Origin of the sequence: Streptomyces sp. NPDC021225 (assembly GCF_044332865.1) — a bacterium.
Classification (GTDB): domain Bacteria; phylum Actinomycetota; class Actinomycetes; order Streptomycetales; family Streptomycetaceae; genus Streptomyces.
In genome coordinates, this window is sequence record NZ_JBIRPV010000005.1 from 399844 (window position 1) to 512495 (window position 112652).

General features: G+C 72.6%; 102 protein-coding genes and 2 pseudogenes (1 of these 104 running past the window's edge). 70 read left to right on the top strand and 34 right to left on the bottom strand.

From position 1 onward, the window contains the following. The 11 genes from ACH4S9_RS23920 to ACH4S9_RS23970 form a co-directional block, all read left to right on the top strand. Nucleotides 1–587: the 3' portion of an SCO3242 family prenyltransferase gene (locus ACH4S9_RS23920; protein WP_358844148.1), read on the top strand. It extends 292 nt beyond the left edge of the window; the window shows 587 of its 879 coding nt (coding positions 293–879); its start codon lies off the left edge, out of view; it ends in the stop codon at nucleotides 585–587. Then, complete coding sequence (locus ACH4S9_RS23925; RefSeq protein WP_398373788.1) at nucleotides 584–1648, top strand: sugar phosphate isomerase/epimerase family protein; 1065 nt, start codon at nucleotides 584–586, stop codon at nucleotides 1646–1648. Before ACH4S9_RS23920 ends, ACH4S9_RS23925 begins: the two co-directional genes overlap by 4 nt. Beyond that, the gene (locus ACH4S9_RS23930; protein WP_311723528.1) at nucleotides 1645–2307 is read left to right on the top strand and encodes an EboA domain-containing protein; all 663 of its coding nucleotides are present in this window, start codon (nucleotides 1645–1647) and stop codon (nucleotides 2305–2307) included. The genes ACH4S9_RS23925 and ACH4S9_RS23930 overlap by 4 nt, the downstream gene beginning before the upstream one ends. After that, nucleotides 2307–3155 carry a TatD family hydrolase gene (locus tag ACH4S9_RS23935; RefSeq protein ID WP_358844151.1) on the top strand — a complete coding sequence of 283 codons (849 nt, stop codon included), beginning with the start codon at nucleotides 2307–2309 and terminating at the stop codon, nucleotides 3153–3155. The genes ACH4S9_RS23930 and ACH4S9_RS23935 overlap by 1 nt, the downstream gene beginning before the upstream one ends. Before the next feature lie 3 nt (nucleotides 3156–3158). Further along, nucleotides 3159–4328, top strand: coding sequence for a metabolite traffic protein EboE (eboE, locus tag ACH4S9_RS23940; RefSeq protein WP_398373789.1), 1170 nt, complete (start codon nucleotides 3159–3161; stop codon nucleotides 4326–4328). Further along, nucleotides 4325–5764 carry an alkaline phosphatase family protein gene (locus ACH4S9_RS23945; protein WP_311723525.1) on the top strand — a complete coding sequence of 480 codons (1440 nt, stop codon included), beginning with the start codon at nucleotides 4325–4327 and terminating at the stop codon, nucleotides 5762–5764. Before eboE ends, ACH4S9_RS23945 begins: the two co-directional genes overlap by 4 nt. After that, entirely contained in the window at nucleotides 5761–6900 is a 1140-nt protein-coding gene (locus ACH4S9_RS23950) for a sugar phosphate isomerase/epimerase family protein (RefSeq protein ID WP_311723524.1), read from the top strand. Before ACH4S9_RS23945 ends, ACH4S9_RS23950 begins: the two co-directional genes overlap by 4 nt. 313 nt (nucleotides 6901–7213) lie before the next feature. Then, the gene (gene rsgA, locus ACH4S9_RS23955; protein ID WP_398373790.1) at nucleotides 7214–8326 is read left to right on the top strand and encodes a ribosome small subunit-dependent GTPase A; all 1113 of its coding nucleotides are present in this window, start codon (nucleotides 7214–7216) and stop codon (nucleotides 8324–8326) included. 109 nt (nucleotides 8327–8435) lie between these two features. Next, nucleotides 8436–9902 (top strand): dihydrolipoyl dehydrogenase family protein, encoded by a 1467-nt coding sequence (locus ACH4S9_RS23960; protein WP_398373791.1) that lies wholly within the window; start codon nucleotides 8436–8438, stop codon nucleotides 9900–9902. Nucleotides 9903–10629: 727 nt separating this feature from the next. Continuing rightward, nucleotides 10630–11973: a protein phosphatase 2C domain-containing protein gene (locus tag ACH4S9_RS23965; protein WP_398373792.1), complete on the top strand. Its 1344-nt coding sequence runs from the start codon at nucleotides 10630–10632 to the stop codon at nucleotides 11971–11973. 88 nt (nucleotides 11974–12061) lie between these two features. Continuing rightward, nucleotides 12062–13804 (top strand): pyruvate dehydrogenase, encoded by a 1743-nt coding sequence (locus tag ACH4S9_RS23970; RefSeq protein ID WP_398374008.1) that lies wholly within the window; start codon nucleotides 12062–12064, stop codon nucleotides 13802–13804. Nucleotides 13805–13867: 63 nt separating this feature from the next. Here ACH4S9_RS23970 and ACH4S9_RS23975 read toward each other — a convergent pair whose 3' ends face one another. Continuing rightward, the gene (locus ACH4S9_RS23975; protein ID WP_398373793.1) at nucleotides 13868–17023 is read right to left on the bottom strand and encodes an alpha-mannosidase; all 3156 of its coding nucleotides are present in this window, start codon (nucleotides 17021–17023) and stop codon (nucleotides 13868–13870) included. Between the two features lie 148 nt (nucleotides 17024–17171). Between ACH4S9_RS23975 and ACH4S9_RS23980 the strand changes: the two genes are divergently transcribed. Continuing rightward, nucleotides 17172–17654: an ATP-binding protein gene (locus tag ACH4S9_RS23980; RefSeq protein WP_311723506.1), complete on the top strand. Its 483-nt coding sequence runs from the start codon at nucleotides 17172–17174 to the stop codon at nucleotides 17652–17654. A gap of 225 nt (nucleotides 17655–17879) precedes the next feature. On the opposite strand, the gene ACH4S9_RS23985 is transcribed toward ACH4S9_RS23980, so the two are convergent. After that, nucleotides 17880–18974 carry a DUF2637 domain-containing protein gene (locus tag ACH4S9_RS23985; protein WP_311723505.1) on the bottom strand — a complete coding sequence of 365 codons (1095 nt, stop codon included), beginning with the start codon at nucleotides 18972–18974 and terminating at the stop codon, nucleotides 17880–17882. A 355-nt stretch (nucleotides 18975–19329) separates the two neighbouring features. On the opposite strand from ACH4S9_RS23985, the gene ACH4S9_RS23990 reads away from it, so the two are divergent. Beyond that, nucleotides 19330–20043 carry a GntR family transcriptional regulator gene (locus tag ACH4S9_RS23990; RefSeq protein WP_385341254.1) on the top strand — a complete coding sequence of 238 codons (714 nt, stop codon included), beginning with the start codon at nucleotides 19330–19332 and terminating at the stop codon, nucleotides 20041–20043. A gap of 151 nt (nucleotides 20044–20194) precedes the next feature. Here ACH4S9_RS23990 and ACH4S9_RS23995 read toward each other — a convergent pair whose 3' ends face one another. Both ACH4S9_RS23995 and ACH4S9_RS24000 read right to left on the bottom strand, forming a co-directional pair. Beyond that, nucleotides 20195–20992, bottom strand: a complete 798-nt coding sequence (locus tag ACH4S9_RS23995) for a hypothetical protein (RefSeq protein ID WP_311723858.1) — start codon at nucleotides 20990–20992, stop codon at nucleotides 20195–20197. 172 nt (nucleotides 20993–21164) lie between these two features. Further along, nucleotides 21165–22901, bottom strand: coding sequence for a PucR family transcriptional regulator (locus tag ACH4S9_RS24000; protein WP_398373794.1), 1737 nt, complete (start codon nucleotides 22899–22901; stop codon nucleotides 21165–21167). A gap of 236 nt (nucleotides 22902–23137) precedes the next feature. Here ACH4S9_RS24000 and ACH4S9_RS24005 point away from each other — a divergent pair, with 236 nt between their 5' ends. The 5 genes from ACH4S9_RS24005 to ACH4S9_RS24025 all read left to right on the top strand — a co-directional run bounded on the left by ACH4S9_RS24005 (nucleotide 23138) and on the right by ACH4S9_RS24025 (nucleotide 29960). Next, on the top strand, nucleotides 23138–24061 hold the full coding sequence (locus tag ACH4S9_RS24005; RefSeq protein ID WP_311723503.1) for a xanthine dehydrogenase family protein subunit M: 924 nt from the start codon (nucleotides 23138–23140) through the stop codon (nucleotides 24059–24061). Next, the gene (locus tag ACH4S9_RS24010) at nucleotides 24052–24585 is read left to right on the top strand and encodes a (2Fe-2S)-binding protein (protein ID WP_385341250.1); all 534 of its coding nucleotides are present in this window, start codon (nucleotides 24052–24054) and stop codon (nucleotides 24583–24585) included. The genes ACH4S9_RS24005 and ACH4S9_RS24010 overlap by 10 nt, the downstream gene beginning before the upstream one ends. Before the next feature lie 2 nt (nucleotides 24586–24587). Then, nucleotides 24588–26957 (top strand): xanthine dehydrogenase subunit D, encoded by a 2370-nt coding sequence (gene pucD / locus ACH4S9_RS24015; RefSeq protein WP_398374009.1) that lies wholly within the window; start codon nucleotides 24588–24590, stop codon nucleotides 26955–26957. A 12-nt stretch (nucleotides 26958–26969) separates the two neighbouring features. After that, nucleotides 26970–28139, top strand: a complete 1170-nt coding sequence (locus ACH4S9_RS24020) for an XdhC family protein (RefSeq protein ID WP_398373795.1) — start codon at nucleotides 26970–26972, stop codon at nucleotides 28137–28139. A gap of 123 nt (nucleotides 28140–28262) precedes the next feature. Continuing rightward, complete coding sequence (locus tag ACH4S9_RS24025) at nucleotides 28263–29960, top strand: glycoside hydrolase family 6 protein (RefSeq protein WP_398373796.1); 1698 nt, start codon at nucleotides 28263–28265, stop codon at nucleotides 29958–29960. Between the two features lie 412 nt (nucleotides 29961–30372). Here the strand turns inward: ACH4S9_RS24025 and ACH4S9_RS24030 are convergent, their stop codons facing one another. Further along, complete coding sequence (locus ACH4S9_RS24030; protein WP_398373797.1) at nucleotides 30373–31254, bottom strand: helix-turn-helix transcriptional regulator; 882 nt, start codon at nucleotides 31252–31254, stop codon at nucleotides 30373–30375. Between the two features lie 223 nt (nucleotides 31255–31477). Between ACH4S9_RS24030 and ACH4S9_RS24035 the strand changes: the two genes are divergently transcribed. Together ACH4S9_RS24035 and ACH4S9_RS24040 are read left to right on the top strand one after the other, a co-directional pair. Continuing rightward, nucleotides 31478–32458, top strand: coding sequence for an aldo/keto reductase (locus ACH4S9_RS24035; RefSeq protein WP_398373798.1), 981 nt, complete (start codon nucleotides 31478–31480; stop codon nucleotides 32456–32458). A 48-nt stretch (nucleotides 32459–32506) separates the two neighbouring features. Continuing rightward, nucleotides 32507–32767: pseudogene (locus ACH4S9_RS24040) on the top strand (response regulator transcription factor); the annotation flags it as partial. A gap of 34 nt (nucleotides 32768–32801) precedes the next feature. On the opposite strand, the gene ACH4S9_RS24045 reads toward ACH4S9_RS24040, so the two are convergent. Both ACH4S9_RS24045 and ACH4S9_RS24050 read right to left on the bottom strand, forming a co-directional pair. After that, nucleotides 32802–33188, bottom strand: a complete 387-nt coding sequence (locus tag ACH4S9_RS24045) for a tautomerase family protein (protein ID WP_311723498.1) — start codon at nucleotides 33186–33188, stop codon at nucleotides 32802–32804. Nucleotides 33189–33300: 112 nt separating this feature from the next. Then, nucleotides 33301–33726, bottom strand: coding sequence for a hypothetical protein (locus ACH4S9_RS24050; RefSeq protein ID WP_398374027.1), 426 nt, complete (start codon nucleotides 33724–33726; stop codon nucleotides 33301–33303). On the opposite strand from ACH4S9_RS24050, the pseudogene ACH4S9_RS24055 reads away from it, so the two are divergent. The 4 genes and pseudogenes from ACH4S9_RS24055 to ACH4S9_RS24070 all read left to right on the top strand — a co-directional run. Further along, nucleotides 33691–33771: pseudogene (locus tag ACH4S9_RS24055) on the top strand (hypothetical protein); the annotation flags it as partial. The gene ACH4S9_RS24050 and the pseudogene ACH4S9_RS24055 overlap by 36 nt on opposite strands. 10 nt (nucleotides 33772–33781) lie before the next feature. Continuing rightward, nucleotides 33782–33961 (top strand): Scr1 family TA system antitoxin-like transcriptional regulator, encoded by a 180-nt coding sequence (locus ACH4S9_RS24060; protein ID WP_311723496.1) that lies wholly within the window; start codon nucleotides 33782–33784, stop codon nucleotides 33959–33961. Next, complete coding sequence (locus ACH4S9_RS24065) at nucleotides 33954–34163, top strand: DUF397 domain-containing protein (protein ID WP_398373799.1); 210 nt, start codon at nucleotides 33954–33956, stop codon at nucleotides 34161–34163. The genes ACH4S9_RS24060 and ACH4S9_RS24065 overlap by 8 nt, the downstream gene beginning before the upstream one ends. 142 nt (nucleotides 34164–34305) lie before the next feature. Continuing rightward, a complete protein-coding gene (locus tag ACH4S9_RS24070; RefSeq protein ID WP_398373800.1) occupies nucleotides 34306–34503 on the top strand; it encodes a hypothetical protein in 198 nt (65 codons plus the stop codon). Nucleotides 34504–34509: 6 nt separating this feature from the next. Here ACH4S9_RS24070 and ACH4S9_RS24075 read toward each other — a convergent pair whose 3' ends face one another. Then, nucleotides 34510–35397, bottom strand: a complete 888-nt coding sequence (locus ACH4S9_RS24075) for a phosphatidylinositol-specific phospholipase C domain-containing protein (RefSeq protein WP_398373801.1) — start codon at nucleotides 35395–35397, stop codon at nucleotides 34510–34512. Between the two features lie 170 nt (nucleotides 35398–35567). On the opposite strand from ACH4S9_RS24075, the gene ACH4S9_RS24080 reads away from it, so the two are divergent. Next, nucleotides 35568–36671: a winged helix DNA-binding domain-containing protein gene (locus ACH4S9_RS24080; protein ID WP_385341233.1), complete on the top strand. Its 1104-nt coding sequence runs from the start codon at nucleotides 35568–35570 to the stop codon at nucleotides 36669–36671. Nucleotides 36672–36804: 133 nt separating this feature from the next. Here the strand turns inward: ACH4S9_RS24080 and ACH4S9_RS24085 are convergent, their stop codons facing one another. Together ACH4S9_RS24085 and ACH4S9_RS24090 are read right to left on the bottom strand one after the other, a co-directional pair. Continuing rightward, on the bottom strand, nucleotides 36805–37719 hold the full coding sequence (locus ACH4S9_RS24085) for an SGNH/GDSL hydrolase family protein (protein WP_385341231.1): 915 nt from the start codon (nucleotides 37717–37719) through the stop codon (nucleotides 36805–36807). Nucleotides 37720–37848: 129 nt separating this feature from the next. Further along, entirely contained in the window at nucleotides 37849–38526 is a 678-nt protein-coding gene (locus tag ACH4S9_RS24090; protein ID WP_311723488.1) for an SDR family NAD(P)-dependent oxidoreductase, read from the bottom strand. Nucleotides 38527–38678: 152 nt separating this feature from the next. Here ACH4S9_RS24090 and ACH4S9_RS24095 point away from each other — a divergent pair, with 152 nt between their 5' ends. Next, nucleotides 38679–39377 carry a TetR/AcrR family transcriptional regulator gene (locus ACH4S9_RS24095; protein ID WP_398373802.1) on the top strand — a complete coding sequence of 233 codons (699 nt, stop codon included), beginning with the start codon at nucleotides 38679–38681 and terminating at the stop codon, nucleotides 39375–39377. Nucleotides 39378–39449: 72 nt separating this feature from the next. Here the strand turns inward: ACH4S9_RS24095 and ACH4S9_RS24100 are convergent, their stop codons facing one another. Both ACH4S9_RS24100 and ACH4S9_RS24105 read right to left on the bottom strand, forming a co-directional pair. Continuing rightward, complete coding sequence (locus ACH4S9_RS24100; RefSeq protein WP_398373803.1) at nucleotides 39450–40649, bottom strand: magnesium and cobalt transport protein CorA; 1200 nt, start codon at nucleotides 40647–40649, stop codon at nucleotides 39450–39452. A 104-nt stretch (nucleotides 40650–40753) separates the two neighbouring features. Beyond that, nucleotides 40754–41599, bottom strand: a complete 846-nt coding sequence (locus tag ACH4S9_RS24105) for a LuxR C-terminal-related transcriptional regulator (RefSeq protein WP_311723485.1) — start codon at nucleotides 41597–41599, stop codon at nucleotides 40754–40756. A gap of 100 nt (nucleotides 41600–41699) precedes the next feature. Between ACH4S9_RS24105 and ACH4S9_RS24110 the strand changes: the two genes are divergently transcribed. The 3 genes from ACH4S9_RS24110 to ACH4S9_RS24120 all read left to right on the top strand — a co-directional run bounded on the left by ACH4S9_RS24110 (nucleotide 41700) and on the right by ACH4S9_RS24120 (nucleotide 47276). Further along, complete coding sequence (locus ACH4S9_RS24110; RefSeq protein ID WP_398373804.1) at nucleotides 41700–43397, top strand: AMP-binding protein; 1698 nt, start codon at nucleotides 41700–41702, stop codon at nucleotides 43395–43397. 37 nt (nucleotides 43398–43434) lie between these two features. After that, nucleotides 43435–45198, top strand: a complete 1764-nt coding sequence (locus ACH4S9_RS24115; RefSeq protein WP_398373805.1) for an AMP-binding protein — start codon at nucleotides 43435–43437, stop codon at nucleotides 45196–45198. Between the two features lie 170 nt (nucleotides 45199–45368). Then, entirely contained in the window at nucleotides 45369–47276 is a 1908-nt protein-coding gene (locus ACH4S9_RS24120; RefSeq protein WP_398373806.1) for a hypothetical protein, read from the top strand. Here the strand turns inward: ACH4S9_RS24120 and ACH4S9_RS24125 are convergent. Both ACH4S9_RS24125 and ACH4S9_RS24130 read right to left on the bottom strand, forming a co-directional pair. Then, nucleotides 47271–48221: an alpha/beta fold hydrolase gene (locus ACH4S9_RS24125; protein ID WP_398373807.1), complete on the bottom strand. Its 951-nt coding sequence runs from the start codon at nucleotides 48219–48221 to the stop codon at nucleotides 47271–47273. The genes ACH4S9_RS24120 and ACH4S9_RS24125 overlap by 6 nt on opposite strands. A 162-nt stretch (nucleotides 48222–48383) precedes the next feature. Continuing rightward, nucleotides 48384–49124 (bottom strand): hypothetical protein, encoded by a 741-nt coding sequence (locus tag ACH4S9_RS24130; RefSeq protein WP_311723479.1) that lies wholly within the window; start codon nucleotides 49122–49124, stop codon nucleotides 48384–48386. 221 nt (nucleotides 49125–49345) lie between these two features. On the opposite strand from ACH4S9_RS24130, the gene ACH4S9_RS24135 reads away from it, so the two are divergent. Continuing rightward, on the top strand, nucleotides 49346–49618 hold the full coding sequence (locus tag ACH4S9_RS24135) for a hypothetical protein (RefSeq protein WP_361188496.1): 273 nt from the start codon (nucleotides 49346–49348) through the stop codon (nucleotides 49616–49618). Then, nucleotides 49615–50049, top strand: a complete 435-nt coding sequence (locus ACH4S9_RS24140) for a helix-turn-helix domain-containing protein (RefSeq protein ID WP_311723477.1) — start codon at nucleotides 49615–49617, stop codon at nucleotides 50047–50049. Before ACH4S9_RS24135 ends, ACH4S9_RS24140 begins: the two co-directional genes overlap by 4 nt. Here ACH4S9_RS24140 and ACH4S9_RS24145 read toward each other — a convergent pair. From ACH4S9_RS24145 to ACH4S9_RS24155, 3 genes are all read right to left on the bottom strand, one after another. Then, nucleotides 50037–52451 (bottom strand): SpoIIE family protein phosphatase, encoded by a 2415-nt coding sequence (locus tag ACH4S9_RS24145; protein WP_385341216.1) that lies wholly within the window; start codon nucleotides 52449–52451, stop codon nucleotides 50037–50039. The two genes, ACH4S9_RS24140 and ACH4S9_RS24145, sit on opposite strands and share 13 nt — an antisense overlap. A gap of 70 nt (nucleotides 52452–52521) precedes the next feature. Further along, on the bottom strand, nucleotides 52522–56181 hold the full coding sequence (locus ACH4S9_RS24150; RefSeq protein ID WP_398374010.1) for a HAMP domain-containing protein: 3660 nt from the start codon (nucleotides 56179–56181) through the stop codon (nucleotides 52522–52524). Nucleotides 56182–56410: 229 nt separating this feature from the next. After that, a complete protein-coding gene (locus ACH4S9_RS24155) occupies nucleotides 56411–57208 on the bottom strand; it encodes an SDR family oxidoreductase (protein WP_398373808.1) in 798 nt (265 codons plus the stop codon). A gap of 126 nt (nucleotides 57209–57334) precedes the next feature. On the opposite strand from ACH4S9_RS24155, the gene uraD reads away from it, so the two are divergent. Genes uraD through ACH4S9_RS24175 form a run of 4 tightly spaced genes read left to right on the top strand, consistent with a single transcriptional unit; the run spans nucleotide 57335 to nucleotide 60525 of the window. Further along, nucleotides 57335–57856 (top strand): 2-oxo-4-hydroxy-4-carboxy-5-ureidoimidazoline decarboxylase, encoded by a 522-nt coding sequence (gene uraD / locus ACH4S9_RS24160; RefSeq protein WP_358844180.1) that lies wholly within the window; start codon nucleotides 57335–57337, stop codon nucleotides 57854–57856. Next, nucleotides 57856–58215 carry a hydroxyisourate hydrolase gene (gene uraH, locus ACH4S9_RS24165; protein ID WP_398373809.1) on the top strand — a complete coding sequence of 120 codons (360 nt, stop codon included), beginning with the start codon at nucleotides 57856–57858 and terminating at the stop codon, nucleotides 58213–58215. The genes uraD and uraH overlap by 1 nt, the downstream gene beginning before the upstream one ends. Before the next feature lie 5 nt (nucleotides 58216–58220). After that, nucleotides 58221–59102, top strand: a complete 882-nt coding sequence (gene pucL / locus ACH4S9_RS24170) for a factor-independent urate hydroxylase (RefSeq protein ID WP_385341210.1) — start codon at nucleotides 58221–58223, stop codon at nucleotides 59100–59102. Between the two features lie 13 nt (nucleotides 59103–59115). Next, nucleotides 59116–60525, top strand: coding sequence for an 8-oxoguanine deaminase (locus ACH4S9_RS24175; RefSeq protein ID WP_385341208.1), 1410 nt, complete (start codon nucleotides 59116–59118; stop codon nucleotides 60523–60525). An 86-nt stretch (nucleotides 60526–60611) separates the two neighbouring features. On the opposite strand, the gene ACH4S9_RS24180 is transcribed toward ACH4S9_RS24175, so the two are convergent. After that, nucleotides 60612–61805: an Ig-like domain-containing protein gene (locus ACH4S9_RS24180; protein WP_398373810.1), complete on the bottom strand. Its 1194-nt coding sequence runs from the start codon at nucleotides 61803–61805 to the stop codon at nucleotides 60612–60614. A gap of 205 nt (nucleotides 61806–62010) precedes the next feature. On the opposite strand from ACH4S9_RS24180, the gene ACH4S9_RS24185 reads away from it, so the two are divergent. The 6 genes from ACH4S9_RS24185 to ACH4S9_RS24210 all read left to right on the top strand — a co-directional run bounded on the left by ACH4S9_RS24185 (nucleotide 62011) and on the right by ACH4S9_RS24210 (nucleotide 69079). Continuing rightward, a complete protein-coding gene (locus tag ACH4S9_RS24185; RefSeq protein ID WP_398373811.1) occupies nucleotides 62011–63144 on the top strand; it encodes a hypothetical protein in 1134 nt (377 codons plus the stop codon). A gap of 228 nt (nucleotides 63145–63372) precedes the next feature. Then, nucleotides 63373–64557 carry a lipid II:glycine glycyltransferase FemX gene (locus tag ACH4S9_RS24190; RefSeq protein WP_398373812.1) on the top strand — a complete coding sequence of 395 codons (1185 nt, stop codon included), beginning with the start codon at nucleotides 63373–63375 and terminating at the stop codon, nucleotides 64555–64557. Between the two features lie 164 nt (nucleotides 64558–64721). Continuing rightward, nucleotides 64722–66338, top strand: coding sequence for a murein biosynthesis integral membrane protein MurJ (murJ, locus tag ACH4S9_RS24195; RefSeq protein WP_398374011.1), 1617 nt, complete (start codon nucleotides 64722–64724; stop codon nucleotides 66336–66338). A gap of 74 nt (nucleotides 66339–66412) precedes the next feature. Then, a complete protein-coding gene (locus tag ACH4S9_RS24200) occupies nucleotides 66413–67093 on the top strand; it encodes a response regulator transcription factor (RefSeq protein ID WP_311723466.1) in 681 nt (226 codons plus the stop codon). 7 nt (nucleotides 67094–67100) lie between these two features. Continuing rightward, nucleotides 67101–68570, top strand: a complete 1470-nt coding sequence (locus tag ACH4S9_RS24205; protein WP_398373813.1) for an ATP-binding protein — start codon at nucleotides 67101–67103, stop codon at nucleotides 68568–68570. Continuing rightward, nucleotides 68567–69079, top strand: a complete 513-nt coding sequence (locus ACH4S9_RS24210; RefSeq protein WP_311723464.1) for a hypothetical protein — start codon at nucleotides 68567–68569, stop codon at nucleotides 69077–69079. Before ACH4S9_RS24205 ends, ACH4S9_RS24210 begins: the two co-directional genes overlap by 4 nt. Before the next feature lie 78 nt (nucleotides 69080–69157). Here ACH4S9_RS24210 and aceB read toward each other — a convergent pair whose 3' ends face one another. Together aceB and ACH4S9_RS24220 are read right to left on the bottom strand one after the other, a co-directional pair. After that, nucleotides 69158–70774, bottom strand: a complete 1617-nt coding sequence (gene aceB / locus ACH4S9_RS24215; RefSeq protein ID WP_398373814.1) for a malate synthase A — start codon at nucleotides 70772–70774, stop codon at nucleotides 69158–69160. A gap of 104 nt (nucleotides 70775–70878) precedes the next feature. Next, the gene (locus ACH4S9_RS24220; RefSeq protein ID WP_311723462.1) at nucleotides 70879–71487 is read right to left on the bottom strand and encodes a nucleotidyltransferase family protein; all 609 of its coding nucleotides are present in this window, start codon (nucleotides 71485–71487) and stop codon (nucleotides 70879–70881) included. 197 nt (nucleotides 71488–71684) lie between these two features. Between ACH4S9_RS24220 and ACH4S9_RS24225 the strand changes: the two genes are divergently transcribed. Continuing rightward, the gene (locus ACH4S9_RS24225; protein ID WP_311723461.1) at nucleotides 71685–72077 is read left to right on the top strand and encodes a DUF5955 family protein; all 393 of its coding nucleotides are present in this window, start codon (nucleotides 71685–71687) and stop codon (nucleotides 72075–72077) included. 43 nt (nucleotides 72078–72120) lie between these two features. Here the strand turns inward: ACH4S9_RS24225 and ACH4S9_RS24230 are convergent, their stop codons facing one another. Beyond that, a complete protein-coding gene (locus ACH4S9_RS24230) occupies nucleotides 72121–72906 on the bottom strand; it encodes an IclR family transcriptional regulator (RefSeq protein WP_311723460.1) in 786 nt (261 codons plus the stop codon). Nucleotides 72907–73158: 252 nt separating this feature from the next. Between ACH4S9_RS24230 and allB the strand changes: the two genes are divergently transcribed. Both allB and alc read left to right on the top strand, forming a co-directional pair. Further along, complete coding sequence (allB, locus tag ACH4S9_RS24235) at nucleotides 73159–74523, top strand: allantoinase AllB (RefSeq protein WP_398373815.1); 1365 nt, start codon at nucleotides 73159–73161, stop codon at nucleotides 74521–74523. Next, nucleotides 74520–75680: an allantoicase gene (gene alc / locus ACH4S9_RS24240; protein ID WP_398373816.1), complete on the top strand. Its 1161-nt coding sequence runs from the start codon at nucleotides 74520–74522 to the stop codon at nucleotides 75678–75680. The genes allB and alc overlap by 4 nt, the downstream gene beginning before the upstream one ends. 67 nt (nucleotides 75681–75747) lie before the next feature. On the opposite strand, the gene ACH4S9_RS24245 is transcribed toward alc, so the two are convergent. Continuing rightward, the gene (locus tag ACH4S9_RS24245; RefSeq protein ID WP_398373817.1) at nucleotides 75748–76773 is read right to left on the bottom strand and encodes an NACHT domain-containing protein; all 1026 of its coding nucleotides are present in this window, start codon (nucleotides 76771–76773) and stop codon (nucleotides 75748–75750) included. Nucleotides 76774–76918: 145 nt separating this feature from the next. Here ACH4S9_RS24245 and ACH4S9_RS24250 point away from each other — a divergent pair, with 145 nt between their 5' ends. Together ACH4S9_RS24250 and ACH4S9_RS24255 are read left to right on the top strand one after the other, a co-directional pair. Further along, the gene (locus tag ACH4S9_RS24250) at nucleotides 76919–78100 is read left to right on the top strand and encodes an NAD(P)/FAD-dependent oxidoreductase (protein WP_398373818.1); all 1182 of its coding nucleotides are present in this window, start codon (nucleotides 76919–76921) and stop codon (nucleotides 78098–78100) included. Next, nucleotides 78097–79017, top strand: a complete 921-nt coding sequence (locus ACH4S9_RS24255; RefSeq protein WP_398373819.1) for an RNA polymerase sigma-70 factor — start codon at nucleotides 78097–78099, stop codon at nucleotides 79015–79017. Before ACH4S9_RS24250 ends, ACH4S9_RS24255 begins: the two co-directional genes overlap by 4 nt. 17 nt (nucleotides 79018–79034) lie before the next feature. Here the strand turns inward: ACH4S9_RS24255 and ACH4S9_RS24260 are convergent, their stop codons facing one another. The 6 genes from ACH4S9_RS24260 to ACH4S9_RS24285 all read right to left on the bottom strand — a co-directional run bounded on the left by ACH4S9_RS24260 (nucleotide 79035) and on the right by ACH4S9_RS24285 (nucleotide 82562). Then, the gene (locus tag ACH4S9_RS24260; RefSeq protein WP_361188527.1) at nucleotides 79035–79892 is read right to left on the bottom strand and encodes a hypothetical protein; all 858 of its coding nucleotides are present in this window, start codon (nucleotides 79890–79892) and stop codon (nucleotides 79035–79037) included. Nucleotides 79893–79924: 32 nt separating this feature from the next. Then, the gene (locus ACH4S9_RS24265) at nucleotides 79925–80080 is read right to left on the bottom strand and encodes a hypothetical protein (protein WP_361188530.1); all 156 of its coding nucleotides are present in this window, start codon (nucleotides 80078–80080) and stop codon (nucleotides 79925–79927) included. Nucleotides 80081–80268: 188 nt separating this feature from the next. Next, nucleotides 80269–80766 (bottom strand): hypothetical protein, encoded by a 498-nt coding sequence (locus ACH4S9_RS24270; protein ID WP_398373820.1) that lies wholly within the window; start codon nucleotides 80764–80766, stop codon nucleotides 80269–80271. Beyond that, nucleotides 80753–81301 (bottom strand): RNA polymerase sigma factor, encoded by a 549-nt coding sequence (locus ACH4S9_RS24275; protein ID WP_398373821.1) that lies wholly within the window; start codon nucleotides 81299–81301, stop codon nucleotides 80753–80755. The genes ACH4S9_RS24270 and ACH4S9_RS24275 overlap by 14 nt, the downstream gene beginning before the upstream one ends. Then, complete coding sequence (locus tag ACH4S9_RS24280) at nucleotides 81298–81528, bottom strand: hypothetical protein (RefSeq protein ID WP_311723451.1); 231 nt, start codon at nucleotides 81526–81528, stop codon at nucleotides 81298–81300. The genes ACH4S9_RS24275 and ACH4S9_RS24280 overlap by 4 nt, the downstream gene beginning before the upstream one ends. A 164-nt stretch (nucleotides 81529–81692) precedes the next feature. Next, nucleotides 81693–82562 carry a maleylpyruvate isomerase family mycothiol-dependent enzyme gene (locus tag ACH4S9_RS24285; RefSeq protein WP_398373822.1) on the bottom strand — a complete coding sequence of 290 codons (870 nt, stop codon included), beginning with the start codon at nucleotides 82560–82562 and terminating at the stop codon, nucleotides 81693–81695. Between the two features lie 152 nt (nucleotides 82563–82714). Between ACH4S9_RS24285 and ACH4S9_RS24290 the strand changes: the two genes are divergently transcribed. Beyond that, nucleotides 82715–83545 carry an AIM24 family protein gene (locus ACH4S9_RS24290; protein WP_385341177.1) on the top strand — a complete coding sequence of 277 codons (831 nt, stop codon included), beginning with the start codon at nucleotides 82715–82717 and terminating at the stop codon, nucleotides 83543–83545. Between the two features lie 51 nt (nucleotides 83546–83596). Here ACH4S9_RS24290 and ACH4S9_RS24295 read toward each other — a convergent pair whose 3' ends face one another. Together ACH4S9_RS24295 and ACH4S9_RS24300 are read right to left on the bottom strand one after the other, a co-directional pair. Further along, nucleotides 83597–83800 (bottom strand): DUF6126 family protein, encoded by a 204-nt coding sequence (locus ACH4S9_RS24295; protein ID WP_311723448.1) that lies wholly within the window; start codon nucleotides 83798–83800, stop codon nucleotides 83597–83599. Next, nucleotides 83797–84438 carry an XRE family transcriptional regulator gene (locus ACH4S9_RS24300; RefSeq protein ID WP_311723447.1) on the bottom strand — a complete coding sequence of 214 codons (642 nt, stop codon included), beginning with the start codon at nucleotides 84436–84438 and terminating at the stop codon, nucleotides 83797–83799. The genes ACH4S9_RS24295 and ACH4S9_RS24300 overlap by 4 nt, the downstream gene beginning before the upstream one ends. Before the next feature lie 180 nt (nucleotides 84439–84618). On the opposite strand from ACH4S9_RS24300, the gene ACH4S9_RS24305 reads away from it, so the two are divergent. Continuing rightward, on the top strand, nucleotides 84619–85047 hold the full coding sequence (locus tag ACH4S9_RS24305) for a ribonuclease (protein WP_311723446.1): 429 nt from the start codon (nucleotides 84619–84621) through the stop codon (nucleotides 85045–85047). Here the strand turns inward: ACH4S9_RS24305 and ACH4S9_RS24310 are convergent. Further along, the gene (locus tag ACH4S9_RS24310; protein ID WP_361188544.1) at nucleotides 85035–85172 is read right to left on the bottom strand and encodes a hypothetical protein; all 138 of its coding nucleotides are present in this window, start codon (nucleotides 85170–85172) and stop codon (nucleotides 85035–85037) included. The genes ACH4S9_RS24305 and ACH4S9_RS24310 overlap by 13 nt on opposite strands. 92 nt (nucleotides 85173–85264) lie before the next feature. On the opposite strand from ACH4S9_RS24310, the gene ACH4S9_RS24315 reads away from it, so the two are divergent. The 3 genes from ACH4S9_RS24315 (at nucleotide 85265) to ACH4S9_RS24325 (ending at nucleotide 88102) form a co-directional block, all read left to right on the top strand. Then, a complete protein-coding gene (locus ACH4S9_RS24315; protein ID WP_311723445.1) occupies nucleotides 85265–86230 on the top strand; it encodes a sugar kinase in 966 nt (321 codons plus the stop codon). A gap of 208 nt (nucleotides 86231–86438) precedes the next feature. Further along, complete coding sequence (locus ACH4S9_RS24320) at nucleotides 86439–87077, top strand: bifunctional 4-hydroxy-2-oxoglutarate aldolase/2-dehydro-3-deoxy-phosphogluconate aldolase (RefSeq protein ID WP_311723444.1); 639 nt, start codon at nucleotides 86439–86441, stop codon at nucleotides 87075–87077. Between the two features lie 170 nt (nucleotides 87078–87247). After that, nucleotides 87248–88102, top strand: a complete 855-nt coding sequence (locus tag ACH4S9_RS24325) for a transporter substrate-binding domain-containing protein (RefSeq protein WP_398373823.1) — start codon at nucleotides 87248–87250, stop codon at nucleotides 88100–88102. A 25-nt stretch (nucleotides 88103–88127) separates the two neighbouring features. Here the strand turns inward: ACH4S9_RS24325 and ACH4S9_RS24330 are convergent, their stop codons facing one another. Next, on the bottom strand, nucleotides 88128–90083 hold the full coding sequence (locus ACH4S9_RS24330; protein WP_398373824.1) for a cellulase family glycosylhydrolase: 1956 nt from the start codon (nucleotides 90081–90083) through the stop codon (nucleotides 88128–88130). Nucleotides 90084–90470: 387 nt separating this feature from the next. Here ACH4S9_RS24330 and ACH4S9_RS24335 point away from each other — a divergent pair, with 387 nt between their 5' ends. The 14 genes from ACH4S9_RS24335 (at nucleotide 90471) to ACH4S9_RS24400 (ending at nucleotide 105142) form a co-directional block, all read left to right on the top strand. Further along, the gene (locus ACH4S9_RS24335; RefSeq protein WP_398373825.1) at nucleotides 90471–92156 is read left to right on the top strand and encodes an ABC transporter substrate-binding protein; all 1686 of its coding nucleotides are present in this window, start codon (nucleotides 90471–90473) and stop codon (nucleotides 92154–92156) included. 12 nt (nucleotides 92157–92168) lie between these two features. Further along, a complete protein-coding gene (locus ACH4S9_RS24340) occupies nucleotides 92169–93152 on the top strand; it encodes an ABC transporter permease (protein ID WP_311723440.1) in 984 nt (327 codons plus the stop codon). Further along, the gene (locus tag ACH4S9_RS24345) at nucleotides 93149–94063 is read left to right on the top strand and encodes an ABC transporter permease (protein WP_311723439.1); all 915 of its coding nucleotides are present in this window, start codon (nucleotides 93149–93151) and stop codon (nucleotides 94061–94063) included. The genes ACH4S9_RS24340 and ACH4S9_RS24345 overlap by 4 nt, the downstream gene beginning before the upstream one ends. Continuing rightward, on the top strand, nucleotides 94060–95109 hold the full coding sequence (locus ACH4S9_RS24350; RefSeq protein ID WP_398373826.1) for an ABC transporter ATP-binding protein: 1050 nt from the start codon (nucleotides 94060–94062) through the stop codon (nucleotides 95107–95109). Before ACH4S9_RS24345 ends, ACH4S9_RS24350 begins: the two co-directional genes overlap by 4 nt. Continuing rightward, the gene (locus ACH4S9_RS24355) at nucleotides 95106–96134 is read left to right on the top strand and encodes an ABC transporter ATP-binding protein (protein ID WP_398373828.1); all 1029 of its coding nucleotides are present in this window, start codon (nucleotides 95106–95108) and stop codon (nucleotides 96132–96134) included. Before ACH4S9_RS24350 ends, ACH4S9_RS24355 begins: the two co-directional genes overlap by 4 nt. A gap of 126 nt (nucleotides 96135–96260) precedes the next feature. Further along, entirely contained in the window at nucleotides 96261–96980 is a 720-nt protein-coding gene (locus tag ACH4S9_RS24360; protein ID WP_311723855.1) for a GntR family transcriptional regulator, read from the top strand. A 139-nt stretch (nucleotides 96981–97119) separates the two neighbouring features. Beyond that, nucleotides 97120–98136, top strand: a complete 1017-nt coding sequence (locus ACH4S9_RS24365; protein WP_398373829.1) for a sugar ABC transporter substrate-binding protein — start codon at nucleotides 97120–97122, stop codon at nucleotides 98134–98136. After that, entirely contained in the window at nucleotides 98133–99185 is a 1053-nt protein-coding gene (locus tag ACH4S9_RS24370; RefSeq protein ID WP_311723434.1) for an ABC transporter permease, read from the top strand. Before ACH4S9_RS24365 ends, ACH4S9_RS24370 begins: the two co-directional genes overlap by 4 nt. After that, a complete protein-coding gene (locus ACH4S9_RS24375) occupies nucleotides 99182–100030 on the top strand; it encodes an ATP-binding cassette domain-containing protein (RefSeq protein ID WP_361188557.1) in 849 nt (282 codons plus the stop codon). Before ACH4S9_RS24370 ends, ACH4S9_RS24375 begins: the two co-directional genes overlap by 4 nt. A 303-nt stretch (nucleotides 100031–100333) precedes the next feature. Beyond that, nucleotides 100334–101485 (top strand): ROK family glucokinase, encoded by a 1152-nt coding sequence (locus ACH4S9_RS24380; protein ID WP_385341158.1) that lies wholly within the window; start codon nucleotides 100334–100336, stop codon nucleotides 101483–101485. Further along, the gene (locus ACH4S9_RS24385) at nucleotides 101482–102177 is read left to right on the top strand and encodes a hypothetical protein (RefSeq protein ID WP_398373830.1); all 696 of its coding nucleotides are present in this window, start codon (nucleotides 101482–101484) and stop codon (nucleotides 102175–102177) included. The genes ACH4S9_RS24380 and ACH4S9_RS24385 overlap by 4 nt, the downstream gene beginning before the upstream one ends. Nucleotides 102178–102284: 107 nt before the next feature. Further along, nucleotides 102285–103580, top strand: a complete 1296-nt coding sequence (gene pcaC, locus ACH4S9_RS24390) for a 4-carboxymuconolactone decarboxylase (protein ID WP_311723430.1) — start codon at nucleotides 102285–102287, stop codon at nucleotides 103578–103580. Between the two features lie 58 nt (nucleotides 103581–103638). Then, entirely contained in the window at nucleotides 103639–104283 is a 645-nt protein-coding gene (locus ACH4S9_RS24395; RefSeq protein ID WP_398373831.1) for an MBL fold metallo-hydrolase, read from the top strand. 79 nt (nucleotides 104284–104362) lie between these two features. Next, nucleotides 104363–105142 carry an exodeoxyribonuclease III gene (locus ACH4S9_RS24400; protein ID WP_311723427.1) on the top strand — a complete coding sequence of 260 codons (780 nt, stop codon included), beginning with the start codon at nucleotides 104363–104365 and terminating at the stop codon, nucleotides 105140–105142. 22 nt (nucleotides 105143–105164) lie between these two features. Here the strand turns inward: ACH4S9_RS24400 and ACH4S9_RS24405 are convergent, their stop codons facing one another. Beyond that, nucleotides 105165–106979, bottom strand: coding sequence for an SGNH/GDSL hydrolase family protein (locus ACH4S9_RS24405; protein WP_398373832.1), 1815 nt, complete (start codon nucleotides 106977–106979; stop codon nucleotides 105165–105167). Nucleotides 106980–107132: 153 nt separating this feature from the next. Between ACH4S9_RS24405 and ACH4S9_RS24410 the strand changes: the two genes are divergently transcribed. From ACH4S9_RS24410 to ACH4S9_RS24430, 5 genes are all read left to right on the top strand, one after another. Beyond that, on the top strand, nucleotides 107133–107573 hold the full coding sequence (locus ACH4S9_RS24410; RefSeq protein ID WP_311723425.1) for a DUF6278 family protein: 441 nt from the start codon (nucleotides 107133–107135) through the stop codon (nucleotides 107571–107573). Between the two features lie 167 nt (nucleotides 107574–107740). Further along, nucleotides 107741–108487 (top strand): amino acid ABC transporter ATP-binding protein, encoded by a 747-nt coding sequence (locus ACH4S9_RS24415; protein ID WP_311723424.1) that lies wholly within the window; start codon nucleotides 107741–107743, stop codon nucleotides 108485–108487. A gap of 14 nt (nucleotides 108488–108501) precedes the next feature. After that, nucleotides 108502–109419 carry a glutamate ABC transporter substrate-binding protein gene (locus ACH4S9_RS24420; RefSeq protein WP_398373833.1) on the top strand — a complete coding sequence of 306 codons (918 nt, stop codon included), beginning with the start codon at nucleotides 108502–108504 and terminating at the stop codon, nucleotides 109417–109419. Nucleotides 109420–109465: 46 nt separating this feature from the next. Next, entirely contained in the window at nucleotides 109466–110110 is a 645-nt protein-coding gene (locus ACH4S9_RS24425) for an amino acid ABC transporter permease (protein WP_352128838.1), read from the top strand. After that, nucleotides 110107–110970 carry an amino acid ABC transporter permease gene (locus ACH4S9_RS24430; RefSeq protein ID WP_311723421.1) on the top strand — a complete coding sequence of 288 codons (864 nt, stop codon included), beginning with the start codon at nucleotides 110107–110109 and terminating at the stop codon, nucleotides 110968–110970. The genes ACH4S9_RS24425 and ACH4S9_RS24430 overlap by 4 nt, the downstream gene beginning before the upstream one ends. Nucleotides 110971–111004: 34 nt before the next feature. On the opposite strand, the gene ACH4S9_RS24435 is transcribed toward ACH4S9_RS24430, so the two are convergent. Further along, entirely contained in the window at nucleotides 111005–112609 is a 1605-nt protein-coding gene (locus tag ACH4S9_RS24435) for an alpha/beta fold hydrolase (RefSeq protein WP_398373834.1), read from the bottom strand. Nucleotides 112610–112652 lie beyond the last annotated feature (43 nt).

Sequence of the window (112652 nt, forward strand, 5' to 3'; positions counted from 1 at the left end):
CCGCCCGCGCGGGACGGCCTGCGCTGGCGGTCGCGGTGCCCCTGGCGGCCACCGTCTGGTCGTACGACCTGGTCCTGAAGCGCACGCCCGCCGGGCCCGGCGCCATGGCCGTCGCCCGCGGCCTTGACCTGCTCCTCGGCGCCGCGGCCACCGGTGGCCGGGTCCGCCCGGCCCTGCCCTCGGCGGCCCTGCTCTCCACCCACACCCTCGCCGTCACCGCCGTCTCCCGCCAGGAGACCCGCGACGGCACCCCGCTCGCCCCGCTCGCCGCCCTGGCCGCCACGGCCACCCTGACCCGGCTGCTGCCGGGCGACCCGGGACGCGACCGGCCGTCGCCCTTCCGCCGGCACTTCCTGCCCACCGCGCTCGCCCTCAACTACGCCTCCGCCACGGCCCGCCCCTACCTGCACGCCGCCCTGAACCCCTCACCGCCGCTCACCCAGCGCGCCGTGGGCGCCGGAATCCGCGCCACCATCCCGCTCCAGGCGGCCCTCGCCGCCCGCGCCGGGGCCGGGGCCACCGCGCTGGGCACGGCCGCCCTCGCCGCGCTGGCGCGGCGCTTCTCGAAGCGGGTGAGCGTCACATGACCTCCCAGGGGACGGCCCTCCGGTTCGGCTACGGCACCAACGGCCTCGCCGACCTACGCCTCGACGACGCCCTCGCCCTCCTCGCCGACCTCGGCTACGACGGCGTCGGCCTGACCCTCGACCACATGCACCTCGACCCGCTGGCCCCCGACCTCGCCGCCCGCACGGGGCGGGTCGCCCGGCGCCTGGCCGCCCTCGGGCTCGACGTCACCGTGGAGACCGGCGCCCGCTACGTCCTGGACCCCCGCCGCAAGCACGGCCCCTCGCTCCTCGACCCGGATCCGGAGGCCCGCGCCCGCCGCGTGGACCTCCTGCTGCGCGCGGTCCGGGTGGCCGCCGACCTCGGCGCGCACGCCGTGCACTGCTTCAGCGGAATCGTTCCGCCCGGCGACGACACGGCCACGGCCTGGGAGCGGCTCGCCGCCGCCCTCACCCCGGTCCTGGAGGCCGCCGACACCGCCGGGATCCCGCTCGCCGTCGAGCCCGAACCCGGCCACCTCCTCGCCACCCTCGCCGACTTCCACCACCTCCGCGGCCTCCTCGGCGACCCGCCCGCGCTGGGCCTCACCCTGGACCTCGGCCACTGCCAGTGCCTGGAACCCCTGCCGCCCGCCGACTGCGTGCGCGCCGCCGCGCCCTGGCTGCGGCACGTCCAGATCGAGGACATGCGGCGCGGCGTCCACGACCACCTCCCGTTCGGGGAGGGCGAGATGGACTTCCCGCCCCTCCTCGCGGCGCTCGCCGCCACCGGCTACCAGGGCCTGACCGTCGTCGAGCTGCCCCGCCACTCCCACGCCGGCCCCCACTACGCCGAGACCTCCCTGCCGTTCCTGCGCCGCGCTGCCGCTGCCGCGGCGGCGACCGCCCCGGCCGCCTCGGGCGCCGGTGCCCCGGTCACGGCCGCGCCGACCGCCGCCGCCCAGGCCGCCGCCAACCCGGCCGTAGCAGCCCCGGCCGTCGCAGCCCCGGCCGTCGCAGCCCTGGTCACTGCCGCTCCGGGCGCCGCCAACCCGGTCCCCGCCGTCCCCGACACCACCGTGCGGGAAGGGAGCACCCCATGACCCACTCGCCCGCCACGGGAACCGGCCCGGACCCCACCCCCGACGCCCTCCGCGACCACCTCGACAGCCACCTCCACCCGGCCGCCCGCGCCTGGCTCCGGCAGGCCCTGGACGAGGCCGCCGCCCACCCCGGCGGGCCCAGGCCCGCGTGGGAGCTGCGCGTGGCCGAGGCCGGGCGCCGCTGCGGCAGCCGGCACGCCGACGCCGCCCGCGTCCTCATCCTGCACGCGGCCCAGGCCGACCCCGCCACCCTCGCCCGCCTCTACCACCAGGGCACGGCCGCCGAACGCCGCGCCGTGCTGAGCGCTCTGCCGCACCTCGTGCCAGGACCCGACGCGGTGCCGCTGGTCGAGGACGCCCTGCGCACCAACGACACCCGCCTCCTCGCCGCCGCCCTCGGCCCGTACGCGGCCCGCCACCTGGACCCCCACAGCTGGCGGCACGCCGTACTGAAGTGCCTGTTCACCGGTGTCCCCGTGGACGCGGTGGCAGGGCTCGCGGAGCGCGGACGCGGCGACGCCGAACTCGCCCGCATGCTCGCCGACTACGCGGCCGAACGCACCGCCGCCGACCGGCCCGTCCCCGCCGACCTGTACCGCGTCCTGGCCCTGGCCGCCGAAGAGCCCGAGGCGGACCACCCCCACGGCAAGGAGTCCTGATGCGCCTGTTCGACCCCCACATCCATATGACCTCCCGCACCACCGACGACTACGAGGCCATGAGCGCCGCCGGGATCCGCGCCGTCGTCGAGCCGTCGTTCTGGCTCGGGCAGCCGCGCACCTCGCCCGCCTCCTTCCTGGACTACTTCGACTCCCTGCTCGGCTGGGAGCCCTTCCGCGCCGCCCAGTACGGCATCGCCCACCACTGCACCCTCGCCCTCAACCCCAAAGAGGCGAACGACCCGCGCTGTGTCCCCGTCCTCGACGAGCTGCCCCGCTACCTCGTCAAGGACCAGGTCGTGGCCGTGGGCGAGATCGGCTACGACTCGATGACCCCCGCCGAGGACACCGCCCTCGCCGCGCAGCTCCAGCTCGCCGCCGACCACGGCCTGCCCGCGCTCGTGCACACCCCGCACCGCGACAAGCTCGCCGGCCTGCGCCGCACCCTCGACGCCGTCCGCGAGTCCGCGCTGCCCGTGGACCGGGTGCTGGTGGACCACCTCAACGAGACGACGGTCAAGGAGGCCAAGGACAGCGGCTGCTGGCTGGGGTTCTCCGTCTACCCCGACACCAAGATGGACGAGCGCCGGATGGTGGCGATCCTGCGCGCGTACGGGCCGGAAAAGGTCCTGGTGAACTCCGCCGCCGACTGGGGCAGAAGCGATCCGCTGAAGACCCGGCGGGTGGCCGATCTGATGCTGGCCGAGGGGTTCACCGAGGACGACGTGGACCGGGTGCTGTGGCGCAACCCCGTCGCCTTCTACGGGCTCAGCGGCCGCCTGGAACTCGAGGTCGCCCCGCCGGAGGCCACCCACGAGGGCAACTCCGTGCTGCGCGGAGGGGAGTGAGCGATGCGCTTCCGCCACCCCGACGGCACCACCGTCCACCTCGCCTACTGCACCAACGTGCACCCCGCCGAGACCCTCGACGGCGTGATGGCCCAGCTCCGCGACCACTGCGCGCCCGTCCGCCGCCGCCTCGGCCGCGACCGGCTCGGCATCGGCCTGTGGCTCGCCCGCGACGCCGCCCGCACCCTCGACACCGACCCGGCCGCGCTGCGCGCCCTGCGCCGCGAACTCGACCGGAGCGGCCTGGAGGTCGTCACCCTCAACGGCTTCCCGTACGAGGGGTTCGGCGCCGCCGAGGTCAAGTACCGCGTCTACAAGCCGGACTGGGCCGACCCCGAGCGCCTGGAGTACACCACCGCACTGGCCCGGATCCTCACCGGCCTGCTGCCCGACGACGTCACCGAGGGCAGCATCTCCACCCTGCCGCTCGGCTGGCGCACCACCTGGAGCGCCGACCACGCCCGCGCCGGACAGCGGGCGCTCATGACCCTCGCGGAGCGCCTGGACGCCCTGGCGGAACTGACCGGCCGGAGCATCCGGGTGGGCCTGGAGCCGGAGCCCGGCTGCACCGTGGAGACCACCGGCGACGCCATCGCCCCGCTCACCGCCGTCGGCCACCCCCGCATCGGCGTGTGCGTCGACACCTGCCATCTGGCCACCTCCTTCGAGGACCCGACGGAGGCCCTGGACGCGCTCGCCGCCGCCCGCGTCCCCGTGATCAAGTCCCAGCTGTCGGCCGCCCTGCACGCCGAACACCCCGGCCGGCCCGAGGTCCGCGAGGCCCTCGCCGCCTTCGCCGAACCCCGCTTTCTGCACCAGACCCGCACGGTCACCGCGACCGGCCTGCACGGCACCGACGACCTCGACGAGGCCGTCCGCGATACGGCCCTGCCCCCCGACGCCCCCTGGCGGTCCCACTTCCACGTCCCGCTGCACGCGGCCCCCGCCGAGCCCCTCACCTCCACGCTCCCGGTCCTGCGGGCCGCCCTGGCCCGCCTCGTCGGCGGCCCGAACCCGCTGACCCGCCACCTGGAGGTCGAGACCTACACCTGGCAGGCGCTCCCGCCCGAGCTGCGCCCCCGCGGCCGGGACCGGCTCGCCGACGGCATCGCCGCCGAACTCGCGCTCGCCCGCGACGAGCTGACCGACCTCGGACTGAAGGAGCTGCCATGACCGCGCCCACCGGCGACCCCACCCCGCTTCTCGTCCTCGACGTGGTCGGCCTCACCCCCCGGCTCCTCGACCGTATGCCCCACCTCAAGGCCCTCGCGACGGCCGGCTCCCGGGCCCACCTCGGCACCGTCCTGCCCGCCGTCACCTGCGCCGCCCAGTCCACCTTCCTCACCGGCACGATGCCCTCGGAACACGGCATCGTCGCCAACGGCTGGTACTTCCGCGAACTCGGCGACGTCCTGCTGTGGCGCCAGCACAACGGCCTGGTCGCCGGGGACAAGGTGTGGGACGCGGCCCGCCGCGCCCACCCCGGCTACACGGTCGCCAACATCTGCTGGTGGTACGCCATGGGCGCCGACACCGACCTCACCGTCACCCCGCGCCCCGTCTACTACGCCGACGGCCGCAAGGAGCCGGACTGCTACACCCGGCCGCCCGCCCTGCACGACGAACTCACCGAGAAGCTGGGCACGTTCCCGCTGTTCCACTTCTGGGGCCCCGGAGCGGATCTGGTCTCCAGCCAGTGGATCATCGACGCCACCCGTCACATCCTCCGCACCCGCCACCCCGACCTGGCGCTCTGCTACCTCCCGCACCTCGACTACGACCTCCAGCGCTACGGCCCCGACGACCCCCGCTCCCACCAGGCGGCCGCCGACCTGGACGCCGCCGTGGCCCCGCTGCTGGACGACGCCCGCGCCGAGGGCCGTACGGTCGTCGTGCTGTCCGAGTACGGCATCACCCGCGTGAACCGGCCCGTCGACATCAACCGCGCCCTGCGGCGCGCCGGTCTGCTGGAGGTGCATACCCAGGGCGATGGCGTCGGCATGGAATACCTCGACCCGATGGCCTCCCGGGCCTTCGCCGTCGCCGACCACCAGATCGCCCATGTGTACGTCCGCCGCCCCGAGGACATGGCCGCCACCCGCGCCGCCCTCGACGGGCTGCCCGGCATCGAGCAACTCCTCGACGACGAGGGCAAGAAGGCCCACCACCTCGACCACGCCCGCTCCGGCGAACTGGTCGCCGTCGCCGAACCGGACGCCTGGTTCACGTACTACTACTGGCTCGACGACGCCCGCGCGCCCGACTTCGCGCAACTGGTCGAGATCCACCGCAAGCCCGGCTACGACCCGGTCGAGCTGTTCATGGACCCGCTCGACCCCTATGTGAAGGTCAAGGCCGCCACCGCGCTCGCCCGCAAGAAGCTCGGGATGCGCTACCGCATGGCGGTCGTCCCCCTCGACCCCTCACCCATCCGAGGCAGCCACGGCCGCCTGCCCACGAGCGACGACGACGGTCCGCTCCTCCTGTGCTCCACCCCCCGCGCCGTCGGCGACCGCATCGCGGCCACCGACGTGAAGTCCCTGCTGCTCCGACTCGCCGGTCTCGACACCGACGGCCCCTCAGAGGAAATGAAAGAAGGCACCCCGTGAACCACACGCCTGACACCGACGACCAGCTCCGCCGCAGCCTCGGCGTCGGCCGCCGCAGCTTCCTGAGCACCTGCACCGCCGTCGCGGCCGGGGCGATCGCCGCCCCCGTCCTCGGCGCGACCCCCGTGCAGGCCGCGCCCCGGGCCGCCGACACCGGCAGAGGGCACACGCTCGTCCCCGCGGACAAGCGCGGCATCATCCTCTACACGGTCCGCGACGCCATCGGCCGCGACCCGCTCGCCTCCTCCCTCCCGTCCGGCTTCCGCGCCGTCTTCGAGCAGCTCGCCCGCTTCGGCTACCGCCAGGTCGAGTTCGCCGGCTACGGCCAGCACGCCAACTCCCCGGGCGGCGCCAGCCTGGAGTCCGTCCAGGGCGCCAAGCTGCTGCGCCGCTGGCTGGACGACAACGGGCTGCGCGCCCAGGGCAACCACGGCTTCATCCCCGGCTCCTGGCCCCTGACCAGCGCCGACCTGGACACCTTCAAGAAGCACCTGGAGATCGCGAACATCCTCGGCCTGCCCCACATGGGCACCGGTGGCGACCCCACCGCAAGCTCCTACAAGGCCGACTGGGACGTGGCCGCCGAGAAGTGGAACGCCCTCGGCGCGATCGCCCGCCGCGCCGGCCTCAAGCTCTACACCCACAACCACGACGCCGCGTACAGCTTCCTCCTCGACGGCGGCCCGCTGGACGCCCAGTCCAAGCCCACCCGCAGCTCCGGCATCCGCAAGCTGGAGTACTTCCTGTCCATCACCGACCCCAAGCTGGTCTGGCTGGAGATGGACGTCTTCTGGGCACACGTCGCCCAGTACAAGTTCCGCACCTACACCGCCCACGACGGCTCCACGCAGACGAACATCTTCGACCCGGCCGGCCTCGTCACCCGCCACAACAAGCGCTACCCGCTGTTCCACGCCAAGGACGGCGTCGTCAACGCCACCAACGGGATGGGCTACGACATGGTCCCGTTCGGCACCGGCGTCATCGACTACACCACGTTCTTCTCCCGCGTGGGAGACCGCAACTACCACAACCCGATGGTCGAGCAGGACACCGCCCCGAGCACCACCAACCCGGGCCAGTCCCTCGAATACGCGGCGATCGGCTACCGCAACCTGGCCGCCCTGCGCCGCTAGCGGCAGACCTGGGCGGAGGGCCTCCCGGGCGACCCGGCGGCCCTCCGCCCGTGCCGGCGGGCCACCGAGCGATATTCGGTGGCGCGAACCGGCGTGCGCTTTTATAGTGAGCGCGCTCCTTGCGGTGGCCCTTTGGCCGCCGCTGTCGGCCGAGTTGAGGAAACAGGAGGTGTGACCGATGGCTGTCTCTGCGATGGGTGCTGCCCGCAACCGGAAGAACATCCACTCCACCTCCGCGGTCCCCGGCTGACCGACCTCTTACTTCTTCGCGCCCGCGAGCGCGCGGCCGGGGCTGCCCTGAGAAGGGTTTCCCTTGAATCTGTCTTCTTCCTCTTCCTCCGCTTCCTCACGTCCGCTGTCCGCCTACGGCTGGGACGAGGGATGGCAGGCCGAGTTCGCTCCGTACGCGGAGCAGGGCCTGGTCCTCGGGCGCGTCGTGCGGGTCGACCGCGGTCTGTGCGACGTCGTCACCCCTGAGGGCACCGTCCGCGCCGACACCGAGTTCGTCGTCCCCCGCGACCCGATGAAGATCGTCTGCACCGGCGACTGGGCCGCGATCGACGCGGCCGGTGACCCGCGGTACGTCCAGGCGCTGCTGCCGCGCCGTACCGCCTTCGTGCGTTCGACGTCATCGAAGCGCTCCGAGGGCCAGGTGCTGGCCGCGAACGTCGACCACGCGGTCGTGGCCGTCTCCCTCGCCGCCGAGCTCGACCTGGGCCGCCTGGAGCGGTTCCTGGCGCTGGCCTGGGAGAGCGGCGCCCAGCCGCTGGTCACCCTCACCAAGGCCGACCTGGTGCCCGACCCCGTGGTGCTGGCCCATCTCCTCGCGGACGTCGAGACCGCCGCGCCCGGCGTCCAGGTGCTGACCGTCAGCTCGGCGACCGGCGAGGGCCTGGACGTGCTCGGCGCCGTGCTCTCCTCCGGCACGTCGGTGCTGATCGGGCAGTCCGGCGCGGGCAAGTCCACGCTCGCCAACGCCCTGCTGGGCGAGGCCGCGCAGCATGTGCACGAGGTCCGGGACAGCGACGGCAAGGGGCGGCACACCACGACCACCCGCGATCTGCTGCCGCTGCCCTGGGGCGGGGTCCTCATCGACACGCCCGGTGTCCGCGGGGTCGGGCTGTGGGACGCCGGGGACGGCGTCGCACAGGCCTTCGCCGAGATCGAGCAACTGGCCGGGGACTGCCGCTTCCACGACTGCGCCCACGAGGCCGAGCCGGGCTGCGCCGTGCTCGCCGCGGTCGAGAACGGGACGCTGCCCGAGCGCCGCCTGGACAGCTACCGCAAGCTGCTGCGCGAGAACACGCGGCTCGCCGCCCGCACCGACGACCGGCTGCGGGCCGAGATGCGGCGGACCTTCAAGCAGCGGCAGGCCCTCGGTCGGCACATGATGGAACGCAAGCGGGGGCCGCAGCGCAAGCCGTAGCGCGACCCGTAGCGCGACTCATAGCGCTGCTCCGGCTCCGTGTCCGTGTGGCCCGCGACGGTTCCTTGGGGCCAGGATGGCCCAAGGAACCGAGAGAGAGCGAGTTGCGATGATGGCCGCCACAGAGGAGTACGACGTCGTCGTCCTGGGCGCGGGTCCCGTCGGGGAGAACGTCGCGGACCGGGTCCGCGCGTCCGGACTCTCCGCGGCGATCGTGGAGAGCGAACTGGTTGGCGGCGACTGCTCGTACTGGGCCTGCATTCCCAGCAAGGCGCTGCTGCGCCCGGCCATCGCCCGCGCCGACGCCCGGCGGCTGCCCGGGCTGCGCGAGGCGGTCAGGGGCCCGCTCGAGGCCCCGGCCGTCTTCGCGCGCCGGGACGAGTACGTCTCGCACTGGAAGGACGACGGCCAGGTCGGCTGGCTGGAGTCGGTCGGCGTCGACCTCGTCCGCGGCCACGGCCGTCTGGTGGGCGTCAAGCGGGTCGCGGTCTCGGACTCGGACGGGCGGGAACGCGTCCTGACCGCCCGGCACGCGGTCGCGGTGTGCACCGGCAGTCGCGCCGCGCTGCCCGGCCTGCCAGGACTGGCCGAGGTCCGCCCCTGGACCAGCCGCGAGGCCACCAGCGCCGCAGCCGTCCCCGGGCGGCTGGCCGTGGTCGGCGGCGGCGTGGTCGCCACGGAAATGGCCACCGCCTGGCAGGCGCTCGGCTCCGAGGTGACCGTGCTGGTCCGCGGCTCCGGGCTGCTGGGGCGCATGGAGCCGTTCGTCGGCGAACTCGTCGCCGCCTCGCTCACCGAGGCCGGAGCCAAGATCCGCACCGGCACCTCCGTGACCGGCGTCCGCCGCTCCGCCCCGGGCGGCCCGGCCGGCTTCGGCTCCGGCGCCGGGCCGGTGACCCTGACGCTGGACAACGGCGAGCACCTCGAAGCCGACGAGGTGCTGTTCGCCACCGGGCGCGCCCCGCGCACCGAGGACATCGGCCTCGAGACGATCGGCCTCGAACCGGGCAACTGGCTGCGGGTGGACGACAGCTGCCAGGTGCGGGACGTGGAGGGCGGCTGGCTGTACGCCGTCGGCGACGTCAACCACCGCGCCCTGATGACCCACCAGGGCAAGTACCAGGCGCGCATCGCGGGCGCCGCGATCGGCGCCCGCGCCCAGGGCGTGCCGCTCCTGGAGACGGACCCCTGGGGCGCCCACGCGGCCACCGCGGACACGGCGGCGGTGCCGCAGGTGGTGTTCACCGACCCCGAGGTCGGCTCGGTCGGCCTCACCGCGGCGCGGGCCGAGGCCGAGGGCCGCCGGATCCGGGTCGTCGACTACGACCTCGGACGGGTCTCCGGCTCCGGCCTCTACGCCGACGGCTACCGCGGCCAGGCCCGCATGGTCGTCGACCTCGACCGGGGGCACCTGATCGGCGTGACCTTCGTCGGCCCGGGCGTCGGTGAGCTGCTGCACTCCGCGACGGTGGCGGTCGCGGGGGAGGTCCCCGTGGAGCGGCTGTGGCACGCGGTCCCGTCGTTCCCGACGATCAGCGAGATCTGGCTGCGGCTGCTGGAGACCTACCGCGGCTAAGACTTGCCCCGCCCGCCCCCCGTCAACATGCGGCTCCGCCGCGTGGGGAGGCCCCGCGCCAGACCCCGATCCCTGGGGCGTCGCCCCCGCAGGCGGGCCGCGGCGCCTGCGGCGGGCTGCTGCTCCCCTACCCGCCCCTTCCCGCAACTGGGGCTCAGCCCCAGACCCCCGATGCCTGGGGCTGAGCCCCCGGCAGGCGCCCCGCGGAACACTGCCTGCGTGGCGCCTGCGGCGGGCCTCTCCCCTACCCGCCCCCTGCCGATATGCGGCTCCGCCGCGTGGGGAGGCTCCGCCCCCAGACCCCCAAGGCCGGGGGCGGAGCCCCGCAGGCCAGGGCCGCATCGGCGGGGTCCGGCTGTCCTGTGCCGTCCGGTGGCTGCATGTGCCGGCTGCGCCGCGGGGATGTGGTCCTTGGCCCTGGGGTCCGTGGCGGCGATGTCGCCCAGGCGGCGGAGCAGCGGATCGGCTGGGGCCGGAGGCAGCTTCCGGGATCTTGGGGTCCGGGGGCGGATCCCAGCGTGCCGGGGCCGCATTTCGGCGTGGCCTGGCTGCCATGCCCCGTCCGCCGGCTGCGTGTGGGGTTCCGCGGCGGGGGTGTCGGCCAGCCCAAGCTCGGGGTCTGGGGCGGAGCCCCAGTTGCGGGAAGGGGCGGGTAGGGGAGCAGCCCGCCGCAGGCGCCGCGCAGGCGGTGTTCCGCGGGGCGTCTGCCGGGGAAACAATTGTGGGCATGAGCCAACAGGGGGACAGGCGCCGTCACGAGGACGACTGGTGGGGCGAGTTGTACCACCGGCACACCGGCGACGTGGGGCCCGCCACCGCGTCGGACTCCGTCGACGACCGGTTCGACTCCGCGTCCCGCACGGTCGGCGGGCCGCCGTCGCACAGGGCCCCGCTCGGGTCGGTACCGGCCGCGGGAGCGCCCTGGGGGACGGAGCCGGGACCGGAACCGGAGAAGCCGACCGAGCCCGCCCCATCGGATGCGGCCTTCGGGTGGTTTTCCGGCGAACGGGCGCCGGCCCCGGCCCCGGCCGACCCGCGATCCGCCAAACGGCCGTCCCTGCCGCGTCCGTACGTGCCACGGCCGCCCGCGCCGCAGCCCCCCGCGCCGCAGCCCGCCCCGGACGCCGACGCCGACGCCGACGAGCCGATCGTGCCGCCCCCCGCAGACCCGTACGAACTGGCCGACCTCGTGCCGGACACCGTGCTGGACGGCGCCCGCTGCGGAGCCGCCACGCTGCGCGCCGTCTCCTCCCGCGGCGAGTCGGCCCGCCGGGGCGGGGAGCCGCGGCGGGACGTGTTGCTCATGGCGCGGTTCGGGTCCGGGCCCGGCGCGCTGGTGCTGGTGGCGCTGGCCGGCGGGGCTGGCGGGGCCGACGGGGCGCACCAGGCGGCGCGCGAGCTGTGCGAGTGGATCGGCGGCGCGGTCGGCCGCAGCCATGCGCAGCTGGTCGACGACATACGCTCCGGCAACCGCGGCGCGCTCAAGTCCGGGCTGCACCGGCTCACCGACCGCGGCCTGGGCCGGTTGAGGGCCCGCGCGGCCGAGTTGGGCCTGGACCCGGCCGAGTACACCGCCGCGCTGCGCTGTCTGGTGCTGCCCGCCGACCCGGACTGCCGGATCCGCGTGGTCTTCGGCGTCGGCGACGGCGGCCTGTTCCGGCTGCGCGCGGGCGTCTGGCAGGACCTGGAGCCCGCCGAGCCGGAGCCGGACACCGCGGGCGGCCCGGTGCTCGGGTTCGGCAGTGCGACACGGGCGGCGGCCGGGTCGCCCCCGACGATGGACCTGGGGATCGCCACGCCGGGCACCGGCCCCGCCCCCGGCCCGGCCCCGGTCCCCGCCGCCGCTCCCTTCCGCTTCCGGGCCTCCGTAGCCCGGCCGGGGGATGTGCTGCTGATGTGCGGCCGCGGGCTCGCGGAGCCGCTGCGCGGCCGCCCCGAGCTCGCCGGACACCTGGCGGAACGCTGGGCGGAGGCGGAGCCGCCGGGGCTCGCCGAGTTCCTCGCGGACACCCGGACGCGGGTGGAGGGTTACGCCGACGACCGTACGGCGGCCGCCGTCTGGGAGGCGTGAGCGCGCGGTCCATGGGTTGATGGAGCTACGTAGCCGCTACGCAGCCGCACCGGCATACGCAGCCGAGACCCGTACGGAAGGGCGCGCGATGGGCAAGCAGACCGTGGCCGAGCAGTTCGTGGACCTCCTGGCGCGCGCCGGGGTGCGCCGGCTGTACGGGGTCGTCGGGGACAGCCTCAACCCGGTCGTCGACGCCGTACGCCGCAACGCGGCCATCGACTGGATCCAGGTCCGCCACGAGGAGTCCGCCGCGTTCGCCGCCGGTGCCGAGGCCCAGCTCACCGGCCGCCTCGCGGCCTGTGCCGGCTCCTGCGGGCCCGGAAATCTGCACCTGATCAACGGTCTGTACGACGCCCATCGCTCGATGGCCCCGGTCCTCGCCCTCGCCTCGCACATCCCCAGCAGCGAGATCGGCAGCGGCTACTTCCAGGAGACCCACCCCGAACGGCTGTTCGCCGAGTGCAGCCACTACTGCGAGCTGATCTCCAGCCCGCGGCAGATGCCGCGCGTCCCGCAGACCGCGATCCAGCACGCCATCGGGCGCGGCGGCGTCAGCGTGGTGGCGCTGCCCGGGGACATCGCGGCGCTCCCGGCGCCCGAGCGGGCCGAGGAGCACGCCCTGGTCACCGCCCGCCCCTCGGTGCGCCCCGGCGACGGGGAGATCGAGGCGCTCGCCCGGATGGTGGACGCGGCCGACCGGGTGACGCTGTTCTGCGGCAGCGGCACCGCCGGGGCGCACGCCGAGGTGATGGCCTTCGCCGAGCGGGTGAAGTCCCCGGTGGGGCACGCGCTGCGCGGCAAGGAGTGGATCCAGTACGACAACCCGTACGACGTCGGCATGAGCGGGCTGCTCGGCTACGGCGCGGCGTACGAGGCCACCCACGAGTGCGATCTGCTGATCCTGCTGGGCACCGACTTCCCGTACAACGCCTTCCTGCCCGACGACGTGAAGATCGTGCAGATCGACGTCCGCCCCGAGCACCTGGGCCGGCGCTCCAAGCTCGACCTGGCGGTGTGGGGCGATGTGCGGGAGACGCTGAGCTGTCTGACGCCGAAGGTGCGCGCCAAGAGCGACCGCAGATTCCTGGACCGGATGCTGAAGAAGCACGCCGACGCGCTGGAGGGCGTGGTCAAGGCGTACACCCGCAGGGTGGACAAGCACATTCCGATCCATCCGGAGTATGTGGCGGCGGTGCTGGACGAGGAGGCGGCCGCCGACGCGGTCTTCACGGTCGACACCGGGATGTGCAATGTGTGGGCGGCCCGCTATCTGACCCCCAACGGCCGCCGCCGGGTGATCGGCTCGTTCACCCATGGCTCGATGGCCAACGCGGTGCCGCAGGCGATCGGCGCCCAGTTCCTCGACCGCCGCCGCCAGGTCGTCTCGATGTCCGGGGACGGCGGCTTCGCCATGCTGATGGGCGACTTCCTCACCCTCGTCCAGTACGACCTGCCGGTGAAGGTGGTGCTCTTCAACAACTCCTCGCTCGGCATGGTCGAGCTGGAGATGATGGTCTCGGGCCTGCCCTCGTACGGCACCACCAACCTCAACCCCGACTTCGCGGAGATCGCCCGCGCCGCCGGGGCGTACGGCGAGCGGGTGGAGAAGCCCAAGCATCTGCGGGCGGCGCTGCGGTCCGCCCTGCGCTACAAGGGGCCCGCGCTGGTGGACGTGGTCACCGATCCCAACGCGCTGTCGATCCCGCCGAAGATCCGCGCGGAGATGGTGACCGGCTTCGCGCTCTCCGCGAGCAAGATCGTGCTGGACGGCGGGGTGGGCAAGATGGTGCAGCTGGCCCGCTCGAACCTGCGGAACCTGCCCCGCCCCTGACGGCCTGGGGTGCGATAGGGAGCACCCCAGGCCGTAACCCCGCCGTCCAGCCTCGCTGCGGGCCTACGCGGGCGTGAGCCTCAGGGTGAGGATCTCGTGCGGCCGCAGGCTCAGGGCCAGCCCGCCCTCGCCGGTGGCCGCCTCGTGCAGCGGCCGCTCCAGCAGGTCCGTCACCTGGGCGCTGATCACCGGGAACCCGGTGGTGAGCGTCGCCGACGCCCGCCCGCCGCGCGACTCGTACAGCCGCACCACCACATCGCCGCTACGGTCCTCCGCCAGCTTGACGGACTCGACGGTGACCGCCGGGTTGTCGACGCCGATCAGCGACGGGAGCGCCGCGCCCGCGGGCAGGGCGCGCGGCGGCAGGTTGAGCGCCAGGCCCTCGGCGACCGCGTCGCCCACCTCGGCGCCGGGCAGCAGCGCATACGCGAAGCGGTGGGCGCCGAGGTCGGTCTCGGGGTCGGGGCTGTGCGGGGCGCGCAGCAGGGTCAGCCGCACCGTCGTGCCCAGCACCGGCCCGCCGTCACCATCGACCGGGTGCTCCGTACGGGTCACATCGTGGCCGTACGTCGAGTCGTTGAGCAGCGCCGCCCCGTAGCCGGGCTCGGCGACCCGCAGCCAGCGGTGGGCGCAGATCTCGAACCGGGCCGCGTCCCAGCTGGTGTTGGTGTGGGTGGCGCGGTCCACATGCCCGAACTGGATCTCGGAGGTGGACACCTTGGCGTGGATGTCCAGCGGGAACGCCGCCTTGAGGACCTTCTCCGACTCCTGCCAGTCCACCTCGGTGGTGATGTCCACCCGGCGGCCGCCGCGGCTGAGGCGGATCTCCTGGGTGATCCGGGAGGCCCCCGAGGCGCCGAAGACGCGCACCACCCGGACCGCGGCGCGCAGCGGCCCGGACTCGACCAGCTCGACGGACTCGGCGTCGGTGAGGTCGGTGTGGACCCGGCGGTAGTGCCGGTCGATGTCCCAGGCGTCCCACTCGTTGGGGTGGTCGGGGTGCAACTGGAGGAGGTTGGCGCGGGCGCCGGGCGCGATCAGCTCCCGGTCGGCCGTCAGGTCGCGTACGGAGGTCAGCAGCCCGTCGGCGTCGATGACCACGCGCAGCAGATCGTTGTCCAGCACGATGGTGCGCCCGTCGCTCAGCGCACTGACCGGCGCCTCGGACGCGCTCGCCCCCGGCGTGTCGGCCTGCACGGCCGACGCGCCCAGCGCGGGCAGCCGCACCGCCACCGCGGCGCGCCCGTCCTCCAGCGGCTGGACCGGCGTGCCTTCCGGGAGGGCCGCCGCCGTCGGCGCGTCGAGCGTGACGACCTCGCCGCGCTCGTACGGGGAGGCGTTGAACACCACCGGCCCGTCCTGCGCGCCGCCCAGCGCGTCCACCGCCGCCGAGATGATCCCCTCCAGCTCGGTGCGGACCCGCTCATAGGTGTCGCGCGCCTCGCGGTGCACCCAGGCGATCGAGGAGCCCGGCAGGATGTCATGGAACTGGTGCAGCAGCACCGTCTTCCAGATCCGGTCCAGGTCGTCGTACGGATAGGCGTACCCGGGGGAGCGCAGCGCGGCGGCCGTCGCCCACAGCTCCGCCTCCCGCAGCAGATGCTCGCTGCGCCGGTTGCCCTGCTTGGTCTTGGCCTGGGTGGTGTACGTCGCCCGGTGCAGCTCCAGATACAGCTCGCCCGACCACACCGGCGCCTTGGCCCCGTACTCCCGCTCCGCCTCGGCGAAGAACGCCGACGGCCGCTCGATCTCGACCCGCGGCGAGCCCTCGAGCGACTTGAGCCGCCGCGCCTTCTCCATCATCTCGCGGGTGGGGCCGCCACCGCCGTCGCCGTAGCCGAAGGGGACGAGGGAGCGGGTGGCCAGCCCCTTGTCGGCGAAGTTCTTCTCGGCGTGGGCGAGTTCGCTCGCATGGAACTGGGCGTTGTAGGTGTCCACCGGCGGGAAGTGGGTGAACACCCGGGTGCCGTCGATGCCCTCCCACCAGAAGGTGTGGTGCGGCATCTTGTTCGACTGGTTCCAGGACAGCTTCTGGGTGAGGAACCACCGCACCCCCGCGAGCTTCGCCAGCTGCGGGAAGGCGGCCGTGTAGCCGAAGGAGTCCGGCAGCCAGATCTCCTCGGTGTCCACCCCCAGCTCCTCCAGGAAGAACCGCTTGCCGTGCACGATCTGCCGGGCCAGCGCCTCGCCGCCGGGCATGTTGGCGTCCGACTCGACCCACATCGAGCCGACCGGTGCCCAGTTGCCGTCGGCCACGGCCTTCTTGATCCGCTCCCAGATGTGCGGCTGGTGCTCCTTGACCCATGCGTACTGCTGCGCCTGCGAGCAGGCGAAGACCAGCTCCGGGTAGTCGGGCGCGAGCGCGGTGACATTGGCGAAGGTCCGGGACGCCTTGCGGACGGTCTCGCGCAGCGGCCACAGCCACGCCGAGTCGATATGGGCGTGCCCGGTCGCCGACACGCGGTGCGCGCTGGCGTTCGCGGGGCGGCTGAGCGCCTCGGCCAGCGCGGCGCGCCCGGCCGCGGCGGTGCCCGGCACATCGTGGAGGTCCAGCGCGTCCAGCATGTTCTCCAGGGCGCGCAGTATCTCGTGGCGCCGCGCCCGGTCCGCCGGAAGCTCGCGCATCAGCTCCGACAGCACCTCGATGTCCAGCACCAGATGCCAGACCTCCTCGTCCAGCACGGCGAGGTCGGCCGAGGCGAAGCGGTACAGCGGGCGGTCCCCGGCGGTCAGCACATCGCCCAGCAGCGTCGGCTCATAGCCGTCGCGCAGCACGGCCGGGTTGGCGGCCGCCTCCAGCAGCAGCCGCACCGGCTCGCCCCCGGCCGCCGGCGCGGCGACGGGAACATGCCGGTTGCGGGGGTGGATGCCCTTGAGCGGCACCCCCTCCGCGTCGTACACCAGCCCCTCGGCCTGGAAGCCGGGGGCGTCCCCCGTGAAGCCGGGGTCGATGACGGCCTCGACCCGCCGCCCCGCCCACTCCGACGGCACCTCGCCCGCCAGCCGGAACCACCAGGTCGACCACGGCGAGCCCCACTCGGTGCCGGTCTCGAAGGGCTCGTACGACCCCTTCAGCGCGTCGCCCACCGGGACCGGCTCGCCCGGGGTGCGCCACGCGGTCAGCGTGAGCGGGGTGCGCGCCGTGTACTGGGCGGGCCTGATGAACTGGTGCAACGCCCGGTCGAGGCGCCCTTCCACCAGCGGTCGGTCGTCGTGCATGCGCGGCTCTCCTCAAGATCGGCGCGGGTCGGTCCCAGCGGATCATTTCCCTCGGTGTGTGGGGGCCAACACGCGGGAATGCATTCCGTGAGCGTGTTCGACGACATTTCGACGCTGGCTGTCCCCTGGGCGGCCGGGGCGGGGGAGGATGAAGCGTCAGCCTGCACGGCGGGGCGGCACGGCCGGGTGGCCGGAAGCGGGGGCGGTGGCCATCGAGAGCGAGCGGGACCCGGCTTTGAGCAAGCGATTACAGAACGGCGAGCTGTCCCGCGTCGCGGAGGTCCGTGCGGGGCTGCGCGAGCTGCTGCGGCGCTGGGGCGAGCCGAGCAGGAGGGACCTGGCCGAGCTGCTCACCAGCGAGCTGGTCACCAACGCGCTGGTGCACACCGACCGCGGGGCGCACATCACAGCCACGCTCGGCGAAGGTCAGGGCGGGCCGGTCAGCGGCCGATTACGGGTCGAGGTGCGGGATTTCGTCCCGCGGCATCCGACGCTGCGCACCCATGCGGCCGAGGAGGGCACCTCCGGGCGCGGGCTGCTGCTGGTGCACACGCTCGCGGACGCGTGGGGGGTGCGGGCCCACGGCGTGGGGAAGGCGGTCTGGTTCGAGCTCGACGCGCGGTCCGTGTGAGGGGCCGGCGGACCGGAGGCGGGGCATCGGTTCTTCGCGCGGCGGGTGCGGGTGCCGTCCGCGCGGGGGCGGGAGAGGAGACGTGCTCCCCGTCCCGCCCACCCGGCCGAAGGGGCGCGACCCTGTCGAAAGGGAGAGCGCGCGGAGGCCCTGAGGTACGAAGGGCCGAGCACGGTCGACCGTCGACAGGGTCTGCAGCGCCCCGGAGGCGAACCAAGCAGCACGTCAGCCGAAGGCGCGTTCGATCTGCGCGAGCTTCTCTTCCAGGGAGTCGAGCCGCGGCATGGTGAGTGTGTCGTCCTCGGCGGTGAGGTCGATGGTCCGCGGGCGGTCGGCCTCGCGGTCCCCGAATCCGTCACCGCTGCTCGCGGACCGCAGAGCGGGCCGGGAGGAGGGCGCGGACAGCTGTCCCTTGTCCAGCGAGGTACCGAGGGAGTTTTCCGGCGAGTTATCCGATATGGCAGGCTCCGATGTGAGCGCCGGTTGCGAGGAGGAGCCGGTGACCTCCACCTGGCGGCCGCCGCGCCGGCCCCAGGAGCGGTGCTGCCGGTTCAGCGCCCGGATCCGGGCCCGGTCCAGCCTCTCCTGCTCCCGCCGGCGGTGCCGGTTGTGCTCCTTCTCCTTGCGGTCCTCGCGCACCTCCTCGACGGCCTCGTCCAGGGTGCGGACGCCCTCGAGCAGCATCAGCGACCAGGCGGCGAAGGTCTCGCGGGGCGCGCGCAGCCAGCGAACGATACGGATCTGGGGCAGCGGCCTGGGCACCAGGCCCTGCTCGCGGAGTGCCGCGCGGCGGGTCTGCTTGAGCGCGCGGTCGAAGAGGACCGCCGCCGAGAGCGACATGCCGGCGAAGAACTGGGGCGCTCCGGCGTGGCCCATGCCGCGCGGCGCGTGCACCCAGTTGAACCAGGCCGCGGCGCCCGCGAACAGCCACACCAGCAGTCGGGAGCCGAGAGCGGCGTCACCGTGGCTGGCCTCGCGCACCGCGAGCACCGAGCAGAACATCGCGGCGCCGTCGAGCCCGAACGGCACCAGGTACTCCCAGCCGTTCGTCAGGGCGAGGTTCTCCCGCCCGAAGCCCACCAGCCCCTGGAAGGAGAGGGCGGCCGCGACCCCGGCGCAGCAGAACAGAAGCACATACGAGGCCATCCCATAGATGGCCTCCTTGCGGCGGCGCCGCTCCTCGCTCCGCTCCCAGGAGTCGGAGTTCGCCTTGTCTTCCTTGGCGTTACGTCCGCGCGCGAGCACTGTCACCGCTCCCACGACGCCGACGAGCACTACGACGGCCGGGAGGCCCCAGCTCGATATGTCGGTCAGTCTCATCCGGTGTCCCTTGCCTCGCTTCCGTGAAGTTCTGGCCGCAGTACGGCCTACTCGCGCGACATCTTGGCGTAAACCTGGCTTGTCCCGAGCGGGTTCTGGACAAGAGGACGCCAAATCGGCGGGGGGACACGCGGATAGGTGCGATACGGTTCGAACGCTCGCGCTGTGCAAGCGGCTTGCATTCTATTCATGGAATCCGACCGAACGTAAACGTCCTGCTGAGGTTGTGTCAGGACGCTCAATGTGGTCCGTTCCGGTTGGATCCGGTTAGGCTTGCCTTTTATATGACGTCCGAGGGGTTTGCCCTCGTGCGGCCTCCGCATATCGTTTCAAGCGGACGTCAGGAGGAGCCGAGGTGGAGCAGGCCAGTGCCGAAACGGCGGCGGAGCCGCACCCGGATCCCGGTATCCCCGGCCCCGGTGGCCCCGGCGGGCCCGCCTCGCGGAAGCCGCCCCGGCGCCACTCGGTGCGCGGACAGATCCTGGACGCCCTGCGGGACGCGCTGGTCGGGGGCGAGCTCGCCCCCGGCGAGGTCTACTCCGCGCCGGCCCTCGCCGAGCGCTTCGGTGTGTCGGCCACGCCCGTACGGGAGGCCATGCAGCAGCTCGCCGGAGAGGGCGCCGTCGAGGTGGTGCCGAACCGGGGGTTCCGGGTGGCCCGGCGCAGCGCGCGGGAGCTGGCGGAGCTGGCCGAGGTCCGGGCCCTGCTGGAGGTCCCCGTGATGCTCAGCCTGGCCGAGGCGATCGCGCCCGAGCGGTGGGCGGGGCTGCGGCCCTTCGCGGAGGCGACGGCCGCGGCGGCGGCGAAGGGGAGCCGGGCGGCGTATCTGGAGGCGGACCGCACCTTCCACCAGACGGTCCTGAGCCTGGCCGGAAATGAACAGCTGGTCGTGGTGGCCGACGAGCTGCACCGGCGGGCGCAGTGGCCGCTGGTCGGCGGCCAGATCGTGCGCACCGCCGACCTCGTCGCGGACGCGGCCGAGCACATGGCCCTGCTCGACGCCCTGGCCGCGCGGGACCTCGACGCCGTCGAGTCCCTGGTGCGCGACCACTTCAACGGCGGGGCGTGAGTTTCCCCTGCCGCCGCCCCTTCCCTCATCTGGGGCAAGCCCCAGCTCCCGGCCTCACTGACCGTCCGGGGCCCGGGGGCTTGCCCCCCACGCGGCGGAGCCGCACACCGACAGGGGCTGGGAAGGGGCGGGCAGGGAAACAGCCCTCGGCCTACGCCGTCGCGGTCGGGGCCTGTCTTAACTGTTCGGCGAGCCACACCGGCACCCCGCCCAGCAGCCGCACCAAGCGCTCCGCCTCCGTGCGCAGCCGGGTCGCCTCCGGCTCCTCCTCCACCTCGGCCAGCGCCGCGAGCGCCGGGGCGATGCCGATCAGATAGCCCAGCTCCTCCCGGATGCGCAGCGATTCGGCGAAGCCGCGCCGCGCCTCGGCCAGATCGCCCTCCTGCTCCGCCATCGCGGCCAGATGGCGCCAGGTGCACGAGAGCAGCAGCTCGTCGCCGTGGTTCTTGGCCCCGGCGTGTGCGCGCTGGAAGGCGGCCTGGGCGCCGGTGGGGTTCTGCGCGAGGTGCTGGGCGATCAGGCCGCGGCGGAAGTCCAGCAGCGGGCGGGTCGGCGAGCCGGGGCCGAGCAGCGCGGCGGCGCGCCCGAGCGCGGTCCGCGCCTCGTCGGCACGGTCGCGCACCCCCAGCAGGGTGGAGGCGTAGGCGAGATAGCCGCGTTCGCACGCCGTGGCGCCCCGCTCGTCGTCGGTGAGCGCGAGCGCCTCCGCCGCCCGCAGGGCGTCCTCGGCCGCTTCCCACCCCTCGGAGGTGAACATGCAGCGCTCGGTCAGTACGGCGGTCCGCTTGAGCGCGGCCGAGGCGTCGCCCGCCGCGCGCGGTGTGAGCAGGGCCGCGGCGTCGTGCCAACAGCCGCGCGAGCGCAGCCGCCACACCGCCGTGTCCACGGGGTCGTCTACCCGATCCGGGCGGAGACCAGAATCGGAATCCGATGATCCAGGTGGTGACATGGCGGTGTCCGCCACATTGCCCTCCCCAAGCGCGCCATCGAGCCGGAAGCTGTGATCCGAATCTCAGCATGGATGCGCGGGCGCGGCCAAGAGGTCGGTGTGAATGAATTCACAAACAGGCAAGGAAACTGGACATCCCTTGACCAACAGCCGACCCATCAGCCACACCCGGTCAGCTCATCCGCAGCGCCAGGAAGAAGTCCAGCTTGTCCTCGAGGCGCGCCAGATCACGCCCCGTCAGCTGCTCGATCCGCCCCACCCGGTACCGCAGCGTGTTGACGTGCAGATGCAGCCGGGTCGCGCAGCGCGTCCAGGAGCCGTCACAGTCCAGGAACGCCTCCAGGGTGGGGATCAGCTCGGCGCGGTGGCGGCGGTCGTAGTCGTACAGGGGGTCCAGCAGCCGGGCGGTGAAGGCGCGGCGGACGTCGTCGGGGACGAAGGGGAGCAGCAGCACATGCGAGGCGAGCTCCTGGTGGCCCGCCGCGCAGACCCGCCCGGGGCGAGCGGCGGCGACCCGCCGGGCGTGTCGCGCCTCCTCCAGGGCGCCGCGCAGCCCGTCGGCGGAGTGGACGACCGCGCTGACGCCGAGCGTCAGCCGACCGTCGCCGTCCAGCCCGCGGGAGAGCGGCTCCCGGACGGCGGCGAGCAGCGCGTCGGCGTGCAGCCCCGCCTCGAAGCCGTACGCCCCGCCGCCGCTGCCGCCGCCCTCGGCGTCGGCCGCCGGGGCGTCGGGCAGCGCGGGCAGCGGGACCAGCGCGACCGCCTCGTCGCCCGTGTGCGCCACCGCGATCCGGTCCGAGGGCTCGGGCCCGGTCGCCTCCGGGTCGACCAGCACCTCTTCCAGCAGCGACTGGGCCACCGGGCCACCCGGCGCCGTCGCGCCCTCCCACTCCACCTGGGCCACCACCACCTGCCAGTGCGGGGCCGTGGCCAGGCCCGGAAGCAGCACGGGCGCGGCCACCCGCAGCCGGGCGGCGACCTCGGCGGGCGGCGCGCCCGACTGGACCAGCTCCAGCACCTCCTGGGCCAGCCGGCGCCGCACGGTGCGCGAGGCGTCCCTGCGGTCCCGCTCCACCGCGATCAGCTGGGTCACCCCGTGCAGCAGATCCAGCCGCTCCTCGGGCCAGTCGCCCGCGTCCGCCCCGACCACCAGCAGCCAGTCGGAGAGCACGGTCTCCCGGACGTCCCCGGCGCCCGACGGGGCCGGCCCGCCGCTGCGGATGGGGAAGAGGGAGTACGTGACGCCGTCGGCGGTGGTCACCCGGTGCGGGCCGCGGCGCCCCGAGCGCTGGGCGGCCAGATGCTCGCCCGCGAGCCGCGCGCACACCGCGGAGGGCAGCTCGGGCGCGCCCCCGGGGCCGGCCGCCGCGGCGACGGACGGCACCGCGATCCGGCGGCCGGTGGGGGACAGCACCCAGGCGGGCAGGTCGAGATCGGAGCCGAGCAGATCCAGCACGACCTCCGGGCCGCCGCCCGCGGGCCCCGAGGTCATCAGCCGCCGGTGCCGGTCGACGACGGCCGCCAGATCCCCGGCCCGCTCGCCGGACACCCGGCGCACCACGTACTCGGTGATGGACGCGAAGGACACGTCCTCCACCACCGAGAAGAGCGGCAGCCGGTGCCGCGCGCAGGCCAGCACCAGGTCCACGGGCACGGAGCCGAGCTCCGCCTCGCCCGCCGCCAGCCCGGCGACCTGGGCCGCCACCAGGATCCGGACGAACCGCTCGGAGTCCTCCGGCTCCCGCCGCCACGCCAGGCCGGTCAGCACCAGCTCCCCGCCGGACAGATAGCGGCTCGGGTCGCGCAGATCGGTGGTCATCACCCCGCGCACGGTGCGGTCCAGCTCCTCCTCGCCGCCGAGCAGCCGCAGGCCCAGGGCGTCGGTCTCCAGCAGTGCGCGCAGCCGCATGTCGTCGCCAGCCGATCTTCGTGTGTTGCCGGTGGAAGTCCTCGCCGTTTCCGGTGATTACCGCCGAGGTTTCCACTCCCCGTCTTTCGTTCGAATCTACAAGACCACGCCGCTGGCCAGCCAACTGCTTCATGCCTTCGGTGACTGCACCAGGTGGCCCACAGATCGGTCTACTGGCGGTAGGCCGTGTGCAGAGTGATCGGGGGAGACCTCGAAGAGGGGACGAGAGAGCGCCTATGGAATTCCTGCGCCCCGCCAGTTGGGAGGAAGCGCTCGCCGCGAAGGCGGCGCATCCCACGGCCGTGCCCGTCGCGGGCGGGACCGACGTCATGGTGGAGATCAACTTCGACCGCCGCCGCCCCAGCCACCTGCTCGACCTGAACCGGATCGCCGAGCTGTACGAGTGGGAGACCGGCGCGGAGACCGTACGGCTGGGCGCCTCCGTGCCGTACACGCGGATCATCGAGCGGCTGGGGGCCGAGCTGCCGGCGCTGGCGATCGCCGCGCACACCGTCGGCTCGCCGCAGATCCGCAACCGCGGCAGCGTCGGCGGCAACCTCGGCGCCGCCTCGCCCGCGGGCGACGCGCACCCTGCGCTGCTCGCCGCCGGGGCCGAGGTGGAGGTCGCCTCGGTGCGCGGCAGCCGCCTCATCCCGGTCGAGGAGTTCTACACCGGCGTCAAGCGCAACGCCCTGGCGGACGACGAGCTGATCAGGGCGGTCCACATCCGCAGGGCCACCGGGCCGCAGCAGTTCTCCAAGGTCGGCACGCGCAACGCCATGGTCATCGCGGTGTGCGCCTTCGCGATCGCGCTCCACCCGGACACCCGCACGGTGCGGACCGGCATCGGTTCGGCCGCGCCCACCCCGGTACGGGCGCGGGAGGCCGAGGACTTCCTGAACGCCGCGCTCGCCGAGGGCGGCTTCTGGGACGACGGCAGGACCATCCCCCCAGACGCCGCGCTCGCCCGCCGCTTCGCCGAGCTGTGCGCGGCCGCCTGCGACCCCATCGACGATGTGCGCGGCAGCGCGGCGTACCGCCGCCACGCGGTGACCGTCATGGCACGCCGCACGCTCGGCTGGACCTGGCAGGCGTTCCGCGAGGGCGGAGACACGGCTGAGGGCGGCGGCACGACAGAGGGAGGCGCACGGTGCGCGTGACATTCACGGTCAACGGGCGGCCGCGGCAGGCCGACGATGTGTGGGAGGGCGAGTCGCTGCTGTACGTACTGCGCGAGCGGCTGGGCCTCCCGGGCTCCAAGAACGCCTGTGAGCAGGGCGAATGCGGATCCTGCACGGTCCGGCTCGACGGTCTGCCGGTCTGCGCCTGCCTGGTGGCGGCCGGTCAGGCCGAGGGCCGCGAGGTCGTCACGGTCGAGGGTCTCGCGGAGTACGCCGAGGCCAGGAGCCGGCGGGCCACGGGCCCGGAGGCGACGGCGGCCACGCCGCAGCAGCCCCCGCCGGCCCCCGTCCAGCAGGCGTTCATCGAGGCCGGCGCCATCCAGTGCGGCTTCTGCACCCCCGGCCTGCTCGTCGCCGCCGATGAACTGCTGGAGCGCAACCCCGACCCCTCCGACGCCGACATCCGCGAGGCGCTCTCCGGCAATCTCTGCCGCTGCACCGGCTACGAGAAGATCCTCGACGCGGTCCGGCTGGCCGCCGCGCGCACCACGGAGGCGAGGTGACCATGGGCCCCGGCCGCACCACCACCCCCGCCCCCGCCCGGCCGCACCCGGGCGCCACCACCCCGGGCGCCATCGGCGAGTCCACCCCACGCCCCGACGGCACCCTCAAGGTGACCGGCGAGTTCGCGTACGCGTCCGACCTGTGGCACGAGGACATGCTGTGGGGCTGCACCCTCCGCAGCCCGCACGCACACGCCGAGATCCGCTCCATCGACGTCGCCGAGGCGCTGGCCATGCCCGGTGTGCACACCGTCATGACCTACGCCGACCTCCCCGCCGAGACCCACTACGGCCTGGAGATCCGCGACCAGCCCGTGCTCGCCGCCGACCGGGTCCGCTACCACGGCGAGGCCGTCGCGATCGTCGCCGCCGACCACCCCGAGACCGCGCGCCGCGCCGCCGCCCGGATCAAGGTCGAGTACGCCGAGCTGCCGCTGATCACCGATGAGGCCACCGCCACCGCGCCCGGCGCGCCCGTGCTCCACCCCGGCCGCACCGACCGCCACGCCGCACACGCCCCGCACCCCAACATCGTCCACCGCCAGCCCATCAGGCGCGGCGACGTCGCCGACGCCAGGGCCCGCGCCGATGTCGTGGTGCGCCGCGACTACGAGGTCGGCATGCAGGACCAGGCCTTCCTCGGCCCGGAGTCCGGCCTGGCCGTGCCCGCCGAGGACGGCGGCGTCGACCTCTACATCGCCACCCAGTGGCTGCATGTCGACCGCGACCAGCTCGCCCCGGTCCTGGGCCTGCCCGCCGACAAGGTCCGGCTGACCCTGTCCGGCGTCGGCGGGGCCTTCGGCGCCCGCGAGGACCTGTCCATGCAGGCCCACGCGTGCCTGCTGGCGCTGCGCACCGGCCGGCCCGTCAAGATCGTCTACAACCGCTACGAGTCGTTCTTCGGCCATGTCCACCGCCACCCCGCCAAGCTCACCTACGAGCACGGGGCGACCCGCGACGGCAGGCTGCTCTACGTCCAGTGCCGCATCGTCCTCGACGGCGGCGCGTACGCCTCCTCCTCCCCGGCGGTCGTCGGCAACGCCGCCTCCCTGTCCATCGGCCCCTACGCGGTGGACAACGTCGACATCGAGGCGCTCGCGCTGTACTCCAACAACCCGCCCTGCGGCGCCATGCGCGGATTCGGCGCCGTACAGGCCTGCTTCGCCTACGAGGCGCAGATGGACGCGGTGGCGGCCGAGCTCGGCCTGGACCCGGTGGAGTTCCGGCAGCGCAACGCCATGGAGCACGGCACCGCCATGCCCACGGGCCAGCGCGTCGACTCCCCGGCCCCGGTCGCCGAACTGCTGCGCCGGGTCAAGGCGCGGCCGATGCCGCCCGGCGGCTTCTCCGACGTACGGGAGCTGCCCGGCGGGCTGTCCAACACCAGCCACGGCGAGGGCGTGGTGCGCGGCGTCGGCTACGCGGTCGGCATCAAGAACGTCGGCTTCTCCGAGGGCTTCGACGACTACTCCACCGCCCGGGTGCGGCTCGAAGTGCTGGGCGGAGAGCCGGTCGCGCTGGTGCACACCGCCATGGCCGAGGTCGGCCAGGGCGGGGTGACCGTGCACACCCAGATCGCCCGCACCGAGCTCGGCGTCGCGCGGGTCGTGCTCCACCCGGCCGACACCCAGGTCGGCTCGGCGGGCTCCACCTCCGCCTCCCGCCAGACGTATATGACCGGCGGCGCGATCAAGCACACCTGCGAGGCGGTGCGCGAGGAGGTGTTCCGGCGCGGCCGCGAGCGGTTCGGGGCCGACCACCCCGGCTGGGCGGGCGCGGAGCTGCGGCTGGCGGGCGGCAAGGTGGTCACCGGGGCGGGCGAGGTCCTCGCCGACCTGGCCGAGATCCTCGGCGGGGACGCGATCGACATCGAGAAGGAGTTCCGGCACCGCCCGACCGAGCCGTTCCACCCGCGGACCGGGCAGGGCTTCGGACACGTCCAGTACTCCTTCTGCGCCCACCGGGCCGTCGTCGACGTCGACACCGAACTCGGCCTGGTCAAGGTCGTCGAACTCGCGGCCGCCCAGGACGTCGGCAAGGCGCTCAACCCGCTGTCCGTCGTCGGCCAGATCCAGGGCGGCACGACCCAGGGGCTCGGGCTCGCGGTCATGGAGGAGATCGTGGTGTCGGACGGCGCCCGGGTGCGCAACCCGTCCTTCACCGACTATCTGATCCCCACCATCCTCGACACGCCGAGCATCCCGGTGGACGTCCTCGAACTGGCCGACGACCACGCGCCGTACGGGCTGCGCGGGGTCGGCGAGGCCCCCACCCTGTCCTCCACCCCGGCCGTCGTCGCCGCCATCCGGGCGGCGACGGGCCTGCGGCTGGGACGCGTCCCCGTCCGCCCGGAACATCTGACCGGCACGTAGGAGCTGAGCACCATGCTGGACATCGCTGCCGAGCTGCGCCGCTGGTGCGAGGAGGGGCGTGACTTCGCCGTCGCCACGGTCGTGTCCGTCGGCGGCAGCGCGCCCCGGCAGCCCGGCGCGGCGCTGGCCGTCGACGCCGCGGGGACGGCGGTCGGCAGCGTGTCCGGCGGGTGCGTGGAGGGCGCGGTCTACGACCTGTGCCGGGACGCGCTGCGCACCGGGCAGGCCGTACGGGAGAGCTTCGGCTACTCCGACGAGGACGCCTTCAGCGTGGGCCTGACCTGCGGCGGGACCATCGAGATCCTGGTCACCCCGGTGCCGGCGGCCGACACCCGGCTGCGCCCGGTCCTCGCCGCCGCCCTGTCCGCCGCCGCCGACGGCCGCCCGGTGGCGCTCGTACGGGTCGCCGACGGGCCGCCGGAGCTGCTGGGGCGCGCGCTGCTGGTGCGCCCCGACGGCTCGTACGAGGGGAGCCTCGACCGCACGGCCCTCGACCGCACGGCCCTCGACCGCACGGCGGCCGGTGAGGCGCGGGCGCTGCTGGAGGCCGGGCGCACCGCCACCGTCGGGGCCGGCGCGGCCGGCGGCCGCTGCGGCGAGCCGGTCACGCTGCTCGTCGAGTCCGCCGTGGCGCCGCCCCGAATGATCGTCTTCGGCGCGGTCGACTTCGCGGGCGCGCTGGCGCGGATCGGCAAGTTCCTCGGCTACCACGTGACGGTGTGCGACGCCCGGCCCGTCTTCGCGACCGCCCGCCGCTTCCCGGAGGCGGACGAGGTCGTCGTCGACTGGCCGCACCGCTATCTGGACGCCACCGAGGTCGACGCCCGCACGGTCCTGTGCGTGCTCACCCACGACGCCAAGTTCGATGTGCCGCTGCTGGAGCGGGCGCTGCGGCTGCCCGTCGGGTACGTCGGGGCGATGGGCTCGCGCCGTACCCATGAGGACCGGCTGCGGCGGCTGCGCGACGCCGGGCTCGGCGAACTGGAGCTGGCGCGGCTGCGCTCCCCGATCGGCCTGGATCTCGGCGCCCGGACGCCCGAGGAGACGGCCCTGTCCATCGCGAGCGAGATCGTCGCCGCCCGGCGGGGCGGCGGCGGCCTGCCCCTGACGGGCGCGCACACCCCCATCCACCACGACCTTTCGGCGCCCGTGGACATGGGCCGGATCGATTCGGTCGCCTGACGGAGCCCCACTCATTGGTGGGGGAGCGGTTCGGCCACCCGGCGGAGCTACGCGTTGCGGGGTCCCGATTTCTGATTGAGCCTCAGAAATCGACCCCGAAATCGCCGCTTGAGGAGTGCGCACGTGCGTAAAAGACGGACGATCCCCGCCAAGCCGATGGCCGTTCTGGCCGCCATCGCGCTGCCCCTGTCCAGCGCCGCAGCCGTGTACGCGGCCGCGCCGGGGGAGCCTTCCAGGGCCAGGGCCCTGCACCGGCTGTACACCCCGCCGGGCGCGACGGACTCATACCGTCAGGTGACCCGGCTGGTGAGATACGGCGAACCCGACGCGGCCGCCGGGGTCCTCGCGATGGTCCGCACCCCGCACGCGATCTGGTTCGGGGACGAGACCCCGGAGGAGGTCGAGCGGCTGGTCCGCACGACCACCTGGAGCGCCACCCGGCGGGGCCGGGTACCCGTGCTCGCGCTCTACAACACCCCCGGCCGCGACTGCGGAAGCTACTCGGCGGGCGGAGCACGGAACACCGCCGAGTACCAGGAGTGGATCGACGCCGTCGCCCGGGGCATCGGCCGCCGCCGGGCGCTGATCGTCCTCGAGCCCGACTCGCTCGCCCTGCTGCCGTCCGACTGCGGCCCGGAGCGGGGTGCGGCCGACGCGCGGGACGAGGACCTCGGCGAGGAGTTCGGCGAGGAGATCGCGGCGGAGCCGGACGGCGGCGCCCCCGAGAGCGGTGCCGGATCCGACGACGATGCCTTCGACAGCCGGCTGTTCGGCGCCGGGGCCGAAGTGCTCGGCGGCGCGCTCGCGGGCATCGAAGCGCAGGCCGAGGCGCAGGCCCACGCGCGGGTCGCGGGGCAGGCGGCGGGGCACCTCGCGGCGCAGGTCAGGCCCCGGGCCGGGGCGCCGGGCGACATCGACCCGGTCACGGACCTGCCCGAGGAGGAGCCCACCGCCGCACCCACCGAGCCCGTCGCGCCCACGACCACGCCCCCCGGGCAACCCGCCGGCGAGCCGGCCGACGGCACCGCGGCCAACCCCACCGAGACCCCCACCAGCAACCCCACCAGCAACCCCAGCGACCAACAACCCACCGGCAACGCCACGGCCCCCGCCACCAACACCCCCAGGAAGCCCCCCGTCCTCACCCCCGCCGAGCGCAGGCTCCGCACCGCCGCCCGCTACCACGAGATCGACTACGCGGTGCGCACCCTGGAACCGCTCCCCGGCACCAAGGTCTACCTGGACGCCGGCCACCCGGCCTGGCACTCCGTCAACAACATCGTGTCCCGGCTGCTGCACGGCGGCGTGGACCACGCCACCGGCTTCTCCATCAACGTCTCCCACTACCAGACCGACGAGGACAACGTCTGGTACGGCCGGCTCATCTCCTCCTGCCTCGCCTATGTGGCCGACGGCGGCGACCAGGCGGACTGCCCGAACCAGCGCTGGCCGCGGCTGAACGCCGAGCGGTGGCTGGAGCTCAACGCGCTCCTCGATCCCGACGAGATGAAGCACTTCATCACCGACACCAGCCGCAACGGCCGCGGCCCGTGGCTGCCCAGGGCCGGCAGCCACGCCGACCCCCAGTCCTGGTGCAACCCTCCCGGCCGGGGCCTGGGCGCCCGCCCCACCACCAAGACGGGCGACCCGCTGCACGACGCCGCGCTGTGGGTGAAGACCCCCGGCGAGTCGGACGGCCAGTGCCTGCGCGGCACGGCGGGGCCGCAGGACCCGGAGCGCGGGTCGGTCGACCCGGAGGCGGGCAACTGGTTCCCCGAGCAGGCCCTGGAACTGGTCCGCAACGCCCAACCCTCCCTGTGACGAAACGTCAGGCGATTGCCAGTACCCCCGGTACGGTCACTCCGGCCGGGGGTCCGAGCGGAAGCGGCGGACCGCGACGACCGCCCCCGCGGCGCCCCAGAGGAGCAGCACGACGAGGCCTCGCCACGCCAAACCGGGAGCCGGGTGGTCGGCCGCTCGACGGTGATCCCGTCGAGAGATACGCCGCGCCCAAGCGCCCAGCCCGTCAGCCGGTACAGCGCCTCGGTCGGCATCCCAGTCTCCACGGTGACCAGGCAGCCGTCGCCCGGCGCGGTGGCGGCGACCGGCAGATCGGCCGCCGCGGACCCCTCCGGCAGGGCGAAGCGGATCCGCGCGCGGGCGGTGTCGCGGCCCCGAGGGACGAGGGGCCCCCTCGGCCACCACCCGGCCGTCGGCGATCACCGCCACCCGGTCACTGCTGATCTCGCCGGGCGTGAGCGGGTCGGCCGGTGGGGGACGTGCCGGTCCAGCTGGCCAGGATGTTGAGGGCTTCAGCAGTGGGTGAGGCTGGTTCTGGGGTGTAGATGACGAGAGTCTGCTCGGGGTCGTCTTCGACGGCCAGGACGACGTAGTCGAGGGTGAGGTCGCCGACGAGCGGGTGGTGCAGGCGTTTGGCACCGGTGGCGTGGGCGAGGACGTCGTGGTCGGCCCACAGCCGGCGGAAGGTGTCGCTGTGCAGGGACAGCTCGTCGATCAGTTCGGTGAGCTGTGGGTCGTCCGCGTGCCGTCCGGCGTACAGGCGCAGGGTGGCGACGCAGTCGGCGGCCACCCGTTCCCAGTCCGTGTACAGCGTGCGGGCGGCTGCGTCCAGGAAGACGAAGCGTGCGGCGTTGCGGTCGCGGTGGGGCCGGGCTTGGAAGTCGGTGATCAGGGCGTAGCCGAGCCGGTTGGCCGCCAGGATGTCCATGCGCCGCCCCTGGACGATCGCGGGGACGCTCAGGGCGTCCAGGGTGCGGTAGAGGGCGGGGCGGACCTTCTGCGGGGCGAGCGACCGCTTACGGCGGGTCCGGCCGGTGGTGGGCTGGGCCAGGTCGAAGAGGTGGGCGCGTTCGGCGTCGTCCAGTTGCAGCGCGCGGGCGACGGCCTCCCAGACGGCTTCCGAGACACCCCGGGTGCGGCCCCGTTCCAGGCGGATGTAGTAGTCGACGCTGACTCCGGCCAGCTGGGCGACTTCCTCGCGGCGCAGTCCCGGAACCCGGCGGGCGCCCTGGTCAGGGGTGAGGCCGGCCTTTTCGGGGGTGATCCGGGCCCTGCGTGTACGCAGGAACTCGCGGATCTCACTGCTGCGGTCCATGCATCCACCGTACGGCGGACGCCCTGCCGCTCAGCCCGCGAAGGAGGTACCGGCAGACCCCCGGTGGAGCGGTACCCCGTACGGGGGTCCTAGCGGGGCTGTCGGGTGGTTGCCTGGACAGCGGGCCCACTGAGCTGACTGATCACGGAAATCGCAGGGTCACCCCTCTCTCGGGGTCATGACCCCGACCAGGCCTGACGGCCGCCACGACAAGGAGTATGTGATGAAGCACGTATCGCTGGGTGGGCTGGATGTCTCTCGCATCGGCCTCGGCGCCATGACCATGGCAGGCACCTACACGACGGGCGGGGGACTCGATGACGCCGAGTCGATCCGCACCATCCACCGTGCGCTGGACCTCGGAGTCACGCACATCGACACCGCCGAGATCTATGGCCCCTTCCACAGCGAGGAGATTGTCGGCAAGGCCATCAAGGGCCGGCGTGACGATGTTGTCGTGGCGACGAAGTTCGGCCTGGTCTCCCACTCCGGTGGCGGTCCCGGTGTTATGGACAGCAGTGCCGGCAACGTGAAGGCCGCTGTCGAGGGCTCGCTCAAGCGGCTCGGCACCGACCACATCGACCTCTACTACCAGCACCGCGTCGACCCGAACACTCCCATCGAGGAGACCGTCGGCGCTCTGGCCGATCTGGTCGCCGAGGGCAAGGTGCGGTACATCGGGCTGTCCGAGGCCGGCCCCGCGACGATCCGCCGTGCGCACGCCGTGCATCCGGTGGCAGCGTTGCAGACGGAATACTCTCTGTGGACCCGCGACGTCGAGGCCGGGATTCTCCCGCTGCTGCGCGAGCTCGGTATCGGCTTCGTTCCCTACTCGCCGCTGGGGCACGGCCTTCTGACCGGGCAGATCCGCTCTGTCGACGACTTCGCCGATGACGACTGGCGCAAGACCAACCCGCGTTTCACCGGTGAGAACTTTCAGCGCAACCTGCGCATCGTCGACGAAGTGCAGGCCATCGGCGCCGAGATCGGAGCAACGCCGGCGCAGACCGCGCTGGCGTGGCTGCTGACCCGCGGCGACGACATCGCCCCCATCCCCGGAACCCGGCGGGTCTCGCGCGTCGAGGAGAACACTGCCGCCGACGGCATCGAACTCAGCGCCGTTCAGCTCGACCGTTTGAACAACCTCACCCCGGCCTCGGGCGAGCGCCACGACGAGGCGAACATGGCCAGCATCGACCGCTGACCGCGGTTGCCGGCGTCGGCGAGTGGCGGATCATGCCCACGGACCTGGCCCGACCATGCCCGGCGGTTGATCGCGGCCTCCTCCGACGGCCGCTCGGCGCGCGACCGCGCTCAGCGGCTGGTCGGGTCGCTGACCGAGCGGGAGGTCGAGGTGCTGGCCGGCCTCGGCGAGGGACTGTCGAACGCACAGATCGGCGCGCGGCTGTACCTCTCGGAGGCCACGATCAAGGGCTATGTGTCGCGGCTGCTGAACAAGCTGGGCTCGGTGAACCGCACCCAGGCCGGGCTGATCGCCCACGACGCGGGCCTCGTTGGCTCTTGGGTCCCGTCGTCGGACGGCTCGCCTATGGCGAGACCACAACGCCACCGATGCCGCTGCGGCCGGCCACTGTGCCCACCAACTCGACGCTCACACCGGAGCGGACGCGTTCGCCGAACACGGCGACGACCGCGTCGGTGACTCCGGATATCAGCCGGGACACGATCTCCTCCGCGTCCGGTCGGCTGAACGCGGCCTCCTTGATGCCGAACGTCACACTCGGCGACGGCGCCTGCGCCGGCTTGCCACCGATGCCCCACCGGCTCGGCGGCAGACCGATCAGGTGCACGACCACGATGTCTCGTGCCCAGTCCCCGTACACGGCGACGACCGCGTCGGTCAGGGCTTCGATCAAGTCGGTCTCCCGACCGACGAGATCACTTTCGAGGACGTTGACGGTCAAATGCGGCATGGCAGCCCCCAGGTGATTGCTTTGAAAGCAAATACATTTGCAAGCAAAGCTAATGGGTGCGGTTGACGCACGTCAACATCCCGGCCCGTTCGCGCGGTCCGTCAGGGACCCGTCAGCCGGCGGGCTGCTCCCGCACCCACATCAATCGCGCGGAAATGTGTGGCGGGTGGGCGAACCTCCGCACCCCGCGCTCCGGTGACCGCACGTTCATTCGGACGCGTCCCTCCACGTCGATGATCTCGGCGTGATCGTCGAGTGCCATGCCCCACGCAGCGATTCCGTCTTCCTCCTTGCCGTAGACCTGTACGACGGCGAACAGTCGTGGGGCGGAGTCGTCGACCAGCTCGCGCCGGCCGAACTGCGCAAGGGGCTTGAGAAGCTGCGGCAGGAGGCGCCGCGGCGAACGCCGCAGTGGGCGACATACGGGCTGCCGGACTGGGCGCGGCCGTTGGTGGGCTTCGAGCAGGACGCGGTCGTGATCCAGACCTTCGAGCCCGTACTCATTCCCGGCCTCTTGCAAACCGAGGAGTACGCCCATGCCATTCATACGGCCGGGAGGAACAAGGTCGCCCCGGAGTTCATCGAAAAGTGGGTTGCCGCGAGGATGCGGCGGTCCGCTGGGCGGTTACATCGTCAGCGACGAGGGCGATGTGGCCACGATGGTCAAGATGTTCGACGATCTGCGTCAGTTGGCCCTCTCGGAGGCAGACTCGGCCGAACTGCTGGCCGCCAACCTGAAGAAGCACCGCAGAAGGGCCACCACACATGCCTGACCCCTCCATAGCGCCGTGGCGCAAGTCCAGCTTCAGCGATGCGGGAGGCAACTGCGTCGAAGTCGCCCCGCAGGCGGACGGCACGATCGCCGTCCGCAACGGCAAGGACCCTGAAGCGGGCACGGTCTTCTTCACGCGTGCGGAGATGGACGCCTGGCTCAGGGGCGTCAAAGCGGGCGAGTTCGACGACCTTGTGAGCTAAGGCTCTGTCCGGTGGGCGCTTGCGGCGCCTGGCCCATCGGTCAGGAGACGGCCAATTGCGCGCTGTTATCGCCCAACGCACTTCCATATGCTGCTGGCTGTCCTGTCTGCCCGTTTCGGGAGGTACCGTGCGGCCCCACACGATGTACTGCTACACCTGCGACGCTGACGAACAGCATCGCCCCCTCACCGCCGCGGAGAAGGTCTGGCTCAAGAATGAAAAGGACCTCAGGAACGTCGAAGCGTTCTTCGTGTGCACGAAACCGAACTGCCGCAACCTGCGCACCGGCTTCAACAAACACCCCTTCGACCCTGTCGTCCGTCTCCCTCAGCCCGACTGAACCCTGTCAGGCAGCCGGATTGTGCCGGATGAGGGTGTCGACGAGGCCGGAGACGGTGTTCGGGAAGTCCATCGGCACCACCCCGAGCCCGGTCCACCCGGCCGCCTCGGAGCTCTCCAGGAAGCTCTTGACCTGCGGGTTCAGTCGGTCCGCGTTGGAGCGGGGCGGGAGCAGGGCGGCGGTGGAGACATAGTTGACGAAGAGCTTGCCGGGCTGGGCGGCGGCCTTGCGGAACTGGGCCTGGATCTTCGGCCACTTGCCGAATGGCTCCGCCATGTAGTCGTCCTGGATATCGAAGAGCGCCGCGTCGGCGTACCGCACTCCCGGCATGTTGTCGGAGTCGGCGAGCAGGACGACCCTGCCGCGTGCCTGGCCCAGCGACGGGAGCGTGGCGTCCAGGCGGAACAGCGAGCGCCAGCCCTTCCCGTCGAGGTAGGTGTCGAAGATACGGCGGAACTCCGCGGCGCTCTCCTCCGAGTACTCCTGCTTGACCCGCATCAGCACGGTCTCCGACGGGTGCGCGCTCAGGAAGTCCCGGCAGGCGCCGAGGACGTCGTCGAAGTTGAGGTGCTGGTAGAACGCGCCGTGGTGGATGGGGAAGGCGCCCTCGAAGGCGCGGCAGCGGATGTCCAGGAAGCGTATGCCGCTGTTCAGCTGATCGCCGATGATGGTGTTCTGGCACTCCGTCCAGGGGCCGCCGTAGCGGGCGCCGGAGTCGTGGGTGCCCGGCAGTGTCAGCCGCTGGACGGGGGTGGCGTCGGCGATGCCGGACAGCCAGTCCGTGGCCGCCAGCGGCCGTGGTGCGGCGGTCGCCGTGGCCGTACCGCCCATGGCCGATACCAGTCCCGCGGCGGATACCGCGGCCGCGCCCCTCAGGAACCCTCGCCGGTCCATACGCAATCTCCCGTCGCCGTCGCTCACCTGTGCGTGCCATGTGTGCCGGACGGCATCGAAGCACAAGTCGGCTTGGGAAAACCCCAGTTGTGCCCTTCCCGGAACAGAACGAGAAGGAAGAAGGCCGGACGAGGACAGAAACTGTCCGCAAGGGTTCGTAGCGTAAGGGCATGACGAACGACGTGCTCGGTCCTCGCGCCCTCAACCGGGCCCTGCTGGAGCGCCAACTGCTGCTGAACCGGTCGGGGTCCCTCACCGCCCTCGAGGTGATCGAGCGGCTTGTCGGCATGCAGTCCCAGGCGCCCAACGCCCCGTACATCGGCCTGTGGACGCGCCTGGACGGCTTTGCCTTCGAGGAGCTGGCGCGCCTGACGCGGGAGCGGGAGGTGGTGCGGATGGTGCTGATGCGCGGCACCGTGCACCTGGTCTCCGCGGCCGACGCGCTGCGGCTGCGGCCGCTCATCCAGCCGATGCTGGACAGGCATTTCTTCGCGCGCCGACTGCCCGGCGTGGCGCGGGACGAACTGGTGGCGGCCGGGCGGAAGTCGCTCGGGCCGCGCGCCCTGAGCCCGGCCGAGCTGCGCGCCGAGCTCGGCCCCCGATGGCCGGGCGCGGACCCCGGTGCGCTGGTCGACGCGGTGCGTCTGTGCGCGCCGCTGGTGCAGGTGCCGCCGCGCGGGCTGTGGGGCAAGAGCGGCGGGCCCCGGTACGCGACCGTCGAGGACTGGCTGGGGCGGCCGATGGAGACCGAACCCTCCCTGGACGAGGTGGTGCTGCGCTATCTCACGGCCTTCGGGCCCGCGACCGTGGCGGACATCCAGAAGTGGTGCGGGCTGACCGGGCTGCGTGAGGTGGTCGAGCGGCTGGGGCCCGCCCTGCGGAGGTACCGGGACGAGAGCGGGCGCGAGCTCTACGACCCGGCGGGTGCGTCGCTGCCGGACCCCGGCACGCCCGTCCCCGCCCGCTTCGTCGCCGAATTCGACAACCTGCTGCTCTCGCACGCCGACCGCGCCCGCATCCTCGCCGACGAGTACCGGCGGCCGGTGATGGGTGACAACGGCATCGTGCGCGGCACGATTCTGGTGGACGGCTTCGTCGCCGGGATCTGGAAAATCGAGCGCGCCCGTGGCGTGGCGGCGCTGCGCGTGACGCCGTTCGTACGGCTCGGCGCCGCCGATCGGGAGGCTCTGGAGGCCGAGGGCGCGCGGCTGCTGGCGGTGACCGACGCGGCGGCGGGGGAGCGGGACGTGCGGTTCGAGCCGGTGGTGGGGTGATCAAGCCGGTCTGATCTGATCAAAATAGTGTGCCAAGCGGTCATCGTTCGATCAGTGTGATCGAACTCGCAGGCACAGCAGACGCAGCGACGAGGGTTCGGACCCGGGCGTGCCCGCCCGGGTCCATCCGGCATCAGACCTGACGAACGACCCCGCAGCGGAGCAGCGCGCGGTTCACGGCCGCCGCCATGGCCTGCTCACCCTGCGCGTTCGGGTGGGCCGGTGCCGCCGGGGTCTCGGGGGCGAGGCTCTCGATCCAGCGTTCACCGACGGGTTGGCACATGTCGTGGCCGATCGTGGGCTTGTATGTGTCGACGTACGCGGCCCCGCCGAGCTTGGCCTGGCGAGCGATCATGGCGTTGAGCGACTTCGTCTTGTCCCGCAGATAGGCGAAGTCGCCGGCGGCGAAGGGGACGCTGCGGCTCGTGCAGCCGACTCCGCTGTCGGGGAAGAGCGACGGATAGCCGACCATGACCACCTCGGCGCGCGGGGCCCGGCGGTTGACTTCGGCGATCACCTGGGAGATCTTCGGCGCGGTGGCGGCGATGCTCCGCTCCACCTGGTCGTCGCCGCCCTGCGTGAGGTCGTCGCGACAGGGGCTTCCGGTCGGGTTTCCCGCGCCCAGCGTGGCGCAGCGGCCGAGTACGGCGGAGAAGCCGATGTCGTTGCCGCCGATGCTCACGGTCACCAGGTCGGTGCCGCGGTTGAGGGCGTCGTACTGCGCGGGGGCCGTGTCGGTGGCGAGGGCCAGATCCGCCGTGGTCGCCCCCGAGCAGGTGACGTCCGTCAGCCGCGCCCTGTTCCGCTCGGCCACGAGATGCGGATAGTTGCTGTTGGAGCGGGCGCACGCGGTGTCGATCTGCTCGGGGACGCCGGGCGCCGCGGCGTAGGAGTCCCCCAGGGCGACGTAGTCGAGCGATGCGGAGTGCCGGGGCGCGGCGCTCGCCGGTACGGCGGACGTCATCGCGAGGGACAGGGCGCCCGCGGCGACCATGGCGCCGAGCGCGGCCGTGCGTTGACGTGAGCTCTGTGTCGAATGTTGTTTCACCCGGGCAAGTATCGTGAACGCCCGCTTGTCCACCAACCAACTGGCCGCCGTCGTGTCGGACTTGGCCGGTCGCGCCGCGGCGCTCGCACGCCGCGGCGCGATCAGGGTTCGGCCGGGGAACCGGTGCGATCAGCCCTTGAAGATGAGCTCGGCCTGGTCACGCCGGGTGGTGTGCAGCTCCCAGTAGACGGGGGAGATGTCCTCGGGCTGGATCACCGGCTGGCCGGGGATGAGGGAGACGGCGATCGACACGTCGATGCCGATGTGGGCGGCCTGGATGCCGGTGCCGTCCAGCTCCTTGTGCAGGTTGACCGCCCAGTTGCGCAGCGCCGCGGCGGCGGCGTTGACGTTCCCGACCACGGGCAGGGGGTCGAGCGAGCCGGCGCCGGTGGTGTAGAGCAGGGTGCCGGTGCCGGCCTCGCGCATGGCCGGCAGTACGGCCTTGGTGGCGGCGATCGCTCCGTACAGCTGGAACTCGATCTCGTGCTGGATGTGGGACGGGTCGCTTTCGGCGGGGGTGGTGAGGACGACCTGACCGAACGTCCCCAGCGGGGAGTACTCCAGGACGTCGATGCCGCCGAAGCGGTCCGCGGCGTTCTTGAGTGCCTGGGTGAGGGTGTCGCGGTCGAGGACGTCGGCGGGGAAGGCGGCGGCGGTGATGCCCTCGGCGGTGAGTTTGCCGACGAGGTCGTCGAGCTTGTCGGGGTTGCGGGAGATGAGGGCGACGTCGTAGCCCTGGGTGCCGAAGGTGCGGGCGATGGCCAGGCCCAGCTGGGGGCCCGCTCCGACGATGGCGATGCTGGTCACAGCGATCCTTTCGCAAAGCCTCTCTCGGTGAGGGGAGGCCGGGAATTTGGATAGCCCTATCCGAATTGCGATCCGGATAGGGCTTACCGGTTCAATGCGTCCACCGTACCATCGAAAATGGATAGGCCATTCCGATTGCTAGACTGGCCGGTATGACTCCTGGCGCCCAGCACCCCGACGACACCACCGCTCAGCCGCTGCGCAGCGACGCCGAGCGCAACCGGGGCAGGATCATCGCGGCCGCACGCAAGGTGTTCGCGCGCGACGGGCTGAACGCTTCGATGGCCTCGGTGGCCCGTGAGGCGGGTGTCGGGATCGCCACGATCTTCCGCCACTTTCCGGCCAAGGAGGAGCTGGTCGCCGCGGTCTTCGCCGACCGTATGGACGCCTACGCCGACGCGGTCGCCACTGCCCTGGACGACCCCGACCCCTGGCATGGTTTCGTCGGCTACCTCGAGGCCGCCTGCGCGATGCAGGCTGCTGACTACGGCTTCGCCGACGTGCTGACCACGACCTTCCCCACTGCCAAGGCGCTGGAGGCGCGTCGCAACGAGGCGTACGAGGGCATGGTGCGGCTCATCGACCGTGCCAAGGGTGCAGGCCGGCTGCGCGAGGACTTCGACCCCTCGGACCTGGTGCTGCTCCACATGGCGAACGCCGGCGTCGTCAACGCCACCGGTGACGCAGCCCCCGACGCCTGGCGCCGCGTCGTCGCCCTGTTCATCCAGTCCTTCGAGGCTCCCGCCCGGGGCCTGCTGCCCGCCTCTCCCGAGCACGAGGCCCTCTACAAGGCCATGCTCCGCGCCGGCCCGGCAGGCCTCACGGCGCCTGCCCCGGACAGGACAAGTTGAACCTTGGTTTTGTCGTTCCACGCGGGCTGGGGCGAGACGATCTTCCCTGGGGTCCCGGCGCCGGGTGACTGCTCAGAGCCAGTCCCGACGCTTGAAGATGACGTACAAACTGGTGCATACGATCGCCATCAGGAGGATTGCGAAGGGATATCCCAGCACCCAGTGCAACTCCGGCATGTCCCTGAAGTTCATCCCGTAGATCGTCCCGACCAGCGTAGGGGCGAAGAGGATGGCCGCCCAGGCGGAGATCTTCTTGACCTCCTCGTTCTGCTCGAAGCCCGCCTCGGCCAGCGCCCGCATCTCCGCGTTCTGCTGCTGGGTGACCAGGGTGGCGTTGACCGCGAGGATGTCGGCGAGGGCCGAGCGGAAGCCGTCCACGCGCTCGCTGGTGTGGGTGACGTGGTCGGCGACATCGCGCAGATAGCGCTGTAGCTCCTCGTCGGTGCCGTACTTGTCGAACCCGGCCATCAGGCCGTGCAACATCCCCACCAGCGGCCGGGTCGCACGCTGGAACTCGACCATCTCGCGGGAGAGTTCATAGATGCGGCGGGAGACCTCCGGGTCGCCGCGGAAGACCTCGGTCTCGATCTCGTCGATGTCGTTCTGCACCCCCGCGACCACCGGGGCGTAGCCGTCCACGACCGAGTCCAGGATGGCGTACAGCACGGCCTCGGGCCCGAGCGCCAGCAGCTCGGGCGTGGCCTCCACGCGGCGGCGCACCGCGGACAGGTCGGGGGCGGCGCCGTGGCGCACCGTGATCACGAAATCGGGGCCGACGAAGACATGCAGCTCGCCGAAGTCGACCTCCTCGGGCGCGTCGAGGTAGCGGGCCGCGCGCAGCACCACGAACAGCGTGTCGCCGTAGCGTTCCAGCTTGGGCCGCTGGTGGGCCTCGAGCGCGTCCTCGATGGCCAGCTTGTGCAGGTCGAACTCGTCCGCGAGCGAGAGCAGCTCCGCCTCGGTGGGCCGCAGCAGCCCGATCCAGGCCATGCTCCCCGGCTCCTCGCGCAGCCGCCGGTAGGTGGCGGCCAGGGAGTCGGGTGTGCCGATCCGGAGCCCGTCCCGGTAGGCGGCGGCGTCGACCACGCTGTGGTCGTCCTCCGCCGCGGTGCGGGCCGCCGGGTCCGCGGGGCGCGGCCCGCCGTCCGGCGGTGTGGCGGACGCGGCGCCGGGGCGTGCGGCGCCGGAGCCGCCGCGGCCCTGGGCGGCGCGCAGCCAGGAGGGCTTCCGCGGTGAGCGAGGGGGCCGGGGACGGGGCTCTTCGCTGTGCATCGCGGACCTCACCTCCCAAGCCATGGGCGCGCGGGCACGGGGCGCCGACCTCAGGGAAGGATATACGTCCCAAATGACCCGGACCGGGCGGGGGAGAGGGGGCGCTACGGGAGCAGCCCCGCGCGCCGTGCCTCCACCACCGCGTGCAGCCGGGTGTGCGCCCCCAACTTCCGCATGGACGAGCGCAGATAGCTCTTGACCGTCTCCGGCCGCAGCCCCAGCCGGTCCGCCGCCGCCGAGTTCGTCGCGCCCGAGGCCACGCACGCCAGCACATCCACCTCGCGCGGCGACAGCTCCACCCCCGGCCGCGCCGCCGTGTCCCCCGCCCCGCCGCCCGAGGAGGCCCGGGCCAGGCGCCCGCAGGCGCTGAGGATCCGCTCCTTCAGCTGCGGGTCGGTCACCTGCTGGGCCAGTGCGCGCAGGTCGCCGTGCGCCTCGCGGACCTCTTCCCACATCGCCGGGTCCGCGTCGGGCGGCTGCTGCGCCACGGTGATCAGCCGCTGCGCCTCTTCCTGCACCGCCAGCGACTGCTCCAGCTCCCGCACCGCCTCCATCGCCGCGTTCAGCGCCCGGTCGCCGAGCGCCAGGGGCTGGCGCAGCGCCCCGTACAGCACCCCGCGCACCCGGCCGCGGACCACCACCGGCACCGCCAGCATCGAGCGCAGGCTCTCGGCGCCGACCGCCGCGTCGTACTCGTGGCTGATGGCGCGCGAGGTCGGGTAGTCGACCACGGAGATCGGCCGGGACATGGTGAGGACCTTGCCGCCAAGACCGTTGCCGGGGGTGACGGCGAGCCCGCGCAGGGCGTTCGTCGTGGTGCCGGTGAGTTCGGAGATGCGGAACTGGCGCGAGTTCGGGAACAGCCCGCCGAAGGCCACGGGCAGGGCTCCGCGCCGTCGCATCCGCAGCAGGGTCGTCCGCAGATCCACCGTTCGGTCCGATTGCGCCACGGTCACCTCCCCGAAATATCACCACCCCCGTCCGGGGGTGGTGAGACCCAGATCACCCGTCGCACGATGCTAGCGAGCGGCACGGCGATCAGGAGGAGATGTGGCAGCAAACGGCCTGACTGACGGATTCCGGGCGGCACGGGACTTTCTCCTGGACCGTCGGAACGACTACACCGCCGCGTACGAGGGGTTCAGCTGGCCGCGCCCGGCCGAGTTCAACTGGGCGCTCGACTGGTTCGACCGGATTGCCCGGGGCAACGACCGTACCGCGCTGCACATCGTCGAGGAAGGCGGCCTCGAGACCCGGATCTCCTTCGAGGACATGCGCCGCCGCTCCGACCGGGCGGCGAACTGGCTGCGCGCCCAGGGTGTGCGGGCCGGTGACCGCATCGTGGTGATGCTCGGCAACCAGGCCGAGCTGTGGGAGACGGCGCTGGCGGCGATGAAGCTGCGGGCCGTGGTCATCCCCGCCACCCCGCTGCTCGGCCCGCTCGACCTCGTCGACCGGGTGGAGCGCGGGCGGGCCGCGCATGTGATCGTGCGGTCCGAGGACACGGCCAAGTTCGCCGAGGTGCCCGGCGACTACACGCGCATCGCGGTCGGCGGCGCGCCCGCCGGCTGGCTGGCCTACGCGGACGCTGGCACGGACACGGACGCCGGCGGGGACGAGCCGTTCGTGCCGGACGGTCCGACCCCGGCCGACGCCCCCCTGATGCTCTACTTCACCTCGGGCACCACCGCCCGCCCCAAGCTGGTCCAGCACACCCACACCTCGTACCCCATCGGCCATCTGTCGACGATGTACTGGATCGGCCTCAGACCCGGCGACGTCCACCTCAACATCTCCTCCCCGGGCTGGGCCAAGCACGCGTGGTCCAATCTCTTCGCCCCCTGGAACGCCGAGGCGACCGTGTTCGTGCACAACTACACGCGCTTCGACGCCACCCGCCTCATGGCCGAGATGGACCGCTGCGGGGTGACCACCTTCTGCGCCCCGCCGACCGTGTGGCGGATGCTCATCCAGGCCGATCTGACGCAGCTGCGCATCCCGCCCCGCGAGGCCCTCGCGGCCGGTGAGCCGCTCAACCCGGAGGTCATCGAGCATGTCCGGCGCGACTGGGGGGTGACCATCCGGGACGGGTTCGGGCAGACCGAGACCTCCGTCCAGGTCGCCAACACGCCCGGACAGCCGCTCAAGCCGGGCTCGATGGGCCGTCCCAGCCCCGGCTACGCGGTCACCCTGCTCGACCCGGTCACCGGGCAGCCGGGCGACGAGGGCGAGATCTGTCTCGATCTGTCGGGCCCCCTCGGCCGCCCGGTCGGCCTGATGACCGGCTACGAGGGCGACGAGGAGCGCACGGCCGAGGCGACGGCGGGCGGCTACTACCGCACCGGGGACATCGGATCGCGCGACGCCGAGGGCTACATCACCTACATCGGCCGCGCCGACGACGTCTTCAAGGCATCCGACTACAAGATCTCGCCATTCGAGCTGGAGAGCGCCCTCCTGGAACACGAGGCGGTCGCCGAGGCCGCGGTGGTCCCGGCCCCCGACCCGCTGCGGCTGGCCGTGCCGAAGGCGTATGTGGTGCTGGCCGAGGGGTGGGAGCCGGGGCCGGAGACCGCGAAGGCCCTGTTTGCGCACTCCAGGGCGGTTCTGGCGCCCTACAAACGTGTGCGTCGACTGGAATTCGCCGAACTTCCCAAGACCGTCTCCGGCAAAATCCGCCGTATAGAGCTACGCGAACGCACCCTGCGCGGCGATGGTGTCGAGTTTCATGAGGAGACCACCTCTTGACCGACCCGCACTCACCACGCGATCACGAGGAGTACTCATGACCGACCGACCGGCCGACCCATCAGGCCCACCGGACGCATCGGGCGCATCGGAACCATCGGACCCATCGGAATTCGACCCCTCCGTCCACGCGGCCGGGCTGTCGTACGCGAGCGGGGCGGGCGAGGTCCCGCTGCTCGGCGACACCATCGGAGCCAACCTGGCCGACACCATCGAGCGGTTCGGCGACCGCGAGGCGCTCGTCGACATCCCCAGCGGCCGCCGCTGGACCTACACAGAGTTCGGCCAGGCTGTCGAGGAGGTCGCGCTCGGGCTGATGGCCAAGGGCGTCGCCAAGGGCGACCGGGTCGGCATCTGGGCGATCAACTGCGCCGAGTGGGTGCTGGTGCAGTACGCCACCGCCCGCATCGGCGCGATCATGGTCAATATCAACCCCGCCTCCCGCGTCCATGAGCTGACGTTCGTGCTGCGGCAGGCCGGTGTCTCCGTCCTGATCTCCTCGACCGAGCACAAGACCAGCAACTACCGCCGCATGGTCGAACAGGTGCGCTCCGAGTGTCCCGCCCTGCGCGATGTCATCTATATCGGCGACCGCACCTGGGACGGGCTGTTGCGCGCGGGCGCCGATGTGTCCCGCGAGCGGCTGACCGAGCGTGAGGCCCGGCTGACCTGCGACGACCCGGTCAATATCCAGTACACCTCCGGCACCACCGGCTTCCCCAAGGGCGCCACGCTCTCGCACCACAACATCCTCAACAACGGCTACTCCGTCGGGGAGACGCTCGGGTACACCCCTCAGGACCGCGTCTGCCTGCCGGTCCCCTTCTCCCACTGCTTCGGCATGGTGACCGGCAACCTGGGCGCCACCAGCCACGGCGCCTGCATCGTCATCCCCGCCCCCGCCTTCGACCCGGCCGCCACGCTGCGCGCCGTCGAGCAGGAGCGCTGCACCTCGCTGTACGGCGTCCCGACGATGTTCATCGCCGAACTGGGGCTGCCCGACTTCGACTCGTACGACCTCTCCTCCCTGCGCACCGGGATCATCGCCGGATCCACCTGCCCGGTGGAGGTCCTGCGGCGCGCGGTGGACGAGATGCACATGGCCGAGGTGTCGATCTTCTATGGCATGACCGAGACCTCGCCGGTGTCCACCCAGACCCGGCGCGACGACGACCTGCGCCACCGCACCGGCACGGTCGGCCGGGTGCTGCCGCATGTCGAGATCAAGGTCGTGGACCCGTTGACCGGTGTGACAGTGCCCCGCGGCACCCGCGGCGAGCTGTGCACCCGCGGCTACTCGGTGATGCTCGGCTACTGGGAGGAGCCGGAGCGGACCGCCGAGGTGATCGACTCGGGGCGCTGGATGCACACCGGCGACCTCGCGGTGATGGACGAGGGCGGCTATGTCCGGATCGTCGGCCGGATCAACGATATGATCATCCGAGGTGGGGAGAAGGTGTACCCCCGGGAGATCGAGGAGTTCCTCTACACCCATCCGAAGATCGCCGATGTGCAGGTCGTCGGCGTGCCGGACGAGAAGTACGGCGAGGAGATCCTGGCCTGCGTCATCCTGCGGGACGGCGCCAAGTCGCTCACCCGTGACGAGCTGGCCCGCTTCTGCCGGGGCCGCCTCGCGCACTACAAGGTGCCCCGCTATCTGCGGCTCATGGACGCCTTCCCGATGACCGTCAGCGGGAAGGTCCGTAAGGTGGACCTCCGAACGGCGGGCGTCGCCGACGCCGTCCGGCTGCGGGACTCCCGCGCGGACGCCGGCGCCCAGGCGACGGCGCCCACGCGCTGAAAGTACCCCGGGCCGCAGGGCCCCGCCGGTGCCCCGCCCGCCCCACCGGTCATTCGGCCATCCGGCCGGATGACCACCGGACCAGGGACGGGCGGCCCGGTTGTCAGTGCCCCGTGATGGACTTGTGCCAAGCACAGCACGCGATATGGCGGGGCACCACGGGGGCACTGATGGCACGGAGTTCGGCACTGGCCGCGATCGACACACTGCGCGGGCTCTCCCGGGGCGCGCCGCCGCTGCCCGCGGACGAAGGCGTGCTGCGGCTCCTGGCCGACACGCACGTCACCCACTGGCCGGGCGCCGAGTTCCCCGCCTGGGCGCGCGACGCCTGGCAGAGCTGGGACGGCCGCGGGATCGCCGACCCGCTGCGGCTGGTGCCCGCCCCCGACACCCGCCGGGCGCTCAGCAGGCTCCGCGAGGGCCGCGGCTGGAGCGACTGGCTGGGCATCGTCGAATCGATCCGCAACGAGCTGGACACCGCCTGGCTCGCGGGCACGGTCACCGGCCCCGACATGCTCGCCGCCATCCCCGCCCGGTACACCATGCCGGTGGGGCCCCCGAACGGCTCCCCGTCCCTGTGGGTGCTGGAGCGGGCGCTGTGCGCCTTCCTGGCCGGCGCGCTCGGCACCGACACGGACGCCTGGCTGCGGCTGCTGACCGCCGTGGCGGAGGTGCCCATGGACCCCGGCGCGGTCCACGACACCACCTGGCCCGACCTGCTGGCGCGCGCCGCCGACACCCCTCCCGACCCCCGGCGGATCGTTCCGCACCCCAAGGTCACCGGCCGGGCCCGGGAGAAGCTGCTGCGCCGGGGCGAGTGGACCTGGCCGGCCGGGGAGGTGCTCCGGCGGGCGCCCGACGCCAAGATCCTGGACGCCCTCATGCCGCTGCTGCCCGACCACACGGGATGGCTGCTCGCGCTGTACGTGGTCGCCCAGCGGATGCCCGCGCCCGAGGCGGTCGTCGAGCATCTGAAGCGGAGCGGCGACCGCGAGGCGCTGCTGCTGCTGGCGGAGTGGGCCGATACGGACCCGCCCACCCACCGCGCCCTGCTCGCCGTCGGCGACCCCGAGATCCACCTCGCCCTGCTCACTCCGCACTTCTACCTCGGCTCGGAGGAGGCCCGGCAGGTGCTGGGCGGCTCGGTGCCGCTCGCCCCGTGCGAGCCTGGCGGTGTCAATATGCGGCTCCGCCGCGTGCCGGGCAACGCCCACCCCGATCTGCTGCACGCGGCCGAACCGGAGCTGATCGAGGCCGCGTTCGCGCACGACCGCGGGCGGTTCAAGACGCCTGAGCAGCTCGCCGGCTGTCTGAACCTGCTGCGCCGCGGCGGCCCCCCGCGCCTGTCCGCGCTGCTGGCCACCGGTCAGGTGGGCCCCGCCGTCACCAAGATGTGCCACCGGGCCCTCGCCTCCGCCGACCCCCTCGCCGCGCTCGAAGCCCGGGCGAAGCGCGAGCTGACGACGGAGAAGCTGGCGAGCCGGCTGCGCAAGGCCCGCCGCTACCGCTTCGACGACACCGACCGGCTCCTGGTCCTCTTCCCGGACATCGACTGGGCGTATCTGGAGGCCGAGCACGCCCGTGAGCCGTTTCCCCACTGGTCGGTGGTGGTCGCCCACGCCGCGACCCCGTCCGCCGTCGCCGCCCGCCACGCCGACGCGATCATGCGCGACCCGCGCGGCAGCTCCCGCCAACGCCCCGTCCGGGACGCCGAGATCGCCCGCGGAATGGCCCGCCACGGCCTCGGGGGCGCCGACTGGCGGTCGATCACCATGCGCGCCGACCAGCTGCTGACCGACGGCCTGCTGACCGACCGCGACCTGGTCTCCGCCGCCGCCCCCGCCGACCGCGTCCTCGGCTACCTCGGCAGCGCCCTCCGCCGCCCCGACGCACCGCCCGCGGCCCGGGCCGCCGCCGAGCGGGTCGCCGAGCTCGTCGCGGCCCACCTCGACGGGGCCGACGATCCGGACGCGGCCTGGCAGCGGGTGTACTCGCGCCTGGCCGGGCAGGACCTGCGGTGGCAGGGGGCGAGCAGCATCGAGGCCACCCTCACCGAGGGCCCGGCCGGGGCGTCATGAGCGCGCGCCCAGGCCGGTGGTGAAGGAGCGGATCAGCCCGGCGACCGCGCCCGGGCGCTCCAGGAGCATGGCGTGCGAGGCGTCGATGGTGTGCAGGGTGAGGTGGGGGTGCGCGGCCGCCAGCTCGCTCAGGTCGCGGTCCAGGCCCTTGACGTACGCGGTCATCAGCTCGTCGAACCACGCCAGCTCGCCGCCCTGTGCCGCCAGCCGTCCCGCGCGCACGATCAGCACCGGGCGGGTGAGGCGGCGGTAGACCGGGAAGAGGTCGAGCTCGTCCATCCGGTCGAGCATCTCCAGCGCCCGCTCCCGCTCCGGCCGCAGAAACAGCTGCCCCTCCGGGGTCTCGCCGAGCGCGCGCCGGACGCCCTCGTCGAGCACCTCGGGCTCGATCTCCAGCGCCTTGGCCATCGCCGCCTGCTGGGCGAAGACCGTCGTCTCCAGCGCCTCCGGGGGAAAGGCCATGCCCGCCGCGGCCTCGGAGAACCGGCGGGCGCGGGCGAGACCGTCGAGCACGGTGTCCCGGTCCAGGCCGACGTACTGCTCGGGGCGGCCGTTGCCCACGCCGTCGAGGTTGACCGCGGCGGGGGTGTGCGGGTGGGCGTCCGCGTACAGCGCGGCGGCCATGCCGCCGAGGGAGTGGCCGACGGGTATGGCCTCCGGGATGCCCAGGGCCGCCAGGACGGCCTCGATGTCGTCGAGCACGGCGGGGAACGTCCAGGGCGTGTCGCCGCGGCCGGAGCGGCCGTGGGCGCGCAGGTCCATCGAGACCACCCGGTGGTCCGTGGCGAGGTCGGCCGCGGTGACCGACCAGTCGGCGAGCGTGCGGGAGGCCCCGTGGAGCAGCAGCAGCGGGGTGCCGGCGCCGCCGTGGTCGCGTACGGCCAGCGTCACGTCGTCGCGCTCGACGGTGAGGTCGACGGGGGAGGCAGAGGCGGATGAGGGCATGGGGCATCGCTCCGTAGCGTCGCGAAAGTCGCGGAAAGTCGCGGAAAGGGGATCGACCACCACCGTAGGGCGCTCCGGAGAGGCGAAGATCATCCCCGAAGGGGAGGCCCGGGGGCCCTCCGCCGGGTCATAATGAACAAGGCGCGAACGCGGGGCACGCGGTCACCGTTCAGGAGGCCCCACTCGGATCAGCGAGTCCGCCGGGTCGTTGACGGGCTGTGGGGTGCCGGTCAGATCCATGATGAACAGCGGGATGTGCAGCGCGTCGGCGCGCGCCCGCGCGTCCCTGGCGTAGCCCGCGAGCGAGAAGAACACGCTGACGGCGGATTCGTTGAGCCCGTTCAGCCACAGACACTCGATGTCGCGCAGCGCGGTGGGCCGGGTGGTCGGGTCCACCTGGGCGACCACCCCCGGCCCGCACAGATCCACCCCGGACGTCGCCTGGCCCGCCTCCGGCTGCCGCACCCCGTGGAAGCCGAGCCACTTCAGATACTGCGCGGCGGCGGTGACCGCGTCCCGCGCCGTACGGATCGTCACCGGCTGGAAGGCGGGGCGCAGCACGGCCCTGCCCGGCGGCCCGGCGGCGGGGGCCGCCGCGTTGCGGGGGCGGGCGGTGGCCGGGGCGCGCTCCGTGGGATCGGGCGCCGACGCCACCGGGACGCGCACCAGCGCGCCGCACGGACAGCCGAACTCCGGCTGCGGCCAGCTCCCCTGGCGGCCGCAGGCGGCGCAGTTGGCCGCCACCCAGGTGGCCTCCCAGGTACGGTGCTCGATCTCCTCCGGGGAACTGTCGTGCAGCACGGGGAGGGTGAGCGGGGCCCCGCACGAGCACGGGTAGGTGGGCGGGGTGAACGACTGCTCGCGGCGGCACGCGGGGCAGCGCACCGGCACGCTGTCTGTCATCTGGTGCTCCGAGGGTCGGTCGCGGCCCCCTCGGGGGCCGGGGGAGAGGTATCCCCCCATGCTCCAGGAAGGAGGAGGTCCCGGGCAGCGACTTGGCGGTTCTGCACGCGTCGGCCCGACCACCCTGCTAGGGCCCGGAGCCCGGAGCCCGGAGCCCGGAGCCCGGAGCCCGGAGCCCGGAGCCCGTGACGCTTTGTGCGCGTGGGCAGTAGGTTGGCGGCGTGAGACTGAGGGTTGAGTTCACCACCGAGCCGTTCGACCTCGACGAGGTGCCCCCGCACGCCGTGGTGGCCCGCGACATCGTGCAGGGTGCCGCGCTGGACTCCGTCGACGTCGGCCCGTTCGGCAACACCGCGGAGGGCCGGGCGGAGGCCGTCCTGACCACGATCGACGAGTTGCTCCGCAAGTCCCTGGAGGCGGGCGCCACCCGGGTCTCGCTCCAGGTCAACGTGGTCGCGGAGGAGCCCGGCGAGCCGGAGGAGGGCGGCCGATGACCCCGCCCGCCGACGACGACCCCTTCGCCAAGGCCGTCAAGCCGCTGGTGGACGCCATAGGCGGCGAGCTGGTCGCCCCGGACCACGCCCAGGACGACGACGTGGTCCTCTCCTGGGAGGGCCGGGAGGTCGTGGCTGTACGCCTCCCTCACCTCTCCGACTCGCTCGACCACATCCTCGCCGAGCTCCGCCGCCGCCACGGCGTCCCGCTCGCCGACCTCGACCGCAAGACCAAGCAGTCGGTCGTCCGCCTCCTCGAACAGCGCGGCGCCTTCGCCATGCGCCACGGCGTGGAGACCGTCGCGACCGCGCTCGGCGTCAGCCGCTTCACGGTCTACAACTACATCAATTACGCCAATGAGCAGCGGGCCAAGGCGCGTGGGGGCGGCCGGACGAGCGACCCGGCGCACCGCGACGATCAGGTCGGTTGAACCGCGATCAGGCAGGTGTCGTCGTCGGTGTCGGCGATGTCGCAGGACAGCAGTGCGTCCAGATAGTCCTCGAGGTCGTCCACCGGGCGGCCGGCGGCGGCGAGGAGCTGTCCGAGGGCTTGGTCGATGCTGCTGCCGCGGCGCTCGATCAGGCCGTCGGTGTACACCAGCAGGATGTCGTGCCGCCGCAGCTCGTGCCGGGTCTCCTCGTACGAGGCGGAGTCCACAGCGCCCAGCAGCACGCCGTCCGGCGGCGTGAGCGCTTCGGCCTTCCCACGGCGGACGAGGATCGGGGGCATGTGTCCCGCGTTGGCCCAGTGCAAGGTCCGGGCGGCGGGATCGAACAGGCCGCAGACGACGGTCGCGGTGACCTGCTCGGGGAGGCAGCAGGCGACGCTGTTGAGCCAGGAGAGCAGCCGGCCCGGCCCCGCACCGGTGACGGCGAGGCCGCGCAGCGCGTTGCGCAGGACGACCATGCCCGTTGCGGCAGCGATGCCGTGGCCGGCGATGTCACCGACCGTGAGCAGCATCCGGCCATCGGGCAACACGACGGCGTCGTACCAGTCTCCGCCGACCCGCTGGTCCTCTTCCGCCGGGCGGTAGCGCACGGCGACCCGCAGCCCCGCCCCGTACACCGGGTGTTCCTCCGGGGGCATGATCGCCCGCTGTAGCTGCCGGGCCAGCCGATGACGCTCCGCGGACTGCTGCTCGGCACCGGCCAGCCGGTCCCGGGTGGCGGCCAGCGCGACCTCGGTCCAGCGGTGGGGAGAGATGTCCTGGTAGGCGCCGCGCACCGCGACCAGGAGCCCGGAGGCGTCGCAGAGCGGTTCGGCGACCACCCGCAGGTGGCGGACCACCCCGTCGGCGCGCCGGAGCCGGAAGGTGATCGCGCTCTCCTTCCGCTGATGCAGCACGCTGCGCAGGAAGCGGCGCACGGCGCCGGTGTCGTCGGGGTGCGCATGTCCGGAGAGCTGGTGCAGCGGCACCGGGGCCGCGCCGGGCTCCAGCCCGTACAGGGCGGACAGCTGCTCGGTCCAGGAGATCTCACCGGTGATCAGGTTCTCCTCGAAGGCGCCGATCCGGCTGAGCCGCTGGGCGTGCCCCAGCAGGTCGGCCAGTCGGGCGTCGCCCTCCGGGAGCCGCCAGCTGAGCAGCACCACATCGCCGAAGCGGGCCAGCCCCACGGCAGCCACCACGGCCGGTGGCGCCGGGCCGCCCGGGAACCTGAGCACCGTGCTCCGGCTGCGATACGGGGCCCCGGTGCTGTGCACCCGCTTGATCCGCTCGAACAGGCCGCCCTCCGCGGCGAACAGCGGATAAGCCTCCAGCAGCGGGAGCCCGGTCAGCGCGTCACGGGGACGGCCGGCCGGGTCGGTGAAGCGCTCGTTGGTGTGCTCGATCCTGAAGTCGGTGATCCGGCCGTCGTGGTCCCGCAGCGGGCGCAGCAGGGCGGCGGAGTCCAGCAGGCCGTCGAGCAGTCCGACGAGCCAGGCGGCGGCCCCGCCGGGCGGGCCGCCCGACTCCACGCCGTGGTCGGAGAGCGACAGGGCGCACAGCTGGGCCAAGGCATCCAGCTGTCGTTGGAGGGCGAGCGCGGGGTGGGGGCCCGGCCAGTGGACCTCCAGGACGCCCACCCGCTGACCGCCGCCTTGAGCAGGCACGACGGCCCGTGTGCCGCTGCCGCCGCTGCTGCCGATGGTGGGCGGCGGCGGGTCGCCGGACTCGGTGATCCACAGCGTCCGGTCCTCGGTGATGGCCTGCTGGGCCGGGGTGCCGAGCCCGGGCGGGACATAGCGCCAGCGGGCGGCCTCGGCGGGGCCGAACCCGGCTTCTCCGGCCAGCGTGAGGGAGCCGTCGGGGGCGGCCGACCACACGGCGGCGGCGGTGGCGCCCAATGGTTTCAGGGCCCGGTCGAGGAGGCCGCGGGCGAGCGCCTGGGTGTCGTCACCGGCCAGGATGGCGGCGGCCTCCGCCGTACGCAGCCGCAGGGCGGGCCCTTCGCGCTGCGGGCCCGCGGCTTCCTCTGCCGTCCGGCCGGTGCCGGACGCGGCGGCCTGCGCGGCTCGGGCTTCCGCGGCCGCGGCCGCGGTGGCGTCCGAGGCGGCCTGGTTGATGATGTCGGCGGCCAGTTCGGGCAGGGGCATCCGGGCGTCGGAGGCGAGCCTCCGCAGCTGCTGCGCGGCTTCGGCCGGAGCGCAGTTCAGCCGTTCCACGAGGACGCCCTCGGCGAGTTCCACCACGACCCGGGCCTCGCGGTCCTCCCACAGGGCGCGAATCTCCGTACTCAGCCGGTCGACCGTGGCCGCCAGCCCGGCCGCTCCGGCCTCACCGTGTGGTGCGGGACGCGCGGCGGGTTCGGAAGGGGGCCGCTGCCGCGAGGGCTCGTGCTGCTGCTCCGCCATGGGGGTTGCTCCTCGGCCCGGGGATCCGGGGGGCCGCTGCTCTGCCTGCCCGGTACCCACCCCAAGCACATCACAGGTCGATCCAGCGGCGCATGCAGTGGACCAGCTGCTGTGCGTCGACGGGCTTGGACACGTAGTCGTCCGCCCCGGCGGCCAGGCACTTCTCCCGGTCACCGGACATCGCCTTGGCGGTGACCGCGATGATCGGTACATGGCGCCGCCCGGGCATGGCACGCATCGCCGCGGTGGCGGCGTAGCCGTCCATCTGGGGCATCATCACGTCCATCAGGACCAGGTCGATGTCCTCGTCGGCCAGCGCCTCCACGCCTTCACGGCCGTTCTCGGCGTGCACGACGCGCATGTCGTGCAGCTCCAGGATGCCGGTGACGGCGAAGACGTTCCGGTCATCGTCGTCGACGATCAGCACGGTGCGGCCGGCCAGCGGGTCGGCCTCCCGGGGTGCGGGCGCCGGCCTGGTCCTCGGGGCGTGGACCAGCGGCAGGGCCTCGCCGGGGCGCTCGGCGGTCAGGTGCAGCACGATGCGTGTCCGCAGCTCGTCCAGGCTGGTGAGCACTTCGAACGGCTGGGCGCCGGCCCGCGCCCGGAGCCGGTGCTCCTCCTCGGCCGAGGGCTCCGGGTGGCCGCAGTGGACCAGGACGGGGACGTGGCGCAGGGCCGGGTCGGCGTCGAGGAGACCCAGCAGTTCGCGCGCGCCCTCGCGGGGCAGACCGCAGTCCACCACCGCGCAGTGGTGTGTTCGGCCGGCCAGTGCGGCCGCCGCCTCCCCGGGGTCGGTGGCGGTGTCCACCTGGACGGGCGAGGGGACCCCGGGCAGGTCGGCGACAGCGCTCTGGGCCAGTAGGGACAGCAACCCCCGCGGCCTGGCCTCGACGACCAGCACGCGGCGCACCGCGGGTGGCACGCTGTGGGGCGGCGCGGCGCCGGGCACCTCCGCCGCGGGGGCCGCCGTGGCAGTGCCCGGCGGGTGCGGTGCCGCGGTGTCCTGGACGGTGGGGTGCACGGTCGGCAGGTACAGGGTGAAGCAGCTGCCCTCGCCCTGGGTGCTCCGGGCGTGGACGGAGCCGCCGAGCAGGTAGGCGATCTCGCGGCAGATGGACAGGCCCAGGCCGGTTCCCCCGTACGTGCGGCTGGTGGTGCCATCGGCCTGCTGGAAGGCGCCGAAGACGCTCTCCAGGTGCTGTTCCGAGATGCCGATGCCGGTGTCGCCGACCCGGAAGGCCAGGGCGGGGCGGCTGGAGCGGCGGACGGAGTCGGGCAGGTCGGCAGCGGATGTGTCGACGCGTTCGATCCGCAGTTCGACATGGCCTGCCTCGGTGAACTTCACGGCGTTGGAGAGCAGGTTCCGGAGCACCTGGCGCAGCCGGGACTCGTCGGTGACCAGTTCGGACGGAACTCCGGGCGCCGTGACGACCTGGAACTCCAGCCCCTTCTGGGAGGTGAGGGGGCGGAAGGCGGCGTCCAGGGAGTCCAGCAGCCGGCGCAGCCGGAAGCGCTCGGGGCTGATGTCCATCTTCCCCGCCTCGACCTTGGACAGGTCGAGGATGTCGTTGATCAGCTGGAGCAGGTCGGAGCCGGCGGAGTGGATGACTTCCGCGTACTCCACCTGCTTCGGGGTGAGGTTGCGGCCGGGGTTCTGGGACAGCAGTTGGGCGAGGATGAGCAGGCTGTTGAGCGGAGTCCGCAGCTCGTGGCTCATGTTGGCCAGGAATTCCGACTTGTACCTGGACGCACGGGCGAGCTCCCGGGCCCGGGCCTCGAGCTCCTGCCGCGCCTGCTCGATCTCCTGGTTCTTCGTCTCGATGTCGCGGTTCTGGCTGGCCAGCAGCGCGGCCTTCTCCTCCAGTTCGGCGTTGGAGTGCTGGAGTTCCTCCTGGCGGACCTGGAGTTCCTCCGAACGCGCCTGAAGCTCGCCCGCGAGGCGCTGCGACTCGCCCAGGAGCTCGTCGGTGCGGGCGCCCGCGATGATGGCGTTGACGTTGCCGCCGACGGTCTCCATCAGCTGGTCCAGGAAATCCCGGTGCACCGGGGTGAAGCGGCCGGTGGTGGCCAGCTCGATGACGCCGAGCACCTGCTCCTCCGCCATGACGGGCAGCACGACCAGGCTGGCGGGGGCCGCGTCGCCGAGCCCGGAGGAGATGACGTAATCGGCTGGGACGTCGTCCACCGCGATGGTGCGCCGGCTGCGGGCGGCCTGACCCACCAGCGACTCGCCGAGCCGGAACCGCGTGGGGCGGCGGGAGCCCTCGGGACGTCCGTAGGAGTCGATGAGACACAGCCGCACGCCGTCGTGAGTGTCCTCGGCGAGGAAGAAGGCGCCGTACTGGGCGGAGACCAGCGGTACCAGCTCGTCCATGATCAGCCCGGCGACGTCGGCGAGATCGCGGCGGCCCTGTACCAGGCCGGAGATCCGGGCCAGGTTGGTCTTGAGCCAGTCCTGCTCCTGGTTGGCCCGGGTGGTCTGGCGCAGCGACTTCACCATGGCGTTGATGTTGTCCTTGAGTTCGGCGACCTCTCCGGAGGCGTCCACGGTGATGGAGCGGGTGAGGTCCCCCTCGGCCACCGCGCTGGTGACCTCGGCGATCGCGCGGACCTGCCGGGTGAGGTTGCCGGCCAGCTCGTTGACGTTCTCGGTGAGCCGCTTCCAGGTGCCCGAGACGCCCTCCACTTCGGCCTGCCCGCCGAGGCGGCCCTCGCTGCCGACCTCGCGGGCCACCCGGGTCACCTCGGCGGCGAAGGAGGACAGCTGGTCGACCATGGTGTTGATGGTGGTCTTGAGCTCCAGGATCTCCCCGCGGGCGTCCACGTCTATCTTGCGGTGGAGGTCGCCGCCCGCGACGGCGGTGGTGACCTGGGCGATGTTGCGGACCTGGCCGGTCAGGTTGTTCGCCATGGAGTTGACGCTGTCCGTGAGGTCCTTCCAGGTACCCGCCACATGGGGCACCCGGGCCTGTCCTCCGAGGATGCCGTCGGTGCCCACCTCGGAGGCCACCCGGGTCACCTCGTCGGCGAACGCGGACAGCGTGTCGACCATGGTGTTGATGACCCCGGCGAGGGCGGCGACCTCCCCCTTGGCCTCGACGACGATCCGCTGGGAGAGGTCGCCCCGGGCGACCGCGGTGGCCACCTGCGAGATGCTCCGCACCTGGCCGGTGAGGTTGGACGCCATGACGTTGACGTTGTCGGTGAGGTCCTTCCAGGTGCCGGAGACCCCGCGGACGGTGGCCTGGCCGCCGAGGTTGCCCTCGGTGCCCACCTCGCGGGCCACCCGGGTCACCTCGTCGGCGAACGCCGAAAGCTGGTCGACCATCGTGTTGATGGTCTCCTTGAGCTCCAGGATCTCCCCGCGAGCGTCCACGGTGATCTTCTGGGAGAGATCGCCGCAGGCCACGGCGGTGGCCACCTGCGCGATGTTCCGCACCTGAGTGGTGAGGTTCCCCGCCATGGCGTTCACCGACTCGGTGAGGTCCTTCCACGACCCCGACACGTCCGGCACCCGGGCCTGTCCGCCGAGGCGGCCCTCGCTGCCGACCTCGCGGGCCACCCGGGTCACCTCGGAGGTGAACCGTGACAGCTGGTCCAGCATGCCGTTGAAGACGGTGGCGATCTCACCGAGCAGCCCGTCGCAGTCCTCGGGGATCCGGGTGCGGAAATCGCCGTCCCGGACCGCGGTGAGACCGTCGAGCAGACGGCGCAACCCGGTCTCGTCCATCTGGCAGGCCACGCTCGCAGGTCCGTCCCGCGCGGCCGCGCCGGAAGCCTCAGCCATCTCCGCTCCAGCCGTACTGATCCGTCATCGGCCGACCGGCCGGAAGGCTGCCTGGAGACCGCGGCCCCTCGACCGCCCGGAGGCCGCCCGGCGGTCGCCCCGTCGTCTCCAGTGTGCCGCCGACGTTTCCATAGCGGATAGCGCGGCCCGAGGTGCTATTGGGCCCTCCGTCTCACCCCAGGCCGCCGTTGCTGTGGAGCAGCTGGCCGTTGACCCAGCCGCCCTGGTCGGAGCAGAGGAACGTGACCAGATTGGCGCAGTCCTGCGGCATCCCGAGGCGGCCCAGCGGGGTCGCCCGGCTCAGGTCGGCCTTCTGCCGCTCGGTCATCCAGCCGGTGTCCGTCGGCCCGGGGTTGACGGCGTTCGCGGTGACTCCGAGGTGGGCGAGCTCGTGGGCGGCGGCCAGCGTGATGCGGTCCATGGCCCCCTTGCTCGCCCCGTAGGGCAGATTGCCGGCCGTGTGGTCGCTGGTCAGGCTGATGATCCGGCCGGTACCGGGGGTGCCCCGGAACCTCAGGCCGTACTCCTTGATCAGCAGCCAGGTGGCCCGCGCGTTGACCGCGAAGTGCAGGTCGAAGCTCTCGACGGAGGTGTTCAGCAGCCCCGAGTCGACGGACTCGCAGTGGCAGAGCACCAGCGCGGTGACGTTCCCCAGCTCCTTCTCCGCCGTGTCGAAGAGCGCCGCCGGGGCGGCCGGGTCGCTCAGGTCGGCCTCGACCGCCATCGACCTGGCCCCGAGCGCGCCCAGCCGCTCGCGCAGCTGACCCGCGGCCTCCGGCTGGGCTCCCCAGGACATCCTCCGGTCGTACGGGGGCCAGTGGCTGAACGCCACGTCCCAGCCGGCCTCCGCCAGCCCCAGGACGATGGCCGTGGCGATGCCCTCCCGCCGGCCCGCCCCCGTGACCAGGGCCAGTGGCCGCTCCGTGCCGCCCCCCGCCTGCTCGTTCATCGCGCCCGCGCCATCGCTCATGGGGCCATCCTGCCCGGCCGTCCGGCCCGTGGGCACACGGATTTCCGGGCAGCGGGCCGCTCGCTGTAACCCGAATTTTTCAACAAACTGTTGACGCCCTGCCGCGGCGGATCCTAGCTTGCGGGTGTGACTTCCAGCGCTCCGCCGGGACTGGCCCGGTTCAACACAGCGGACGAGCCGGGCGCGGCCGCGCTCCTGGGCGAGGTGTGCGCCAGCCGGGCCTGGGGCGCGGCGGTGGCCGCCGGGCGGCCGTACGGCAGCGTCGGCGCGCTGCTGGCCGCCGCCGAGGACGCGATGGCGGGGCTGACCGCTGCCGACCTGGCCGAGGCGATGGCCGGGCATCCGCCCATAGGGCGGCCGAGGCCGGGCGACGCCACCTCGGCGCGCGAGCAGAGCGGGGTGGGGGAGGCCGAGCGCGCGGAGCTGCTGGAGCTGAACCTCGCCTACCAGGAGCGCCACGGCCATGTCTTCCTCATCTGCGCCACCGGGCGCGGCGGCGAGGAGATGCTGGCTGCTCTCAACGAGCGGATCGGCAACGACGCGGACACCGAACGCGAGATCGTCCGCGCCGAGCTGGGCAAGATCAATCGCATTCGGCTGGCCCGGCTTGTGGACGTCGGGCATGAGGAAGAAGGAGGGCAGGGGTGATGGCCACGGCATCCGGTACGCGCACCTCCGTGTCCACGCACATCCTGGACACCTCCCTCGGCCGCCCGGCCGCCGGGGTGTCCGTCGAGCTGTCCGTACGCCGCCGGGCCGACGCGGCCTGGGCGGCACACGCCGTCTCCCGGACCGATGCCGACGGCCGCTGCAAGGATCTGCCGGCCCTCCCCGAGGGCACCGCACACGCACGGCTGCGCTTCGAGGTCGAGCCGTATCTCGTGCGCGCGGGACACGCCCCCTTCTTCCCGGAGGCGGTCGTGGTCTTCGCCGTCGAGCGCGGCGAGCACTACCACGTGCCCCTGCTGCTCAACCCGTTCGGCTACTCCGTATACCGAGGGAGCTAGCACCGATGCCCACGCTCGGCCAGAACCAGTACGGCAAGGCGGAGACCCGCGTCGTCAGGATCGTGCGGGACGGCGCCGTCCACCACATCAGGGACCTGAACGTGTCGGTGGCGCTCTCCGGCGACATGGACGAGGTCCACCTCTCCGGCAGCAACGCCAACGTCCTGCCGACCGACACCACCAAGAACACCGTGTACGCCTTCGCCAAGGAAGGTGGCATCGCCTCGCCGGAGGAGTTCGGCATCCGGCTCGCCCGCCACTTCGTCACGGGCCAGGAGGCCATCCGCACCGCCCGCGTCCGGATCGAGGAGTACGGCTGGGAGCGGATCGAGACCGCCGGGGCGGCGCGCCACTCCTTCGTGCGCTCGGGGCAGGAGACCCGCACCGCCCAGGTCGCCTTCGACGGCGAGCGGTGGGAGGTGATCTCGGGGCTCATGGATCTGACCGTCCTGAACTCCACCGACTCGGAGTTCCACGGCTTCGTCAAGGACGAGTACACCACGCTGCCGGAGACCCGCGACCGCGTCCTCGCCACCGAAGTGCACGCCCGGTGGCGCCACGGCTGGTGCGACGACCGCGAGCCGGCGCCGGACTGGGAGCGTATATACGCAGACGCGAGAGGCGACCTGCTGGCCGCCTTCGCCGAGACGTACTCGCTCTCGCTCCAGCAGACGCTGTACGAGATGGGCGCGCGGGTGATCGACAACCGCCCCGCGATCGACGAGATACGGCTCTCGCTGCCCAACAAGCACCACTTCCTGGTCGATCTGACGCCCTTCGGCCTCAAGAACGACAACGAGGTGTACTTCGCCGCCGACCGGCCGTACGGCCTCATCGAGGCCACGGTCCTGCGGGACGGCGTCCGGCCCCGCATCGCCACGGACTGAAGGGGCGACTGACGTGAACAACACCGCGGAACCCGGCCACACCGCCGCCGCACCGAACCGCATCGTCATCGAGAACTGCGCCATCGCCACCGTCGACGCCCATGACACCGAGTACGCCGACGGCCACCTCGTGGTCGCGGGCAACCGCCTGGAGTCGGTGGGCCCCGGCCCCGCGCCCGCCGGCCTGGACGGGGTGGTCCGCCGGGTCGACGGCACCGGACATCTGGCGACCCCCGGCCTGGTCAACACCCACCACCACTTCTACCAGTGGCTCACCCGCGGCCTGGCCCAGGACCACAACCTCTTCGACTGGCTGGTCGCGCTCTACCCCACCTGGGCCCGGATCGACGAGCCGATGGTGCACGAGGCAGCGCGCGCCTCGCTGGCCATGATGGTCCGCGGCGGCGTCACCTGCGCCATGGACCACCACTACGTCTTCCCGCGCGGCGCGGGCGACCTGCTGGGCGCCGAGATCAGCGCGGCGCGGGAGCTGGGCGTGCGGTTCACGGCCGCGCGCGGCTCCATGGACCGGGGTGTCTCGGACGGCGGGCTACCGCCGGACTTCGCAGTCGAGACCACCGAAGGCGCGCTGCGCGCCACCGAGGAGGCGATCGACACCCACCACGACCCCTCCTTCGACTCCATGCTGCACATCGCGGTCGCGCCCTGCTCGCCCTTCTCGGTCTCCACCGAACTGCTGCGCGAGGGCGCGGCGCTGGCCCGCCGCAAGGGCGTACGGCTGCACACGCACGGCTCGGAGACGGTGGAGGAGGAGAAGTTCTGCCACGAGCTGTTCGGGATGGGCCCGACCGACTACTTCGAGTCGACCGGCTGGCTGGGCGAGGACGTGTGGATGGCGCACTGCGTCCATATGAACGACGCCGACATCGCGGCCTTCGCCCGCACCGGCACGGGCGTCGCGCACTGCCCCTCGTCCAACGCCCGGCTGGCCGCGGGCATCGCGCGCGTCCCCGACCTGCTGGCCGCCGGGGTGCCGGTCGGCCTGGGCGTGGACGGCACCGCCTCCAACGAGTCCGGCGAGCTGCACACCGAACTGCGCAACGCCCTGCTGGTGGGCCGGCTCGGACCGCACCGGGAGGCGGCGCTGAACGTCCGTCAGGCGCTGCGCCTCGGCACCTACGGCGGGGCCCGGGTGCTCGGCCGGCAGGACCAGATCGGCTCGCTGGAGCCGGGCAAGCTGGCCGACCTGGTGCTGTGGAAGCTGGACGGCCTTGGCCACTCGACGATCGCCGACCCGGTCGCGGCCCTGGTCCTCGGCCCGCCCGCGCCGGTGACCCTGTCGCTCGTGGACGGCCGCCCGGTGGTGGAGGCGGGCCGGCTGATGACCGCCGACGAGGACGACATCGCCCGCCGCGCCCGCGACGAGGCCCGTCGGCTCGCCCGTATCGCGGCCGACGGCTGAGCGGCGGGGCGGCTCAGTGGCGGGGCGGCTCATGGCAGGGCGGCTGAGTGGCACGGCGGCTGAGTGGCTGAGCCAATGCGGCCCGGTCAGCGCAGGGCGCTCTTGGCCCGCCACTCCTCCCAGCTCACGTTCCAGTCGCCGAAGCCGTTGTTCAGCGCCACCTGCCCCTTCGTCTCCGCGCCCTTGACCTCGAACGGGTCGCCGATGCGGGCGTGTTCGTACAGCCACGCCGCGTTGGCGTCGCTCATGCCGATGCAGCCGTGGCTCTTGTTGGCCCTGCCGAAGTAGGCGGCGTTCCAGGGCGCGGCGTGTGCGTACGTGCCCGACCAGGTCAGCCGCATCGAGTAGTCGACCGTCTCGTCGTAGGCGTTGCCGAGGCCGACGGTCTCGGAGTTCATCCGGATGGTGCCCTCCTTGGCCATCAGTACCTCGGTGCCCCGCCATGAGCCGGTGTCGGCGCCGGGGGTGCCGCCGGAGACCGGGAAGGTCCGTACCGCCTTGCCGTCGCGCTCCAGGGTGAGCCGCTTGTCGTCGAGGTCGACCTTGACCACCTGCCGGGCGCCGATGGTGAAGCCGAGCTTGTAGTCGCGGACGAACCAGCCGCCGCCCTGGCCCGAGTCGGTGCCGTTCAGCCGGGCGTCCAGGGTGACCTTGGTGCCGGGCCGCCAGTACTCCTTGGGCCGCCAGTCCACCCGGTCCCGGCCGGACCAGTCCTTCATCCAGCCCCACGAGCCCTCGGTGTTGTTCGAGGTGGTGACCTTGAGCTGCTTCTCGACGGCGGCCTTGTTCTTCACCGGGCGGTCGAAGACCAGGGAGATCGGCTGCGCCACACCGACCGTGGTGTCCCCGCCCGGCCGCCAGTCCACCTTGTTGACGAGGCCCGCGGCGGCGGTGGTGAAGGACGACTTCGCGCTTCCCGCCGCCCCGCCCTCGGCGCGGGTGGCCGCCTTGACGGTGTAGGTGGTGCCGGGCGCGGCGTTGCGGTCCGAGGTCCAGGTCCGGCCGTCGCGCGACACCGTGCCGGTGAGCCTGCCGCCCCGTCCGTCGGTGACGGTCACCGAGGCGAGGGTGCCGCCGCTCGCGGCGACCTCGACCGGCTCGCCCGCCCGCCGGGGCGTGACGGTGACCGCCACCGCCCTGCCGCCCGAGCCCCCGCCGCCGACCTTCGCGTCCGCCTTCGCCGGGGCCGCGCCGCCGGAGGAGCAGCCGCTGAGCGCGGCGGTCAGCAGGGCGGCGGCGGCCGTGGCGGTGGCGGCGGAGCGCACACGTATCTGGCGCAACGGAAACCTCCGTGAGAGTCGGGGAGATGACGGGACGCTCGGGACTCTAAGCCGCGAAAAGCACGGGAATCGGCCCGCGCGGCCATGTGACGGCAGCTGGAGAGGAACGGTCATCGTCCGGTCACATGCGCCGCGCGGCACGGTCACGGGCGGCTGTGAGCCTCCTCGCGTTCCGCATCCGAGGAACCGGAAGAAAGGGATCTCCTTGTCCGACACCACACCCCGCGTCGGCGCCGTCCGCCGTCGCCGTCTCGCCGTGGCCCTGGCCGCCGGAGTGGCCGCGCTGACGATCGGCGCCGCCCCGGCGTCCGCCCGGCCCGGCTCCTGGCGCGCCGTCGTGCCTGAGGGCCTGAGCGAGGCCGTCCTCTACGACATCTCCAGCGCCGAGGGGGCGACATGGACCGCCGGGATCGATGTGACCGACTGGTCGCCGCTCGCCCTGCGCTGGAACGGCAGCGGCTGGACCAGGACGCCGCAGCCCGTGGAGCACGGCCGCTTCGACGACATCGCCGCGGGCGCCGGCGGCGAGGCGTGGGCGGTGGGCTCCCAGGGCGGCGGCGACGGCGGTGACGCGCCGATCGTCGAACGCTGGGACGGCGGCGCCTGGCAGCTGGAGGACGTGCCCCTGCCCGCCGGGGCGCGCGGCGGCTTCCACGCGGTCGCCGTCTCGCCGCAGGGCACGGTCTGGGCCGGCGGCGGCCTCTTCAACGACAACGAGGACGGGCTCCAGAGTCCGCTGCTGATGACCAAGGGCTCCGACGGGACCTGGCGGAGCGTGGAGATCCCGGCCGAGGCGGCCGTCGGCTCCACGATCAACGTCCTCCCGCTGGCGGACGACGACGTATGGCTGCTCGGGGTCAAGGGGGTCGCGCACTTCGACGGCACGGCCTGGACCCGCCAGCGGCTCCCCTCCCAGCTCGACGACACGACCTTCTACCTCTACGACATCGAGGAGCGGGAGCCGGGCGAGCTGTGGGCTGTAGGGCTCGCCCAGGACGACGAGCTGTGGCGGCGGCCGGTGGTGCTGCGCCTCGACCGCGGCCGCTGGAAGGAGGTGCCCACGCCGAAGGAGACCGCCGAGCTGCGCGGCATCACCTTCGACGACCACAAGCGCCCGGTGATCGTCGGAGAGACCGTGGACCCCGCGGTGGACCCGGACAGCAACTACACCCTGACCCTGGACGACGGCGGCCGCCTGGTCCGTGGGGAGCGGCCGCCCGGCGCCGGACACCTCATCGGGGCGGACACCGACGAGACGGGCCGGATCTGGACGTCGGGGACCGTGGACCACCCGGAGAAGCCCGGTTCGTACCTGCCGTACGCCGCCGTGCGCGACTGACGGACCGCAACCGTACGACCCGTCTCCCGAGGCCAGGTCAGACAACCCGTCTGACCTGGCCTTTCGCCATGCGCACGGCTATGCGCACGGACGAGTGCGCCGACCGGTGGCCATGTGACGGCGACCGCACAGGAACGGTCATCGTCCGGTCACACTCGCCGCTCGGCACGGTCATGGGCGGCTGTGAATCTTCCTCGCATCCCCATCAACGGCACCCGAGGAGGCGCAGTGTCAGCACTGCTGGTGACGGCGAGCCGCGGTCAGCGGGAAGCCCGGCTGGAGCCGATCAGCCCCGAGGCGTACCGCGCCTTCCTGGCGTCCCGCGCCGGCTCCGCCCTGGGCCCCGGCTTTCTCCAGTGCCCGTCCTGGGCCGAGGTGAAGGACGGCTGGCAGTCGAGGCTGCTCGGCTGGGGGCCGGAGGCCGGACCCGGGGCGGGGGAGCTGAGCGGGGTCGCGCTGGTGCTGCTGCGTCAGCTTCCCGGCACCCGGAAGTACTTCGCCTATCTGCCCGAGGGGCCCGTCGCCGACTGGACCGACCCGGACATCGACGGCTGGCTCGACCCGCTGCTGCGCCATCTGCGCGGCTGCGGCGTGTTCGCCGTGCGCATCGGGCCCGCCCCCGCCTACCGCGGCTGGCACGCCGCCGCGCTGAAGGCGCGCACCGGACCCGGGCGGCGCCTGTCCGACGTCCTCGCCAGCGAGGTCGACCCGCTGGGCACCGCCGTCGCCGACCGGCTGCGGGCCCGCGGCTGGCAGCGCTGCGGCGGGGACGACGAGGACGGGGACGCTCAGCCCCGCTATGTCTTCCGGGTGCCGCTGGCCGGACGGTCCCGCGAGGACCTGTGGCAGGGGCTCAACCAGGAGTGGCGGCGCAACATCCGCCGGGCCCACAAGGCGGGCGTGCGGGTGGAGTCGGGCGGCCCCGCCGAACTCCCCGAGTTCTACCGGCTGCTGCGGATCACCGAGGAGCGCGACGGCTTCCGCCTCGGCCGCTCACTGGCGTACTACGAGCGTCAGTACGCGGCGCTCAACGCCGAGGAGCCGGGGCGGATGAGGCTCTACCTCGCCCGGCACCAGGGCGAGATCCTCGCCGCCCACACCATGATCACGGTGGGCCGGCGGGTCTGGTACCAGACCGGGGCCTCGGCCGACCACCGGCGCGAGGTCCGCCCCTCCAACGCCCTCCAGTGGCAGATGCTGCTGGACGCCCACGACCGGGGCGCGGAGGTGTACGACATGCGCGGGGTACCCTCCACACTCGACCCCGACGAACGGCCGTTCGGGCTGCTGCGCTGGAAGCTGGGCACCGGAGGCCAGGTTGTCGAGACGCTGGGGGAGTGGGAGACACCATTGAGCGGCACCGCCAACCACGCGCTGTACCGCGCCTTCCAGCTGTATCTGGCCCGCCGATGAGCGCCCCCGCGAACCCGGCGGCCGAGGCGAACCCGGCGGCCGAGGCGAACCCGGCGGCCGAGTCGAACCCGGCGGCCGAGGCGAACCCGGCGGCCGAGGCGGTCGACGAGCCCCATGCCCCGCCCGCCGGCCGCCCCGCCTCCGTGCTGCGCAGCGGGGCGCTCATGGCCGCCGGGTCCCTGGTCTCCCGCGCCACCGGATTCGTCCGCTCCGCCGTCGTCGCCGCCGCGCTCGGCGTCGGGCTGGCCGCCGACGGCTACGCGGTCGGCAACTCCGTGCCCAACATCGTCTACACGCTGCTCCTGGGCGGCGCGCTCAACGCCGTCTTCGTGCCCGAGCTGGTCAGGGCCGCCAAGGAACACGCGGACGGCGGCGCCGCGTACACCGACCGGCTGCTCACCGTCTGCACCGCGGCCCTGCTGCTGATCACTGCCGGGGCGGTGCTCGCCGCGCCCGCCATCGTCGCGGCGTACACCGACTACACGGGCGGGCAGGCCACGATGACGGTCGCCTTCGCCCGCTATTGCCTGCCGCAGATCTTCTTCCTCGGGCTCTTCACCCTGCTGGGGCAGGTGCTGAACGCCCGGGGCCGGTTCGGCGCGATGATGTGGACCCCCGTCCTCAACAACGTCGTCGTGATCGCCGTGTTCGGCCTGTATCTGGCCACGGCCGGTACCGGGGGCACGCTCACCCCCGGCGAGACCGCGCTGCTCGGCTGGGGGACGACCGCGGGCATCGCCGTCCAGGCGCTGGCGCTGCTGCCGTCGCTGCGCGCGGCGCGCTTCCGCTGGCGGCCGAGGTTCGACTGGCGGGGCAGCGGGCTGTCCCGGCCGCTGCGCTCGGCCGGTTGGCTGGTGCTGCTGGTGTTCACCAACCAGGTCGCGTACTGGGTGGTGACCTGGCTGGCGACGCGGGCCGGGGAGCGCGCGGCGGCCGAGGGGACGGACGGCGCCGGGTTCAGCGCATACAACAACGCGTATCTGCTGTGGGCCGTACCGCACGGGATCGTGACCGTGTCGCTGGTCACCGCGCTGATGCCGAGGATGAGCGGGGCGGCGGCCGACGGCGACACCGCGGCCGTGCGGCGGGACGTCTCGTACGCCCTGCGCAGCAGCGCCGCCGCCGTCGTGCCCGCCGCCTGCGCGCTCTTCTCGCTCGCCGGGCCGGTGATGGCGGCCGTCTTCCAGTACGGCAGGACCGGCGCGGACGACATCGAGGTCATGGCGGGGACCCTGATGGCGTTCGCCCCGGGGCTGGTGGCCTTCTCCGGGCAGTACGTCCTCTCGCGCGCCTTCTACGCGCTCTCCGACACCCGCACGCCCTTCCTGCTGAACCTGGTGATCTCCGGGCTCAACGCGGGGCTGTCCGTGGCCGCGTATCTGCTGCTGCCCGCGCGCTGGGCGGTCACCGGGATGGCCGGGGCCTATTCGGTGGCGCTGTTCGCGGGCTGGGCGGCCACCGCGTATGTGCTGAACCGCAGGCTCCCGCCGACGCCCGCGCCCACGCCGGGCGGGCGGGGGCGGACGAGGGTGCGGCGGGGCGGGCTGTGGCGCTCGCCGTCCGTGGGCGCGCTGGTCCGGCTGCTGCTGGCCGCCGCGCCGGCCACCGTCTACGGCCAGTTGGCGGCCACCCGCACGGCCTCCTTGGGCCCGGTCGCCGCCGCCACCGCGGGCCTGGCGGCCATCGCGGCGGTCTACGCGATCCTGGCGGGGCCGCTGCGCCTGACCGAACTGGACGCGGCGCTCAAGGCGGTGTTCCGCAAACTGCGCCGCCGCACCTGACCGGATGCCGCGCCTGACCGGATGCCGCGCCTGAACAGACGCCGCCTCACCTGCTGGAATGGAATACTCCGCACATGCCACGCGTCCTTCTCATAGAAGACGACCCCTCTGTCCGCGAAGGGATCGAACTCGGCCTGCGCCGCCGCGGACACGAGGTGCGCACCGCCGCCACCGGCGAGGCCGGGCTCACCGCCATCCGTGAGTTCCAGCCCGACCTGCTGCTCCTGGACCTCATGCTGCCCGGCATCAACGGAGTCCAGGTCTGCCGCCAGGTCCGCGAGGCCAGCCAGCTGCCGATCATCATGCTCACCGCGCGTGGCGACGACTTCGACGTGGTGGTCGGTCTTGAGGCCGGGGCCGACGACTACATCGTCAAACCCGCCCGTACCGAGGTCATCGAGGCCCGTATCCGGGCCGTGCTGCGCCGCATCGAGGAGCCCGGCGGGCGCCCAGCCGTCGAGTTCTACGGCGACCTCGCCATCGACCGCGCAGGGCTGGCCGTGTCCAAGGCCGGGGAACGCCTCGCCCTCGCGCCCTCCGAGCTGAAGCTCCTGCTGTATCTGACCGCCGCGCCCGAGCAGGTCTTCAGCCGTCAGCAACTGCTCGAACAGGTCTGGGAGCACAGCTACCACGGCGACGCCCGCCTGGTCGACGCCTGCGTACGGCGGCTGCGCCACAAGATCGAGGACGTGGCCGGCAGCCCGCGTTACATACAGACCCTGCGGGGCTTCGGCTACCGCTTCGGACCGCTGTGAGCCCCCGTTGACCCGCTGGAGAGCCCGCATCGGGCTGCGCACCCGGCTCGTGCTCGCCTTCCTGCTGGTCGCCGCGGTCAGCGCCGGCACCACCGCGACCCTCACCTACCGCAAGGCGCGCACCGCGATCCTCGAACAGGCCCAGGACACCGCCGTCTCCTCCTTCCGGGACCGGGTCAGCGATATGGGCGTCCAGCTCCCCGTCGAGCCCAAGTCCCTTCAGGAGCGCCTGCGTCAGCTCGCCCGGCAGGGCAAGCCGCACCCCTGGGTGGTGTTCGCCGAGTACGGCTCGGTCCGGGTCTCCTCCGGCACCAGCCCCGTCTCCACCGTCATCACCCCGGAGCTGCGCCGCGCCGCGCTCGCCAGCCCGCGCAGCGGCAGCTTCCAGCGGGTCGAGAAGCACGGCGCCCCCTGGCTGACCGTCGCCGTCCCGACCGTCTTCCGGGCCGGGAAGACCGTGCGCCCCACCGGTCTTGTGCTCTACGCCGTGATGCCGCTGACCGACGAGGAGGCCAACGTCCGGGCCATGGTCACCGCGGCCCGCGACGGGGCCCTGCCGGGGCTCGCCGTGGCGCTCGTCCCCGCGCTGCTGGCCGCGCGCAGCGTGCTGCGCCCGGTGCGCGACCTGCGGAAGGCCTCGCAGAGCATGGGCCGGGGCCGCCTCGACACCCGGATCCAGGTCAAGGGCAGCGATGAACTCTCCGACCTCGCCCGCACCTTCAACGAGTCCGCCGTCGCCCTGGAGCGATCCGTCGGCGAACTCCAGGACGCCGAGGCGCGCGCCCGCCGCTTCGCCTCCGACGTCTCGCATGAGCTGCGCACCCCGCTCGCCGGGATGCTCGCGGTCACCGAGGTCCTGGACGAGGACGCGGCCCGCCTCGCCCCCGACACCGCGGCCGCCGTCCGGCTGATCAGCGCGGAGACCGGCAAACTCGCGGTCCTCGTCGAGGACCTGATGGAGATCTCCCGCTTCGACGCCGGGGCCGCCGAGCTGAACACCGACGAGGTCGACGTCGCGCAGACCATCCGCAAGACCCTGAGCAGCCGCCACTGGACCGACCCCGACGAGATCGTCACCGACCTGCCCGACGGCATCCGGGCCCGGCTCGACCCCCGCCGTTTCGATGTCGTCGTCGCCAACCTCGTCGGCAACGCGCTGCGGCACGGCGCCGCGCCGGTCGTCGTACGGCTGCGGACGGAGACGCCCCCGGCGCCGGACGGTGAGCTGCCCCGGCTCGTCGCCGAGGTCGCCGACAGCGGCCCCGGCATCCGCCCTGACGCGCTGCCGCATATCTTCGACCGCTTCTACAAGGCGGACTCCGCCCGCACCCGGTCGGAGGGCAGCGGCCTCGGCCTCGCCATCACCCTGGAGAACGTACGGCTGCACGGCGGCACGATCCGGGCGGCGAACGGCCCACAGGGAGGCGCCGTCTTCACCGTGGAGATCCCCGTGACGAGCGGGGAGGTGACGGCGTGAAGCGTCCGGGCAGCCTGGGCCGCCTGGGCTCGGCCACGGTGGCGGCCGCGCTGCTCACCGGCTGCGGGGTGCGGCAGAGCGATGTAGTCGAGGCCGGCGGCCCGGCCACCGTCACCGTCCTGCCCGACGCCGAGCAGCGGGTGATTCTCTTCTTCGTCTCCTCGGAAGGCCGTCTGACCCCGGAGTCCAGGGGGTTCTTCCTGAGCCAGGAGGGGGAGTACGTGGTGCCCGGCGGCAAGGTTCTCACCATGCTGCTGGCCGGCCCGAGCGAGCAGGCGCGCGCGGCCGGGCTCCATACGGAGCTGCCCCGGTCGAGGGGGTTCGTGGGGGTGAAGGCGGGCCCGGACCAGGTGTTCGTCAGGGTCTCGATCGCGGTGCGCGACCTCGAGAAGACGGCCGTGCGCCAGCTGGTCTGCACGGCCGCGTACGTCGACGGCGGCGACGGCAACGCGGAGGTGATCATCACGGGCGACGACGGCAGGCTCCCGGCCATGGACTGCGACGCCTGACGCGGAGGGGCTCTGCGCCCCAGCCCCAAGGGGCGGGACACAGAGCCCCTGTGCGGCTCCGCCGCGTGCAGGCCCCGCTCAGCGCAGCAGCTCGTACGCCGGCAGCGTCAGGAACTCCGCGTAGTCCTCGTCCAGCGCGACCTTGAGCAGCAGATCGTGGGCCTGCTGCCAGTTGCCCGCCGCGAACGCCTCCGCGCCGATCTCCTCGCGGACCGCCGCCAGTTCCTCCGCCGCGATCGCGCGGACCAGTGGGGCCGTCGCCTTCTCCCCGTTCTCGAAGACCACGCCCGCGTTGATCCACTGCCAGATCTGGGAGCGGGAGATCTCGGCCGTGGCGGCGTCCTCCATGAGGTTGAAGATCGCGACCGCGCCCAGGCCCCGCAGCCAGGCCTCGATGTAGCGGATGCCGACCTGGACCGCGTTGCGCAGGCCGGCCGAGGTGGGCTTGGCGTCGAGGGAGGCGATGTCGATCAGCTCGGGGGCCGTGACCCGGACGTCCTCGCGCAGCCGGTCCTTCTGGTTCGGCCGGTCGCCGAGCACCGCGTCGAAGGAGGCGCGGGCGACGGGGACCAGGTCGGGGTGGGCGACCCAGGAGCCGTCGAAGCCGTCGTTCGCCTCGCGGTCCTTGTCGGTCCGGACCTTGTCGAAGGCGACGGCGTTGACCTCGGGGTCGCGGCGGGAGGGGATGAAGGCCGCCATGCCGCCGATCGCGTGGGCGCCGCGCTTGTGGCAGGTGCGGACCAGCAGTTCGGTGTAGGCGCGCATGAACGGGGCGGTCATGGTGACGGCGTTGCGGTCGGGGAGGACGAAGTCCGCCCCGGCGTCGCGGAAGTTCTTGACGATGGAGAAGAGGTAGTCCCAGCGCCCCGCGTTCAGCCCGGAGGCGTGGTCGCGCAGCTCGTAGAGGATCTCCTCCATCTCGTACGCGGCGGTGATCGTCTCGATGAGAACGGTGGCGCGGATGGTGCCCTGGGGGATGCCGAGGTGGTCCTGGGCGAAGACGAAGATGTCGTTCCAGAGGCGGGCCTCGAGGTGCGACTCGGTCTTGGGGAGGTAGAAGTACGGGCCCTTGCCCTGGTCGAGCAGGCGCCGGGCGTTGTGGAAGAAGTAGAGCCCGAAGTCGACGAGGGCGCCGGGCACGGCGCGGTCACCGGCCCGCAGATGGCGCTCGTCGAGGTGCCAGCCGCGCGGCCGGGCGACGACGGTGGCGAGCTCTTCGGCGGGGCGCAGCGCGTACGCCTTGCCCTCGGGGGTGGTGAAGTCGATGCGGCGCTCGTAGGCGTCGATGAGGTTGAGCTGGCCGAGGACGACGTTCTCCCAGGTCGGGGCTGAGGCGTCCTCGAAGTCGGCGAGCCAGACCCTGGCGCCCGAGTTGAGGGCGTTGATGGTCATCTTGCGGTCGGTGGGGCCGGTGATCTCCACCCGGCGGTCGTCGAGGGCGGCCGGGGCGGGGGCGACGCGCCAGTCGGGGTCCTCGCGGATGGAGGCGGTCTGCGGGAGGAAGTCAAGGGTGCCGGTTCGGGCGATCTCGGCGCGGCGTTCGGCGCGGCGGGCGAGGAGCTCGTCGCGGCGCGGGGTGAAGCGGTGATGGAGCTCGGCCAGGAAGGCCAGGGCCGAGTCGGTCAGCACCTCTCCCTGCCGCTCGAGCGGCTCGGCGTCGACGATGGCCAGCGGGGACGGTGCTGGTGCGGACATGGGCGGTCACTCCTCGGGCGACACACGGCGAAATACGTGAGCTTCCGTCTTCTGTTCTGTGGATACTAATTTCCTCATGGCGGAACTTCAACGTCCTGTTGGCCTCACTCCAGCCGCCCCAGGTCCTCCGGGGTGTCGATGTCGTCAGGCCGGGCGACATCGGAGCAGTCGACGAGCCTGACCGCCGACTGATGAGCCTTCAGATAAGCGCGTGCCCCCCGATCGCCCACCGCACTCGCCGCGACATCCCCCCACCGCTCGGCACCGAACAGCACCGGATGGCCCCGCAGCCCGTCGTACACCGCCGCGACCAGGCACGACGGCGAGTCGTACGCCGCCGCGACGCGGGCCACCGCCGCGGCCCCGATCCCCGGCTGGTCCACGAGCATCACCAGCGCCGCCCGCGCGCCCGTACCGGCCAGCGAGGCGAGGCCGGCCCGCAGCGAGGAGCCCATGCCCTCGGCCCAGTCCGGGTTGTCGACCAGCGTGCACCCGGGGAGCTCGGCCCTGGCCCGTACGGCCTCGGCGCCCGCCCCCAGCACGATGTGCACCGGGGCGCAGCCGCCCTCCCGCAGCGCCCGCGCCGCGTGCTCCACCAGTGGCCTGCCCCGGTGGGCCAGCAAAGCCTTCGGCCGCCCGCCCAGCCGCCTGCCGCCGCCCGCGGCCAGCAGCAACCCGGCGACCTGGGACTTTTCATGCGATGTGCGATCCATGGGCATTGTTTCTCCCGCTCGTCCCTTCAAGATCCCCCTGTGGTACCCGGTCTGATTTTCGCTCTCCGTATGGCGTGTCGTGCACAGAGTGGCGTTAACTGATCCGCGGCCTCTCGCGTCCGATCGGCGCGTCCAGGGGCCGTGGGGAGAAGGGGGCAGGCTTCGTGCAAAGCCGCGCGAGGGCGAGCAGGACAGTGATGTCCGACGATCACATGAGGCTCCGGACGACACCCGGCGCCTGGTCAGTGGAGGGCGCCGCGGTCGTGGAGGACAGCCGAGTGGGCTGCACCGAGGAGGATCCCAGAGCGACGGAGCTGCGCCGGGCCGTCGCCCGGCTGCGGCGCGAACTGGCCGCCCACCCGGCCGACTTGCCGGACCGGGCCATAGCGGACGACGAACTCGCCGCGCTGGACGCCATGGCGCGCGAGGGAGTGCCCGAAGTGCCCCGGCTGCGCCGGGCGCTGCTGCTCATCGCGGGCGCGCTCGGCTCGGTGAGCGCACTGGCCGCCGCGCTGACGGGGGTGCGCGCGGCGATCGACCTCTTCGGCGAGGTGCCGCAGCCGCGGGGAAGGGGAGTCGGCAGGGACTGAGGGCTGAGGACTGAGGGGAGTCGGGAGGCCGGGGGGGGTACCGTCAGGCCGATCCCGTGCTGGCGAGCGCGGAGGACAGCTGGGCCGCGACCTCCTTGAGGATCGGAACCATGTCCTCCGTGGCCTCGTCCGTCACCCGCCCGGCCGGGCCCGAGATCGAGATGGCCGCCGCCGTGGGCGAGTCGGGCACGGCCACCGCGAGGCAGCGCACGCCCATCTCCTGCTCGTTGTCGTCCACCGCGTAGCCCATCTCGCGCACCCGGCCCAGGGCCTCCAGGAACTCGTCCGGCGAGGTGATCGTCTTCGGGGTGGCGGCCGGCATGCCGGTCCGGGCCAGCAGCGCGCGCACCTCATCGGCGGGCGTGTGCGCCAGCAGCGCCTTGCCCACGCCCGTCGTGTGCGGCAGTACCCGCCGCCCGACCTCGGTGAACATCCGCATCGAGTGGCGCGAGGGCACCTGCGCCACGTACACCACCTCGTCGCCGTCCAGCAGCGCCATGTTCGCGGTCTCGCCGGTCTCCTCCACCAGCCGCGCCAGATACGGCCGGGCCCAGGTGCCCAGCAGCCGGGAGGCGCTCTCGCCGAGCCGGATCAGCCGGGGGCCGAGCGCGTAGCGGCGGTTCGGCTGCTGCCGCACATAGCCGCAGGCGACCAGGGTGCGCATCAGGCGGTGGATGGTGGGCAGCGGAAGCCCGCTGCTGCCGGAGAGCTCGCTCAGCCCGACCTCGCCCCCGGCGTCCGCCATCCGCTCGAGCAGATCGAAGGCTCGCTCGAGGGACTGGACGCCGCCGGAGGCGGCAGCGGCGGTCTTGGGCTCGGCGGACGGCACGTCGGCATTCCTTTCGCGGCGGGTGGGGCCGGCCCTCCCGCGGTTGTCCCGCCCCGGCCGACCGGCCAACGGGCAGCCTACCCGCCCCTGGGCGGCCAGGTTCTGCGCTCCGAAAATCCACTTCCATTCTATGAACGGTCGCTTGGGGAGCGGACGGGCCTCGGCCTGTCGGGTCTTGACCCGGCGGGCGGCTCGGTGAAAACTCGTAGAGCAGAAAGTTGTTTCCGCTTTGCGGAAGATCGGAGGGTGCGGATGTCCGACGCGGATCCGGATCTGGTGCTGCGCTCGACCCGTGTGGTGACCCCGGAGGGGACACGCGCGGCATCGGTCGCCATCGCCACGGCCGACGGAACGATCTCGGCAGTCCTGCCGTACGACACGGCCGTCCCGCCCGCGGCCCGCCTGGAGGACCTCGGGGACGACGCCCTCCTCCCCGGCCTCGTCGACACCCACGTCCATGTCAACGACCCCGGCCGCAGCGAATGGGAGGGCTTCGCCTCCGCCACCCGCGCGGCCGCGGCCGGCGGCGTCACCACCCTCGTCGACATGCCGCTCAACAGCATCCCGCCCACCACCACCGTCCGGGCGCTGGAGCTCAAGCGCGCCGTCGCCCGCGCCGCGGCCCACATCGACATCGGCTTCTGGGGCGGCGCCGTCCCCGGCAACGTACGGGACCTGAAACCCCTGCACGACGCCGGTGTCCTCGGCTTCAAGTGCTTTCTGCTCCACTCCGGCGTGGACGAGTTCCCCCAGCTCGCCCCCGCCGAACTCGACGCGGCGCTCGGCGAGATCGCGGGCTTCGGCGGCCTGCTCATCGTCCACGCCGAAGACCCCCAGCTGATCGACCGCGCCCCGAGCCCCGGCGGCCCCCGCTACGCCGACTTCCTCGCCTCACGCCCGCGCGAGGCCGAGAACCGGGCCATCGCGGGGCTGATCGAACTCGCGCGCAAGCACGCCGCCCGCGTGCACATCCTGCATCTGTCCTCCGCCGACGCGCTCCCGCTGATCGCCGCCGCCCGGCGCGAGGGCATCGACGTCACGGTGGAGACCTGCCCCCACTTCCTCACCCTGACCGCCGAGGAAGTCCCCGACGGCGCCACCGAGTTCAAGTGCTGCCCGCCCATCCGCGAGGCCGCCAACCAGGACGCGCTGTGGCAGGGCCTGGCCGACGGCACCATCGACTGCGTGGTCTCCGACCACTCGCCGTGCACCGCGGACCTCAAGGTCGGCGACTTCGGACAGGCCTGGGGCGGCATCTCCTCCCTCCAGCTCGGCCTCCCCGCGGTCTGGACCGAGGCGCGCCGCCGCGGCCGTACGCTCCACGACCTCGCCCGCTGGATGTCCACCGCCCCCGCCGCGCTGGTCGGCCTCGCGCACAAGGGCGCCATCGAACCCGGGCGCGACGCCGACTTCGCCGTCCTCGCGCCCGAGGAGACCTTCACCGTCGACCCGGCCGCGCTCCACCACCGCAATCAGGTCACCGCCTACGCAGGGAAGACCCTGTACGGCGTCGTGCGGTCCACCTGGCTGCGCGGCCGGAAGATCGCCGACCACGGCGCCCCGGCCGCACCCACCGGACCCACCGGCCGACTCCTGGAAAGGCAGCACACCGCATGACCGCGCCCATTCCCCGCTTCACCGGCGACGCGAGCCCCTACGGCGGCGGCGACCCGTACGCCGACTACCGCACCGCGGACCTCCCCTTCACCCACCTCGCGGACCTGGCCGACCGGCGGCTGGGCGCGAGCGTCATCGCGGCCAACGACGAGTTCTTCGCCGAGCGCGAGAACCTGCTGCGGCCCGAGGCCCCGCACTTCGACCCCGAGGACTTCGGCCACAAGGGCAAGGTCATGGACGGCTGGGAGACCCGCCGCCGGCGCGGCGCCTCGGCCGAGCACCCGCACCCCGCCGGCGAGGACCACGACTGGGCGCTGATCCGCCTCGGCACGCCCGGCGTCATCCACGGCATCGTCGTCGACACCGCCCACTTCCGCGGCAACTACCCGCAGGCCGTCGGCGTCGAGGCGACATCGGTGGCGGGCACCCCCTCCCCCGAAGAACTGCTCGCCGATGGGGTGCAGTGGACGGAACTCGTCCCCCGCACCCCCGTGGGCGGCCACGCGGCCAACGGCTTCCCGGTCGCGGTGGCCCGCCGCTTCACCCACCTCAGGCTGAAGCAGCACCCCGACGGCGGGATCGCCCGCCTCCGCGTCCACGGCGAGGCCGTCCCCGACCCCGGCTGGCTCACCGCCCTCGGCACCTTCGACCTGGCCGCCCTGGAGAACGGCGGCGCCGCCGAGGACGCCTCCGACCGCTTCTACTCCCCGCCCGCCAACTCCATCCAGCCCGGCCGCTCCCGCAAGATGGACGAGGGCTGGGAGACCCGCCGCCGCCGCGACCACGGCCACGACTGGGTCCGCTACCGGCTCACCGAACAGGCCCGGATCCGGGCCGTCGAGATCGACACCGGCTGCTACAAGGGCAACGCCCCGGGCTGGGCCGCGCTCTACGCCCTCGACGCCACCGCCGGCGCCGACCCGGCCGACCACTCGGCCCCCGGCTGGACCGAACTCCTGCCCCGCACCCGCCTCCAGCCCGACACCGTCCACCGCTTCCAACTCGCCGGGGCCGCGCCCGCCACCCACGTCCGCATCGACATCTTCCCGGACGGCGGCGTCGCCCGCCTGCGGCTGCACGGCACGCTCACGGAGGCGGGCGCGGAGCGGCTCGCGGCGCGGTACGCGGAGCTGGGCGGGGGTGAACCTCACCGGTAGCGGACCTGCACGCCCGGCCCGAGGCGGTCGGCGCCCGTGACGACCTGCGTTGTGCCCACCTCGACGCTCAGACGGGGGTGGGCCGGGCGGCCGGCCAGCGAGGACAGGTCGAGCGGGCCTGGGTAAGGGCCATGGCACATGCCGAAGAACACCCAGACCGTGCCGCGGTGACGGCCAGCCAGTTGAGCAGCGTCGTCTTCCCGGAGCCCGCTTCCCCGCGCAACAGCACACGTGGCGCCTGCTTCAGTGCCGCCTCGACCCGTACGCTCGTCGGCGACTCCTGCTCGGCCGTGTCCCATGCGCCGATGCCCGTCCGTAACCGGTCGACGGACCCGTGGCCCGTCCGCCGCGCTGCCCGCGCCTCGTCCGTGCTGACGCGCAGACTGATGTATGCGACGGACAGCTTGGTGCGCGGCGCCTGCCCTGCCGTGAAGCTGAACAGCTCCACCTCGTCCATGGTGCGGCTGATGAACTCCAGATACTCCCGGCGGAAGGCGGCGTCCTGATCCGCGCCCTGCGGCGCGTACAACGACCTGACGGGCAGCCGCTCCAGCACCCGGCTCAGCTCCGAGCCGAGCTCGCCGACCCGCCCGAGCAGCTCGGTGACGCCGCGCTCGGTGAAGACCGGGAGGCGGCGCAGGGTCTGCACATAGCAGTCGCAGCACTCGGCCAGCAGCAGTTCGTAGAAGCGCGTCTCCGCCTCGCTCAGCCCGGTCGGCGGGGAAGCGGCGGTACGGACCCGGCGGGCGAGCTCGGCCGGGTTGGCGTCGGACCCGAGGATCGCCTCGTCGGACAGGTCCGCGTGGGCGAAGGCCGCCGTCACGGCGTCGAGCGCCGCCCGCCGTCCGCCCTCGTCCAGGCCGCGGAACTCATGCCCGCAGATGGGCTCAAGCCGCGCCGCGACCGCGTCCGCGATCTGCTCGAACTGCCGCTCCACGCCACGCTGGGCCCGCAGCCCCGGTATCCGCCGCCGGATCAGCGCGGACATGTCCATCCGGCTCTCCTGCTCGCGCGTACGCGGGTCGAGCCACATCCGGACGACGCGCGTCGCCAGCGTCCGCCCCAGGTTGATCGCCGCGGCCTCAGCACTCACACCACTCCGCCCCTTCGAGGTGATTCTCGACTGCCGGAACCTTCCTGTCAGTCGCTGTGTCGCGCGTCACATCGACCTCATGTCACGTTCGCGCTGGCTGCTTGCATCTCGTGGTCGTCAGCAGGCGATGAGGGAGGACGGAACGATGAGCGCACACCGTGTGGTGGTTCTGGGGGCGGGTTACGCGGGGATGGCCGCGGCGGTTCAGCTCGCGGCCCGGGTCAAGGGGCGCGAGGGCGTGCGGGTGACGGTGGTGAACGCGCAGGAGCGGTTCACCGAGCGGCTGCGGCTGCACATGACGGCGACCGGGCAGCAGCTCGCGGAGCTGAGCATCCCGGAGTTGCTGGAGGGGACCGGGGCGGAGTTCGTGCGCGGCTGGGTGACGGCGGTGGACGCCGGGGCGAGGACGGTGCGGGTCGATGACGATCGGGTGCTGGAGTACGACACGCTGGTGTACGGGCTGGGTGGTGTGGCGGACACGGCCACGGTGCCGGGTGTTGAGGAACACGCCTACACCCTGAACAGCCCGCAGGATGCCGAGGTGCTGGCCGGGCGGCTGGGGCGGCTCGGTGGCGGGGGCACGGTGGTGGTCGGCGGGAGTGGGCTGACGGGTGTGGAGTCGGCGGCGGAGATCGCGGAGCGGTACCCGGAGTTGAATGTGGTGCTGCTGGGCCGGGGTGAGCCTGGTGCGGCGATGAACCCGAAGGCCCGGGCGTACATGCGGGCCGCGCTCCAGCGCCTGGGTGTTCAGGTGCGTAGCGGGGTCGAGGTGGCGAAGGTGCTGCCGGATGCGGTCGAGCTGGCGGGTGGGGAGAGCGTCGCCGCGGATGTGGTGTTGTGGACGAGTGGTACGCGGGTGTCGCCGCTGGCGGCCGCCGCGGGGCTGGCTGTCGATGAGCGCGGCCGGGTCGTCACGGACACCGCGCTGCGGTCGGTGTCGCACCCGGAGGTGTTCGCGGTGGGTGACGCGGCGGCGATCCGCCAGGGGTATGGCCTGATGCACGGCACCTGCCAGGGCGGGATGCCGACCGGTGTGCACGCCGCGCTGTCGATCGACCGGGTGCTGAAGGGCAAGGAGCCCAAGCCGTTCCGCTTCGGCTACTACCACACCCCGGTGAGCCTGGGCCGCAACGACGCCGTGGTGCAGTTCACCCACCCCGACGACAGCCCGCGGCGGGCGTATCTGACCGGCAGGTTTGCCGCCAGGTATAAGGAGACGGTGACTGCTTCGCCCTGGCCGACCTATGGCCGTATGAAGAAGATGCCCGCTTCGGGCGCGTTCTGGCCCCGTGGCGGCCGCTTCACCCGCATCCGGGGGTCGAGATGACCCACCCCTCCCCGGACGCCGACCAGCAGGTGTTCAACCAGCATCGCAATCTGCTGTTCTCGGTGGCCTACCGTGTCCTCGGCACCGCGGCCGATGCCGAGGACACGGTCCAGGACGCCTGGATCAAGTGGTCGGCCGCCGACCGCTCGCAGGTGGCCGACCCCAAGGCGTATCTGACGCGGATCGTGTCGAATCTGGCGCTGGCACGGCTGCGCTCCACCCGGCACAAGCGCGAGACCTATGTGGGGCCGTGGCTGCCGGAGCCCATCCTCACCATCGGCGACACCGCCGAGACCGTCGCGGACGCCGAGTCGGTGTCGATGGCCATGCTGGTGGTACTGGAGACACTCAGCCCGCTGGAGCGCGCGGTGTTCGTGCTGAAGGAGGTCTTCGACTTCAGCCACGCCGAGATCGCGGAGGCGGTGGAGCGTTCCGAAGCCGCGGTGCGGCAGGCCGCACACCGTGCCCGTGAGCATGTGCGGGCCCGGCGGCCGCGCTTCACCGCGGACCGGGCGCGGCAGCGCGAGGTCACCGATCGGTTCTTCGCCGCCGCGACCGGCGGTGACGTCAATGCCCTGATGGAGTTGCTGTCCCCGGACGTCACGCTGTGGACCGACGGCGGCGGGAAGGTCCGTCAGGCCCTGCTCCCGGTCGTGGGCGCCTCCACGGTGGCCAACTGGTTCGCCGCCATCGGCACCGTCACCTACCAGGGCATCGAGCCCGCCGACATGAAAGCCGAACTCGTCGAGATCAACGGCGGGCCGGGCGTGGTGTTCAGCGGGCCGGACCGCGTGATCGCCACCGTCACCTTCGATTTCGACCCCGACGGCCGCATCACCACCATCCACAACGTGGCCAACCCGGACAAGCTCCAGGCCGTGGCCAACGGCACCGCTCACGACTTCGGGACCCAGTGAGCCAGGCGCGAGAGCGCTCACCCCGTCGGCTTCGGGACCCCGATCGGGTTGGGGAAGCGGAGCGCGGAGCCGCAGGCGGTCGCGAGGGGCGTCAGAAGGCTCACCAGGTCAGCCGCCTCGTCGGGGCCGAGCGTCTGCCAGGGGCGCTCGGCGGCCCGGTCCGTCGCCGCCTCCACCGTACGGAGGGTCTCGCGCCCGGCGTCCGTCGCTGAGCCGTCCCGGGCGAGCAGGCCGCGTTCGGCCAGGCGCTGCTCGGCGGCCTGCCACTGCGCGTCGGTCCAGCCCCGGACCGGCTGGAGTTCGGCGCGGGGGAGGTCGACGGCGGCGCGGAGGGCGAGGGTTTCGCAGCCGTCGAGACCGGCGGCGACGAGGGCCGCGACATGGCCGTCGCCGCGGTGTTCGCGGAGCAGGGTGGCGGCGTGCCAGAGGCGCCCCAGGGGGTCGTCGGGGAAGCCGAGGGTGCCGTTCGCGGCGGCCAGGACGCGCCCGGAGCCGTCCAGGTCCGCGGCGCGCGGGGCCAGGGCCTCGGCGGCTCGCTCCACCGCGCGCTCGTGCCCGGCGAGCAGGCGGGCCAGCGCGGCCGTGGCGCCCGTGCGGCGCAGCTCCAAGGCACGCTCGGGAGCGGCCAGGCCCCAGACGGCGGGGAGGGCGCGGGCGACCATGGCCGGCGCGAAGCCGAAGAAGGCGGCCACGACGGGGCCGGGCCCGACCGGGCCGAGGGGCGCGGCGCGGCCCGCGAAGTAGCCGCGCCAGAAGCCGCGGAGGCCCGCGTCCTCGTACGCGGCCAGGGCCTCCGGCGCGAAGTAGGTGACCGCGTGGATCGGCTCGAACAGGGGCCACATCGTGCGGGCCCTCGCCGCCGCGTCGTCTGCCATCGTGCTGCTCCCCTCGGGGTCGGGACGGATGATCACAGGCCGTACTCCCGGCGTACATGCTCCCAGCCCAGCTTGACCAGTGAGCTGATCGTGGCGCCGAATGCGATGCCGAGCCCCTTCTTCGCGTATCGCGAGTATTTCCGCTCGGAGTTCCACTGCCTGCGTGTGCTTTCGCCTGTCCTGGGCACTGCTTGCCTCCTCGGTGTCTTCATAGAGGAGACGCGGCCGGGGAGGGAATTACGTCAGAAAGCATGTGTGCGGCTGAGGAATAAATACAGCGGGGCCCGGTCTCGACTTTTCCCCCTGCTGTCGAGACCGGGCCCCTCCCCCGAAACGCGCGCGGCAACCCCTGTTTACCGCCCGCGTACTTGTTGCGTCACGTCTCGCTCGGTCCTGCCCCCCGTGTCAGGGCCGGGCGAATCGTCATCGGAAGAACGCTGGGTCGTTCTCCTGAGAGTTCTTGCTCCGCGTGCAGTTCCTCGACGACAGCGACCGCTACTTCGTCGCCGGCCTGCGCTGCGTGGCGCCACCACGCGTAGGCCGCTTCTTCGCCGTCCAGGAGTTCCACGAGTTCCGCGATACGTCGGAGTCCTGCACCATCCTTTCCCTCGTGATTCCGGGTGATCTCTCTCAGCTCGTCCAGCAGCTCCTCCCGGCTCGCGCCGGGCGGTATCGCGTACCCCTGAACGAGGTCCTCCTCGGATTCGGCCCGCCGGGGGCCGGCCGCGCTGTGGCCGACCCCCGTGGCGGAAACCGCTGAAGAGACGAATCCCAGCTCGGGGAACACCCGAGCCAGGAAGGTCTCCGCGTCGGGCCGAACCGAATCCGGGGAAGCGTGCTGGGATGCCAGGGCGAGACGTTCAACGACGTCCATCCCCGCCTCCTTTCTCTCCAGACGCCCGTTCGGCTTCCGCGAGGGCGATGAGCGCCCTCTTGTCGAATCGGCGGGCGGTCGACTCGGAGATGCCCATGATCGCGGCGATCTCGGGGAACGACCTGCCCTGCTGGTACCGCAGTTCAATGACTGAACGCCAGGTGGGGTTGAGCATTTCCAGCATGGGCGGAAGGCTCAGCTTCCACTCGATGTCGGAGTAAAGATCCTGCGTTTCCGGCACCAGCTCGCCGGAGGCGTATTTCTTGAGACGCTCGCGTTCCGCGGTCTCGCTGCGCTCCATGGAGCGCCAGGCGTTGATCACGCAGCGCTGGGCGTATCCGGGTGTGTTCCTGACCTTCCGGCGAAGGTCAGCGTCATCCCATTTCTTCCAGAGGCTCTCCAACACATGTTGTACGGCGTCGTCCGCGGCCTGGTGGTCGCGAGCGTGCCGACGCGCGGTCAGCCGGAGCGGCTGGGTGTGTTCACGGCACCAGGCCATGAAATCCGCCCGCGCGTCGAACTCCTCGTCGCTCATGCGGACCTCCCGGACATCTGCGCGACGCTGGCGGCGCGCGCCGTCGCCGGGGCGGCGGAATGGTGGTCCGGCCGGCTGGGCCCGACGGTGTGGCGCAACGTCGAGTGGCCGCCGGAGCTGACCTCGCGGGCGGTGGTGTGGGCGGCGGCGTGGACCTGGGTGGCCCGGCTCTCCGCTCGGTGGCGCGTCGCGGGGTCGCGCGGGAAGGCGTCGTCGACTGCGGTCATCGACGGCTCCCCCTCTCGGTGAATCGATCGCCTCGGACCCCGGTCCCAGTGGGGCCGAGTCCGATGGCCGCCGAAGAAGTACGGCCGACCACCCCGTAGACGCGGCCGCCGCGGCGGTTCTGTCACAACGGCCGGAAATTTTTTGTCCGTTGGGCCGGACGGGGTCAGATCTCCGGCTCCGGCTCCGGCTCGCGGACGATCGCGAGGATCGTCAGCGTGGCCCGCGCCAGCTTCTCGTCCCCGCGCACCGTGGCCCGGCGCCGCGCCTCCCGCGGGGTGATCCCGCGCGTGGCCAGCCGCCACAGCGTGTCCGCGGCGAGCTCGACCTCCGCGGTCGCCGGGGTGGTGGGGTGGTCGTCCGGGGTGGCGGGGGTGCGGAGCGCCCAGTGGTCGCCGTCGCGTACCGCCGTCCACGCCCCGCCGCCCGGGCCGGGCACCAGGATCCGTACCGTCGCGCCGCCGTGGGCCGGGTGGGCGCGCAGGGTGTGGGGGAGGGCGCGCAGAAACGTGTCGAGCACGGGGTGCAGCAGCTCGGGGCCGGTGGCGCCCGGCCGGTCCACGGCGTCGCGGATTTGCTGCTGATGGACCCAGAACTCGGTGTACTCGCGGGCGGTGTCCAGCCAGTTCGGGGCGGGCGCCCCGGGGGCCGCCCAGGACACGTCCAGGCCGGCGGGCGCGGCGGGGTCCAGGCCGGCCCAGAAGTCGTCGAGCCGCGGGCCGAGCGTGGCCGGCAGCTCGGTCAGCACGCGCGGGCTGAGCTGCCGCGATACGCGGACGAAGTCCTCATTGGTCCGCGTGATGAACCGCGGCAGCGTCTCGCCGGGGCCGAACGGCGACCCCGGGTGCCCGTCGCGGCCGCCGGACAGCCGGCGGAGGTGATCGTGGAGGAGGTGGGCCACCAGGTCGTGCACGTCCCACCCGGGGCAGACGGTGGGGCGCCGCCAGTCCGCCGGGTCCAGGGCGGTCAGCAGATCGAGCAGGGCGCTGCGGTCGACGGGGAAGAGGGGGCGCACGTCCAGGGGCGCCCCAGCCATGCCCGGTCCATGCCGGTGCCTGTGTCCATGATCGGGATTATTGTGCCGTCGGCCTGTGACCGCGATCGCGTTTCTCCGGTGGAACCCAGGGCCTCGGGTCGAGCGTTGGCCATTGCGATATATCCGCCATGTCCGTACCGAGGAGTCCTGCTGTGACCCTGCGCCAAGAGATCGTCGGCAACGCCATGCAGATGGCGGTTTGCAGCCTCCAGCCCGGCCAGACCGTCTACTGCGAGGCAGGAAAGTTCCTGTTCAAGACGTCGAACGTGACGATGGAGACCCGGCTGTCCGGGCCCGGCGCGGGCGGCGGACAGGCCGCCGGGGGCAACGGGGACGGCGGCGGAAGCGGTGGCATGGGCGGCATGCTGCGCCAGGCCATGGGCACCGCCATGCAGGTGGGCCAGCGGGCGCTGGCGGGGGAGTCGCTCGCCTTCCAGTACTTCACCTCGACCGGCGGCGAGGGCACCGTCGGGTTCGCGGGCGTGCTGCCCGGGGAGATGCGGGCGTTGGAGCTGGACGGCGGCCGCGCCTGGTTCGCGGAGAAGGACGCCTTCGTGGCGGCCGAGTCGACCGTGGAGTTCGGCATCGCCTTCCAGGGCGGCAGGACGGGGCGCAGCGGCGGCGAGGGGTTCATCCTGGAGAAGTTCACCGGGCGCGGCACGGTGATCATCTGCGGCGCGGGCAATTTCATCGACCTCAACCCCGCCGACTTCGGCGGCCGGATCGAGGTCGACACGGGCTGCATCGTGGCCTTCGAGGAGGGCATCCAGTACGGCGTCCAGCGCATCGGCGGGCTCAACCGCCAGGGCCTGATGAACGCGGTGTTCGGCGGTGAGGGCCTGTCCCTGGCCACTCTGGAGGGCAATGGCCGGGTGATCCTCCAGTCGCTGACCATGGAGGGCCTGGCCAACGCGCTGAAGAAGGCGCAGGGCGGGGACAAGCAGGGGCCGACGGGCGGGCTGTTCTCCACCCGCGCGGGGTGACTGCGCCGCGCCCGGGGGCCGCTCCGGAGGGCCGGGCTATTTCGCCCCGGCCTATTTCGCCCCGGCCAGGTAGAACAGCAGGAAGAGGAACCCGGCGATGAAGTGAACGCCGACGAGATAGATGAAGACGCGGATGGTGAACCCCATCGGGGCCCGGTCCTCCTCCCGCACGACCTTGCCGGTCTGTGCGGTTCCGCTGTTCTGTGCGGCCCCGGTGCCCGGCGTGGTGCCCAGGGTGTTGTCGGCGTCGGTCATGGCGCGTTGTGCCTCCCTCCGCGGACGGCGTCGCCGAGGCACAGGTCGGCCGTGCCGCTCTGAAGCAGTGTGTGGACGAACAGCAGATCCACGCCTCCGGACGAGGCGGCGGCGATGCGGTGCGGGGTCAGCGAGTCGAAGTGGGCCGCGTCGCCGACGGCGAGCACATGGACGGTCTCGCCGAGCGTCAGCCGCAGCCGGCCCCGGGTGACGTACAGCCACTCCTCGCCCGGGTGGACCCGCACCAGGTCCTCCTGGGGGCCGGGCCCCGCCGGTACGTGCACCCGCAGCGCCTGCATCGCCCGGCCGCCGCCGCCGGCCCGCCAGTACGTCCAGCCGCCCGTCCGTGAGGCCTCCATCCGGTCGGCCCGCAGGATCGGGTCCCGTTCCGGCGACACCTCGCCCAGGAGGTCCGATACCGTGGTGCCGTAGGTACGGGCCAAGGCCAGCAGCATGGGGAGCGACGGCTGGCGCCGGGCGGTCTCCAGGCGGGACAGATGCGCGGGCGAGAGCCCGGCCAGCCGGGCGGCGGATTCGAGCGTCAGGCCGCTGCGCCGCCGCAGGTCGCGCAGGCGCGGGGCGACGGAGGGCAGCTCGGCGGGAGGCCCGTCGGCGGGCCCCTCAGGAGGCGGGAGCATGCCTCCGGTATAACCAGTTTTCGCCTCTCGGGCAAAAGTTTTGCCTCTGAGGCAAAGGCGCTCGCGGCGTTACGTCTCCATCACTTCTCCCGGCGCTTCGCGCGGGTCCTGTGAACTCCAGGGAAACTCCTTTCATTTGGCATTGACATGTCATGGTCTACGCGCGTCATGCTGTAAGGCATGAGAATCCCCCCACGGATCGCCCGCATCGGTGTGCTCGGCGCGCTCGCCTCGAGCCTTCTCATCGGCGGCCCGGCCGTCGCGTCCGCCCCGGCCGCACCGCTCGCCCCACAGGCCGTCGCGTCGGTCTCCCAGATCGCGGCCGTCGGAGACATCTGCTACTCCGACCTGCCCTCACAGGCCCATGACACGCTCGACCTGATCGCCTCCGGCGGCCCCTACCCGTACCCGCAGGACGGGACCGTCTTCCAGAATCGCGAGGGCATCCTGCCGTCCCAGTCCACCGGCTACTACCACGAGTACACCGTCAAGACCCCCGGCTCCAGCACCCGCGGCGCCCGCCGCATCGTGACCGGGAAGAAGACGGACGAGGACTACTACACGGCCGACCACTACGCGTCGTTCGACCTGGTCGACTACCGCTGCTGACCACCGAAGACCGCCACCCCCCGCACCTCGGCCGCCGCCTGTTCGCAGGCGGCGGCCGCCGCGTTGTGCGCCCCGTCTCCCTCCGGTGGGAACGGCATTGCGTACGACGGACGTTGGCGTGTCATGAAGTGACTCGAACCCCGCGGGGGCGTCTGTCGGCGCCTCCGGGTAGCGTTTCCGGGAGAAGGGGACGCGCGGGGAGCAAGGGGAGGCACCGGTGGTGAGCGGCCCGGAAGTGGTCACATGCGGTGAGACGATGCTGCTGTTACTCGCCGAGCCCGGCGTCCCCCTGGAGCAGGCCGTGCACTTCCGCCGCTCGGTCGCCGGAGCCGAGTCCAATGTGGCCACGGGCCTCGCCCGGCTCGGTCATCGCGTCCGCTGGGTCGGCCGGGTGGGGGAGGATCCGGCCGGTCAGGCCGTGCTGCGCGAGCTGCGCGCCGACGGGGTGGATGTGACCTTCGCCGGGGTGGACGAGCAGGCCCCGACCGGGCTGCTGCTGCGCGACAGCCATCCGCACCGCGCCATCGATGTGCAGTACTACCGCGCGGGCTCGGCCGGTTCCCGGCTCGCCCCCGAGCACATACCCGGCGAGGCCCTGACGGGCGTCCGGCTGCTGCACCTGTCCGGGATCACCCCGATGCTGTCGCCGACCGCGGCGGCCGCCACCGACCGGCTGGTCGAGCTGGCCCGCGCCGCCGGGGCGGAGATCTCCTTCGACCCGAATGTGCGGCGCAAGCTGGGCGGCGCGGCGCAGTGGGCGCAGACGGCCGGGCGGCTGCTGCGCGAGGCCGACCTCGTGCTCGCGGGGGAGGACGAGCTGGAGCTGCTGACCGCGAGATCCGCCGACGACGCCGCGGCGGAGCTGCTGGACGGCCGGGCGCATACGGTCGTCATCAAGCGGGCCGACCGCTCGGCGACGGCCCTGACCGCGGGCGGCCGCTGGGACCAGCCGCCCTATCCGGTGCCGGTCGCCGACCCGGTCGGCGCCGGAGACGCCTTCGCCGCGGGGTATCTGTCGGGGCGGCTGCGCGAGCTGCCGGAGCCGCGGGCGCTCGCCGAGGCCGCCTGTGTCGCCGCGCTGGTCGTCCAGACCGCGACCGATACGGACGGGCTGCCCTCGGCGGCCGGGCGCGATCGGGCCCTGGCCGCGTTCACGGGCGGCGCCGACTCCGTCCACCGCTGAACCCCCCGCCCCGCCCCCTTCCACCGCACCGAGAGGCAGATATCTCCCATCGCTCGCCGCCGCTGACCGACCGTCGAACCCCCCACACCGCTTCCCCCTACAGCGCTTTCCCCACCGACCATCGCACAGCGAAAGGCCGCATATCCCGGAGGCAATCCGGGGCGGCATCTCCAGGAGACCCTGCTGAGAGGAAAGGCGGCGAATTGCCGTGTACCGCTGGGAGATCACCCGGGCCGCGCTCGCACAGCGGGTTTTCGCCATCATCCGCAGCGACAGCTATGACCACGCGACCGCGGCGGCGGACACCCTGCTCTCCGCCGGCCTCACCACCCTGGAGTTCTCGCTGACCACGCCCTTCGCGCTGGAGGCCGTCACCACGCTGGTCCGCGAGGTCGGCGACGAGGCGGTGATCGGCGCGGGCACGGTGCTGGACGCCGCCTCCGCCCGGATGGCGGTCGACGCGGGCGCCCGCTTCCTGGTCTCCCCGAGCCTGGACCCGGAGGTGATCCGTACCGGCCACCGCTACGGCCTGCCGGTTTTCCCCGGCGTCGCCACGCCCACCGAGATGGTGCGCGCGCTGGAGCTGGGCGCGGACGCCCTGAAGCTGTTCCCGGCCTCGGCCCACAGCCCCCGCTGGGTCAAGGACGTACGGGCCGCGCTGCCGCAGGCCGCGCTGCTGCCCACCGGCGGGGTGACCGTCGCCGACGCCCCGGAGTGGATCGCCGCCGGGGCGGTCGCCTGCGGGATGGGCTCGGCGCTGTCGGAGGGCGACCGGGACGTCGTCGCCAAGCGAGGCGCCGAACTCCTCGCCCGGCTCCAGGACGTGGCACCGGCCGAGGACTTCTGACGCCGGATCGGTCCCGGACGCCGTTTCAGCTGGTGGTCAACGGGTTCCGCCGGGCGGCCACTTCTGCCACCCTGACCCCGCTGTGATCACGCGCAGGCGCCAAGCCCCACCCGTGCGCTCCGCGCGCGCCGTTCCGTGCCGCTCGCCGCGGCCTGTGCGAAGGAGTCGCCATGCGACGTTCCGTCACGCTGTCCGCCCTCGCCGCCGTCCTGGCCGCCACCGCCGCCGGCTCGGCCCTGGCCGCCGGTCCCGCCTCCGCACCCGCCTCCGCGTCCACACCGTCCTCCGCCTCCGCTGCCGCGGACCGGCACCAGCGCGGCACCCTGCTCGACCGGGTGCCCGAGCGCGGCGTGCTGCGCGTGTGCACCACCGGCGACTACCGCCCCTTCACCCACCGCGATCCCAAGACCGGCGACTACACCGGCATCGACATCGACATGGCCCGCGACCTGGCCAAGAGCCTGGACGCCAAGCCTGCCTTCGTCACCACGACGTGGGCCAAACTGGTGGACGACCTGGCCGCCGGGCGCTGTGACGTCGCCATGGGCGGGGTGTCGGTGACCCTGCCCCGGGCCCGTAAGGCGTACTTCAGCGAGCCGTATCTGACCGACGGCAAGACCCCGGTGGTGCGGTGCGAGGACGAGCAGAAGTACCAGACGCTGGAGGACATCGACCAGCCGGGCGTGCGGGTGATCGTCAACCCGGGCGGCACCAACGAGCAGTTCGCCCGCGCCCACATCAAGCGGGCCACCCTCACCGTCCACCCCGACAACACCACGATCTTCGACGAGATCATCGCGGGCCGGGCCGATGTGATGATGACCGACGCCAGCGAGACCCGCTACCAGGCGAAGATCCACCCGGAGCTGTGCGCCGTCCACCCCGACAAGCCGTTCTCCTTCTCGGAGAAGGCGTATGCCGTGCCGCGCGGTGACGCCGAGTTCAAGGAGTACGTCGACCAGTGGGTGCACCTGGCCACGCACGACGGCACGTACGCCAAGTACGAGCAGGACTGGATGAAGTGAGGCGAGCCGCGTCGCTGACCGCCCGCTACGCCGCGTCCAGCCGCAGCACCCGCACCCCGTACGGCGCCAGGACCACCGTCTCCGCCGGGGCGCCGTCGAGGGTGGTGAGCCTGCCTTCGGGCACCACCGGCTTGACCGCCAGCTCCTCGCGGGCCTGGCTGACCAGCCAGACGAACACCCGGCCGTCCTCGTGGACCAGGCGGTCCACGGCCACCCGGGGGTCGGCGACGGTGACCGGGCGGTGGACGCCGGCGTGGGCGGCCAGCGCGTCGTACAGCGTGGTGGTGGCCTCGGGGTTGACCCGGGGGGTGACGGCCGCCATGTGCTCGATCGGGTAGGTGCAGAAGACCACACACCCGTCGCCGGTCTCGCGCAGCAGCAGCGCGGGGCGGCCGTGGCCGTCGACCGCGAGGACCTGCGCGCCGTCGGGTTCGACGGGGAGGAAGACGCGGCTGTTCTCGGTGCCCGCGGCGCGGAAGGTGAGCTCGGCGCCCTCGGGGAGGGTGCCGAAGGGGCGGGTGAGGGTGAAGGTCACCTCGTCGTCCTCGATCGGGTCGACCAGGCCGTACTCCAGCTGGTGGCGGACGCCGAACAGCTCGTTGAGATGGGCGTACCAGGGGCCGCGCTGCTCGCTGTGGGCGCCGGGGGAGTACGAGACATAGACCGTGGCGCCGTCCCGGGCCCGCCGCTCCAGCTCGTACCAGGTGGGGGAGAGCAGCTGTTTGGTGGACGGGACCAGCCACAGGCGTACGTCCGCGGGCAGCGCCCCGTCGCTCTCGCGGACCACCGCGGGCGGGGCGTCGGCGAGCCGGGCGGCGACCCAGGCCTGGCGGCCGGTCTGCTGGACGTAGGCGCGGTCCTCGGCGCGGGTGAAGGGGTAGACGGTGTCGAGGTAGGAGGAGAGCAGCAGGGCCGTGTCGGCGTGGGCGCGGTGGCAGCGGGGGAAGTCCACGGCGCTCAGCACCTCGGAGAAGTCCCGTAGTTCGCGCAGTTGCGGCTTGGGGGTGCCGGCGGTGTCGGTGAGGCCGAAGTGCATCTCGAAGGCGTGGTGGCGGTAGGGCGGCTGCTCGCTGAGGTTGTCGTAGTCGGTGTTGTTCCAGGCGATCCAGCCGGTGGCGCCGGCCAGCAGGCTGTTGTGCAGGGTCTGCCGGTAGTAGCGGGCGGCGCCGGGGCCCGCGGCGAAGTCGGAGCTGACGCCGAACTCCTCCAGCACGACCGGCCGCTGGAAGGTGCCGGTCAGCTCGCACACCCAGGCGGCGGCGTAGTGCTGCCGCACCGGGTCGTCCTCCATGCGGTAGACGTGCGGGCCGAGGAAGTCGCACAGGTCGGCCGTGTCCGCGAGCCGGAAGCCGTTGTCGTGGCCGGAGTTCTCCAGGCCCCAGGCGCCGTCGCCGAGCGAGACGGGCTGGGTGCCGCCGCCGGCCCGTACGGCGTCGAGGACGATCTGGGCCCAGGCCGCGACCGTCTCGCGCTCCGCGGGCACCTGGTCGGAGCGCACGCCGGGCTGGCGGCCGTAGATCGGCATCTCGTTGGAGACCAGCCAGCCGGCCACCGCGGGGTGTCCGGCGTAGCGGCGCACCGTCTCGCGGGCGAACCAGGCCTGGCGGGAGACCAGCCACACATCGCTGTACAGGTCGCGGCCGCCGCGCCAGGAGGGGTCCCAGTTCTCGCCGGACATATGGCCGACGAGGAAGGTGGGGACGGTGGTCATGCCGAGCGCGTGGTGGCGGTCGAGGAAGTCGGCGAAGCGGGCGCACAGCTCCTCGTCGAGTTGGTCGGGGGCGGGCATGAAGTCCGGCCAGTAGAAGAACGACCGGGTCATGTTCAGCCCGTGGTCCCGCAGCACCCGCAGCTCGGCGTCGACCACGTCCGGGTCGTACGAGCGCCACATCAGCGGACCGCCGGTGCGTGACCAGTAGTTGGCGCCGAGCCAGATGACGGGCTGATCGCCGACGGTGAGCCGTGCGGACGTGCGCTGCATCTGCGAACTCTCCCTCAGGCAGGGGGCGTCAGGGATGCGGCCCGGTGCGGACGGGCGGTGCCGCGCAGCAAGCAGTGAACGGCTTTACCGGTTTAGTGTCAACACTTCGGACAAGGTTCGTACGCACGGCCGTCCGAGGGCCTGGATTGCCCAACTCCCCGTCTATCAGGCCGTTCCGGGGCGAGAGCTGGATGTTCGACTGATTCGACTAGCCCGGTTCAGCGACAGGGCCGTGCCGGGACTATTGACACCCTCTTCCGGACGCCTTTAATTTCACGGCGCCGACGGTGTGCGGACCACCGTCCGGCATGCGTCCGTTCATCCCGCACCGTTCATCCCGCTCTGTTCGACCCGCGCAGCTTCGCTTCCGTACATCGAGGGGAACCCATGATCTCGACGACAACGGCCGGTCCGCGCCGCGCGCTCGCCGCCGGGGCCGCGCTCGCGCTCACCGTCACACTCGCCGCCTGCGGCGGGGGCAAGGACAAGAGCGGTGGCGGGGGCGGAGTGCTGACCGTTGCCACGGGATCCACGGGCAATTTCATCCGGAACTTCAATCCGTTCGCCCCGCAGCCCCTCCAGGCCACCAACGGGATGATCTATGAGCCGCTGTTCCATATGAACGCGGCGAAGGCCGGGGAGATCGAGCCGTGGCTGGCGACCAAGTACACCTGGTCGGACGGGGGCAAGAGGCTTCGCGTCCAGGTGCGCAAGGGCGCCACCTGGAACGACGGAAAGCCCTTCACGGCCGAGGACGTCGCCTGGACGTTCCAGATGGCGAAGGAGAACAAGGCGCAGAACATGTACGCCCTCCCCATCGCCTCGGCGAGCGCGGAGGGCGAGGACGCCGCAGTGATCACCTTCTCCAAGTCGGCGTACACCAAGGAGTACTTCATCCTCGGCAAGATGAAGATGCTGCCCAAGCACATCTGGTCGAAGATCCCGGTCAAGGAGCGGGCCACCACGCTCAACGCCAACCCCGTGGGCACCGGCCCGTGGAAGGTGAAATCCGTCAAGGGCATGACCATGGATCTGGTCGCCCGCGACGACTACTACTTCAAGGGGCTTCCGCACTTCAAGGTCATGCGGTATCGGTCCTTCACCGGAAACAGCGCGGTCACCGCCGCGGTCACCTCCGGGCAGATCGACTGGGGCGGCGGCTTCATCCCCGACATCAAGAAGAACTACCTCGCCAAGGACAAGAACTTCGAACTCGTCAACATCCCGCTGGCGACGACATCGTTCGTGCCCAACGCCCAGCGCGGCCCGACGGCCGACGTCAATGTGCGCAAGGCGATCAGCGCCGCCCTCGACCGCGAATTCATGAACCGCAGCGTGTACGACGGCCAGGCCCCCGTCGCCAACCCCATGGCGCTGCTGCTCCCCAACTACGCGTCCGTGCTCGATCCGTCCCTGAAGGACGCCGTGATCGAGACCGGCCAGGACAAGGTCGACAAGTATCTGACCGCCTCCGGATACGCCAAATCGGGCGGCATGTGGCAGAAGGACGGCAAGAAGCTGTCCGTGACGGTCGAGCTGGTCTCCGGCTGGACCGACTACGTCAGCGTCGCCCAGCTGGCCAAGCAGCAGCTGAAGAAGGCCGGCATCGAGCTCGTCGTCAAGGCCGAGTCGTACGCGCAGTGGTCCAACAACCGCGCCCGCGGCCAGTTCCAGATGCTGCTCGACAACAGCGGCTACACCCCCGACCCCCGTGCCTACTACGCGCAGCTGGTGGACAGCACCATCCCGCCGAAGATCGGCGAATCCACCAACGTCGGCAACTTCGGCCGCTACGCCAACCCGGTCATGGACAAGGCCCTGGACGAGATCGCCTCCAGCACCGACGTCGAGAAGCAGAAGCCCTGGTATTACAGGATCCAGCAGGAATTCATCAAGGACATGCCGGTCATCCCGCTCTTCTACGGCCAGAACGAGCAGGAGTTCAACGGCAACCGCGTCACCGGATACCCCACCGAGGACAACCTCTACGCGGCCCCGTCCATCTGGCTCGACCCGGACGGCGGCTGGGTGGCCGCCCGGATCAAGCCCGCCACCGGTAAATCCGGCAAGTAAGGGCGCGGCAGCGTGCGGTACGTACTGCGGAAACTCGGCTTCTACGCCGTCGCCGCCTGGATGGCCGTCACCGTCAACTTCTTTCTGCCCCGGCTCATCCCCGGCGATCCGGTGCAGCTGATGATGGCCCGGATGGCACAGTCCGGGCCTGTGGAGCCGGGCCAGGAGGAGGCCCTGGCCAGCATGCTCGGGCTGAGCCACGGCAACATCGCGGTCCAGTACTGGGACTATCTGGGCTCCGTGATCCACCTGGACTTCGGCCTGTCGGTCACCTACTTCCCCAGCCCCGTCAGCAGCGTCCTGAGCGACGCCCTGCCCTGGACGCTCGTCCTCGTCGGCGCCGCCACCCTCATCAGCTTCGTCCTCGGCCTGACCCTGGGCACCCTGGCCGGCTGGCGGCGCGGCAGCTGGCTGGACTCCCTCGTCCCCTCCACCACCTTTCTCGCCGCCGTCCCCTACTTCTGGCTCGCGCTGCTGCTCCTCTACCTCTTCAGCCAGGTGTGGGGCGTGCTGCCGCTGGGCGGCGGCTACGACGAGACCCTGGACATCGGGCTCAGCGGCGACTTCCTCTCCTCCGCCGCCGAACACGCGGTGCTGCCCGCCGCCACCATCGTGCTCAGCTCGGTCGGCGGCTGGATGCTCGGCATGCGCAACATGATGGTCTCCACCCTCGCCGAGGACTATGTCACCGCCGCCGAGGCCAAGGGGCTGCGCTCGCGCACCGTCATGTTCGGCTACGCGGCCCGCAACGCGGTGCTGCCCTCGGTCGCCGGATTCGCCATCTCGCTCGGCTTCATCGTCAGCGGCTCGCTCGTCATGGAGATCGTCTTCTCCTATCCCGGCATGGGCTTCACCCTGCTCCAGGCCGTCGAGAACACCGACTACCCCCTGATGCAGGCGGTCTTCCTCGTCATCACCTTCGCCGTCCTGGCCGCCAACTTCCTGGTGGACCTGGTGTACGGCTTCGTCGATCCCCGGACCAGGCAGGCCCGATGACCGCCACCCTCCCGCCCCCCGCCACCGCCGCGCCCGAACGCCCCGCCGGCCGCGGACTGCTGCGCCTGGCGCTGCGCTCCCGCCGGCTGGCCTTCGGTCTCGGTATCCTCGCGATCTTCACGCTCACCGCGCTGATCGGCCCCTGGCTGGTCGACGACCCCGAGGCGGTCAGCGTGGACCTGGGCCAGGCCCCCTCCGGGGCGCACTGGCTCGGCACCACCCAGACCGGCCAGGACGTCTTCGCCCAGCTCGTGGTCTCCGCCCGCGGCACCCTGCTGATCGGCGCCGCGGCCGCGGTCGTGGCCACCGTCATCTCCGTGGTCATCGGCATCGGCGGCGGCTTCCTCGGCGGCGTCGCCGACGAGACGATCTCCCTGATCAGCAATGTCTTCCTGGTCATCCCCGGGCTGCCGCTGGTCATCGTGGTCGCGGCCTACGTCAAGGGCGACGGGGTCCTCTCCACCATCCTCGTCATCGCCCTGACCAGCTGGGCCGCCTCCGCCCGGGTGCTGCGCGCCCAGACCCTCTCGCTGCGCACCCGCGACTACGTCCTGGCCGCGCGGGTCTACGGGGAGAAGCGGTGGCGGATCGTGCTCGTGGAGATCCTCCCCAACGAACTGGCGATCATCGTCTCGCAGTTCATCCACGCGGTGATCTTCGCGGTGCTCACCCAGGCCGGCCTGGCCTTCCTCGGCCTCGCCGACCCCTCCTATCTCACCTGGGGCACGATGCTCTACTTCGCCCAGAACGCGGAGGCCCTGGCCGGCGGCGCCTGGTGGTGGTTCATCCCGCCGGGCCTGGGCATCGCCCTCCTGGGCACCGCCCTGTCCCTCATCAGCTTCGGCCTCGACGAGGTCCTGGACCCGCGGCTGCGCACCCGCCGCCCGCGGCAGCGGAAGGAAGCGCGATGAGCGACAGCGCGAGGAACGACACCGTGCTGCGTGCTGAGCACATCGACGTCAGTTATGAGGCGTACGGCGGGGCCCGCGCGACCCGGGCCGTCCGCGACGTCAGCTTCGAGCTGCGCCGCGGCGAGCTGCTGGGCATCGCGGGCGAGTCCGGCTGCGGCAAGTCCACCCTCGCGTACGCCGTCGCCCGCTGTCTCCAGCCGCCCGCCCGCCTCACCGCCGGGTCCGTCACCTTCCACGGCCGCGACGGCGGCGAGACCGACCTGTCGGCGCTGGAGGGCGAGGCGCTGCGCGCCTTCCGCTGGAACAGGCTGTCCATCGTCTTCCAGAGCGCGATGAACGCCCTCAACCCGGTGACCCGCGTCGGCCGGCAGTTCGACGACATCTTCCGCGCGCACCGGCCCGGCATGCCAGGCCCCGAGCGCCAGGAGCGCGCCCGCGCCCTCCTCGACATGGTCGGCATCGACCCCGCCCGCATCCGCGCCTACCCGCACGAGCTGTCCGGAGGCATGCGCCAGCGCGTCGTCATCGCCATGGCGCTCGCGCTGGAGCCCGAGGTCGTCATCATGGACGAGCCGACCACCGCCCTCGACGTGGTCGTCCAGCGCGAGATCCTCGACGAGGTGGAGCGGCTGCGCGAGGAGCTGGGCTTCAGCGTCGTCTTCATCACCCACGACCTGTCCCTGCTGCTGGAGATCAGCGACCGGCTGGCGGTGATGTACGCGGGCGGCATCGTTGAGTACGGGCCGTGTGACCGCATCGCGGCGGACGCCGGCCACCCCTACACCCAGGGGCTGCTGCGCTCCTTCCCCGAGCTGACCGGCGAGCGCCGCACGCTGCGTGGCATCCCCGGCTCGCCCCCCGACCTGCGGGAGGAGCTGCCCGGGTGCCCGTTCGCCGACCGCTGCGAGCGGGCGTTCGCGCCGTGCCGCACGGTCACCCCCCGGCCGGTCCCGCTGCCCGGCGGGGGCTACGCCGCCTGCCATCTGCACGACCCGGCCCATGCCGCCGCGGCGGCCGGGCCGCTCCACGAAGGGAGCCAGTCGTGACCGCGCTGGACGTGACCGGGCTCACCGTCGACTTCCCGCAGCCCGGCGGGCGGCCCTTCCGGGCTGTCGACCGGGTCTCCTTCACCCTGCACCCGGGCCGCACCCTGGCGCTGGTGGGGGAGAGCGGCAGCGGCAAGTCCACCGTCGTACGCGCCCTGTCCCGGCTGGTGACGCCCACCGCCGGGACGGTACGGCTCGGCGGGGCGCCCCGGACGCGCGGCGCGGACTACCGGCGCGCCGTCCAGATGGTCTTCCAGGACCCGTTCGCCTCCCTCAACCCGGCCCACACCATCGGCCACCATCTGCGGCGGCCGCTGCTGGTCAACGGGCGGGCGCGGCGCGGCGCCGACGCCCAGGAGAAGGCGGAGGAGCTGCTGCGGTCGGTCAATCTGACGCCCCCGGCCGATGTGGCCCGCAAGCGCCCGCACGAGCTGTCCGGCGGACAGCGGCAGCGGGTGGCCATCGCCCGCGCGCTCGCCCCGGGCCCCCAGGTGCTGCTGGCCGACGAGCCGGTGTCGATGCTCGACGTCTCGATCCGGCTGGAGATCCTGGGCCTGCTGGACGGGCTCAAGGACGAGCGCGGGCTGGCCCTGCTGTATGTGACCCACGACCTGGCCACCGCCCGTCACTTCTCCTCCGAGGTGATGGTGATGTACCGGGGCGAGATCGTCGAGCGCGGCCCCAGCGACGAGGTGATCCTCGCCCCCAGGCACCCCTACACCCGGCTGCTGGCCTCCGCCGCGACCGGCTCCGGGGCCACGCGGGAGGAGGCGCGGGCGGCGCGGGCGGCCCGGCTGGCGGCGCGGGCGCGGCGGGACGCCGAGCGGCGGGAGATCGTGGTCGGCGACGGCTGCCGGTTCCGGCCGCGCTGCCCGCTGGCCATGGACGCCTGTGCGCGGCGGCCGCCGGAGGCCGAGGTGGGCCCCGGGCACCGCGCCCTGTGCTGGCTGCACGCCCCCGTCACGCCCGCCGCCGGCGGCCGTGAAAGCGGCGGCGACGACAGCGTTGGCAACGTTATCGCGTAAGCCTGCACGTTTTGTCCGGACAACAGAACTTCACGACTTCCCGTCATGTGCTCATCCGGCTACGCTCGCCCCGTGGCAAAGCAGGAGGAAGACTCATCCGGATCAGCGGAGGCGCTTCAGCTCAGCGTGGACCGCGGCAGCCCCGTCCCGCTGTACTTCCAGCTGTCCCAGCAGCTCGAGGCGGCGATCGAGCAGGGGCGGCTGGCCCCCGGCAGCCTGCTCGGCAATGAGATCGAGCTGGCCGGGCGGCTCGGCCTGTCCCGGCCCACCGTCCGCCAGGCCATACAGTCCCTGGTCGACAAGGGGCTGCTGGTGCGCCGCCGCGGCGTGGGCACCCAGGTGGTGCACAGCCAGGTCAAGCGCCCGCTCGAGCTGAGCAGCCTCTACGACGACCTGGAGAACGCCGGACAGCGCCCCGCCACCCGCGTCCTGCGCAACACCACCGAGCCCGCGACCGCCGAGGTCGCCGCGGCCCTCGGGATCGCCGAGGGCACCGAGGTCGTCCTGATCGAGCGGCTGCGCATGGCCCACGGCGAGCCCATGGCCCATCTGTGCAACCACCTCCCGGCCGGCCTGCTGAAGCTGGACAGCGCCGAGCTGGAGGAGACCGGTCTTTACCGGCTGATGCGCGCGGCCGGGATCACCCTGCACAGCGCCCGCCAGACGGTCGGCGCCCGCGCAGCCACCGCCGAGGAGGGCGAGCGCCTCGGCGAGCCGGCGGGCGCGCCGCTGCTGACCATGCAGCGGACGGCCTTCGACGACACCGGCCGGGCCGTCGAATTCGGCTCGCACACCTACCGGGCCTCGCGCTACTCCTTCGAGTTCCAACTGCTCGTGCGCCCCTGACCTCGATTACTGCCGTACACCCCCTGGACCCCCGCCGTGCACCGTGACGGATACTTGGGCGGCGGCCGGGCCGATGACGCCTGCCCGGACGCCGTATTCCGGGACAAAACGGGACGTCTTCGAGAAGGGCTGGGTCTTCGTGGCCAGGGTTGGGACAGGGGCACGTGCGTTGACCGCCGCGGTGCTGGCGGGGCTGCTGGGGTTCGCCTCGGCAGGGTGCAGCAGTACGGGCGGCAAGCGCGCCGAGGAGCGGGCCGAGAGGGCGGCCGCTTCGGGGCGGGCGGCGGTGAACACCCCGAGGATGACCTTCGCCATGGTCACCCACTCCGGCGACGGTGACACCTTCTGGGACATCGTCCAGAGCGGGGCCGAGCAGGCCGCCCTCAAGGACAATGTGAAGTTCCTCTACGCGCACCACGAGGAGGGCAAGGACCAGGCCCAGCTGGTGCAGACCTACATCGACCAGAAGGTCGACGGGCTGATCGTCACCCTCGCCAAGCCCGAGGCCATGCAGGCCGTGGTCAAGAAGGCCGAGAAGGCGGGCATACCGGTCATCACCGTCAACTCCGGGGCCGCGGAGTCCAAGGCGTTCGGGGCCCTGAGCCACATCGGTCAGGACGAGACCATCGCGGGCGAGGCGGTCGGCGAGGAGCTGAACAAGCGGGGCCGCAAGAAGGCCCTGTGCGTGCTGCACGAGCAGGGCAACGTCGGCCTCGAGCAGCGCTGCGACGGCGCCGAGAAGACCTTCGACGGCAAGATGGAGCGGATCTACGTCGAGGGCACCAACATGCCCGATGTCGCCTCCTCGATCGAGGCGAAGCTCCAGGCCGACAAGGGCATCGACACCGTGGTGACGCTCGGCGCCCCGTTCGCGGCCACCGCCGCCAAGGCGGCGGACCAGGCGGGCAGCAAGGCGGAGATCGACACCTTCGACCTCAACGCCAAGGTCGCCGACGCACTTCAGAACGACACGCTCGGCTTCGCCGTCGACCAGCAGCCGTATCTCCAGGGCTACGAGGCCGTGGACCTGCTGTGGCTGTACCACTACAACGCCGATGTCCTCGGCGGCGGCAAGCCGGTCCTCACCGGCCCGCAGATCATCACCAAGGACGACGCCGCCGAGCTGGCCAAGTACACCAAGCGGGGGACCCGATGAGCGCGGAGGCGCCACCCCTGACCCCCCTGACCAAGGATGAGCGGCTCATCCGCCGCTCGCTGCCGCGCCGCCTGGCCGGCCGCCCCGAGCTGGGCGCGGTCGTCGGCGCCGTCGCCGTCTTCGTCTTCTTCTCGGTCGTCGCCGACAGCTTCCTCCAGTGGTCCAGCTTCAGCACCGTGCTGTACGCCGCCTCGACCATCGGGATCATGGCGACGCCGGTCGCGCTGCTGATGATCGGCGGCGAGTTCGATCTGTCGACCGGGGTGATGGTCACCTCCTCGGCGCTGGTCTCCTCGATGTTCTCGTTCCAGATGACGGCCAACGTCTGGGTCGGCGTCGGGGTGTCCCTGCTGGTCACCCTGGCCATCGGCTTCTTCAACGGCTTTCTGCTGGTGCGCACCGGGCTGCCGAGCTTCATCATCACGCTCGGCACCTTCCTGATCCTCCAGGGCTGCAACCTCGGCTTCACCAAGCTGATCAGCGAGTCGGTCTCCACCAAGACCATCGCGGACATGGAGGGCTTCCCCGCCGCCCAGGACGTCTTCGCCTCGCACCTGACGATCGGGGATGTCGATCTCCAGGTCACCGTGCTGTGGTGGCTCGGCCTCGTCGCGCTCGCCACCTGGATCCTGCTGCGCACCCGCGCGGGCAACTGGATCTTCGCGGTGGGCGGCAACAAGGAGGCGGCCCGCGCGGTCGGCGTGCCCGTGGACCGCACCAAGATCGGGCTCTACATGGGCGTCGCCTTCGCGGCCTGGGTCGCCGGGCAGCACCTGCTGTTCAGCTACGACGTCGTCCAGTCCGGCGAGGGCGTCGGCAATGAGTTCCTCTACATCATCGCGGCCGTCATCGGCGGCTGTCTGCTGACCGGCGGCTACGGCTCGGCGGTCGGCGCCGCCGTCGGCGCGTTCATCTTCGGCATGGCGAACAAGGGCATCGTGTACGCGCAGTGGAGCGCGGACTGGTTCAAGTTCTTCCTCGGCGCGATGCTGCTCCTCGCGACCATGCTCAACTGGTGGGTCCGTAAGCGGGCGGAGGCCAGCACATGACCACGACAGACACCGCGGCCGACACCGCTGCCGATACGTCCGGCCGCACGCCGCTGGTCGAGCTGCGCGACGTCAGCAAGCAGTACGGCAACGTCAAGGCGCTCCAGGGCGTCTCCCTCGAAGTGCACGCCGGGGAAATCACCTGCGTCCTCGGCGACAACGGCGCCGGCAAGTCCACCCTCATCAAGATCGTCGCGGGGCTGCACCGGCACGACGCGGGCAGCCTCACCATCGAGGGCGAGGAGACCAGGCTCGGCTCGCCGCGCGAGGCCCTGGACCGCGGCATCGCCACGGTCTACCAGGACCTCGCGGTGGTCTCCCTGATGCCGGTGTGGCGCAACTTCTTCCTCGGCTCCGAGCCCCGGAAGGGCCGCGGGCCCCTCAAGCGGCTCGACGTGGAGACGATGCGTTCCACGACGCGGGCGGCGCTGCTGCGCATGGGCATCGACCTGCGCGACGTCGACCAGCCCATCGGCACCCTCTCCGGCGGCGAGCGGCAGTGCGTGGCCATCGCCCGCGCCGTCCACTTCGGCGCCAAGGTCCTGGTGCTGGACGAGCCGACGGCGGCGCTCGGCGTCAAGCAGTCCGGGGTGGTGCTCAAGTACGTCGCGGCCGCCCGTGACGCGGGTCTCGGTGTGGTCCTGATCACCCACAACCCGCACCACGCCCACCTCGTCGGCGACCGCTTCGTCCTGCTCAAGCGGGGCGCGATGGCCGGCAGCCACCTGAAGGCGGAAATCACCCTCGACGAGCTCACCCGCCAGATGGCGGGCGGCAGCGAGCTGGAACAGCTCAGCCACGAGCTCGCCCGCCCGGAGGAGAAGGACACAGCGAGCGAGGTCTGAGGGGGTCCGAGAACGCGCGGCGCACGCCGGGCGTCGCATGGCGCGATCACCCGCCCCCGGGCGGGGCTCACCATGCGGCGCCCGGGGCGGGTGAGGCACAATCGCACGGCGGGCTCCACCCGCCACGACCACGCACGCCGAGGCCCCGGCCTCCCGAGACCCCCGCAGGGACGACGAACTCTTGCGAGCACGCACCCGCAGCGACCGCATCCCCCACGCCTGCGCAGCCGCCACGGCGGGCCCGCCCGGCCCGGCCCGCGCGGCCCTCGGCCGCGGACTCGGCCTGGGTGAAGGGGTGAGCCGATGAGCATCTACCGCGAAAGGGTGCACCGCGGGTCGGCCCGGGCGACCGTGCTGCGCACCGTCGGCACCCGCGAGCGCCGCTCGCACCTCACCGCGCCCCGGGTCCCCACGGTCGGCATCGACATCGGCGGCACCAAGGTGATGGCCGGGGTCGTCGACGCCGACGGCAACATCCTGGAGAAGCTGCGCACCGAGACGCCCGACAAGTCCAAGAGCCCCAAGGTCGTCGAGGACACCATCACCGAGCTGGTGCTGGACCTCTCCGACCGGCATGACGTGCACGCGGTCGGCATCGGCGCCGCGGGCTGGGTGGACGCCGACCGCAACCGCGTCCTGTTCGCCCCGCACCTGTCCTGGCGCAACGAGCCGCTGCGCGACCGCCTCGCCGAGCGGCTCGCGGTCCCGGTGATGGTCGACAACGACGCCAACGCCGCCGCGTGGGCCGAGTGGCGCTTCGGCGCCGGGCGCGGCGAGGACCACCTCGTCATGATCACCCTCGGCACCGGCATCGGTGGCGCCATCCTGGAGGACGGCCAGGTCAAGCGCGGCAAGTACGGGGTCGCGGGCGAGTTCGGCCATATGCAGGTGGTGCCCGGCGGGCACCGCTGCCCCTGCGGCAACCGCGGCTGCTGGGAGCAGTACAGCTCCGGCAACGCGCTGGTCAGGGAGGCGCGCGAGCTGGCCGCCGCCGAGTCCCCGGTGGCGTACGGGATCATCGACCGGGTCGGCGGCAACATCGCCGAGATCACCGGGCCCCTGATCACCGAGCTGGCCCGCGAGGGCGACGCCATGTGCGTGGAGCTGCTTCAGGACATCGGCCAGTGGCTCGGCGTCGGCATCGCCAACCTGGCCGCGGCCCTGGACCCCTCCTGCTTCGTCATCGGCGGCGGCGTCAGCGCGGCAGACGACCTGCTGATCGGCCCGGCCCGGGACGCCTTCCGGCGCAACCTGACCGGCCGCGGCTACCGGCCGGAGGCCCGTATCGTCAAGGCCCAGCTGGGCCCCGAGGCGGGCATGGTCGGCGCCGCCGACCTGGCCCGGCTGGTCGCCCGCCGCTTCCGCCGCGCCAACCGGCGCCGGGTGGAGCGCTACGAGCGCGCCGGGACCAGCCCTCTGCGGCTGGCGTCGCGCGGCCAGGCGGAGCGGCAGTGACCGCCGCCGAGCAGCGGTCCGCCGCGTCCGCCAACGGTGCTGCCCCGAACGGCTCCTCCGCCAACGGCTCCTCCGCCCATGGGGTCTCCGCGAACGGCTCCTCCGCCCATGGCACCTCCGCCAACGGCGCCTCGCCGCCGGGCCGGGGGACCGCCGGGGAGCGGTCCGGTGACGGCGGCCGCCGTCCGCGGCGCCGCTGGCTCAAGGCGGTGGTGGTCTTCCTGCTGATCACGATCCCGGCGGGCTATCTGGTCATCTCCGCCCTCCAGAGCCGCGACAGCGGCGAGGAGAAGCAGGAGAACGCCTCGGCGAACGGCCTCACCACGGGCTGGCCCAGCAAGGTGCAGCGGCGCATCTACGACGTGTGGATCCCGTCCTACTCCGCGGACGTGGCGTTCTACGAGACGAACTCCTGGAAGACCAGCGCGCTGTACGTGCAGTTCGTCACGTCCGTCCAGGGCCTGGACCGGTTCCTGGTCGGGCTCGGCACCGACCGCGCCGCGCTGAAGGGCGGCCGGATCACCATCGACGCCGACGATGCCAGGAAGGTCGGCTGGAAGCTCGGCGGCGACGAGGACTGGGCCGGCATGGTGCTCAAGCAGAAGGAACCCCAGCCGGAGTTGGAGATCACCGTCGACCTCGACAACCGGCGCCACCCCAAGGTGTACGTCGTCTCCACCGTCACCCCGTAGCCGCCCGGGAGGGCCGTCGCGGCGGTCCTCCCGGGCCCCGGAAGACCGGTCGGGGGACCGGCCGGAAGGGCCTGATCGCCGACAGGGCCGTCGGATACCGTGACCCGGTGAGCGAGACGCAGACTCTTCAGTACCGGTTCGACGGTCCCGAGGACGGGCCCGTACTCATCCTCGGCCCGTCGCTGGGCACGACCTGGCACATGTGGGACCGCCAGATACCCGAGCTGTCCCGCCACTGGCGCGTGCTGCGCTTCGACCTGCCCGGCCACGGCGGCGCGCCCGCCCACCCCGCCGTCTCGGTCTCCGACCTCGCCGAGCGCCTGCTGGCCACGATCGACGGGCTGGGCATCGACCGCTTCGGCTACGCGGGTTGCTCGATCGGCGGGGCCATCGGTGCGGAGCTGGCGCTGCGACATCCGCTCAGAGTGGGCTCCCTCGCGCTCGTCTCCGCCTCACCGCGCTTCGGCACCGCCGACTCGTACCGCCAGCGCGGCGTGGTGGTCCGCACCAACGGCCTCGACCCGATCGCCCGCGCCACCCCCGAGCGCTGGTTCACCCCCGCCTTCGCGGCCGGCCAGCCCGCCATCGTCGAGTGGTCCGTGCAGATGGTCCGCACCACCGACCCCGGCTGCTACATCGCGGCCTGCGAGGCCCTGGCCGCCTTCGACATGAACGCCGAGCTCGGCCGCATCGGCGTGCCCACCCTGGTCGTGGTGGGCGCCGACGACCACGTGACCCCGCCGGCCGACGCCCGGGTGCTCGTCGCCGGGATCCCCGACGCGCGGCTCGCGGTCGTCCCCGGCGCCTCCCACCTGGCGCCCGTCGAACAGCCCACCGCCGTCACCGACCTCCTGGTGCGCCACTTCTCCACCGCCTGGCAGTCCACGGACCAGCCGACCGGCATGACCATGATCCCCGCCCCCGCGCACCGGGCGATGCTGGCCACCGCGCCGCCCACCGGCATCCCGGTCGCCGAGATCGGCTACGCCGCCGACCCCGTCCCCGCCGTGCCCGACACCCGCTCGGACGCGTACGACAAGGGGATCAGGGTGCGCCGGGAAGTGCTCGGCGACGCCCATGTGGACCGCGCCCAGTCCAACGCCGACGAGTTCACCGGCGACTTCCAGGACTTCATCACCCGCTACGCCTGGGGCGAGGTGTGGACCCGGCCCGGCCTCGACCGGCGCACCCGCAGCGTGATCACCCTCACCGCGCTCGCCTCCCGCGGCCACCTCGACGAGCTCGCCTTCCACACCCGCGCCGCGCTGCGCAACGGGCTGACCCCCGCCGAGATCAAGGAAGTGCTGCTGCACACCGCCGTCTATTGTGGCGTGCCCACCGCGAACTCGGCCTTCTCCGTGGCCCAGCGCGTCATCCGCGAGGAGACCACGCCCGAGGCGTGAGGCCTCCCGGGAGGGGCACGGAGCGCCCGGCGCGCCCGCCGGGAGCACAATGATCCCCATGAAGCTCACCAAGAAGGGCCACGCCTGCGTCCGGCTGGAGAAGGACGGGCGGTCGCTCGTCATCGACCCCGGCGCGTTCAGCGAGGGGGACGCCGCGGTCGGCGCCGAGGCGATCCTGGTCACCCACGAGCACATGGACCACTTCGACGAGCAGCGGCTGCACGCGGCGCTCGACGCCGACCCCGCCGCGCGGATCTGGACGCTCGCCTCCGTCGCCGAGCAGATCGCGGACGCCTTCCCGGGGCGCGTGCACACCGTCGGGGACGGCGACACCTTCACCGCCGCGGGCTTCGACATCGAGGTCCACGGGCAGCTGCACGCCGTCATCCACCCGGACCTCCCGCGGATCACCAATGTGGGATACGTGGTGGACGGCTCGGTCTTCCACCCCGGCGACGCGCTCACCGTGCCCGGGCGGCCGGTCGAGACCCTGCTGCTGCCGGTCCACGCGCCGTGGAACAAGCTCGCCGAGGTCGTCGACTACGTCCGCGAGGTCGCGCCGAGCCGCGCGGTGGACGTCCACGACGCCCTGCTGTCCGACATCGCGCCGCTGGTCTACGGCCGGATGCTCGGCCCCGACGGCCCCGGGATCGGCGGCGCGGAGCATGTCCGCCTGGTGCCGGGGGAGAGCGTGACGGTCTGAGCCGGCGGCCTGAGCCGACGGTCCGAGCGGCACGGCCGCACGGTGAGCGTTGTCGGACCCGCGAGGTAGGTTGTCCCCTATGCGCATCGCGACCTGGAACGTCAATTCGATCACCGCGCGGCTGCCCCGCCTGCTCGCCTGGCTGGAGAGCAGCGGCACGGACGTGCTGTGCATACAGGAGATCAAGAGCGCCGAGAGCGCCTTCCCGTACGAGCCGCTGCGCGAGCTGGGCTACGAAGCCGCGGTCAACGCCACGGGCCGGTGGAACGGGGTGGGCGTGATCTCCCGGGTCGGCCTGGCCGAGGTGACCTCGGGCCTGCCCGGCGGCCCGGCCTACGAGGGCGAGCAGGAGCCCCGCGCCATCGCCGCCACCTGCGGCGCCGTCCGCGTCCAGTCGGTGTACGTGCCCAACGGCCGGGAGATCGGGCATCCGCACTACGACTACAAGCTGCGCTGGTTCGAGGCGCTGCGGGACTCCGCCGCGGCCGACGCGGCGGGCGGCCGCCCCTTCGCCGTCCTCGGCGACTTCAATGTGGCGCCCACCGACGAGGACGTGTGGGACCGCGCCGTCTTCGAGGGCTCGACACACGTCACCACCAAGGAGCGCGAGGCGCTGGCCGCCCTGCGCGAGGTGGGCCTGTCCGACGTGATGCCGCGCCCCCTGAAGTACGACCACCCCTTCACCTACTGGGACTACCGGGAGCTGGGCTTCCCGAAGAACAAGGGCATGCGGATCGACCTGGTGTACGGGAACGAGGCCTTCGCCAAGGCCGTCGGCGACGCGTATGTGGACCGCGAGGAGCGCAAGGGCAAGGGCGCCTCGGACCACGCGCCGGTCGTCGTCGACCTCGAGGTCTGACGCTCCCGGCCGGCCGGAAGCCTCAGCCGGTCAGCTGCCGCAGATCGATCGCGTCGGCCATCGCCTGGAGCCCCGCGTCGCCGGGGTGCAGATGGTCACCGCTGTCGTACACGGGCGCGATCCGCTGCGGCCGCAGCGGATCGCGCACCGCCGCGTCGAAGTCCAGCACCGCGTCGAACACCCCGCCGCTGTCACGGATGAAGGCGTTGACGGCGCTGCGCCGGGCGTCCACGTCCGCGGTGCACAGGGACTCGCCCTCGCAGGGCGCGATCGTCGCCACCACCACCCGCAGCCCGCGCTCATGCGCCCGCTGCGCGAGGGCGCGCAGCCCGGCGGTCAGCTGCTCGGCCGAGGTGCCCCAGCGCAGATCGTTGATGCCCTCGAAGACCACGACCGTGCGGGCGTTCGTCTGCGCGAACACATCGCGCTCCAGCCGGTTCAGGGCGCTGACCCCGCCGGTGTCCGTGCTCACCCCCTCGCCCGGGTAGCGGTCGGTCACCACGCGGTTGGCGGAGATGCCCTGGTTGAGCACGCCGTACGCGGGGACGTCGGACTGGCCGAGCAGCCGCCGGGCCAGCACGTCCGGCCAGCGCCGGTTGGCGCCGGTGGTCGACTTGGTGCCGTCGGTGATCGAGTCGCCGAGGGTCACCACCGACCCCGGCCCGCCCCCGACGTCCACACCGGTCAGGAACGGCCAGGTGGTCAGGGTCCCGGTGTACGCATCGCCGTCCGCGTCGGCCGTGTGGTCGCCGCTGCCCGGCGGGCTCAGATAGGAGCGCTGGGTGGCCTGGCTGTGCACCGGCACCGCCTGGACCGTGTCCGGCAGATGGATGCTCACCAGCAGATTGGCGTCCGGCGGGACGTCGAAGCCCACCGGGTCGCTGAACTCCTGCGCCCCCGCCGCGATCTCGATGCCCTCCCGGCCCCCGAAGGTGAGCGCCACCGGGTCGCCGTCCGCTGCCGCGCCCTCCGCTTGCAGGGAGACGCTGGCGCGGCCGATCCGCACCGGGGCGGCGGCGAAGGTGTTGGCCAGCCGGATCCGGGCCCGGGGCCCGCCCGCGCTGGTGTGCACCACGAGCCGCAGCGTCTGGTCGGTCCAGGGTCCGACCGCCGTGTATCCGCTGCTGCTCGCCGACCAGCTGCCCGTCCACCCCGCGGCGGCCCGGCGCACCGAGGCGGCGAACACATGCAGATCCGCGGCGCCCGGGTCGCGGGGCAGCACCACCGAGGCGATGTCCCGGCCGCGCTCCACCGGCACCGTCACCGCGTAAAGCCGCGCGGTCTCCACCCGCTGCCCCGCGCCGCTGTTGATGTGGGGGAGGGCGACGGCCCGGGTGCCCGTCGGGCCGGAGCGCCAGTCCGGCGCGGTGAGCGTGTACGTACTGCTCGACCCGTCCCGGTAGCGGACGACGCCGGCGCCGCTCGCCTCGCCGCCGGTGCCCGCGACCAGGAACGACAGCCCGTCGCCGCGCCCGTGCAGCCGCACCGTCTGACCGTCGGCGCGTACGTTGTCCGGGCGCGCGTGGCCGGCCGCTCGGGGCCAGGTGAGCCGGGCGGAGTCGATGGTGAGGGTGCGGCCCGGGGCCCAGCCGGCGGCCCGCAGATCCTGCGCGGACAGCGAGTTGCCCGCGCCGTCGAAGTCCGCGCCGCCGGGGCCGCCGTCGTCGCTGACCGCCGTGTTGTCGAAAAGCCGCTCCAAGGGGAGCGGCTTTCGGGGCTCTTGGCCGGGTGACCCGGGCGTGGCGGCGCCCGCGGGCGCCGCCGCCGTCCAGGCGAAGGAGAGGGCGACACCTCCCGTGACGAACGCGGTCGCTGTCCACCGTCTGCCCAGGAGCATGCGTGTCCCCTCTCGCAACCAACCCAACCGGCGATCCGACAGGTGCGGGACGAACGTAGGGAGACGGAAGGGTGTCGTCAAGACAATGATCGGATCACGGGCTATCCGCGCGCCCTGTGGTGTGGCGGGCGTGGGGGTGCCACGCTGGCTGGTATGAACATCCCGTTCTTGGGCAACTGGCGCAAGCGACACGACCAGGCGCGAGGTACGGCTGTCATGACCGCCCGGGAGGCGGATCAGCAGGGCGTGGCGCAGCTGTTGTCGGAGTGTGAGCTGCTGCGCGCCCGGGCCGCGTCCGCGGGGGTCGGGCTCGACGACTCCGCGGCCTCGCTCGAAGCGCTGGACCAGCTGCTGCCGCGCTGGCGCGACGACCCCGACGAGCTGCCGTGGCTCGGCAACGACGCCGGGCTGTATCTGGGCACCGTGATCATCCGTACCGTGCCCGGCGCCCTGTGGCAGGTGTGGCCGAACGGCCGGCCGATCGTCCGGCTCGCCTCCGGGCGGGAGATCGACGTGGTGGGGGCGGGCCATGAGTGGGCGGCCGACGGCGCGCCCGAGCTGTCGTATGTGTACGCCGAGGTCGCCGAGGTCTGAGCCGCGGTCTGTGAGCCGCGATCCGTGGACCGCGGTCTGAGCCGCAATCCCCCACTCGGCCCCTTTCAGGGGTTAAATATCCATTGATGCGTGTCGCCGCTAAAGCGCCCCTTATGTGTGGATAGTTTGCGCTGAGCGCGGCACAGCTGAAAGTGGGTGTGGCCGGTATGGCCTTCGGCGAAGCGTTGATCGAGTTGCGCGAGGTCAACAAGTACTTCGGCGCGCTGCACGTCCTGCGGGACATCGACCTCTCCGTCGGCCGCGGCGAGGTGGTGGTCGTCATCGGACCGTCCGGCTCCGGCAAGTCGACCCTCTGCCGGACGATCAACCGCCTCGAGGCGATCGACTCCGGCACCATCACCATCGACAGCATCCCCCTCCCCGAGGAGGGCAAGGAGCTCGCCCGGCTGCGCGCCGACGTCGGGATGGTCTTCCAGTCGTTCAACCTCTTCGCGCACAAGACCGTGCTCGCCAATGTGATGCTCGCCCAGCTCAAGGTGCGCGGCCGGACCAAACAGGAAGCCGAGCGGCGCGCCCGCGAGCTGCTGGACCGGGTCGGGCTCGTCACCCAGGCGGAGAAGTACCCGGCCCAGCTGTCGGGAGGTCAGCAGCAGCGCGTGGCGATCGCCCGCGCGCTGGCCATGGACCCCAAGGCGATGCTCTTCGACGAGCCGACCTCCGCGCTCGACCCGGAGATGATCAACGAGGTGCTGGAGGTCATGCGCCAGCTGGCCCGCGACGGCATGACGATGGTCGTGGTCACCCATGAGATGGGGTTCGCGCGCTACGCCGCCAACCGGGTGGTGTTCATGGACGGCGGGCGGATCGTCGAGGACCGCCCGCCGGACGAGTTCTTCGCCGCGCCCAGCACCGAGCGCGCCAAGGACTTCCTCTCCAAGATCCTCAAGCACTGAGCCCGGGGGACCACATGACGCGCACCCGCCGCGCGCTCGCCGCCCTGGCCCTCGCCATGGCGCTGCCGGCCGCGGTCTTCGGCTGCGGCAAGGAGGGCAGCCCGCCGGTCAAGGGGCCCAAGCCCGGCGCGCTGCCCGCCTACAAGGTGAACACCGGCTTCCGGCTGCCCTCCTCTCCCACCTGGCGGAAGGCCGAGCGCCGCGGCTATCTGGTGGTCGGCGCCAAGGAGGACCAGCCGTACCTGGGCGAGCGGGACCCGGCCACCGGCCGCTACTCCGGCTTCGACATCGAGATCGCCAAGATGATGTCGGCCTCCCTCGGCTTCGACCCGAAGACGATCAGGTTCAAGACCATCGCCTCCGCCAACCGCGAGACCGCCCTCCAGAACGGCCAGATCGACTACTACGTCGGCACCTACACCATCAACCCGCTCCGCAAGCGCCTGGTCGGCTTCGCCGGCCCCTACTTCATGGCCGGCCAGTCGCTGCTGGTCCGCAAGGACGAGAAGGACATCCACGGCCCGCAGGACCTGGCCGGCAAGACCGTGTGCTCGGTGGCCGGCTCCACCCCGCTGATGCGCCTCCAGACCGACTACCCCAAGGCCCGCACCGTCGCCTACGACACCTACTCGGTGTGCGTCGACAACCTGATCAGCCTCCAGGTGGACGCGGTCTCCACCGACAACACCATCCTGCTGGGGTACGCGGCCAAGGCCCCGGGCGAGCTGAAGGTCGTCGGCAGGCCGTTCTCCAAGGAGCCGTACGGCATCGGCGTGCCGAAGAAGGACAACGCGCTGCGGTTTGCCCTCAACGACGCCATCGAGGCCCATGAGCGCAACGGCGACTGGCTGAAGGCGTACAACGCGACCCTCGGCCTGTCCGGGGTGCCCGCCCCCAAGCCACCGCCCGTCGACCGCTACCCGCCGCGCTGAGAAACCCGCTCCGCCCTTCCCCGACCGACCCCAGGACCGCCCTCCCATGTACGTTCTCACGCACAACTTCTCCCTCTACGGCGAGGGCTTCCTCGGCACCGTGCAGCTGACCGTCTACGCCTCGCTGCTCGCGCTCGCGCTCGGCGTGCTGATGGCCGGCTTCCGCGTGGCGCCCGTCGCCCCGCTGCGGGCCTTCGGCACCGCGTGGGTGACGGTGCTCCGCAACACGCCGCTGACCCTGCTCTTCTTCGCGGTGATGCTCGGCCTGCCCCGCTTCGGGCTCGTCCTGCCGTTCTTCACCTTCGCGGTGCTCGCGCTCGGCTGCTACACCTCGGCGTTCATCTGCGAGGCGGTGCGCTCCGGCATCAACACCGTGCCGGTCGGGCAGGGCGAGGCGGCCCGGAGCCTCGGGATGAACTTCCCGCAGACCCTCGGCACGGTGGTGCTGCCGCAGGCGTTCCGCACGGTCATCCCGCCGATCGGCTCGACCCTGATCGCGCTCGCCAAGAACTCCGCCATCGCCGGTTCGTTCAGCGTGACCGAGCTGCTCGGCACGTACAAACCGCTCAACGAGCTCGGCTACAACATCATCTGGACGTTCGTCTGGATCGCCCTCGGCTATCTGATCATCACGCTCGCCATCAGCGCGCTCTTCCATGTGCTGGAGCGCCGCTGGGGGGTGCCCCGATGACCACCGCCAGCGCCCTCTACGACGTCCCCGGCCCGCACGCCCGGGCCCGCCACCGCGCCTATGGGCTGCTGGCCGCGGTCGTGCTGCTGCTCCTGCTCGCCTGGATCGTCTATCTGCTCATCCACACGGGCCAGTTCGCGGCCGAGAAGTGGCGGCCCTTCGAGTACAAGGGCATCCAGCTCCTGCTGCTGCGCGGGCTCGGCAACACGCTCAAGGCCTTCGCCCTCGCCGCGGTCTTCTCCCTCGTCCTCGGCGGGGTCCTCGCCGCCGGGCGGCTGTCCGAGCACCGCCCGGTGCGGTGGGTGGCCACGCTGGTCGTGGAGTTCTTCCGGGCCATGCCCGTGCTGGTGATGATCTTCTTCGTGTTCGTGGCGCTCAAGGTGCAGCCGCTGCCCGCGCTCGTCGCCGGACTGACCCTCTACAACGGCTCGGTGCTCGCCGAGGTGTTCCGTACGGGCGTCAATTCCGTCGAGCGCGGGCAGCGCGAGGCGGCGTACTCACTCGGCATGCGCAAGACGCAGGTCATGGCGCATGTGCTGGTGCCGCAGGGGGTGCGGGCGATGCTGCCGGCCATCATCAGCCAGCTGGTGGTCGCGCTGAAGGACACCTCGCTCGGCTTTCTCATCACCTACGAGGAGTTTCTGCACGCGGGCAAGCTCATCGCCGGCAACCTCGACTACGGCCTTCCGTTCATCCCCGTCGTCATGGTCATCTCCCCGGTCTACATCGGGATGTGCATGCTGCTGTCGTGGTTCGCCAACTGGGTCGCCAAGCGGGAGCGGCGCAGCGTGAAGACCGAGGCGGTGAAGGTGGCCCCGCCCGAGCCCGCCACGATGCTCCCGGGCGACACGATGCCGTGACGGGCGCGCCCGTTGTCCTGGCGCTCGCGCCTCCTCAGTCCCGGACCGGGAGCGACAGATACGACGGGTCGGTCTTCGGGGAGGAGAAGGTGAGGTGCGCGCCGTCGGGGTTGTGCTCGATATACAGCGGGTCGACGGTGTCGACGACCAGCGCGAGGCGGTGTCCGGCCGGGACGTCGTACGCCGTCGAGAACAGGTCCAGGTCGACGGCGAAGGGCGTGCCGGGAGTGCGGTCGTGGAAGGTGACCGGCGCGTTGGTGATCAGCTTCCCGACGCCGAGCGCGTCCACGTCATAGAGGTAGGCCACCGCGGTGCCGCTGGACTTGTCGCTGGTCACGGTGGTGTGCAGCGACACCGTGCCGCGGATGCGCTGCGCCGCGTCGTAGCGCCCGGTCTGCCAGACCGCGGCGCGTTCGCGCGACAGCAGCGGGACCGAGACCAGCGGCGGGATCTTCAGGAACTGGTCCAGTGCCCCGGTCAGCAGCACGGTCCCGGCGTTGGCGCCGGAGTCGGCGTTCGCGGCGATCTGCCGGGTCTCGCCGAGGTCGATCCGGCGCTCGCCCGACGGCACGGCCGACCAGCTCGGGTAGCCCTCGTAGCCGCCCCCCGTACGGGACTTGAGCTGCACCGGCCGCTCCTGGTCGATGCCGTTGCGCTCGCCCTTGACGTAACGGTCGAGCCAGCGCCTGGCGTCGTCCCAGGTGTCGTTGGGCAGGCCGAGCAGCCCGGTGAGCTCGCCGGTCGCGTGGTCGCCCGGCCGGAACTCCAGGCGCTTGGGGCCGGTCAGCTTCTCGTAGAAGTCGGCGTAGGTGTTGGGCGGGAAGATGGAGTCGCCCCAGGCGTTGGCGAGCATGACCGCCGTGCCGTTGGCGTTGATCCGGTCGAGGTAGGTGGCGGCGGAGCGCTTCTGGCCCCACTCGACGATCTCCTGCTCCTTGGTGAGGTCGGAGCCGAGGAAGTCCTGGAAGATCTGCCGGAGTTCGGCGCTGGGGCGGCCGAGCAGCTCACCGGAGCCGCTGAGCAGGGCGGCGGCCTGGGCGTGCTGGGTGCGGCCGCTGTAGATGGAGCCGACCAGATCCGCCCAGCCGCTCAGCGCGGCCACGGCCTTGATCCGCTTGTCGAAGCCGGAGGCGAGCAGGCTGATCCCGGCGCCGTACGACACCCCGGCCATGCCGATCCGGCCGGGGTCGGCGGGGGTGTTGGCCAGCGCCCAGTCGATGACCTTGGAGGCGTCGGCGACATCGGGCGGTCCGGCGGTCTCGATCTCCCCGCCGGACTGCCAGAAGCCGCGGACGTTGTAGCTGAGCACGACATAGCCGGAGTCGGCCAGCTTCTGGGCCTGGGCGAGATATTCGGCCTGGGGCAGGGCCCAGCTGGTGGGCAGGACGACGAGGGGGAGGCGCTGCGAGCCGTCCGCGCCGCGGGGGGTGACGACGTTGGCGGCCAGGGTGACGCCGCCGTCGCCGGGGATGTCGACGAACCGTACGGACGAGGCCGCCGACTGGGCGGCGGCCCGCGGCGGGGGCGGGGGAGCCGCCGCCTGCGCGGCGGGGGCGAGGCCGAGGGCGGCACCGGCCAGCACGGTCGCCGAGACGGCGGCTGCGGCGGTGGCGCGCAGCGGTTTGCGGGCGTGGGTCACTGTCGCTCCTGGAGGGGGAGTGGACCGGCAGAAGGGCGTGTCC

Coding starts and splice junctions, on each gene's coding strand:
- ACH4S9_RS23925 (WP_398373788.1), top strand. CDS start 584: ATGACCTCCCAGGGGACGGCCCTCCGGTTCGGCTACGGCACCAACGGC.
- ACH4S9_RS23930 (WP_311723528.1), top strand. CDS start 1,645: ATGACCCACTCGCCCGCCACGGGAACCGGCCCGGACCCCACCCCCGAC.
- ACH4S9_RS23935 (WP_358844151.1), top strand. CDS start 2,307: ATGCGCCTGTTCGACCCCCACATCCATATGACCTCCCGCACCACCGAC.
- eboE (WP_398373789.1), top strand. CDS start 3,159: ATGCGCTTCCGCCACCCCGACGGCACCACCGTCCACCTCGCCTACTGC.
- ACH4S9_RS23945 (WP_311723525.1), top strand. CDS start 4,325: ATGACCGCGCCCACCGGCGACCCCACCCCGCTTCTCGTCCTCGACGTG.
- ACH4S9_RS23960 (WP_398373791.1), top strand. CDS start 8,436: ATGATGGCCGCCACAGAGGAGTACGACGTCGTCGTCCTGGGCGCGGGT.
- ACH4S9_RS23965 (WP_398373792.1), top strand. CDS start 10,630: ATGAGCCAACAGGGGGACAGGCGCCGTCACGAGGACGACTGGTGGGGC.
- ACH4S9_RS23970 (WP_398374008.1), top strand. CDS start 12,062: ATGGGCAAGCAGACCGTGGCCGAGCAGTTCGTGGACCTCCTGGCGCGC.
- ACH4S9_RS23975 (WP_398373793.1), bottom strand. CDS start 17,023: ATGCACGACGACCGACCGCTGGTGGAAGGGCGCCTCGACCGGGCGTTG.
- ACH4S9_RS23980 (WP_311723506.1), top strand. CDS start 17,172: ATGAAGCGTCAGCCTGCACGGCGGGGCGGCACGGCCGGGTGGCCGGAA.
- ACH4S9_RS23985 (WP_311723505.1), bottom strand. CDS start 18,974: ATGAGACTGACCGACATATCGAGCTGGGGCCTCCCGGCCGTCGTAGTG.
- ACH4S9_RS23995 (WP_311723858.1), bottom strand. CDS start 20,992: ATGTCACCACCTGGATCATCGGATTCCGATTCTGGTCTCCGCCCGGAT.
- ACH4S9_RS24000 (WP_398373794.1), bottom strand. CDS start 22,901: ATGCGGCTGCGCGCACTGCTGGAGACCGACGCCCTGGGCCTGCGGCTG.
- ACH4S9_RS24005 (WP_311723503.1), top strand. CDS start 23,138: ATGGAATTCCTGCGCCCCGCCAGTTGGGAGGAAGCGCTCGCCGCGAAG.
- pucD (WP_398374009.1), top strand. CDS start 24,588: ATGGGCCCCGGCCGCACCACCACCCCCGCCCCCGCCCGGCCGCACCCG.
- ACH4S9_RS24020 (WP_398373795.1), top strand. CDS start 26,970: ATGCTGGACATCGCTGCCGAGCTGCGCCGCTGGTGCGAGGAGGGGCGT.
- ACH4S9_RS24030 (WP_398373797.1), bottom strand. CDS start 31,254: ATGGACCGCAGCAGTGAGATCCGCGAGTTCCTGCGTACACGCAGGGCC.
- ACH4S9_RS24035 (WP_398373798.1), top strand. CDS start 31,478: ATGAAGCACGTATCGCTGGGTGGGCTGGATGTCTCTCGCATCGGCCTC.
- ACH4S9_RS24045 (WP_311723498.1), bottom strand. CDS start 33,188: ATGCCGCATTTGACCGTCAACGTCCTCGAAAGTGATCTCGTCGGTCGG.
- ACH4S9_RS24050 (WP_398374027.1), bottom strand. CDS start 33,726: ATGGGCGTACTCCTCGGTTTGCAAGAGGCCGGGAATGAGTACGGGCTC.
- ACH4S9_RS24065 (WP_398373799.1), top strand. CDS start 33,954: ATGCCTGACCCCTCCATAGCGCCGTGGCGCAAGTCCAGCTTCAGCGAT.
- ACH4S9_RS24070 (WP_398373800.1), top strand. CDS start 34,306: ATGTACTGCTACACCTGCGACGCTGACGAACAGCATCGCCCCCTCACC.
- ACH4S9_RS24075 (WP_398373801.1), bottom strand. CDS start 35,397: ATGGACCGGCGAGGGTTCCTGAGGGGCGCGGCCGCGGTATCCGCCGCG.
- ACH4S9_RS24080 (WP_385341233.1), top strand. CDS start 35,568: ATGACGAACGACGTGCTCGGTCCTCGCGCCCTCAACCGGGCCCTGCTG.
- ACH4S9_RS24095 (WP_398373802.1), top strand. CDS start 38,679: ATGACTCCTGGCGCCCAGCACCCCGACGACACCACCGCTCAGCCGCTG.
- ACH4S9_RS24100 (WP_398373803.1), bottom strand. CDS start 40,649: ATGCACAGCGAAGAGCCCCGTCCCCGGCCCCCTCGCTCACCGCGGAAG.
- ACH4S9_RS24115 (WP_398373805.1), top strand. CDS start 43,435: ATGACCGACCGACCGGCCGACCCATCAGGCCCACCGGACGCATCGGGC.
- ACH4S9_RS24120 (WP_398373806.1), top strand. CDS start 45,369: ATGGCACGGAGTTCGGCACTGGCCGCGATCGACACACTGCGCGGGCTC.
- ACH4S9_RS24125 (WP_398373807.1), bottom strand. CDS start 48,221: ATGCCCTCATCCGCCTCTGCCTCCCCCGTCGACCTCACCGTCGAGCGC.
- ACH4S9_RS24130 (WP_311723479.1), bottom strand. CDS start 49,124: ATGACAGACAGCGTGCCGGTGCGCTGCCCCGCGTGCCGCCGCGAGCAG.
- ACH4S9_RS24140 (WP_311723477.1), top strand. CDS start 49,615: ATGACCCCGCCCGCCGACGACGACCCCTTCGCCAAGGCCGTCAAGCCG.
- ACH4S9_RS24145 (WP_385341216.1), bottom strand. CDS start 52,451: ATGGCGGAGCAGCAGCACGAGCCCTCGCGGCAGCGGCCCCCTTCCGAA.
- ACH4S9_RS24150 (WP_398374010.1), bottom strand. CDS start 56,181: ATGGACGAGACCGGGTTGCGCCGTCTGCTCGACGGTCTCACCGCGGTC.
- ACH4S9_RS24155 (WP_398373808.1), bottom strand. CDS start 57,208: ATGAGCGATGGCGCGGGCGCGATGAACGAGCAGGCGGGGGGCGGCACG.
- uraH (WP_398373809.1), top strand. CDS start 57,856: ATGGCCACGGCATCCGGTACGCGCACCTCCGTGTCCACGCACATCCTG.
- pucL (WP_385341210.1), top strand. CDS start 58,221: ATGCCCACGCTCGGCCAGAACCAGTACGGCAAGGCGGAGACCCGCGTC.
- murJ (WP_398374011.1), top strand. CDS start 64,722: ATGGCCGCCGGGTCCCTGGTCTCCCGCGCCACCGGATTCGTCCGCTCC.
- ACH4S9_RS24200 (WP_311723466.1), top strand. CDS start 66,413: ATGCCACGCGTCCTTCTCATAGAAGACGACCCCTCTGTCCGCGAAGGG.
- aceB (WP_398373814.1), bottom strand. CDS start 70,774: ATGTCCGCACCAGCACCGTCCCCGCTGGCCATCGTCGACGCCGAGCCG.
- ACH4S9_RS24220 (WP_311723462.1), bottom strand. CDS start 71,487: ATGGATCGCACATCGCATGAAAAGTCCCAGGTCGCCGGGTTGCTGCTG.
- ACH4S9_RS24225 (WP_311723461.1), top strand. CDS start 71,685: ATGTCCGACGATCACATGAGGCTCCGGACGACACCCGGCGCCTGGTCA.
- allB (WP_398373815.1), top strand. CDS start 73,159: ATGTCCGACGCGGATCCGGATCTGGTGCTGCGCTCGACCCGTGTGGTG.
- alc (WP_398373816.1), top strand. CDS start 74,520: ATGACCGCGCCCATTCCCCGCTTCACCGGCGACGCGAGCCCCTACGGC.
- ACH4S9_RS24250 (WP_398373818.1), top strand. CDS start 76,919: ATGAGCGCACACCGTGTGGTGGTTCTGGGGGCGGGTTACGCGGGGATG.
- ACH4S9_RS24255 (WP_398373819.1), top strand. CDS start 78,097: ATGACCCACCCCTCCCCGGACGCCGACCAGCAGGTGTTCAACCAGCAT.
- ACH4S9_RS24260 (WP_361188527.1), bottom strand. CDS start 79,892: ATGGCAGACGACGCGGCGGCGAGGGCCCGCACGATGTGGCCCCTGTTC.
- ACH4S9_RS24270 (WP_398373820.1), bottom strand. CDS start 80,766: ATGGACGTCGTTGAACGTCTCGCCCTGGCATCCCAGCACGCTTCCCCG.
- ACH4S9_RS24275 (WP_398373821.1), bottom strand. CDS start 81,301: ATGAGCGACGAGGAGTTCGACGCGCGGGCGGATTTCATGGCCTGGTGC.
- ACH4S9_RS24280 (WP_311723451.1), bottom strand. CDS start 81,528: ATGACCGCAGTCGACGACGCCTTCCCGCGCGACCCCGCGACGCGCCAC.
- ACH4S9_RS24285 (WP_398373822.1), bottom strand. CDS start 82,562: ATGGCTGGGGCGCCCCTGGACGTGCGCCCCCTCTTCCCCGTCGACCGC.
- ACH4S9_RS24295 (WP_311723448.1), bottom strand. CDS start 83,800: ATGACCGACGCCGACAACACCCTGGGCACCACGCCGGGCACCGGGGCC.
- ACH4S9_RS24300 (WP_311723447.1), bottom strand. CDS start 84,438: ATGCTCCCGCCTCCTGAGGGGCCCGCCGACGGGCCTCCCGCCGAGCTG.
- ACH4S9_RS24305 (WP_311723446.1), top strand. CDS start 84,619: ATGAGAATCCCCCCACGGATCGCCCGCATCGGTGTGCTCGGCGCGCTC.
- ACH4S9_RS24310 (WP_361188544.1), bottom strand. CDS start 85,172: ATGACACGCCAACGTCCGTCGTACGCAATGCCGTTCCCACCGGAGGGA.
- ACH4S9_RS24325 (WP_398373823.1), top strand. CDS start 87,248: ATGCGACGTTCCGTCACGCTGTCCGCCCTCGCCGCCGTCCTGGCCGCC.
- ACH4S9_RS24330 (WP_398373824.1), bottom strand. CDS start 90,083: ATGCAGCGCACGTCCGCACGGCTCACCGTCGGCGATCAGCCCGTCATC.
- ACH4S9_RS24335 (WP_398373825.1), top strand. CDS start 90,471: ATGATCTCGACGACAACGGCCGGTCCGCGCCGCGCGCTCGCCGCCGGG.
- ACH4S9_RS24345 (WP_311723439.1), top strand. CDS start 93,149: ATGACCGCCACCCTCCCGCCCCCCGCCACCGCCGCGCCCGAACGCCCC.
- ACH4S9_RS24350 (WP_398373826.1), top strand. CDS start 94,060: ATGAGCGACAGCGCGAGGAACGACACCGTGCTGCGTGCTGAGCACATC.
- ACH4S9_RS24370 (WP_311723434.1), top strand. CDS start 98,133: ATGAGCGCGGAGGCGCCACCCCTGACCCCCCTGACCAAGGATGAGCGG.
- ACH4S9_RS24375 (WP_361188557.1), top strand. CDS start 99,182: ATGACCACGACAGACACCGCGGCCGACACCGCTGCCGATACGTCCGGC.
- ACH4S9_RS24380 (WP_385341158.1), top strand. CDS start 100,334: ATGAGCATCTACCGCGAAAGGGTGCACCGCGGGTCGGCCCGGGCGACC.
- ACH4S9_RS24395 (WP_398373831.1), top strand. CDS start 103,639: ATGAAGCTCACCAAGAAGGGCCACGCCTGCGTCCGGCTGGAGAAGGAC.
- ACH4S9_RS24400 (WP_311723427.1), top strand. CDS start 104,363: ATGCGCATCGCGACCTGGAACGTCAATTCGATCACCGCGCGGCTGCCC.
- ACH4S9_RS24405 (WP_398373832.1), bottom strand. CDS start 106,979: ATGCTCCTGGGCAGACGGTGGACAGCGACCGCGTTCGTCACGGGAGGT.
- ACH4S9_RS24410 (WP_311723425.1), top strand. CDS start 107,133: ATGAACATCCCGTTCTTGGGCAACTGGCGCAAGCGACACGACCAGGCG.
- ACH4S9_RS24415 (WP_311723424.1), top strand. CDS start 107,741: ATGGCCTTCGGCGAAGCGTTGATCGAGTTGCGCGAGGTCAACAAGTAC.
- ACH4S9_RS24420 (WP_398373833.1), top strand. CDS start 108,502: ATGACGCGCACCCGCCGCGCGCTCGCCGCCCTGGCCCTCGCCATGGCG.
- ACH4S9_RS24425 (WP_352128838.1), top strand. CDS start 109,466: ATGTACGTTCTCACGCACAACTTCTCCCTCTACGGCGAGGGCTTCCTC.
- ACH4S9_RS24430 (WP_311723421.1), top strand. CDS start 110,107: ATGACCACCGCCAGCGCCCTCTACGACGTCCCCGGCCCGCACGCCCGG.